The organism is Micromonospora lutea, assembly GCF_016863535.1.
In the GTDB taxonomy this organism is placed as follows: Bacteria; Actinomycetota; Actinomycetes; order Mycobacteriales; family Micromonosporaceae; genus Micromonospora; species Micromonospora lutea.
In genome coordinates, this window is sequence record NZ_BOPB01000032.1 from 1 (window position 1) to 113,464 (window position 113,464).

The 113,464-nt window shown below is 70.9% G+C and carries 99 protein-coding genes, 1 tRNA gene and 1 pseudogene (1 of these 101 cut by a window edge); 47 read left to right on the forward strand and 54 right to left on the reverse strand.

Features of this window, described 5'->3' with window-relative positions; all coding sequences use genetic code 11:
• Window positions 1-55: 55 nt before the first annotated feature.
• The 3 genes from cobA to cobC form a co-directional block, all read right to left on the reverse strand.
• Window positions 56-1,306, reverse strand: a complete 1,251-nt coding sequence (gene cobA / locus Vlu01_RS24580) for a uroporphyrinogen-III C-methyltransferase (protein ID WP_204003792.1) — start codon at window positions 1,304-1,306, stop codon at window positions 56-58.
• 67 nt (window positions 1,307-1,373) lie between these two features.
• Window positions 1,374-2,492 (reverse strand): nicotinate-nucleotide--dimethylbenzimidazole phosphoribosyltransferase, encoded by a 1,119-nt coding sequence (gene cobT / locus Vlu01_RS24585; RefSeq protein ID WP_204003994.1) that lies wholly within the window; start codon window positions 2,490-2,492, stop codon window positions 1,374-1,376.
• Window positions 2,492-3,577, reverse strand: coding sequence for an Rv2231c family histidinol phosphate aminotransferase CobC (gene cobC, locus Vlu01_RS24590; RefSeq protein WP_204003794.1), 1,086 nt, complete (start codon window positions 3,575-3,577; stop codon window positions 2,492-2,494). The genes cobT and cobC overlap by 1 nt, the downstream gene beginning before the upstream one ends.
• Window positions 3,578-3,698: 121 nt before the next feature.
• Here cobC and Vlu01_RS24595 point away from each other — a divergent pair, with 121 nt between their 5' ends.
• Window positions 3,699-5,831: a transglycosylase domain-containing protein gene (locus Vlu01_RS24595; RefSeq protein ID WP_204003797.1), complete on the forward strand. Its 2,133-nt coding sequence runs from the start codon at window positions 3,699-3,701 to the stop codon at window positions 5,829-5,831.
• Window positions 5,832-5,834: 3 nt separating this feature from the next.
• Here the strand turns inward: Vlu01_RS24595 and Vlu01_RS24600 are convergent, their stop codons facing one another.
• Window positions 5,835-7,316 (reverse strand): cobyrinic acid a,c-diamide synthase CobB, encoded by a 1,482-nt coding sequence (locus Vlu01_RS24600; protein WP_204003800.1) that lies wholly within the window; start codon window positions 7,314-7,316, stop codon window positions 5,835-5,837.
• Between the two features lie 284 nt (window positions 7,317-7,600).
• Here Vlu01_RS24600 and Vlu01_RS24605 point away from each other — a divergent pair, with 284 nt between their 5' ends.
• Window positions 7,601-8,419 carry an SURF1 family cytochrome oxidase biogenesis protein gene (locus tag Vlu01_RS24605; RefSeq protein WP_204003802.1) on the forward strand — a complete coding sequence of 273 codons (819 nt, stop codon included), beginning with the start codon at window positions 7,601-7,603 and terminating at the stop codon, window positions 8,417-8,419.
• A 5-nt stretch (window positions 8,420-8,424) separates the two neighbouring features.
• Here the strand turns inward: Vlu01_RS24605 and Vlu01_RS24610 are convergent, their stop codons facing one another.
• The 4 genes and pseudogenes from Vlu01_RS24610 to Vlu01_RS24625 form a co-directional block, all read right to left on the reverse strand.
• A complete protein-coding gene (locus Vlu01_RS24610; RefSeq protein WP_204003804.1) occupies window positions 8,425-10,008 on the reverse strand; it encodes an ATP-dependent DNA ligase in 1,584 nt (527 codons plus the stop codon).
• A 106-nt stretch (window positions 10,009-10,114) separates the two neighbouring features.
• Window positions 10,115-10,321, reverse strand: coding sequence for a hypothetical protein (locus Vlu01_RS24615; RefSeq protein ID WP_204003807.1), 207 nt, complete (start codon window positions 10,319-10,321; stop codon window positions 10,115-10,117).
• A 70-nt stretch (window positions 10,322-10,391) separates the two neighbouring features.
• Window positions 10,392-11,738: a dipeptidase gene (locus Vlu01_RS24620; protein ID WP_204003997.1), complete on the reverse strand. Its 1,347-nt coding sequence runs from the start codon at window positions 11,736-11,738 to the stop codon at window positions 10,392-10,394.
• Window positions 11,728-12,593, reverse strand: a pseudogene (locus Vlu01_RS24625) (uridine kinase family protein); the annotation flags it as partial. The pseudogene Vlu01_RS24625 and the gene Vlu01_RS24620, both read right to left, overlap by 11 nt.
• On the opposite strand from Vlu01_RS24625, the gene Vlu01_RS24630 reads away from it, so the two are divergent.
• Window positions 12,528-12,929 carry a rhodanese-like domain-containing protein gene (locus tag Vlu01_RS24630; protein WP_239096110.1) on the forward strand — a complete coding sequence of 134 codons (402 nt, stop codon included), beginning with the start codon at window positions 12,528-12,530 and terminating at the stop codon, window positions 12,927-12,929. The pseudogene Vlu01_RS24625 and the gene Vlu01_RS24630 sit on opposite strands and share 66 nt — an antisense overlap.
• A 62-nt stretch (window positions 12,930-12,991) precedes the next feature.
• Here the strand turns inward: Vlu01_RS24630 and Vlu01_RS24635 are convergent, their stop codons facing one another.
• The 3 genes from Vlu01_RS24635 to ssb all read right to left on the reverse strand — a co-directional run bounded on the left by Vlu01_RS24635 (window position 12,992) and on the right by ssb (window position 17,233).
• Window positions 12,992-14,533 carry a cobyric acid synthase gene (locus tag Vlu01_RS24635; protein WP_204003813.1) on the reverse strand — a complete coding sequence of 514 codons (1,542 nt, stop codon included), beginning with the start codon at window positions 14,531-14,533 and terminating at the stop codon, window positions 12,992-12,994.
• On the reverse strand, window positions 14,530-15,630 hold the full coding sequence (locus tag Vlu01_RS24640) for a cobalamin biosynthesis protein (protein ID WP_239096104.1): 1,101 nt from the start codon (window positions 15,628-15,630) through the stop codon (window positions 14,530-14,532). Before Vlu01_RS24640 ends, Vlu01_RS24635 begins: the two co-directional genes overlap by 4 nt.
• 757 nt (window positions 15,631-16,387) lie before the next feature.
• Window positions 16,388-17,233, reverse strand: coding sequence for a single-stranded DNA-binding protein (gene ssb, locus Vlu01_RS24645; RefSeq protein ID WP_204003815.1), 846 nt, complete (start codon window positions 17,231-17,233; stop codon window positions 16,388-16,390).
• Between the two features lie 333 nt (window positions 17,234-17,566).
• On the opposite strand from ssb, the gene Vlu01_RS24650 reads away from it, so the two are divergent.
• The 3 genes from Vlu01_RS24650 (at window position 17,567) to Vlu01_RS24660 (ending at window position 19,292) form a co-directional block, all read left to right on the forward strand.
• A complete protein-coding gene (locus Vlu01_RS24650; RefSeq protein WP_204003817.1) occupies window positions 17,567-17,989 on the forward strand; it encodes an HPF/RaiA family ribosome-associated protein in 423 nt (140 codons plus the stop codon).
• An 82-nt stretch (window positions 17,990-18,071) separates the two neighbouring features.
• The gene (locus Vlu01_RS24655; RefSeq protein WP_204003819.1) at window positions 18,072-19,112 is read left to right on the forward strand and encodes an alpha/beta hydrolase; all 1,041 of its coding nucleotides are present in this window, start codon (window positions 18,072-18,074) and stop codon (window positions 19,110-19,112) included.
• 107 nt (window positions 19,113-19,219) lie between these two features.
• Window positions 19,220-19,292 (forward strand) — tRNA-Arg (locus tag Vlu01_RS24660).
• An 88-nt stretch (window positions 19,293-19,380) separates the two neighbouring features.
• Here the strand turns inward: Vlu01_RS24660 and Vlu01_RS24665 are convergent.
• Both Vlu01_RS24665 and Vlu01_RS24670 read right to left on the reverse strand, forming a co-directional pair.
• Entirely contained in the window at window positions 19,381-20,121 is a 741-nt protein-coding gene (locus Vlu01_RS24665) for a DUF1963 domain-containing protein (protein WP_204003822.1), read from the reverse strand.
• Window positions 20,108-20,872, reverse strand: a complete 765-nt coding sequence (locus tag Vlu01_RS24670; protein ID WP_204004000.1) for an HAD family hydrolase — start codon at window positions 20,870-20,872, stop codon at window positions 20,108-20,110. Before Vlu01_RS24670 ends, Vlu01_RS24665 begins: the two co-directional genes overlap by 14 nt.
• Window positions 20,873-21,077: 205 nt before the next feature.
• Between Vlu01_RS24670 and Vlu01_RS24675 the strand changes: the two genes are divergently transcribed.
• From Vlu01_RS24675 to Vlu01_RS24695, 5 genes are all read left to right on the forward strand, one after another.
• Entirely contained in the window at window positions 21,078-21,623 is a 546-nt protein-coding gene (locus tag Vlu01_RS24675; protein WP_204003823.1) for a GNAT family N-acetyltransferase, read from the forward strand.
• Between the two features lie 138 nt (window positions 21,624-21,761).
• Window positions 21,762-22,934, forward strand: a complete 1,173-nt coding sequence (locus tag Vlu01_RS24680) for a sensor histidine kinase (protein WP_204003824.1) — start codon at window positions 21,762-21,764, stop codon at window positions 22,932-22,934.
• Window positions 22,924-24,120, forward strand: a complete 1,197-nt coding sequence (locus Vlu01_RS24685; protein WP_204003825.1) for a hypothetical protein — start codon at window positions 22,924-22,926, stop codon at window positions 24,118-24,120. The genes Vlu01_RS24680 and Vlu01_RS24685 overlap by 11 nt, the downstream gene beginning before the upstream one ends.
• On the forward strand, window positions 24,093-24,806 hold the full coding sequence (locus Vlu01_RS24690; protein ID WP_204003826.1) for a response regulator: 714 nt from the start codon (window positions 24,093-24,095) through the stop codon (window positions 24,804-24,806). The genes Vlu01_RS24685 and Vlu01_RS24690 overlap by 28 nt, the downstream gene beginning before the upstream one ends.
• A 74-nt stretch (window positions 24,807-24,880) precedes the next feature.
• The gene (locus Vlu01_RS24695) at window positions 24,881-25,582 is read left to right on the forward strand and encodes a hypothetical protein (protein ID WP_204003827.1); all 702 of its coding nucleotides are present in this window, start codon (window positions 24,881-24,883) and stop codon (window positions 25,580-25,582) included.
• Window positions 25,583-25,644: 62 nt separating this feature from the next.
• Here the strand turns inward: Vlu01_RS24695 and Vlu01_RS24700 are convergent, their stop codons facing one another.
• From Vlu01_RS24700 to Vlu01_RS24730, 7 genes are all read right to left on the reverse strand, one after another.
• Complete coding sequence (locus Vlu01_RS24700) at window positions 25,645-26,394, reverse strand: lysophospholipid acyltransferase family protein (RefSeq protein WP_204003828.1); 750 nt, start codon at window positions 26,392-26,394, stop codon at window positions 25,645-25,647.
• A gap of 112 nt (window positions 26,395-26,506) precedes the next feature.
• The gene (locus tag Vlu01_RS24705) at window positions 26,507-28,567 is read right to left on the reverse strand and encodes an amylo-alpha-1,6-glucosidase (protein ID WP_204003830.1); all 2,061 of its coding nucleotides are present in this window, start codon (window positions 28,565-28,567) and stop codon (window positions 26,507-26,509) included.
• The gene (locus tag Vlu01_RS24710; protein WP_204003832.1) at window positions 28,567-28,935 is read right to left on the reverse strand and encodes an SCP2 sterol-binding domain-containing protein; all 369 of its coding nucleotides are present in this window, start codon (window positions 28,933-28,935) and stop codon (window positions 28,567-28,569) included. Before Vlu01_RS24710 ends, Vlu01_RS24705 begins: the two co-directional genes overlap by 1 nt.
• A gap of 163 nt (window positions 28,936-29,098) precedes the next feature.
• Window positions 29,099-29,515, reverse strand: a complete 417-nt coding sequence (locus tag Vlu01_RS24715; protein ID WP_204003835.1) for a CBS domain-containing protein — start codon at window positions 29,513-29,515, stop codon at window positions 29,099-29,101.
• 102 nt (window positions 29,516-29,617) lie between these two features.
• Window positions 29,618-30,640: an aspartate-semialdehyde dehydrogenase gene (locus Vlu01_RS24720; RefSeq protein WP_204003839.1), complete on the reverse strand. Its 1,023-nt coding sequence runs from the start codon at window positions 30,638-30,640 to the stop codon at window positions 29,618-29,620.
• Window positions 30,641-30,881: 241 nt separating this feature from the next.
• On the reverse strand, window positions 30,882-32,234 hold the full coding sequence (locus Vlu01_RS24725) for a M16 family metallopeptidase (protein ID WP_204003842.1): 1,353 nt from the start codon (window positions 32,232-32,234) through the stop codon (window positions 30,882-30,884).
• Window positions 32,231-33,526 (reverse strand): M16 family metallopeptidase, encoded by a 1,296-nt coding sequence (locus Vlu01_RS24730; RefSeq protein ID WP_204003845.1) that lies wholly within the window; start codon window positions 33,524-33,526, stop codon window positions 32,231-32,233. Before Vlu01_RS24730 ends, Vlu01_RS24725 begins: the two co-directional genes overlap by 4 nt.
• A 157-nt stretch (window positions 33,527-33,683) precedes the next feature.
• On the opposite strand from Vlu01_RS24730, the gene Vlu01_RS24735 reads away from it, so the two are divergent.
• Window positions 33,684-34,418 carry a phosphodiesterase gene (locus Vlu01_RS24735; RefSeq protein WP_204003848.1) on the forward strand — a complete coding sequence of 245 codons (735 nt, stop codon included), beginning with the start codon at window positions 33,684-33,686 and terminating at the stop codon, window positions 34,416-34,418.
• Here Vlu01_RS24735 and Vlu01_RS24740 read toward each other — a convergent pair.
• The gene (locus Vlu01_RS24740) at window positions 34,385-34,600 is read right to left on the reverse strand and encodes a hypothetical protein (RefSeq protein ID WP_204003851.1); all 216 of its coding nucleotides are present in this window, start codon (window positions 34,598-34,600) and stop codon (window positions 34,385-34,387) included. The genes Vlu01_RS24735 and Vlu01_RS24740 overlap by 34 nt on opposite strands.
• Before the next feature lie 288 nt (window positions 34,601-34,888).
• Between Vlu01_RS24740 and Vlu01_RS24745 the strand changes: the two genes are divergently transcribed.
• The 3 genes from Vlu01_RS24745 to Vlu01_RS24755 all read left to right on the forward strand — a co-directional run bounded on the left by Vlu01_RS24745 (window position 34,889) and on the right by Vlu01_RS24755 (window position 36,772).
• A complete protein-coding gene (locus Vlu01_RS24745; RefSeq protein ID WP_204003853.1) occupies window positions 34,889-35,989 on the forward strand; it encodes a 3-deoxy-7-phosphoheptulonate synthase in 1,101 nt (366 codons plus the stop codon).
• A 269-nt stretch (window positions 35,990-36,258) separates the two neighbouring features.
• Window positions 36,259-36,537: a hypothetical protein gene (locus tag Vlu01_RS24750; RefSeq protein ID WP_373307512.1), complete on the forward strand. Its 279-nt coding sequence runs from the start codon at window positions 36,259-36,261 to the stop codon at window positions 36,535-36,537.
• Between the two features lie 37 nt (window positions 36,538-36,574).
• Complete coding sequence (locus tag Vlu01_RS24755) at window positions 36,575-36,772, forward strand: hypothetical protein (RefSeq protein WP_204003856.1); 198 nt, start codon at window positions 36,575-36,577, stop codon at window positions 36,770-36,772.
• Between the two features lie 72 nt (window positions 36,773-36,844).
• On the opposite strand, the gene Vlu01_RS24760 is transcribed toward Vlu01_RS24755, so the two are convergent.
• Genes Vlu01_RS24760 through Vlu01_RS24770 form a run of 3 tightly spaced genes read right to left on the reverse strand, consistent with a single transcriptional unit; the run spans window position 36,845 to window position 38,085 of the window.
• On the reverse strand, window positions 36,845-37,378 hold the full coding sequence (locus Vlu01_RS24760; protein ID WP_204003858.1) for a DUF1360 domain-containing protein: 534 nt from the start codon (window positions 37,376-37,378) through the stop codon (window positions 36,845-36,847).
• A gap of 60 nt (window positions 37,379-37,438) precedes the next feature.
• Complete coding sequence (locus Vlu01_RS24765) at window positions 37,439-37,762, reverse strand: SRPBCC family protein (RefSeq protein ID WP_204003860.1); 324 nt, start codon at window positions 37,760-37,762, stop codon at window positions 37,439-37,441.
• Window positions 37,762-38,085 (reverse strand): DUF6158 family protein, encoded by a 324-nt coding sequence (locus Vlu01_RS24770; RefSeq protein ID WP_204003862.1) that lies wholly within the window; start codon window positions 38,083-38,085, stop codon window positions 37,762-37,764. Before Vlu01_RS24770 ends, Vlu01_RS24765 begins: the two co-directional genes overlap by 1 nt.
• A 120-nt stretch (window positions 38,086-38,205) precedes the next feature.
• Here Vlu01_RS24770 and Vlu01_RS24775 point away from each other — a divergent pair, with 120 nt between their 5' ends.
• Both Vlu01_RS24775 and Vlu01_RS24780 read left to right on the forward strand, forming a co-directional pair.
• Window positions 38,206-38,676, forward strand: a complete 471-nt coding sequence (locus Vlu01_RS24775; protein ID WP_204003865.1) for a hypothetical protein — start codon at window positions 38,206-38,208, stop codon at window positions 38,674-38,676.
• Window positions 38,677-38,702: 26 nt separating this feature from the next.
• On the forward strand, window positions 38,703-39,038 hold the full coding sequence (locus Vlu01_RS24780) for a DUF3817 domain-containing protein (protein WP_204003868.1): 336 nt from the start codon (window positions 38,703-38,705) through the stop codon (window positions 39,036-39,038).
• 27 nt (window positions 39,039-39,065) lie between these two features.
• On the opposite strand, the gene Vlu01_RS24785 is transcribed toward Vlu01_RS24780, so the two are convergent.
• Window positions 39,066-39,593, reverse strand: a complete 528-nt coding sequence (locus Vlu01_RS24785; RefSeq protein ID WP_239096105.1) for a DUF6232 family protein — start codon at window positions 39,591-39,593, stop codon at window positions 39,066-39,068.
• 456 nt (window positions 39,594-40,049) lie between these two features.
• On the opposite strand from Vlu01_RS24785, the gene Vlu01_RS24790 reads away from it, so the two are divergent.
• A complete protein-coding gene (locus Vlu01_RS24790) occupies window positions 40,050-41,021 on the forward strand; it encodes a C40 family peptidase (protein WP_373307509.1) in 972 nt (323 codons plus the stop codon).
• A gap of 99 nt (window positions 41,022-41,120) precedes the next feature.
• Here the strand turns inward: Vlu01_RS24790 and Vlu01_RS24795 are convergent, their stop codons facing one another.
• Together Vlu01_RS24795 and Vlu01_RS24800 are read right to left on the reverse strand one after the other, a co-directional pair.
• Window positions 41,121-42,110 (reverse strand): sigma-70 family RNA polymerase sigma factor, encoded by a 990-nt coding sequence (locus Vlu01_RS24795; protein ID WP_204004013.1) that lies wholly within the window; start codon window positions 42,108-42,110, stop codon window positions 41,121-41,123.
• A gap of 484 nt (window positions 42,111-42,594) precedes the next feature.
• Window positions 42,595-43,509, reverse strand: coding sequence for a MurR/RpiR family transcriptional regulator (locus Vlu01_RS24800; protein WP_204003872.1), 915 nt, complete (start codon window positions 43,507-43,509; stop codon window positions 42,595-42,597).
• Window positions 43,510-43,737: 228 nt separating this feature from the next.
• Between Vlu01_RS24800 and Vlu01_RS24805 the strand changes: the two genes are divergently transcribed.
• Window positions 43,738-44,433, forward strand: coding sequence for an SDR family NAD(P)-dependent oxidoreductase (locus tag Vlu01_RS24805; RefSeq protein WP_204003875.1), 696 nt, complete (start codon window positions 43,738-43,740; stop codon window positions 44,431-44,433).
• On the opposite strand, the gene Vlu01_RS24810 is transcribed toward Vlu01_RS24805, so the two are convergent.
• Window positions 44,418-45,149 carry a dTMP kinase gene (locus Vlu01_RS24810; RefSeq protein ID WP_204003878.1) on the reverse strand — a complete coding sequence of 244 codons (732 nt, stop codon included), beginning with the start codon at window positions 45,147-45,149 and terminating at the stop codon, window positions 44,418-44,420. The genes Vlu01_RS24805 and Vlu01_RS24810 overlap by 16 nt on opposite strands.
• 37 nt (window positions 45,150-45,186) lie before the next feature.
• Here Vlu01_RS24810 and Vlu01_RS24815 point away from each other — a divergent pair, with 37 nt between their 5' ends.
• The 10 genes from Vlu01_RS24815 (at window position 45,187) to Vlu01_RS24860 (ending at window position 54,330) form a co-directional block, all read left to right on the forward strand.
• Complete coding sequence (locus Vlu01_RS24815; RefSeq protein WP_275409483.1) at window positions 45,187-45,894, forward strand: nucleotidyltransferase; 708 nt, start codon at window positions 45,187-45,189, stop codon at window positions 45,892-45,894.
• Window positions 45,891-46,166: a BON domain-containing protein gene (locus Vlu01_RS24820; RefSeq protein WP_373307510.1), complete on the forward strand. Its 276-nt coding sequence runs from the start codon at window positions 45,891-45,893 to the stop codon at window positions 46,164-46,166. The genes Vlu01_RS24815 and Vlu01_RS24820 overlap by 4 nt, the downstream gene beginning before the upstream one ends.
• Window positions 46,167-46,175: 9 nt before the next feature.
• Window positions 46,176-46,952 carry a metallophosphoesterase family protein gene (locus Vlu01_RS24825; RefSeq protein ID WP_204003882.1) on the forward strand — a complete coding sequence of 259 codons (777 nt, stop codon included), beginning with the start codon at window positions 46,176-46,178 and terminating at the stop codon, window positions 46,950-46,952.
• Window positions 46,943-47,086, forward strand: coding sequence for a GPGG-motif small membrane protein (locus Vlu01_RS24830; RefSeq protein ID WP_007464364.1), 144 nt, complete (start codon window positions 46,943-46,945; stop codon window positions 47,084-47,086). The genes Vlu01_RS24825 and Vlu01_RS24830 overlap by 10 nt, the downstream gene beginning before the upstream one ends.
• A 178-nt stretch (window positions 47,087-47,264) precedes the next feature.
• Window positions 47,265-47,759: a TspO/MBR family protein gene (locus Vlu01_RS24835; RefSeq protein WP_204003884.1), complete on the forward strand. Its 495-nt coding sequence runs from the start codon at window positions 47,265-47,267 to the stop codon at window positions 47,757-47,759.
• A 326-nt stretch (window positions 47,760-48,085) separates the two neighbouring features.
• A complete protein-coding gene (locus Vlu01_RS24840) occupies window positions 48,086-49,438 on the forward strand; it encodes an ABC transporter substrate-binding protein (protein ID WP_204003886.1) in 1,353 nt (450 codons plus the stop codon).
• A 70-nt stretch (window positions 49,439-49,508) separates the two neighbouring features.
• Window positions 49,509-50,561, forward strand: coding sequence for a carbohydrate ABC transporter permease (locus Vlu01_RS24845; RefSeq protein ID WP_204003887.1), 1,053 nt, complete (start codon window positions 49,509-49,511; stop codon window positions 50,559-50,561).
• A gap of 1 nt (window position 50,562) precedes the next feature.
• Window positions 50,563-51,528 carry a carbohydrate ABC transporter permease gene (locus Vlu01_RS24850; protein ID WP_204003889.1) on the forward strand — a complete coding sequence of 322 codons (966 nt, stop codon included), beginning with the start codon at window positions 50,563-50,565 and terminating at the stop codon, window positions 51,526-51,528.
• A 62-nt stretch (window positions 51,529-51,590) separates the two neighbouring features.
• Window positions 51,591-52,622 carry a LacI family DNA-binding transcriptional regulator gene (locus Vlu01_RS24855; protein WP_204003890.1) on the forward strand — a complete coding sequence of 344 codons (1,032 nt, stop codon included), beginning with the start codon at window positions 51,591-51,593 and terminating at the stop codon, window positions 52,620-52,622.
• A gap of 61 nt (window positions 52,623-52,683) precedes the next feature.
• Window positions 52,684-54,330: a glycoside hydrolase family 13 protein gene (locus tag Vlu01_RS24860; RefSeq protein ID WP_204004018.1), complete on the forward strand. Its 1,647-nt coding sequence runs from the start codon at window positions 52,684-52,686 to the stop codon at window positions 54,328-54,330.
• A gap of 128 nt (window positions 54,331-54,458) precedes the next feature.
• On the opposite strand, the gene Vlu01_RS24865 is transcribed toward Vlu01_RS24860, so the two are convergent.
• The 3 genes from Vlu01_RS24865 to xylA form a co-directional block, all read right to left on the reverse strand.
• Window positions 54,459-55,886: an MFS transporter gene (locus tag Vlu01_RS24865; protein WP_204003891.1), complete on the reverse strand. Its 1,428-nt coding sequence runs from the start codon at window positions 55,884-55,886 to the stop codon at window positions 54,459-54,461.
• A gap of 142 nt (window positions 55,887-56,028) precedes the next feature.
• A complete protein-coding gene (gene xylB / locus Vlu01_RS24870) occupies window positions 56,029-57,483 on the reverse strand; it encodes a xylulokinase (RefSeq protein WP_204003892.1) in 1,455 nt (484 codons plus the stop codon).
• A 10-nt stretch (window positions 57,484-57,493) separates the two neighbouring features.
• A complete protein-coding gene (xylA, locus tag Vlu01_RS24875) occupies window positions 57,494-58,681 on the reverse strand; it encodes a xylose isomerase (protein WP_204003893.1) in 1,188 nt (395 codons plus the stop codon).
• A gap of 49 nt (window positions 58,682-58,730) precedes the next feature.
• Between xylA and Vlu01_RS24880 the strand changes: the two genes are divergently transcribed.
• Both Vlu01_RS24880 and Vlu01_RS24885 read left to right on the forward strand, forming a co-directional pair.
• Window positions 58,731-59,990 (forward strand): ROK family protein, encoded by a 1,260-nt coding sequence (locus tag Vlu01_RS24880; RefSeq protein ID WP_204003894.1) that lies wholly within the window; start codon window positions 58,731-58,733, stop codon window positions 59,988-59,990.
• A gap of 126 nt (window positions 59,991-60,116) precedes the next feature.
• Window positions 60,117-61,796, forward strand: a complete 1,680-nt coding sequence (locus tag Vlu01_RS24885) for a PP2C family protein-serine/threonine phosphatase (RefSeq protein WP_239096106.1) — start codon at window positions 60,117-60,119, stop codon at window positions 61,794-61,796.
• A gap of 83 nt (window positions 61,797-61,879) precedes the next feature.
• Here the strand turns inward: Vlu01_RS24885 and Vlu01_RS24890 are convergent, their stop codons facing one another.
• Complete coding sequence (locus Vlu01_RS24890) at window positions 61,880-62,434, reverse strand: MarR family winged helix-turn-helix transcriptional regulator (RefSeq protein ID WP_239096107.1); 555 nt, start codon at window positions 62,432-62,434, stop codon at window positions 61,880-61,882.
• Between the two features lie 92 nt (window positions 62,435-62,526).
• On the opposite strand from Vlu01_RS24890, the gene Vlu01_RS24895 reads away from it, so the two are divergent.
• Window positions 62,527-63,651: a PP2C family protein-serine/threonine phosphatase gene (locus Vlu01_RS24895; RefSeq protein WP_204003896.1), complete on the forward strand. Its 1,125-nt coding sequence runs from the start codon at window positions 62,527-62,529 to the stop codon at window positions 63,649-63,651.
• 15 nt (window positions 63,652-63,666) lie between these two features.
• Here the strand turns inward: Vlu01_RS24895 and Vlu01_RS24900 are convergent, their stop codons facing one another.
• From Vlu01_RS24900 to Vlu01_RS24930, 7 genes are all read right to left on the reverse strand, one after another.
• Window positions 63,667-65,142, reverse strand: a complete 1,476-nt coding sequence (locus Vlu01_RS24900; protein WP_204003899.1) for a sugar transferase — start codon at window positions 65,140-65,142, stop codon at window positions 63,667-63,669.
• A gap of 206 nt (window positions 65,143-65,348) precedes the next feature.
• The gene (locus tag Vlu01_RS24905; protein ID WP_204003902.1) at window positions 65,349-67,112 is read right to left on the reverse strand and encodes a substrate-binding domain-containing protein; all 1,764 of its coding nucleotides are present in this window, start codon (window positions 67,110-67,112) and stop codon (window positions 65,349-65,351) included.
• A gap of 146 nt (window positions 67,113-67,258) precedes the next feature.
• A complete protein-coding gene (locus Vlu01_RS24910) occupies window positions 67,259-68,293 on the reverse strand; it encodes a lactonase family protein (protein WP_204003905.1) in 1,035 nt (344 codons plus the stop codon).
• 125 nt (window positions 68,294-68,418) lie between these two features.
• Window positions 68,419-69,021: a GTP-binding protein gene (locus Vlu01_RS24915; protein WP_204003907.1), complete on the reverse strand. Its 603-nt coding sequence runs from the start codon at window positions 69,019-69,021 to the stop codon at window positions 68,419-68,421.
• Window positions 69,002-69,391 (reverse strand): DUF742 domain-containing protein, encoded by a 390-nt coding sequence (locus Vlu01_RS24920; protein WP_204003909.1) that lies wholly within the window; start codon window positions 69,389-69,391, stop codon window positions 69,002-69,004. The genes Vlu01_RS24915 and Vlu01_RS24920 overlap by 20 nt, the downstream gene beginning before the upstream one ends.
• Window positions 69,381-69,800, reverse strand: a complete 420-nt coding sequence (locus Vlu01_RS24925) for a roadblock/LC7 domain-containing protein (protein ID WP_204003911.1) — start codon at window positions 69,798-69,800, stop codon at window positions 69,381-69,383. The genes Vlu01_RS24920 and Vlu01_RS24925 overlap by 11 nt, the downstream gene beginning before the upstream one ends.
• Window positions 69,800-72,682 (reverse strand): sensor histidine kinase, encoded by a 2,883-nt coding sequence (locus tag Vlu01_RS24930; RefSeq protein ID WP_204003913.1) that lies wholly within the window; start codon window positions 72,680-72,682, stop codon window positions 69,800-69,802. The genes Vlu01_RS24925 and Vlu01_RS24930 overlap by 1 nt, the downstream gene beginning before the upstream one ends.
• 299 nt (window positions 72,683-72,981) lie before the next feature.
• On the opposite strand from Vlu01_RS24930, the gene Vlu01_RS24935 reads away from it, so the two are divergent.
• The 3 genes from Vlu01_RS24935 to Vlu01_RS24945 all read left to right on the forward strand — a co-directional run bounded on the left by Vlu01_RS24935 (window position 72,982) and on the right by Vlu01_RS24945 (window position 75,011).
• Window positions 72,982-73,578 (forward strand): hypothetical protein, encoded by a 597-nt coding sequence (locus Vlu01_RS24935; RefSeq protein ID WP_204003915.1) that lies wholly within the window; start codon window positions 72,982-72,984, stop codon window positions 73,576-73,578.
• Window positions 73,579-73,588: 10 nt separating this feature from the next.
• A complete protein-coding gene (locus Vlu01_RS24940; protein ID WP_204003917.1) occupies window positions 73,589-74,491 on the forward strand; it encodes a hypothetical protein in 903 nt (300 codons plus the stop codon).
• 139 nt (window positions 74,492-74,630) lie between these two features.
• On the forward strand, window positions 74,631-75,011 hold the full coding sequence (locus Vlu01_RS24945) for a hypothetical protein (RefSeq protein WP_204003919.1): 381 nt from the start codon (window positions 74,631-74,633) through the stop codon (window positions 75,009-75,011).
• Between the two features lie 198 nt (window positions 75,012-75,209).
• Here the strand turns inward: Vlu01_RS24945 and Vlu01_RS24950 are convergent, their stop codons facing one another.
• Window positions 75,210-77,018 carry a glycoside hydrolase family 6 protein gene (locus tag Vlu01_RS24950; RefSeq protein ID WP_204003928.1) on the reverse strand — a complete coding sequence of 603 codons (1,809 nt, stop codon included), beginning with the start codon at window positions 77,016-77,018 and terminating at the stop codon, window positions 75,210-75,212.
• Window positions 77,019-77,574: 556 nt separating this feature from the next.
• On the opposite strand from Vlu01_RS24950, the gene Vlu01_RS24955 reads away from it, so the two are divergent.
• Window positions 77,575-78,525 (forward strand): hypothetical protein, encoded by a 951-nt coding sequence (locus tag Vlu01_RS24955; protein WP_204003930.1) that lies wholly within the window; start codon window positions 77,575-77,577, stop codon window positions 78,523-78,525.
• Window positions 78,509-79,210 (forward strand): class F sortase, encoded by a 702-nt coding sequence (locus Vlu01_RS24960; RefSeq protein WP_204003933.1) that lies wholly within the window; start codon window positions 78,509-78,511, stop codon window positions 79,208-79,210. Before Vlu01_RS24955 ends, Vlu01_RS24960 begins: the two co-directional genes overlap by 17 nt.
• Before the next feature lie 198 nt (window positions 79,211-79,408).
• Here the strand turns inward: Vlu01_RS24960 and Vlu01_RS24965 are convergent, their stop codons facing one another.
• A complete protein-coding gene (locus Vlu01_RS24965) occupies window positions 79,409-84,460 on the reverse strand; it encodes an NAD-glutamate dehydrogenase (RefSeq protein ID WP_204003936.1) in 5,052 nt (1,683 codons plus the stop codon).
• A gap of 286 nt (window positions 84,461-84,746) precedes the next feature.
• Here Vlu01_RS24965 and Vlu01_RS24970 point away from each other — a divergent pair, with 286 nt between their 5' ends.
• Window positions 84,747-86,702, forward strand: coding sequence for a penicillin-binding transpeptidase domain-containing protein (locus tag Vlu01_RS24970; RefSeq protein ID WP_204003939.1), 1,956 nt, complete (start codon window positions 84,747-84,749; stop codon window positions 86,700-86,702).
• Window positions 86,703-86,819: 117 nt separating this feature from the next.
• Here the strand turns inward: Vlu01_RS24970 and Vlu01_RS24975 are convergent, their stop codons facing one another.
• From Vlu01_RS24975 to Vlu01_RS25000, 6 genes are all read right to left on the reverse strand, one after another.
• Window positions 86,820-88,007 (reverse strand): arginase family protein, encoded by a 1,188-nt coding sequence (locus tag Vlu01_RS24975; protein WP_308440984.1) that lies wholly within the window; start codon window positions 88,005-88,007, stop codon window positions 86,820-86,822.
• Window positions 88,008-88,191: 184 nt separating this feature from the next.
• Window positions 88,192-89,109, reverse strand: coding sequence for a tetratricopeptide repeat protein (locus Vlu01_RS24980; protein WP_204003942.1), 918 nt, complete (start codon window positions 89,107-89,109; stop codon window positions 88,192-88,194).
• 98 nt (window positions 89,110-89,207) lie between these two features.
• A complete protein-coding gene (gene icmA, locus Vlu01_RS24985) occupies window positions 89,208-90,896 on the reverse strand; it encodes a coenzyme B12-dependent isobutyryl-CoA mutase large subunit (RefSeq protein ID WP_204003945.1) in 1,689 nt (562 codons plus the stop codon).
• A 105-nt stretch (window positions 90,897-91,001) separates the two neighbouring features.
• Window positions 91,002-91,394, reverse strand: coding sequence for an Asp23/Gls24 family envelope stress response protein (locus tag Vlu01_RS24990; RefSeq protein WP_239096108.1), 393 nt, complete (start codon window positions 91,392-91,394; stop codon window positions 91,002-91,004).
• Between the two features lie 97 nt (window positions 91,395-91,491).
• Entirely contained in the window at window positions 91,492-92,427 is a 936-nt protein-coding gene (gene meaB, locus Vlu01_RS24995) for a methylmalonyl Co-A mutase-associated GTPase MeaB (protein ID WP_239096109.1), read from the reverse strand.
• A gap of 62 nt (window positions 92,428-92,489) precedes the next feature.
• On the reverse strand, window positions 92,490-93,689 hold the full coding sequence (locus Vlu01_RS25000; protein WP_204003951.1) for an acetyl-CoA C-acetyltransferase: 1,200 nt from the start codon (window positions 93,687-93,689) through the stop codon (window positions 92,490-92,492).
• Between the two features lie 61 nt (window positions 93,690-93,750).
• On the opposite strand from Vlu01_RS25000, the gene mce reads away from it, so the two are divergent.
• From mce to Vlu01_RS25020, 4 genes are all read left to right on the forward strand, one after another.
• Window positions 93,751-94,224: a methylmalonyl-CoA epimerase gene (gene mce / locus Vlu01_RS25005; RefSeq protein WP_204003953.1), complete on the forward strand. Its 474-nt coding sequence runs from the start codon at window positions 93,751-93,753 to the stop codon at window positions 94,222-94,224.
• 174 nt (window positions 94,225-94,398) lie between these two features.
• A complete protein-coding gene (ccrA, locus tag Vlu01_RS25010; protein ID WP_204003955.1) occupies window positions 94,399-95,754 on the forward strand; it encodes a crotonyl-CoA carboxylase/reductase in 1,356 nt (451 codons plus the stop codon).
• 268 nt (window positions 95,755-96,022) lie between these two features.
• Window positions 96,023-97,291, forward strand: coding sequence for a DivIVA domain-containing protein (locus Vlu01_RS25015; protein WP_204003957.1), 1,269 nt, complete (start codon window positions 96,023-96,025; stop codon window positions 97,289-97,291).
• 162 nt (window positions 97,292-97,453) lie between these two features.
• Window positions 97,454-99,970, forward strand: coding sequence for a coiled-coil domain-containing protein (locus tag Vlu01_RS25020; RefSeq protein ID WP_204003960.1), 2,517 nt, complete (start codon window positions 97,454-97,456; stop codon window positions 99,968-99,970).
• Between the two features lie 1,336 nt (window positions 99,971-101,306).
• Here the strand turns inward: Vlu01_RS25020 and Vlu01_RS25030 are convergent.
• From Vlu01_RS25030 to Vlu01_RS25050, 5 genes are all read right to left on the reverse strand, one after another.
• Window positions 101,307-102,116 (reverse strand): alpha/beta hydrolase, encoded by an 810-nt coding sequence (locus Vlu01_RS25030; RefSeq protein WP_204003962.1) that lies wholly within the window; start codon window positions 102,114-102,116, stop codon window positions 101,307-101,309.
• On the reverse strand, window positions 102,113-102,403 hold the full coding sequence (locus tag Vlu01_RS25035) for an Rv1322 family protein (RefSeq protein ID WP_204004024.1): 291 nt from the start codon (window positions 102,401-102,403) through the stop codon (window positions 102,113-102,115). The genes Vlu01_RS25030 and Vlu01_RS25035 overlap by 4 nt, the downstream gene beginning before the upstream one ends.
• A 74-nt stretch (window positions 102,404-102,477) precedes the next feature.
• Window positions 102,478-104,262, reverse strand: coding sequence for a 3-hydroxyacyl-CoA dehydrogenase family protein (locus Vlu01_RS25040; protein WP_204003964.1), 1,785 nt, complete (start codon window positions 104,260-104,262; stop codon window positions 102,478-102,480).
• A gap of 150 nt (window positions 104,263-104,412) precedes the next feature.
• Window positions 104,413-105,477, reverse strand: coding sequence for an alpha/beta fold hydrolase (locus Vlu01_RS25045; protein WP_373307511.1), 1,065 nt, complete (start codon window positions 105,475-105,477; stop codon window positions 104,413-104,415).
• A gap of 177 nt (window positions 105,478-105,654) precedes the next feature.
• A complete protein-coding gene (locus tag Vlu01_RS25050; protein WP_204003968.1) occupies window positions 105,655-106,119 on the reverse strand; it encodes an FHA domain-containing protein in 465 nt (154 codons plus the stop codon).
• 252 nt (window positions 106,120-106,371) lie between these two features.
• On the opposite strand from Vlu01_RS25050, the gene Vlu01_RS25055 reads away from it, so the two are divergent.
• Window positions 106,372-107,868: an aldehyde dehydrogenase family protein gene (locus Vlu01_RS25055; protein ID WP_204003970.1), complete on the forward strand. Its 1,497-nt coding sequence runs from the start codon at window positions 106,372-106,374 to the stop codon at window positions 107,866-107,868.
• A gap of 12 nt (window positions 107,869-107,880) precedes the next feature.
• Here the strand turns inward: Vlu01_RS25055 and nucS are convergent, their stop codons facing one another.
• Window positions 107,881-108,540 carry an endonuclease NucS gene (gene nucS / locus Vlu01_RS25060; protein ID WP_204003972.1) on the reverse strand — a complete coding sequence of 220 codons (660 nt, stop codon included), beginning with the start codon at window positions 108,538-108,540 and terminating at the stop codon, window positions 107,881-107,883.
• A gap of 71 nt (window positions 108,541-108,611) precedes the next feature.
• Here nucS and Vlu01_RS25065 point away from each other — a divergent pair, with 71 nt between their 5' ends.
• Entirely contained in the window at window positions 108,612-109,232 is a 621-nt protein-coding gene (locus Vlu01_RS25065) for a DUF4126 domain-containing protein (protein WP_204004026.1), read from the forward strand.
• A gap of 85 nt (window positions 109,233-109,317) precedes the next feature.
• Entirely contained in the window at window positions 109,318-109,617 is a 300-nt protein-coding gene (locus Vlu01_RS25070) for a DUF1540 domain-containing protein (protein ID WP_204003975.1), read from the forward strand.
• A 76-nt stretch (window positions 109,618-109,693) separates the two neighbouring features.
• Here the strand turns inward: Vlu01_RS25070 and Vlu01_RS25075 are convergent, their stop codons facing one another.
• Window positions 109,694-111,703: an ethylmalonyl-CoA mutase gene (locus tag Vlu01_RS25075; protein WP_204003978.1), complete on the reverse strand. Its 2,010-nt coding sequence runs from the start codon at window positions 111,701-111,703 to the stop codon at window positions 109,694-109,696.
• A 151-nt stretch (window positions 111,704-111,854) separates the two neighbouring features.
• Here Vlu01_RS25075 and Vlu01_RS25080 point away from each other — a divergent pair, with 151 nt between their 5' ends.
• A complete protein-coding gene (locus tag Vlu01_RS25080) occupies window positions 111,855-112,703 on the forward strand; it encodes an ABC transporter ATP-binding protein (RefSeq protein WP_204003980.1) in 849 nt (282 codons plus the stop codon).
• Window positions 112,700-113,464, forward strand: the 5' portion of a protein-coding gene (locus tag Vlu01_RS25085) for an ABC transporter permease (protein ID WP_204003982.1). It continues 84 nt past the right edge of the window; the window shows 765 of its 849 coding nt (coding positions 1-765); it begins with the start codon at window positions 112,700-112,702; the stop codon falls past the right edge of the window. Before Vlu01_RS25080 ends, Vlu01_RS25085 begins: the two co-directional genes overlap by 4 nt.

Here is a 113,464-nt window from a genome sequence, read left to right on the forward strand (position 1 = left end):
ACTCACGAACCACGCACCGTCGCCCCGGCCCGAGAGCCGCAACCACGCAAGCCGATCAGGACAGCTCAGCCGACTCCAGTGCCTCGACGACGTCACCGACCACGACCACGGCCGGCGGACGCAGCCCTGCGGCGGTCACCGCGTCAGCCACCTCACCGAGGGTCGAGCGGACGATCCGCTGACCGCCGGTGGTGGCCTCCTGCACCACCGCAGCCGGCGTCCCGGCCTCCCGCCCGTGCGCCACCAGCGTGTTGGTGATCGACGGTAGGTTCTTCAGGCCCATCAGGATCACCAGCGTGCCGCGTAGACGGGCCAGGGCTTCCCAGCGGACGAGGGAGTGCGGCGACTCCGGTGCGACGTGTCCGGACACCACGGTGAACTCGTGCGCCACCGATCGGTGGGTGACCGGGATGCCTGCTGCGGCCGGCGCGGCGATCGAGCTGGTCACCCCGGGCACCACCGTGACCGGTACTCCGGCCGCCGTGCAGGCGAGCAGTTCCTCTCCACCCCGACCGAAGACGTACGGGTCACCGCCCTTGAGCCGGACCACGGACGCGCCCGCCAACGCCCGGTCCACCAGGATCCGATTGATCTCCTCCTGGGTCCGGGACGGGCCATAGGGGATCTTGGAGGCGTCCACCAGTTCCACGCCGGTGCGTAGCTCGTCGAGGAGCAGTCCGGGCACCAGCCGGTCGGCGACCACCACGTCGGCCTCGCTGAGCAGCCGCCATCCTTTGAGGGTGACCAGTTCCGGGTCGCCGGGTCCGGCGCCGACCAGGAAGACCTGGCCGGTGCCGCTACGCGGGGTGCGCAGGGACGCCTGGATGACCGGATCCGTCAACAGCGGTCCCGTCCTGCCCTGCAGGAGGGTCCGGACGGCGTCGCGGACGCTCACCGCGCGGCGGGGGTCACCGCCGCCATGCACCGCCACGGTGACCGGACCGTAGCGAGTGACCGCCGGGGTCCAGGCCGTCGCCGCGTTCCGGTCGTCGGCGCGTACGCAGAAGATCCGACGTGCCGCGGCGGCGGCGCTGACCTCCGCCGCCGCAGCCGGGTCGTCGATGGCGACCTGCACCAACCAGGCACCGTCGAGATCGTCGGCAGCGAACCGGCGCGGCACCCACCGCAACCGTCCGGCGTCGACGTGCGCGCGCAGCGCCGGGGTGAGTTCCGGTGCCACCAGCAGTACGTCCGCGTCAGCGTCGAGCAACGCCGGGACTCGCCGCGTGGCGACCGTTCCTCCACCGACCACGACCACGCGGAGGCCGGCCAGCCGGAGCCCGAGGGGGTACGCGTTGGCGCTCACGCCGCTGCCACGCTTCGCTCACCGGTGGCGCGGGGCGCCACGCTGCTGAACCCGGTGGTTCGCTCGCTCACTTCTCGGCCACCCCGGCGGAGTCGAAGGTCGCCACCTCGTGCAGTACCCGGACCGCGCCGGTGACCACGGGTAGGGCCAGCAGCGCGCCGGTGCCCTCGCCGAGCCGCAGGCCGAGGTCGATCAGGGGGGTGAGGCCGAGTTGGCGCAGCGCGACCGCCGCACCGGGCTCGGCGGAGCGGTGACCGGCGACGATGGCCGCGACGCAGTCCGGCGCGAAGGCTGCGGCGGCGAGCGCGGCGGAGCCGGCGATCACCCCGTCCAGCAGCACCGGTACGCGGCGCGCGGCAGCACCGAGCACGAACCCGGTCAACGCGGCGTGTTCCAGCCCCCCGACGGCGGCCAGTACTCCGAGCGGGTCCGCCGGATCGGGGCTGTGCCGGCGCAGTGCGGCCCGGACCACCTCGATCTTGTGCTGGTAGGTCGGATCGTCGACGCCGGTGCCCCGGCCGGTCGCCTCGGCGGCGTCCACGCCGGTGAAGGCGGCGATGAGGGCGGCGGCCGGGGTGGTGTTGGCGATTCCCATGTCGCCGGTGAGCAGAATTCCGGCCCCGGCGGCGATCAGTTCGCCAGCGATGTCGATACCGACCTCGACCGCTGCTCGCGCCTCTTCCCGGGTCAGCGCGGCCGTGACGGTCATGTCCCGGGTACCGCGACGGATGGGCGCGCTGATCAGCCGGGGTATGCCTGACCCGGTCGCGCGGCCGAGCGCACCGTCCGGGTCGCCGACGCCGACCGCGTTCACCGGGTCGGCAACGGGCAGTGGGCTGGCCACCCCGACGTCGATCACCGTCATCGAGGCCCCCGCCTGCCGGGCAAAGGCGTTGACCACCGCTCCACCGGCCAGGAAGTTGCCGACCATCTGCCCGGTGACCTCTTGTGGCCAGGGACTGACCCGCTGGGCGTGTACGCCGTGATCGCCGGCGAAGATCGCCACCGCCGCCGAGCCGGGCACCGGTGGCGGACAGCTGCCGGCCAGACCGGCGAGGCGGACGGACAACTCCTCCAGGTCGCCGAGAGAGCCGGCCGGCTTGGTCAGCCGTGCCTGCAACTGCCGCGCGGCGGTCATCGCCGCCTCGTCGGGCGGGCCGACTGCCGCGATGGTGTCTTCCAGCATCATGCCTCCATGATCTCGGCCAGCGCCTCGATGAACGCGTCGGTGGTCACCCGGTCCCGAACTGCGATCCGTAGCCAGTCGACGCCGAGTCCCGGAAACGTGTCGCCCCGGCGTACCGCCCAGCCACGCTCCCGCAGCAGGTCGCGGATCCGGTCGGCACCGGAGATCCGGACCAGCACGAAGGCGCTGGCCGGTCGGCCGGCCACGCGTACGCCCGGGAGGGTCTTGAGCCGGGCGACCAGGTGTTCGCGGTCGGCCTCGAGCTGCGCGGCGATGGTGCGTTCGGCCCGGGCAGCCTCGGGGCCGGCGCAGGCCGCGGCGGCGGCCAGGGCCGGGGTGGAGACCGCCCAGAGCGGCTGTACGGCGGCCAACCGGCGCAGCAGGGCGGCCTCGCCGAGCAGGTAACCGATCCGCAGCCCGGCCAGTCCCCAGGTCTTGGTGAGGCTGCGGACGACCAGCAGCCCGGGCAGATCCCGACGGGCGGCCAGTGACTCGGGCTCAGCGGCTGTCCCGGGCGTGGCGGTGGTGTCCGCGAACGCCTCGTCGACCACGAGCACCCGGCCAGGGCGGGCCAGGGCGGCGATGTCGGCGGCGGGATGCAGCACGGAGGTGGGGTTGGTCGGATTGCCGATCATGACCAGGTCAGCGTCGGCGGGTATCCGGTCCGGGTGGAGTCGGAAGCCGTCCGCCTCGTCGAGCAGCACCCGGCGCACGGTGTGCCCGGCAGCCCGCAGCGCGGCCTCCGGCTCGGTGAACTGCGGGTGCACCACCACTGGCCGTCGCAGCCCGCGCAGCGCCTGGGCCAGCAGCACGAACCCCTCGGCGGCCCCGGCGGTGAGCAGCACTTCCTCCGGCGGCCGGCGGTGCCGGGCGGCGACCGCGGCACGAGCCGGGCGGGGGTCCGGGTACGCGGCGAGGTCGGCCAGCGAGGCCCTGATCGGCTCGGCCAACCAGGGTGGCAGCGGTGCGCGCCGCACGTTGACGGCGAGGTCGACCAGGTCCGCAGTGACCTCGGCGTCACCGTGGTGGGCGAGATCCGGCTCGGCCGGCAACACGCCGGACGTCGTGGTCGACTGACCGTGCATGACCGCGATCCTGCCGGGAAGGCGGCGCTCGGGACAGCAACCCGGAGGGTGGGCCGCATCACCACCGGTCACTTCATGAGTATTTCTCATGGACGAATCGGAAATGTCATAACTTGGCGGTGTGAGCAATCGACCCCTTGCTGCCGCTGGTCGTCTCGTTCCTCTGCTCCGTGCCGGGCTGATCGCCGGTATCGTCGTCGCCGCCGCCGCGTACCCGGCCGTCGCGGTGACCGGAATCGGTGCCAAGGCCACCGCGCACGCCGTGGAGAGCAAGACCCGCCTGCTGACCACCGCCCTACCCGCCGAGACCTCCTACCTGTACGCGCCCGACGGCAAGACCGTGCTGACCATGTTCTTCGAGGAGTACCGGCAGTACACCAAGCTGGCGGACATCTCGCCCAACATGCAGCAGGCCATCGTGGCCGCCGAGGACAACCGCTTCTACCAGCACCACGGGGTGGACCCGAAGGGCGTTGCCCGCGCCTTCGTGGCGAACGCCCGCTCCAGCGGGGTCTCCCAGGGCGCTTCCACCCTCACCATGCAGTACGTCCGGATGGCGCTGCGGGACAGCGCCACCACACCGCGAGAGGTGCAGGAAGCCACCGCGCAGACCCCGATGCGCAAGGTCAAAGAGATGCGCATGTCGGTCGACCTGGAGAAGGAGTTGAGCAAGGAGGAGATCCTGGAGCGTTATCTCAACTCGGCGTACTTCGGGCACCGCGCGTACGGCATCTACGCCGCCAGCGAGATCTTCTTCTCGAAGACGCCCAAGGAGCTGACCGCGGTGGAGGCGGCCACCCTCGCCGGGCTGGTCAAGTCGCCCTCCCAGTACGACCCGGCCAGCTCCGACCAGAAGGACGCCACCGCCCGGCGCAACTACGTGCTCGACAACATGGCGCGCCTCGGCTACCTCTCGCCGGACTCGGCCCAGGCGGCGAAGAGCGAGCCGATCAGGCTGCGGCTGACCTACCCGCCCAACGACTGCGCCGCGGTGCCCGACAAATGGAACAGCTGGGGCTTTCTCTGCGACTACCTGAAGAACTGGTGGAGCGCCCAGCCGGCGTTCGGGGACAACCGGCTCCAACGGTTGGACAAGCTGCGCCGGGGCGGCTATCGGATCGTGCTCAGCATGGACCCGAAGATCCAGACGGCGGCGGAGAAGAACGTCGGCACCGAGGGCAACACCGGCAGCCCGTTCGCCAACGGCATCGTGGTCTCCGAGCCGGGCACCGGGCGGGTCAAGGCGATGGCCGTGAACCGCAGGTACTCGTTGAGCCTGGACGAGAACCCGCTCAGCTCCAATCCCGAAGCCGGCCCCGACGTGAAGGCCAACTACCCGAACACGGTGGCGCCGCTGATGGGCGGCGGCGACCTGCCCGGATACCAGGCGGGATCGACATTCAAGATGTTTCCCATGCTGGCCGCTCTCGACGCGGGCATGCCACTGAACACCGTCTTCAATGCGCCGCACAGCTACCGCTCCGAGGTCTACGACGGTTGGCAGCCCTCCAACGCCAGCGGCGCGATGAGCGGCACCCAGACCATGTGGTCCGGTTTCGGTAAGTCGGTGAACACCTACTTTGTCTGGCTGGAGGAACAGGTCGGGGCGGAACGGGCCGTCCGGCTCGCCGAGCAGTTGGGGCTGCGCTGGCGTACCGACGTGGACCGGGACCATGCCTCCCCGGCCAAGGCCAACAAGTGGGGCGCCTTCACCCTGGGCGTGTCCGACGCCACCCCGCTGGAGATGGCCAACGCCTACGCGGCGGTCGCCGCCGACGGGCGCTACTGCGAGGCGCTGCCCGTCAACGCCATCTACAACCGGGACGGCACCCCGGCCGTGTACACCACGCCGGGTGGCATCGAACGAGAGGTCGCCAAGCCGCGCTGCCGCCAGGTGGTCAACGCCGACGCGGCGCGTGCCGCCACCGACGCCGCCCGCTGCCCCACCGGCGACACCCCGGCCAAGGGCAGTTGCGGCGGCTGGTCCACGGCGGACAGCGTGCGCGGCACGGTGGGTCGCCCGGTCGCCGGCAAGACCGGTACCACGGACAGCACCCGATCGGCCTGGTTCGTCGGTTACACGCCGGAACTGGCGGCCGCCAGCTTCATCTCCGACCCCGACAATCCCTTCAACGCGGTGGGTGACGGCCAGTCGCAGATCCCGATCGCGGCGGTGGCGAACACCCTCCGGGACGCCCTGAAGGGCAGACCCGTTCGGGACTTCGTCCCACCGTCGGATCGGATCGTCGGTTGACGATCAGGCTGGCGGCCCACCGGCCGGCCCGGAAGCCACCGCACCCGCCGGATCGCCCAGGGCGACACCCGCCGGCCCGGCCGGGACACCGCCGCCGACCCCGACCGGGGCCGTGGCCGGCTCGGCCGCAGCGGCGGCCACCAGCCGCGTCGCGATCCGCGGGTGCGCGGCCCAGTGCGGAACAAGCTGGGAGGCGTGCACACCCCGCCAGATGAATCCCTCCGGGGCGCCGCCCGGCCAGCTCCACGCCGGCCGCTGCCCACCCCGGGGGGTGAGAACCGCCCGGTGCTCCTTGTGCCCGGTCACCACCTCGCCCCGAACCGCGACCACACTGTCGCCCTGGGCGATCGCCTCCCGGTAGCCGACCACCAACCCGTCCCGGAGGCTGCCGATCGCGTCGATCACCCCGCACATCGGCAACCCGTCCAACTCCCGGGCCAGCCAGAGCAGACCGGCACCCTCCGCGACGACCGGTCGGCCGGTGCGGGCCAACTCGGCGACCGCGATGCAGAGCCGCCGGTTGGCGGAAAGCTGCTCCGCGTACGATTCGGGGAGGGCTCCGCCGACCACCAGAGCGCGGGTGCCGGCCGGCAACACCTCATCGGTGAACGGGTCGAGCATGACCACCTCCGCGCCGGCAGCTCGCAGCAGCTCGCCCGTCTCGGCGTGGCTGAAGCTGCCGCCCGGCCCGCCCACCAGCGCCACCACCGGGCGAGCGGCACCAGCCGGCAGCGGCGCGGCCACCTCGCCGGCACCCAGTGGCGACCACGGCTGCATTTCCAGCGTCGGTGCCGAGCGGGCCAGCCCGAGTAGCCGCTCCAGGTCGACCGTCGCGGTCACCGCCTCACCCAACCGTCGGACCGCTCGGGTGGCCTCACCGGCACCTTCGAGCACCGGAACCACCCCGTGCCGCCGGGACGGCAGCACGGAGGGCAGATCCTGACGGCGCAGCGCGCCGTAGACCGGGATGCCGATGTCGTCGAGCGCCTCGCGCAGCAGCGCCTCGTGCCGGGCGGAGGCGACCCGGTTGAGGATCACACCGCCGATCCACAGCTGCTCGTCGTACGCCCGGAAGCCGTGCACCAGGGCGGCCACCGACTGGCCCATCGCGGCGACGTCGACCACCAGCACCACCGGGCTGCGCAGCACGGTGGCGATGGCCGCGGTCGACTCGGTCTCGCTGCGGCCGGTCAGACTGTCGTACAACCCCATGCTGCCCTGCACCACGGCAAGGTCCGTACCGGCCGCGCCGTGCAGCAGCAGCGGGGCGACGCGTTCGACACCCACCAACCGCGGATCCAGCGTGCGGCCCGGCCGACCGCTGGCGAGCCCGAGGTACGCCGCATCCACCTGGTCCGGCCCCACCTTGAAGCCCGCCACGTCGAGACCCCGGTCGGCGAACGCGGCGAGCAGGCCGATCGCCAACGCGTTCTTGCCGTGTCCGGAGGAGGGGGCACTGAGCACCAGACGCGGCACGACGGTCATCATCGACTCCTCGCGAGCGGTCGGCGTGCCGACCGTCGGCGCGCTCCGCCCGCGTGACGATAGCTGAACCGGAGGCCACAGAGGCACCCCTCGCCACCGGCGTCCCGTCCAGGTCAGCCGGGTCGGTGGCGGACCGCCCCGACACCGGTACGCTCCGCCACGGCGCGACGCCCACCGTCCGGTTCCGACAGGGCCACTGCCTGCGGCAGCCCGTGGCGGCCACGCCGAGGGGGTACGGCGACGGCTCGGCGCAGTGGCGGCGGTCACACGGGTAACCTCGTGGCGTGTACCGGTTCCTGCTGACGCCGCGCTGGCTGGGCCTTTTCGTGCTGGCCCTGGCTGCCGCCACGGTGATGGTGCTGCTCGGCAACTGGCAGCTGGACCGCTACCACGGTCGAACCGCGGTCAACGAGCGCATCGACGCCGGCCTGCGGATGGACCCGGTGCCGCTGCGGGAGGCGCTGCCCGCGCCGAGCGGTGGTCCCGGCACGGTCGGTGCGCCACCGACGCAGGAGCGGACCTTCACCCGGGTCACCGTCACCGGCCGGTACGACACGGACAACGTCATCCTGGTGCGGGGCCGCACGGTCGACAGCCGGGTCGGCTTCGAGGTGGTCACCCCGCTGGTGCTCGCCGATGGCACTGCCGTCCTGGTGGATCGGGGCTGGATCCCACCCGCACCGGGTGGGGCGCTGGCTCAGCCGGACGTGCCACCGGCACCGGCAGGTGACGTGACCGTCGAGGGCCGGGTGCACGCGAGCGAGAGCGGCGACGCCAAGGTGTCCCGACGCGACGGCCGGGTGGAAAGCCGCCGGGTCTCCGTTCCCCAGCTCGCGGGTGAGCTGCCGTATCCGGTGCACGGCGGGTACGTGCTGCTGGACGAACAGACGCCGGCAGCCGACCCGGTGTTCCGGGCGGTGTCGATCGGCCACGCCAACAACTGGCAGAACCTCGGTTACGTCGTACAGTGGTGGATCTTCGCTGCGATGACCCTGGTCGGCTACGGCTGGATCGCCCGCCGCGAGGCCCGCCGGCTCGCCGGGGTGGTCGACGAACGCCCCCGTGACCGGGCCGCCGACTCCGATACGCCAGCCGCCACCTGACGGGCTCACCCGGTTGGGCGGCCTGCGTGGATCGCCCGGACGGCGTCGATGGTGTCGGCCTCGGCTGCCGTCTTGTCGTCCCGGTAGCGAACCACCCGGGCGAATCGCAACGCGACCCCGCCGGGGTAGCGCGAACTGCTCTGCACACCGTCGAATGCGATCTCCACGACCTGCTCGGGTCGGACCCGGACCACCCAGTCCCCGCGATCCACCGCGAGGCCGAGGAAACGCTCGGTCTGCCAACGCAGGAGCTCGTCGGTCAGCCCCTTGAAGGTCTTGCCGAGCATCACGAACCCGCCGGCGTCCGGGTCGCGGGCGCCCAGGTGCAGATTCGACAACCATCCGGTGCGACGACCGCTGCCCCACTCCACGGCGAGCACCACCAGGTCGAGGGTGTGCCGGGGCTTGACCTTGACCCAGGCGGCACCGCGCCGCCCGGCGTCGTAAGGCGCGTCAGGTGCCTTGACCACCACACCCTCCTGGCCGGCGTCGAGCGCCTCGGCGAAGGCCTCGCCGGCCCGCTCCGGGTCGTCCACCTCCAGCCGCCCGACCAGCAGAGACGCATCAGCCGTGCCGCTCAGCGCCGCCCAACGTTCTCGGCCCGGCAGGTCGATCAGATCCACCCCGTCGAGGTGAAGCAAATCGAAGAAGTACGGCGTGAGCACGGTCGTGCCGGTCTGTTCGGCGGCGGCTCGTACCGCCGGCGCGACCGCTGCCCCCGCAGCGGGACCGACTCCGGCCCGCCGGGCTGCGGCACTGGACGTCTGCTGGAACGGCAACGGCCGACCGGTGGCGTCCAGCCCGATGGCCTCCCCGTCGAGGACGATCTCCCGCGCGGGCAGGCTCCGCACGGCGGCGACCACCTCGGGCACCCGGGCGGTGATCTCGTCGAGGCTGCGAGAGAACACGGCGATGTCGGAACCGCTGCGGTGCACCTGGATGCGGATGCCGTCGAGCTTCACGTCGACCACCGCGGGCAGTCCGGTGGCGGCCAACGCCTCGTCGACGGTGGACGCGCTCTGCGCCAGCATCGGCGCGAGGGGCCGGCCCACCCGTAACCCGAACTCGGCCAGCGCCGCGGCGCCACCGTCGAGGGCAGCCACCGCCACCGCCCGCAGGTCGCCAGCAAGCAGCAGCGCTCGGCGTACGGCGGCGACGGGAACGCCGGCAGCCCGGGCGATCGCGTCGGCGAGCAGCCCGGCCTGGGCACCGTGCCGCAGCTCACCGAGGAACAGCCCGGTCAGCAGGCGCTGCTCGTCGGCGGTGGCAGCCGCGTAGAGCCGGTGCACCAGGGTGCGCCGGCGCGCCTGGGAACCCGTGCCGTGCACGGCGGCGATCTCGTCGATCGCGGCGTCGACCGCCGACACGGTCAGCGTCGACTCAGCCGCTGGCGGAGGCAGGTCGCGCAGACTGGCCCAGCCGACACCGGTCTGCCGCTGGCGCAGCTCACCGGCGAGCCAACCGGAGCCCGCCGCCACCTCGGGCGGGTCGAGCCGGCGCAGGGCGGCGGCGAGCAGTTCCACCTTGGCCCGACGGCCACTGGTGGCGCCGACGGCCGCGGAGGTGGCAGCCAGGTCCAGGAACCGCACACCCTCATCCTGCCAGGAGTGCAAGGAAGGGCCCCCTATTAACGCCTGATGTACAGGAGGGGGCCCTTCTAACAATGGGCGGCGCGTCCGGCTCCGACGACTACCGTCAGGCCGGCACCGGTTCCTCAATCCGTAGCCCCCGCGCGCGAACCCCGTCGGCGATGCGGGACAGCGACGCATCCAGGGCGACCAGGGCGGCGGACAGCTCGCCGAGCTGTTCCTTGAGCGTGTCGTCGGGCCACGCGGAGACATCGACGTCCCCCAGAGCGATGACGGCGGCCTCCAGGCGGGCCAGAACCTCGTTCGTACACATGTTCGAGAGGCTACAACAGCCCCGCGTCCGACACACCGGAAACGGCCACCGCAGGTGCGAAGTTACGGGTTCATCCGCGACCCACCTCGGCCACCCTGGCCAGCAACAACGCCTCAGCGAGGCAGACCCGGGCGAACTCGCCGAGGTGCAGGCTCTCGTTCGGCCCGTGGGCCCGGGCGTGCGGGTCCTCCACCCCGGTCACCAGGATCGCCGCCTGCGGGAACATCTCCTGGAAGGTGGCGATGAACGGGATGGAGCCGCCGACCCCGATCTCCACCGCGTCGGTGCCGTCCCAGGCGGCACGGAAGGCCGACCGGGCCGCGTCGAACATCGGTCCGCTGGCGTCGATGACGCAGGGAGCCCCGTCATGCTCGATGGTCACCGCGACCTTCGCGCCCCACGGCGCGTACTTCTCCAGGTGGTCACGGAGCGCCGCGTACGCCCGCTTCGGTTCGTCGCCCGGCGCCAGCCGTACGCTCAGTTTGGCCTTGGCCGTCGGGACCAGTGCGTTCGGCGCCTCGCCGGTGGCCGGAGCGTCGATGCCGAGCACGGCGAGCGCCGGCTTGGTCCAGAGCCGGTCGGTGATCCGGCCGGTGCCGAACAACTGCACGCCCTCGATCAGCCCGGCCTCGGCCCGGAACCGGTCCTCGGGGTAGTCGACACGGGCCGCCTCGCGACCGACCAGCCCCGACACCGCCACGTTCCCGGCGTCGTCATGCAGCGTGGCCAGCAGCCGGACCAGGGTGGTGAGCGCGTCCGGTACGGCACCGCCGAACATGCCGCTGTGCACGGCGTGGTCCAGGGTGCGGACCTCGACGAAGCAGTTGACGATGCCACGCAACGACGTGGTGAGCGCCGGTACGCCGACATCCCAGTTGGTCGAGTCGGCGATCACGATGACGTCGGCGGAGAGCTTGTCCCGGTGTTCGGTGAGCAGCTGCTCCAGCGAGTCGGATCCGTACTCCTCCTCCCCCTCGACGAAGACGATCACGCCGACCGGCAGCCGGTCACCGAAGGCGCGCAACGCCGCGATGTGCGCCATGATGCCGGCCTTGTCGTCGGCGGCGCCCCGCCCGTACAGCCGGCCGTCCCGCTCCACCGGCTCGAACGGGTCGGATTCCCACAACGCCGGATCGCCGATCGGCTGCACATCGTGGTGGGCGTAGAGCATGACGGTCGGGGCATCGGGTGGTGCCGCCTTCCAGCCGATGACCGCGGGCTGACCACCGGCCCGAGCCACCTCCACGTCGAGGCCACAGCCGCGCAGCAACTCGGCGACCGCCTCAGCGGAACGCTCCAGGTGCGCGTGGTCGAAGCCTTCGAAGGCGATGCCGGGAATGCGGACGAGACGCTCCAGGTCGGCGCGTACGCCGGGCAGCTCCCGCGCCACGGCCTCCCGCAGCTCGGACTCGTTCATGATCGGTGTGGTCATGACCGGCATCGTATGCCGGCCTTACCGGACGGCGTGACCAGCATCGCGTCCCCGCCCCGACACGACCCGGCAGTAGTAGTCCGCCGGGTGGTGCGGCAGGTCGGGGGCACCGTCGACGACCAGGTCGGCGCGAGCCTCGGTGCCGTCGGCGGCGAAGTGGGCGCGCTCGGTGACGTGCCAGCGACGCAGCTCCGGCAGGATCCCCGGACCGTCGCGGGTGACCGCCCGGGTCAGTCGCAACGGCTGCGGTGCGGTGACGAAGACCGCCAGGGTCAGGTCCGCCACGGCGGCGGCCCGGGCCGCGCTGACCCCCTCCACGATCAGCACCGGCGCCACCGGCACCGGCACCGGGGCGGGCAGGAAGCTCCGCCGCGTCCAGTCGTAGCGGCGGTAGGCACCGGCCCGGCCGGCCCGTACCGGCGTCAGCACCTGCTCCTCCAGCCGGTGCCAGAAGGTGAGCTGGTCGTCCCACCCGTCGAGCAGGTCGTCGGTGTGCACCACCGGCGGGCGGGCGGCATCGGACGTCTCACCGGCGAGGGCGTCGGCCAGGCGAGTGGCGAAGACGGTCTTGCCGGCGCCGCTGGGCCCGTCGACGGCCACCAACCGGGTACGCCCCAGCCGGGCCGGCCCCGCCAGCACCCGTCGAGCCAGGCCGGCGTACGCCTCGAAGACCACCACCACGGGCACCGACGTTACCGATCGGGTTGTCCCGGGCCACTTCGGACTGCACAACCGCCCACCGGAGGGCATGCTCGTGGCGTGTCCCATTCCGTGATGAGTCCCGGCGTCGAGGCGTTGCTGGAACAGGCCCGCGCGGGCATGACCCGGTTGACCCCGCAGGAGACGGTTCAGGCCGCGACCCGGGGTGCGCTCGTGATCGACACACGCACCGACGCACAGCGTCGGGAACAGGGCGACCTACCCGGCGTCATCGTGATCGACCGGACGGTGCTGGAATGGCGACTCGACCCGGCCAGTGACTGGCGCATCCCGGAAGCCACCGGGTACGACCTGGAGATCATCGTGTTGTGTCGTCAGGGTTACAGCTCCAGCCTCGCCGCCGCGAGCCTGCGCGCCCTGGGCCTGCACCGGGCGACGGACATGATCGGCGGGGTGGAGGCGTGGCGCTCGGCCGGCCTGCCCTTCTCCGACCAGCCCGCCGACATCCGCTACTGAGCCGGGGCGGCCGGCGGGAGGGCCCGCACAGCCCCCAGGATGCTGCCGTCCAAGGCGACGGATCAGCCCGGCGGGGCACCGGGTGGGATGAACGGTAGGTCGGTCGGCGGCCCGTCCTCGATGAGCCGCCAGAGGGCGTCGGTGTCGAGGTGCTCCTCGACCAGGTCACCGAGCAGGTCGAGGCTGCGCTCGCGGGCTGCCGCGAAGGACGTGTCCGGCGCGACCTGGAACCCGGTACGCCCGGCGAGGCGGGCCGCCCGGGTGAGGAACCAGCGACGGAACTCGTCGGACTCGAACGTGCCGTGCCAGTGGGTGCCGTGCACGACGCCGTGCATCGCGCCCTCGTCAGTACCGTCGGTGTACCGCAGCAACGGGGTCAGCTGCGGGTCGGCGGTCGAGACGTACCCGTGGTGGATCTCGTAGCCATGGACCGGCACGTCGCCGTCGACGGTGCCCTCCGCGGGCCGGACGGTCTTGCTTCGGTCGAAGGTGACCTCGGTGGGGAGCAGGCCGAGGCCGGGCACGCTGCCCTGTCGGCTCTCCACCGGGTCGTGGATGGCGCGGGCTAGCATCTGGTAGCCGCCGCAGATGCCCAACACCGGACGGCCTGCCGCCGCGTGCGCGGTGACCGCGTCGGCCAGGCCCGTCTCGCGCAGCCAGGCGAGATCGGCCACGGTCGACTTCGAGCCGGGAAGCACCACCACATCGGCAGCGGCGAGTTCGGCCGGTTCGACGGTCAGCCGTACCCGCACCCCCGGCTCGGTCGCCAGCGCCTCCACGTCGGTGGCGTTGCTGATCCGGGGCAGTCGCAGCACGGCCACGTCGAGCCATTCGGTGCCACGCGGAGCAGCCGGACGACCGAGCACCCGGCCGTAGGCGAGCGAGTCCTCCGCGTCCAGCCACAGGTCCACCGCCCAGGGCAGCACCCCGTAGGTGGGGCGTCCGGTGAGGTGTCGCAGCATCGCCAGCCCGGGGGCGAGCAGCCCCATGTCACCTCGGAACTTGTTGACCACGAAACCGGCGATCAGGGCCTGGTCGGCCGGGTCGAGCAGGGCGAGGGTGCCGAACATGGCAGCGAACACGCCACCCCGGTCGATGTCACCGACCACGATCGTGGGCAGCCCCACCTGCCGGGCCAGGCCCATGTTCACGTAGTCGCCGTCACGCAGGTTGATCTCCGCCGGGCTGCCTGCGCCCTCGCAGATCACCACGTCGTACTCCGACCGCAACTCGGCCAGGGCCGCGTAGGCGGTCTCGGCGAGCCGGGGACGCAACGTCCGGAAGGTGCCGGCAGTGATCGTGTCGACGGCTTCGCCGAGCAGCACCACCTGGCTGGACAGGTCGCTGCCGGGCTTGAGCAGCACCGGGTTGAACCGCAGATCCGGGGTGAGACCGCAGGCCGCGGCCTGCATCGCCTGCGCCCGGCCGATCTCGCCGCCCCGGCCGTCCGGCCCGAGCACCACGGCGGAGTTGTTCGACATGTTCTGCGCCTTGAAGGGCGCCACCTTCACCCCTCGGCGGTGCAACCAGCGGCAGATGCCGGCGGTGAGCACGCTCTTGCCGGCATCCGAGGTGGTCCCGGCCACCAGGAGCCCACCGGTCACCGACGACCCTGCTGCGAACGCGAAGTCGGCAGTGCCCACGAAGGCCGAGTCCCGGTCGGCGGGTGCGCCGAGGCCGGAGGTGACAGCAGTGGTCGCAGCGGTCGGGAGGCTCGCAGCGGTCGGAGCGTGTGGCGGGCAGCCGCGCCGATCAACCGGCCCACGGTCAACGGGTACGCCGCCGCGAGACCGAGCGCCGCCAGCCCGACCGCACCGGAGATCCGTGCCGCCCGGGTCAGGTGCCGTGCCTCGGGACGTGGGCCGTCACCGAGGAACGGGCGCGCCTCCGTGCGGCCGAAGTAGACGTTGCGTCCACCCAGCCGGACGCCCAGCGCTCCGGCCATCGCCGCCTCGCACTGCCCTGCGTTGGGGCTGGGATGGTCGTCGCGGTCCCGCCGCCACACCCGCCAGGCCCGTGCCCGGTCACCCTTGCCGACCGGTGCCAGCGCCACGGTCAGCAGACCGGTCAGCCGGGCGGGCACCAGGTTGAACAGGTCGTCCAGGCGTGCGGCAGGAGTACCGAAGCGGGCGTAGCGGGCGTTACGGTGGCCAACCATCGCGTCGAGGGTGTTCGCCGCGCGGTAACCGAGCAGGCCGGGCAGCCCGGCAACCGCGCCCCAGACCAGTGGAGCGACCACCGCGTCGGAGGTGTTCTCCGCCACCGATTCCACAGTCGCACGCGCCAGTTCGGGCTCGTCGAGCGTCGACGGGTCCCGCCCGCAGAGATTTCCGAGCCGCTGTCGTGCGGCCGGCAGGTCACCGCCGCGCAGTGACCGGCCCATCGTCTTCGCCTCCTGGCGCAGGCTACGCCCGCCCAACACCGCCCAGGTGCCGGCGGCGACCAGCACCGTGCGGGCCACCGGCCGGTGCCGGGTGCCGACCGCGGCAGCGGCCCCGACCAGCACCGGAGCACCGACGGCGAGCGCGGTAAAGGCAGCCCCGGCGAGCCGGTCGGGCCGGTAGAGACGGCGTTCCAGGGCGGTGACGGCCCGCCCGAAGCCGGCAACCGGATGCCCGCGACGCGGGTCACCAAGCACCGCGTCCAGCGCATACCCGGCGACCAGTCCCGCCGCGTTGGCCGCTGCTCCCGCCCACCGCACCCGCACCACCCCCCGGCCCGCCAGCTTAGTGCCGCCCCGCACCCGGCCCCGCGCCGCTCACTGCCACCTACTGCAAGCAGGGATCTTGGTCCGAAAACGCCCCCAGGAGGGCCCTAACGCACCAAGATCTGCTCGGTAGACCGAATCACCTCGTCCCGATATCCCGAAAGTCATCCCATCTCACCGGATCTTGGACTTGGAAGGCCCCTGGGGCCCAGAGGGGCAATTCCGGACCACGTGTTGGGGCATGGAGGCGGCGGGGTGGGGTTTTGGATGCGTGCCGACCGGGCGCCGCCTTCGCCAGTCAGGGGCGAGATCGCGGGAGCAGTGTCTCGCGTACCGGGCTGACGGTCGGCGACGTAATCCGCGTGCCTGAGGGTGGGCATCTGCCGGGCGTGGGCGAGCTGAAGCTGTACGTCGCCGAGATCGTCAGCCGAACGGTCGGCGCCGGACATGTGTGGGTTGAGGTGCACGGGCACGAAGTGAAGGAGGATCGAACCCTTCGGATCCGACGCCGGTACGCCCGGATCCGGGCGGACCTCGCCGAGGTACTTCCGGCGCGTGGTCGATGACCGGCCTGCGCGACGACGGGACGTCCCGGGTCTCGCCCGGCGTGTATCTGCTGACCCCGGAAGGCGGAGGACGGGGCGCGGCTGACCGGGGCGACCACGGTCGAGCGGAGCGAGGCCCGCCAGTCAGCCAGCGAAGCGGCCCCGGAGGCCGACGTCGCCGGAAGGCTGGCGGGCCACGCCCATGGTCAGGCCGGCTGTGGCTGCCGTCCCCGCCGCCCGCGACCGGTGCCGACGACGCCCGCCCCCGATTTCTCCGGACGTCCCACTTCACCGGTCACGCTGGTCTCGACCTCCACCGACAGCGGCTCGTCGGCGGGTGAAGTCCGGATAGCCGACTCATTCTGCTGCTCCTCGGCATCGACGGCGGCCAGTTCGTCCGAGAACGTCTGCCGGGACTCGGCATCGACCGGAGCCAGCTCGTCGGCACTGGCCTGCCCACCGCTGATCAGGTCGTCGTACGGACCGCCCTGAAACATGCCGTCGCGGGCGGGATCGTGCCGCGGCGCGCCGACCCGCGACGGCACGGCGGCGGGCAGCTCGAAATCGTCGTCGACCGGCAGGTCGTCGAACCGGGCGGGTGCCTCGTCGTCCGACACAGGCACGGTGGTCTCGCCGTGCACCCGCTGCTCGGCATCGGCGTCGGCGACGACGCTCGTGCCCAGGCTGGGCCGGTTGCGCAGGAACCGCGACCGGCCCCGGGACAGGTCGTGGCCGACCGCGACGGCCTCCAACTCGTACATCGTGCGGTGGTTGCCAGCTTCGTCGGTCCAGTCCCGGGTGTAGAGCCGCCCGCAGACCACCACCGGGTCGCCCAGCGTGACCGAGGCGGCCACCCCCTCGGCGAGCTTGCGCCAGCAGTTCACGCGTACCCGCAGGCTGTTGCCGTCGACCCAGCGCCCGCTGTCCCGGTCGAGACGGCGGGCGGTCGAGGCGACCTTGAAGTTGGCCACCAGCGTGTTGCTCTGGGTGGTGCGACGCCATTCCGGCGCGGTCAGCACATTGCCGACGATTGTCACGTAGGTATCGAACATCGTCCCTCCTGGGTCCGAGGAGTGGCTTCGCGAGTCGACTCGCCGTCGAGCCTGCGGCCTGGCGCCGCCGCCGGACAGTCCGGTGGCCGGATCTGTGGACAACTGGACCGCCTGTGGACGAACGCCTGATCAAGGTCCCGGTGTGGTAGGCCGAGGGACCCTGGCCCGCGAGCGGATGCCGGTAGATGATCCAGATAGCGGTAATGGTCACGTTCCGGACGGAACAGACCTGGGTAGGGATCTCTCAACCGCAGCCGCGAGCACGACGTCGAACGAAAGGTCAGCGATCATGAAGATGACCACCACCCGTTTCGCCCGTGTCCCTGGCGAGGCGTGGCGATGAGCGCGAACCCGGCCACCGCGGCGAAGTGCCTCCGGTTCAACGCCGGTTTCACGCAGGCCGACCGGGACTGGATCGTCGCGCAGTTCGCCACGCTCGACGCCCGCCTGGCCACCTTCGACGCCGACGCCACCGACCTCGAACTCTCGGTCAAGGACCGCGAGGCGAAGGGCCAGCGGGTCACCCTGGAGTGCCGGATCGCCGGCTGGCCGAAGATCGTCACCACGTCGAGCGAGGAGGATCTGCGCGCCGCGCTCAACGACGTCCGCGACGACCTGCGTCGCAAGCTCAACGACGCGAAGACCCGGCAGGAGCCGCGCAACAACAAGCACCTGCGGGTCAACACCCCGCCCGGCCAGGCTGAAACGCCAACCGATGACCTGACCGGTGTCGGGACGACGACCGACGAGAGGTGACCGAAGTCGGTACGCCCCCGTCCGCCGGGTGCGGGTGGGCGGGGGCTACCGCCCGGTAGCCAGTCGGCGTACCGTCGGCGAGGTGGAACCGGACGTACTTGGCCCGCCCTACGAGCGGCACATCATCGACCTGGGCAGGGACGACGAGGGGCCGGTGGTGGCGACCCTGGTCCGCCGTCGAGCCGAACGCCCCACCGGGCGTGCCGTGCTGTACGTGCACGGCTTCGTCGACTACTTCTTCCAGACCCACGTGGCTGACTTCTTCGCCGAGCGTGGCTGGGACTTCTACGCTCTCGACCTGCGCAAGTACGGCCGTAGCCTGCTGCCGCACCAGACTCCGAACTTCTGCCACGACCTCGGCGACTACTTTCCCGAGCTGGACACCGCCGCCCGGATGATCCGCGACGAGGACGGACACGACACCCTGCTGGCGATGGGTCACTCCACCGGCGGCCTGATCATCTCGCTGTGGGCCGACGCCCGCCGCGACGCCGGGCTGGTCGACGGGCTGGTCCTCAACAGCCCCTTCTTCGACCTCAACGCCTCCTGGTTCGTCCGGCGACCCCTCGCGGCCGCCGTCGCGCGGCTGGGCCGCAAGGCCCCGCACCGCATCCTCCCGTTCGGGCTCGGCACCGTGTACGGCGAGAGCCTCCACGCCGACCATCGCGGCGAATGGACGTACGACCTGGCCTGGAAGCCACTCGCCGGTTTCCCCGTCCGGGCCGGCTGGATCAACGCCATCCGCACCGGCCAGCGACGGCTGCGCGCCGGACTGGACATCCCGGTGCCGGTGCTGGTCGCCTGCTCTACCCGGTCGTTCCGGGGCACGAAGTGGCAGGACGCGGCGACCCTGGCCGACGCGGTGCTCGACGTCGAGCACATGGTCCGCTGGGCACCCCGCCTCGGCCCACACGTCACCCTGTCCCGCTTCGACGGCGGCCTGCACGACCTCACGCTCTCCGGACCTGCCGTACGCCAGAAGGTCTTCGCCGAGGTGGGCCGGTGGGCCGAAGCCTTCCTCGGCGCCGGACCGACGCCAGCCCGGCCGGCCCCGCCGCAGCCACGGTCCGCCGCGCGCGAACGACCTGCGGCCGTGGAGGTTTCCTCCCCCACCGACGCCTGACCCATCAGCCGTTGTCCGGCCCGCGCCGCGGCGACGACAGCGACCTGGCCACCCGTTCCGCCGGGCAGGGTCCCGGCGGCGGTACCCTTCTCGCGCGAAACCACGTTGCGCCCGTAGCTCAGCGGATAGAGCAGGGGACTTCTAATCCCAAGGCCGCAGGTTCGAATCCTGCCGGGCGCGCCCATGTCCACCAGGAGAAACGACATCAACGTCTGATCTTCGACCCAGCCCGGACCCACCAGGGCGCGAGGTGCCGGAGCGTACGTGCTCAGCCGTTGAAGTCGGACACCGTCCTTGCCCGATCGAACCGGCGCTGCGCCAGATCGTCGTTCGTCAGTACCCAGCCCACCATCGTGCCGTCGCGTCCGAAGCCCTCGCCTCCGAGGGCCGCGTCCACGTACAGGTAGCCCAGGAGGGTCTCCGTCTCGGGCGACTCCAGACCGTGTTCGCCTCCGCCGGTGGCGCGATCGGCGTAGCCGCCGATGGTGCCGACGCAGTCGTTGTGACCCGTCAGATGCCACTTGATGGAGCCGAAGACCTTCTCGTCGTAGCGGCTCTCACCGATGTCGAGCGCACTGTCCTCGCGTCTGAACGGGAAGTCCCAGCCACGCACGCCGTACAGCGGGAATCTCTCGCACTCCTGGCGGTACGTGTTCGCCTCCAGTTCGCGTTCGGTGACCGGGGTGCCCGGCGGCACGTGGATGACTTCCGCTTCGGGCGCGATGTCCGGCTCGGAGAAGAAGAGCAGGTGCCCGTCGGAGGGCAGGTCGATGTCGTGTGATCCGGCCGGGATCGCGGAGAGGTCCAGCGAGGCGAGGTACGTCATGCCGTCCGGCCATTCCACCCCCTCAGGCAGAGCCGGCCTGCCGCCGAAGTAACCGACCACCGGTCCCTCGCAGACGGTGTGCAGTTCCAGCACGGGGCGGGCGAGTTGCAGCCACCATTCGATGGCGTGCTCTGGCACATCGCGCTTGCGGGCGGCCTCGCGAAACTCATCACGTTGATCCACATCGGGCATTCTGCACGAGGAGTCCATGTAGGCCGTGGCCGTCCTCGATGCGAGCGTCCGGTCGCAGGTCCGGGTGGGCGGGCTCGCGGTCGGTTCGCGGCGAGCGCATCAGAATCGCCGCACCGGCCCCCGCCCGGCGAGCGCAGGCCACGTCCCGCTGCACGCTGTCGCCGACGAACCAGCAGTCGCCGATCGGTACGCCGACCGCGTCGGCGGCCATCCAGGCCAGTCGGGGGTTGGGTTTGCGGCGCCCGACCTCGTCGCTGTAGAACTCGGCCACGAGAAGTCCGGAGAGCCCGGCGGCGGCGAGGAAGTCCCGATGCGCCGCCCCGCAGAGGGCGTTGCTGACCACCGCCATCGGCAGGCCCGCGTCCGTCGCAGCCCGTAACGCCTCCGGAATCCCGGGGCGGACCTGCCATTCCGATCGCCAGGCCCAGGCGTACGCCAGCGGGGTGGCCGCTTCGTCGACCGCCGTGCGGGCCTGCGCCGGCCAGGTGGGGGTCACGAAGTCCGCCCACACCCGGGCGTGGGGCAGCTCGATCGGATCGTCGGAACGACCGACGTCGTCGCGCCACCGGGCGTAGGCGGTGCTGCCCTCGGTCAGGTCGGCGGCGATCTGCTCGGCCGACACCGCGCCGCCCGCCAGGTCGAACAGCCGACGCACCAGGTCGGGCGGGGCCGTCGGCTGGCGCGGAGCGTCGGCCAGGACACCACCGAAGTCCAACAGGAGCGCGCGCGGCGATCGCAGCATGTCCCCATCCTCGCGTACGAGGGTGCGCCGGCCGGGCCGGGGAGGTTCATCCCGCGCCGCCGCGCTGGCCCTGGTGTCGAACGGCACGGCGGCATCGATACCGCCGGCCCAGGCCGCGCCGCTGCGCTTGGCCCTGATGCTGGACGCCACGGCGACACCGGATATCCCTGGCCCGGCACACGCCGCCGATCGTAGGGTCACCGTCATGCACCTGCGCGACGAACTGGCAGCCGATCGGGATGCCGTCCACGAGCTGCACCGGCTTGCCTTCGGTGACCATGGAGAGACGGTGGTGGCGCTGGTGCGGGCGCTGCGGGACGACGATCCGGAGGCCCTCAGCCTGGTCGCCGAGGAGGAGGACGAGGTCGTCGGGCACGTGCTGTTCACCCGCAGCCTGCTCGATGCTCCGCGTCGGCTGGTGGCGGTGCAGGTGCTCAGCCCGCTCGCGGTCAGGCCGGACCGGCAGCGGCGCGGCGTCGGTGGCGCCCTGATCCGACACGGCCTGCGACGGCTGGACGAGCGCGGCGTGCCGACGGTCTTCCTGGAGGGCGACCCCGGGTACTACGCCCGCTTCGGCTTTGCCGCCGCCGGTGATCTGGGCTTTCGTCGACCATCGCTACGCATCCCGGCACCCGCCTTTCAGGCTGCCAGGCTTTCCGGGTACGAGCCGTGGATGACCGGAACCTTGGTCTACTCGGCCACCTTCTGGCAGCAGGACTGTGTCGGGCTACGCGAGGAGCACAGCGGCTGAGCGTGACGGCTCGGCAACTCGGGGTCGCGCTTTACCTCACCCACGGTCACTGTCACCACTGCCGTGTGTTATTCTCCGGCGTCGATCTCCACAGCACGGACCCGGATCGGGTCGTTTGTCGCGAAGGACGCTTTCCCGATGCCGGCCGTGCCGATCACGCCACCCACCACGGCGGACCATCCGGCCGCCGGTGCTTTCGCGTTCGTCTTCACCCGGCTGCCGGCGCTGCTGCGGCTTTCCAGTGGCCTGTTCTGCGGTGTGGTGGCGCTCGCCGTGCGTACCCCGCCGGTACGCACGGAACTGCTCGTGCCGGCCGTGGCGGTACTGACCGGATGGTCGGTCTGGTATGCGCTGCGCGCCTGGCAACACGGCATCGGCGCGCCACTCGTCGCCGTCGACGTGACGCTGACCTGCACCGCGTGCCTGGCTATCCCAGTCCTGGTCGCACCCGAGGTACTGCCCGGTGAGGCCAGTTGGATCGCTGTGCTGGCCAGCACCACCGTGATCAACACCCAGGCGACCGCCCCGGTCCGCTGGTCGGTTCCGGCCGGGTTGCTGGTCGTCGCCGCGTACGCGACGGGTGCGCAGATGGCGGGGAACTCGACCGAGGCGAGGGTCCACGCGACCACCCTGCTGGCCCAGACCGCCTGCGCGGCGATCATGACCGCGGTGATGCGCCGACGCATCGCCCAGGCAGACACCGCTTTCCTGACCGCTCAGCGGGCCATCCGTCACGCCTTGGTCGCCCGGATCGCCCGCGAGGCGGAACGTCGTCAGAACCGCGACCTGCACGACACCGTCCTGGCGACGCTCACGATGGTCGGCCAGGAAGGGGTGGGTGTGAGTTCCACGGCGCTGCGCGAGCGGTGCGCGGCCGACCTGCGTACCCTCGCCGCCCTGGCCGAGGCGCGCGCGGTGCCGGACGATGCGACGGCCCGGCTGGACGAGCGACTTCGGGCAGTGCTCACTCGACTGCCCAACCTGCCGGTCGTCGCCGACCTGCCACCGTGCACGGTCGCGGCCCCCGTCGCGGAGGCCGTCGCGGAGAGCGCGCACGCCGCGTTGGCGAATGTGGTCAACCACGCGCCCGGAGCGCGGACGACGATGCGACTGCGGCGGCACGCCGGCACCGTCACCGTCGAGGTGGCCGACGACGGTCCCGGCTTCGACCCGGCCACCGTGCCGGCCCACCGCTACGGTCTGCGCGAGTCGGTACGCGGCCGGATGGCGACGATCGGCGGGCGAGCCGACATCGAATCCGCGCCCGGCCAGGGCACCCGGATCCGGTTGGAGTGGTCGGATGTCGGCTGAAGCCCTCCGGCCGCAGCACGCCCGGCCAGTTCCGGTGCCGGGTGAGCGGGTCACGCAGACCGTTGACGAGGTCGGTGCGGTACGGGCGGCGGCGGCCGTGGCCCGCACCTCCGACCGAGGTGCCCGGATCGTCGCGGTCACCATCGCGCTGGTCTGGCACCTGACCATCGCGCTGCCGGCGGTGCTGGCCGCCGGGTCTGCGTTGGTCGTGCCTGAGGTGGTGCTCGGTGGTTGGTTGCTGGTGGCGGTGCTCGGCGTTGTCGCCGGGATCCGGCTGCTACGCGACGTACCGCTGCCGGCGGCGCCGTTGGTCGGGGCGCTGCTGGTCGTCGATGTGGCGGTCTTCGCCACGGTAGGCCGGTCCCACCTGTTCAGCCCCGCGAACTGGGTGTGGGGCACCCTCGCCTGGTTCTTCCTGGTGGTGCTCTGGGGACGGCCGGTACACCGGCTGCTCGCGCTGTTGGCCGCCCATGCGGCCATCGCGTTGACCGCCGTCGTGCTGCACGGTGCGACGGGTGCTGCCGATCTGGCCCGGGCCACCATGGCCTTCTACGGCACCTCGTCGCTGCCGGTGGCGGTCTTCGCCGGTGCGGCGGCGCTCGCCGCACTGTCCCGGGAGCGGGCCGCCACCGCGGCGGCCACGAACGCGATGGTGGCCGAGCGGGAAGCCGCCGAGCAGGCCCGGCACGAACGGGGCGAGCGGCTGGACCTGGTCAGCCGTGCCGCCAGCGAGGTGCTGACCGAGTTGGCCCAGGGACGGGCCGACCCGGCCGACCCGGAGGTGCAGCGTCGTTGTGTACGGGCTGCCGCCCGGCTGCGTCGCCTGATCGCCGAGTCCGACGACGTGCCGCACCCGCTCCTGCACGAACTGCGGGCCGCAGCCGATCTGGCCGAACGCAACGGCCTCCCGATCGACCTGGTCACTATTGGTTCACCGCCACCGTTGCCGGTGCGGGTCCGCCGGAGCCTGGCGGACCCGCTCACCGCCAGCCTCGCGGAAGCCCAGGACTGGGCCCGGTTGACAGTCGTCTCGAGCCCCGACGAGGTGGTGGTCAGTCTGGTCACACCCGACCGGGCGGGCCCGGACAGCACCGGGCCCCCGGCGGAGGACGGCGACGGGCAGGTGGAGTACCTCTACGAACGGGACGGGGAGGTCAGATGGACGCAGACGCGCTGGCACCGGTGACGCCACGGCGGCCCGTCGGGGTGGCGATCGTCGACGATCACCCGGTGGTCATCGACGGGGTACGGGCCTGGCTCGCCACCGAACCGCAGTTGACCGTACTGGCCACCGGCGACGATCCGGACGAGGTGCTGCGGGCGGCACCGGATGCCGACGTGATCCTGCTCGACCTGCGGCTGCATGGCCGAGTGGTACTGGACAAGCTGGCCGAGCTGAGTGCCGCCGGTCGACGCGTGGTGGTCTACTCGGAACACTCCGAGCCAACCACGATGCTGGCCGCGCTGGACGCCGGCGCGGTGGCGTTCCTCGCCAAGCACGAGGGACGGGAGCACTGCGTGGCGACCGTGCTGGACGCGGCCAGTGACCGGCCGTACGTCCCGCCGGCACTGGCGGGCGCGATGGTCGGCGATCCGCGACCGGACCGGCCGGCGCTGTCCGACAAGGAACGTGAGGCCCTGCTGCTGTGGTTCCAGTCGATGTCGAAGGCGTCGGTGGCTCGGCGGATGCGGATCAGCGAGCACACGGTCAAGCAGTACGTCGACCGGGCGAGGATCAAGTACACGCGGGCGGGCCGGCCGGCCGCCACGAAGGCGGCGCTGCTCGCCCGCGCAATCGAGGACGGACTCGTCCGACCGGAGGAGATTGGTATCTACCGGTCGCGGGCGTCAACCGATCAGCCGACCCCCTAACAGGCGTCATGACAGCAAGTGGTGTCTTGCGCGAGGCTCGTGCGTAGATGCCGTCTGCACCGGAGGTCCCGACGATGCACGATGACGCCTCACCGTTCTTCATCGCACCGCACCGGTTCGACGCGGTGCACGACGGTACGGGCCCGGTGCTGGACCGGCGGCATGAGCTGGTGCCGGAGGCCGGCGAGCGGGTGCTCGACCGCCACCGCGCGGACGTGGCCGGATTCCTGCTTGGTCCCAGCGAGGTCTACCGCGCCTGGACGCTACCCGCCCCGGTCTCCGTCACCATCACCGACCACCGTCTGGCCTACGTGGGCGGAGGTGGACAGCTCGCCCTGGTGGGACCCGGGAGTCGCGCGGCGGCTCCGCTGCCGGGGCTGGTCAGCGGGCAGATCCGCTGGCAGTGGCCGTCCCGGCTGGAGCTGTGGCCCGCCGCCGACGGCAACCCGGCGATGTTGCTGGTGATCTGTGACGCGCTGCGTACGATCCAGCAACCCGCGCTGGCCCTGGTCGGACCGGACGGCCGGATCGGCGAACTGGCCCGGCAGCTTCGCCACGCGATCGCCACGTTCCGGCTGGTCCGCCCGGAGCTGGTGGACCTGTCTCCGCCGGAGCGGGACGCGCTGGCCCGCCTGACCCGGACCGCGTCGCTGAGCGGTACCGGCCGGGTACTGCTGCCCGGCGCGCTGCCCGTGGAGTTCCATTCCCGGGACGACTACTACCGGCCGAGGCAGGCTGACGCACCGCCGTACGACGCGGCATCCGGGCAGCGATAGGCGGCCGGGCGTCACCGTCGGAACGTGCGACAGCCGGCCGAGGCCCCGCCCATGTCGGGTGGTCAGGAGGTCGCGGAGCGCCGGTCGTCGGCGTCGAGCACGAGGGCCTCTTCGGGAGTGGGCGCAGTGCCGCCGAGATGCGCCGGCAGCCACCACCGGTCCTCCGGCGTGGTGGGCTGGTCCGGGTACTCCCGCTGGGCCCGGTCGACCAGCGCGGTGAGCCTGGTGCGCAGGTCCTCGGTCATGGTGGTGGAGTCCGGGTACGCGGTGGGATCCATCGGCTCGCCGACCAGGATGGTGATCGGGGTGTGCCGGCGGGTGAGTGTGCGCGGACGCCCCTTCGTCCAGAGCCGCTGAGTCCCCCAGAGCGCGACCGGCAGCACCGGTACCTGCGCTTCGCGGGCCATCCGCGTCGCTCCGCTCTTGAGATCCTTGACGGTGAGGGAGCGGCTGATCGTCGCCTCGGGAAACACGCCGACCACCTCGCCGGAGCGCAGCGCGGCGACCGCGGCGGCGTACGAGTCGGCGCCGGCCTGCCGGTCCACCGGGATGTGTCGCATGCCGCGCATCAAGGGCCCCGACACCCGGTGTCGGAACACCGAGGCCTTCGCCATGAACCGGACGAGTCGCCGGGACTCCAGGGCACCCAGCCCGCAGAAGATGAAGTCCAGGTAGCTGACGTGGTTGCTGGCCAGCACCGCCCCGCCGGTACGGGGCACATGGTGGTCACCCTCGACGGTGAGCTTCAGGTCGAGGACCCGGAACATCGTCTTGGCGGCGGCGATCACGGGCGGGTACACGAGTTCCGGCATTCCGGAACTTTATCCCGAGTAGGTTACGCACCGGTAGGACGGCGGTGCGTACCCGCCTTCGGGACGCGGCCAGGTCGCCCGTCGCCCGTTTCGGGCAACCCGGCCGCGTCGCTCATCCGCCGACAGAGTTCAGATCGAGCCGGCCACGAGCGAAGGCGTCGACCCGGCCCCATCGGCCCGGGATGTCCAGCACCTCGATCCGCCCCATGCCGATGGGCAGTCGCGGCGCGACCGCCAGGTGTCCCTCGTGGGGTTCCAGGCCGAGCATGGTACGCAGCAGCAGCAGCGGCGCCCCCGTCGACCACGCCTGCGGACTGCACGCCGTCGGATACTCCACCGGGAACTTCGTCTGCTCGCGCGGGTAACCGCCGAACGCCTCCGGCAGCCGCCCGTCGAAGTACCAGGCGGCGTCGAGGATGCCGCTGGCGATCACGGCTGCCTCCTCCGAGAAGCCGTACCGGCGCAGTCCCCAGGCACAGAACGAACTGTCGAAGGGCCAGACGGTGCCGTTGTGGTAGCCGATCGGGTTGTAGCGCACCTCGCCCTCGGCCAGGGTTCGCACTCCCCACCCGGTGAACAGCCGGGGCCCGACCAGGTGATCGGCGATCTGCTCGGCCCGGTCGTCGTCGACGATTCCGCTCCAGAGCAGGTGGCCGATGTTGGAGCTGAGCACGTCGCACTGTCGTCCGTCACGATCCAGCGCGAGCGCGTAGTAACCACCGTCCTCGACCCACCAGTCGCGGTTGAACCGTTCCTTGAGGGCCGCGGCCTCCCGCTCCAGTTGATCGGCGTACGCCGGGTCGTCCCAGAACTCCCGGGCCAGCCGCGCGCCGCGCATCTTTGCGTCGTACGCGTACCCCTGCACCTCGCAGGTGGCCCGCGGAAACGGCGGTAGCGTGCCGTCGCGGTAGGAGATGGAGTCCCAGGAGTCCTTCCAGCACTGGTTCTCCAGGCCGCTCTCGGTGTTTCGCCGCTCGTACCAGATGTAGCCGTTGCCAACCAGGTCGGCGTAGTCGTCGATCCACCTGAAGGCCCGACGGCACTCCTGCTCCAGCTCCTTGACCAGCGCGACGTCACCGCTCCACTGCTCGTACTCGTCGAGCAGCACCACGAACAGCGGCGTCGCGTCGACCGATCCGTAGTACGGCGAGTGCGGCTGCTCCTCGAACGCGGCACTCTCGCCGTACCGCATCTCGTGCAGGATCCGGCCGGGATCCTCTTCCCGGAAGTCATCGAACCGGGTGCCCTGGAGCGCGCCCAGGATCCGCAGCGTCGTCGCGCTCAGTTCAGGTGTGAACGGCAGCGTCTGCAGACAGGTCAGGATGCTGTCCCTGCCGAACATGGTCATGAACCAGGGCAGCCCGGCGGCGGGAATGTTCTGGCCTCCCAGCGAGAGCGGCGCGAAGCGCAACGCAGCCAGGTCGACGATGCACTTGCGGTACGTCGCGGCCAACTCCTCGTGCTCGCTGTTCACCTTCGGCGCCTTGGCGATCCACTCCTCCAGGTCCTGTTGCAGGTTGAGCCGCTCGGCGCCGTGCACCCGCAACCCGAGGCGGAGGTCCCGACCGCTCGGGCTGAGGGCCATGGTCTGCACGTCGATGGCCGTGTCCCACTGCTCGTTCGGTTCCAGGTGGATGGAGTACGCGAAGCCGTTGCGGTCGAACCGCGCCGGCTCGGAGGACGAGATGATTGTTTCCCGCCTGAAGTTGCCGCGCCGGTAGCCCAGGCGCAGCCGGTCCGGCTCGACCTCGGAGTAGATCTCGCCCTTCTTGTTGAGGATCTCGTCCTTGACCTCGAACAGGTCGGCGAAGTCACAGCCGGCGTCCATCCGGATGTCGAGGTCCACCGCCTTCTCGTCGTGGTTGAGGATGGTGATGTGTTCCCGGAAGCTTTTGCCGACCGCTCGCTCGCGGATGATCGACAGTTTCGCGTCGACGTAGTGGGTGGCCAGCCCGGGCACCAGGAAGAAACGTGACTCGTAGTACTGGAGGTCGTCGTAGGAGAGGGAGTTCAGTCGCTCGCCGTTGACCGTGAGCACCCACTTGGAGAGGAATCGGGTGTCGATGGAGAACAGTCCGGTCGGTTCGGTCGGTGTCGCCTCGATGTCCCCGGTGGCCTCACAGACGACGAAGTTGTTGCCGTCGAGGATCCGTACGGTGTGACTCGGTGGCATCACTGCATCCCCTTCCGGTAGCGCTGCGGTCCCCTGGCGTCCGGCGGTCCGGCGAAGATCCGTTCCATCTGCACCACCAGACGGGCGTCACCGGTGACCGTCATGTCTCCCCGCAGCAGCGCCGTCAACCCGTTCTCGTGGCCGGTGACCAGGTCGTCGAAGAGCGCGGGACTGGTGCCGATCACCGTGTCCGCCTCCATGTCCTCCCGACTGACCTGGATGTTCCCCCGGTCGATCCGCACCAGCCAGTGCATGGTCTGCGGCCCCTCGTGCAGGTCGAAGCGCAGGGCTCCGGAGACCTTGGCCAGCAGCGGCTGGTAACCCTGCTGGTCGAGGTCGTCGAAGAACCGCGTGGTCGCATCCGTCATCGGGCCCCTCCTCCCGGTCGTTCGTGCCGCAGAAGGGGTCCCCGCCGCCCGATTGCTCAACCTCACCCGCTTGGGGTGAGCCGTCGGTGTGGGACAGCACCGTGCCGGACAGCACGAAGCCGGCTCCCGATGACTCGGAAACCGGCTTCGGTCGGTGCAACGATCAGTTGTTGGGGTCGTCCGCGCTGATGTCGGCCAGTACCGACTGCGGCTCCCGCTCGACCGCCAGATCACCCATGGACACCAGGCCGATCAGCCGACCGTCCTCCACCACGGGCAGCCGCCGCACCGCGTACGTCCGCATCAGGTCGGCGGCGGCGACGGCGTCGTCGTGTTGACTCACCGTCACCACGTCCTTGGTGGTTATCTGGCTGAGCCGGGTGGTGTCCGGATTCAAGCTCTCCGCCACGCCACGGACGGTGATGTCCCGGTCCGTAACGATACCGACGACGTTGTCGCCGTCCGTCACCACCACGTCACCGATCGCGGAGTCCCGCATCTCCTGGGCCGCCGCGACGAGCGTGGCGTTGCTGTCCATGGTCACCAACCGGGTCGTCATGAACTCTCCGACCGTTGTCATGGCGCCTCCCTCTGGGTATCGGGCAGCCAACGGTCTACCCGACCGTCGCCCCCAGTAACGTGGCCCGGTCAGCCGTGGCACGACGCCATGCGGGACGGCGGTTCAGCCCTCGGCGGCGACCAACTCGGCGAGTTGCACGGCGTTGAGCGCCGCGCCCTTGCGCAGGTTGTCGTTGGAGCAGAACAGCGCCAGGCCGTGCTCGGCGGTCTCGTCGGCGCGGATCCGACCGACGAAGGTCGGATCCTGGCCGGCGGCCTGCAACGGGGTCGGCACGTCGCAGAGCGCCACCCCGGGCGCGTCAGCAAGCAGTTCGTATGCCCGCTGCGCGCTGATCGGTCGGGCGAACCGGGCGTTGATCTGGAGCGAATGACCGGTGTAGACCGGCACCCGCACACAGGTGCCGGAGACTCTCAGGTCGGGGATCTCCAGGATCTTGCGGCTCTCGTTGCGGAGCTTCTGCTCCTCGTCGGTCTCCGCCGACCCGTCGTCGACGATCGAGCCGGCCAGCGGGAGCACGTTGAAGGCGATCGGCTGAGCGAACGAGCGGCAACCGGGAAAATCGACTGCGGCACCGTTGAAGGTGAGTCCGGTGGCGGTCTCGGACACCTTGCGGACCTGCTCGTCCAGCTCGGCGACACCGGCCAGGCCGGCACCGGAGACCGCCTGGTAGGTGGAGACGACCAGAGCGACCAGTTCCGCCTCGGCGTGCAGCGGGCGCAGCACCGGCATCGCGGCCATCGTGGTGCAGTTCGGGTTGGCGATGATGCCCTTGGGACGCACGGCGGCGGCATGCGGGTTGACCTCGGCGACGACCAACGGCACCTGCGGGTCCATCCGGAACGCCGAGGAGTTGTCGATGACGACAGCACCCGAGGCGGCCACTCGTGGCGCCAACTCCTTCGCGGAGCCCTTGCCGGCCGAGAAGAGCACGATGTCCAGCCCCGCGTAGTCCGCGGTGGTCGCGTCCTCGACGGTGATCTCCTCGCCGCGCCACGGGAGCGTACGCCCCGCCGAGCGCGCCGAGGCGAACAGCCGCACCTGCTCCGCCGGGAAGCTCCGCTCCGCCAGCACCTGCCGCATCACGCCACCGACCTGGCCGGTGGCTCCCACAATGCCGATCCTCATGCCCGCGAGGCTACCCAGCCCGGTGCCCCGGCTGGGAACGCTTTCCCACTGCCGGGGATCCCAGCGGCAGGCGAGCCGGGCCGGGTCGGGACAGTCGCCCCTCGCCGGCCGGTTCCGCCGGAAGAACGTCGTCGCCGCAGCGTGGCCGACGGCAGCATTTCAGCCGGCCGAGCTTCACCGCGACCGACGTCACACTTCCGGCCGACCGGCTGGTGGAGCCCCAGGCGTCGAACGAATCCGGTCAGTCCTCCGTCGGATGATCGATCAGCTCACCGAGACCGGTGGCCACCAACTCGTCCCTGATCACTGCGGCGTCGCCCTCCACCACCAGGGTCAGCGACTCCGGCCGCAGATGTGTGGCGGCGGCCGCCGACACCTCGGCCACCTGGGCGGCGAGCAGTTCCTCCCGCAACCGAGCGTGGTAGTCGTCCGGCAGGTCGTGCACCACCAGGGTGCTCAGCGCGCCGGCGATCGCCCGTGGGCTCTGCAACTCGACCGAGAGCTGACCCGCCCGCCAGGACCGCGCCACCGCCAACTCGTCCTCGGTCACCCCACCGGACTGGGTACGCGCGATCTCCCCGACCGCCTCGACCAGTGCCGGAGCGGTGACGGCGGTCTGCACTCCGGAGCTGACCGCGAACCGGCCGAACCGGCGAGACGAGGCAAAATCCCCTCGGATGCCGTACGTGTAGCCGCGAACCTCCCGGATGAGGTGGTTCAGTCGGGAGGTGAACGCCCCGCCGAGCACCGTGCCGGCGAGCGCAATCGGCACATGGTCCGGGTGTGCCCGGTGTGGTCCGGGATGACCGAGCCGCAACGTGGACTGCACCGACCCTTGCCGGTCGACAAGGATGATCCGCCGCCCGGTACGCACCGGCACCTCGATCGGGGCACCCCGGTCCACCGGCCCGCCCCCGGTGCCGGCGAACGCCGTCGCGGCGAGGGCGTCCAGGTCGAGCCGGTCCAGGTCGCCGGCGACGACGAGGATGCCCGGGCGGATGAACCACTCCGAGTGGAAGACGGTGACGTCCTCCACATCCAGACCGGCCACCGAGTCGGGATCGCCGTACATCGGACGGCCCCACCGGTTACCGGCGCCGAACAGGTCGGCGCGCAACGCCGCGTCGGCCCGTGGCCCCGGGTTGGCCCAGTCCATCCGCAGCGCGGTCACCTCGTCGTCGCGGACCCGTCGCACGTCGTCCGGGTCGAGCCGAGGGGTACGCACCGCCTCGGCGAGCAGTTCCACCGCCGCGCCCAACCGGCCCACCGGCACCTGCACGCTGGCCTGGAAGGTGTCCCAGTCCAGCCCGGTCACCAGCTCGGTGCCGAGCGCCTCGATGGCCAACGCGTACGCGGTGGCGTCGCGCTGCGTGGTGCCCTCCTCCAACGCCTTGGCCAGCACACCGCCGAGTCCTTCCCGGCCCACCGGTTCACGGCCGGCACCCGCGTCGAGCAGCAGCATCGCCACGGCGAGGTTCTGCCCCGGCAGGTGTGCGGCGACAACCTGACCGCCGGCGACGGACCGGCGGATCACCTGGGGAAACCGGTACGGGCGAGCGGCACCCGAGGCGGGACGGTCAGCGATCAGGGTCACGAGTGGGCCTCCTGCGGAAGGTAGGTAAGAGTCGCCCGGTCGTCGGCGGCGAGCGTGTCGGCCGCCACCTCGGCGATCTGCTCGGCGGTCACCGCGAGCCAGGCAGGTAGCCGCTCGGCCACGGTGCCCGGGTCGCCGAACTGGGTGGCGTACCGGCTCAGCGCGTCAGCTCGGCCATCGACTGTGGACATCTGTCGCCACCACGCGGTGGTCAGCAACGCCTTCGCCCGCTCCAGTTCAGCGGTGGTGACCGGCACGGTGGCCAGTTCGTCGACCACCTCGGCCAGCCCGGCGGCCAACCGCTCACCGCTCACGCCGGGACGGGCGGTGGCGGTGACGATCAGCGGCGCCGGGGCGTGCGCCAGATCCACCCCGTACGCCCCGACCAGATCGGGCTGGGCGATCCGCTCACCGTCGGCGAGCCGCTGGTGCAGCCGGCTGCCCCGTCCGCTGCCGAGCACGGTGGCCAGCACGGTCACCACGTCGTAGCCGGGGCTGCCGAACGGGTGGGTGCGGTGCGCGATGTACACGCGGGGTGCCGGCACCTCGGTGACCACCGTCTCCTCGGCGGGTACGCCGGTGGCCGGCACCACGCGACCGTCCGGTGCCGGCGGGATCTCCGGACGGGGCGGAATGCCACCGAAGTACTTCTCGGCCAGGGTGACGACCTCGTCCACGGTGGTGTCACCGACCACGGTGAGCACCGCGTTGTTCGGCGCGTAGTAAGTCTGGTGGAACGCCTGGAAGGTGGCCAGATCAGCGGCGTTCAGATCTTCCATCGACCCGATGGTGGCGTGATGGTACGGGTGGCCCGGCGGATAGAGCAGCGGCAGCAGCCGCAGCCAGGCGTCGCCGTAGGGCACGTTCTCGTAGCGCTGCCGCCGCTCGTTCTTGACCACGTCCCGCTGGTTGTCCAGCGTCTCCTGGGTCAGGGCCGGCACCAGCCCACCCATCCGGTCGGCTTCCAACCAGAGCGCCAGCTCAAGGTGCTCCGCCGGGACCGTCTCGAAGTAGTTGGTGCGGTCCGGGTTCGTGGTCGCGTTCAGCGAGCCACCGGCCCCCTGGACCAGCTTCATGTGCTCGGTCTTCGCGACGTGCGTCGAGCCCTCGAACATCAGGTGCTCGAAGAGATGAGCGAAGCCGGTCTGTCCGGCCGGCTCGTGCCGGGAACCCACGTCGTACCAGAGGTTCACCGCGACCGCCGGGGCGGTGCGGTCCTCGCTGACCACCACACGTAGGCCGTTGTCCAGTCGAGTCGTCGAGATCGGCCAGGGGTAACCGCTGTCGGGCATGGCACCGACGCTATCCGATCTTTCGCCCCGGCAGGCTCCGGCACGTCCCACCGGCGAGCCGCATCGACTCGGCACATCGAGCGAGGCCACCGCCGCGACGACCGCAAGCCGCCGGAAAGGTCGGCATCGACGGTACGGCCCTGGGTATGCGGAAGGCATGCCGACGAATCCCTGGCCACGGCCCGCCGTCATCGCCGAACGAGTGGCACGTGCCCTGGCCCGACTACGCCGTGCCCGGATGCTGCACCCGGCCGGCCGATCCTTCGCCGGCGAGGTGTTCGTCTGGGGTGAGTCCGGCCAGCCGACCGGTGTTCGGCTGCTCGATCGGCCGGGGCGCTATCCGGCCGTCGTCCGTCTCTCGAAGGGCACACCCACCCCGGGCGGCTGGCCCGACGTGCTGGGCCTGGCGGTGCGGATCCACCACCCGACCGGACGCCCCTTCGACCTGCTGGTCAGCTCCAGTTGCGCCGCGCCGGGGCTGCGCCACCTGCCGCTGCCCCGGCGCGGGTTCACCGGCACGTACAGCTCGATCATGTCCTACCGGACCGGTCGACGGCGGCTGTGGTTGGCCGCGCTGGCCGACCCGGAGTCGCCCGACCTGGGCCACAGCCTGGCCGGCCTGGCCACCGCGGTGGCGGCGAACCGGCCCGGGCTGCTCCTCGCCGTCGCCTCCGCCGCCGGGCCGTGGCGGCCGTTCGGGCAGGTCACCCTCGGCGATCAGCTCAGTGCGCGGGACGACGCCGCGCTGGCCTTCGACCCAATCGGCAACGTCCCGGAGGAGCTGTGGTTGGCCGGACCGCTGGCCTGGCTGCGGCGACACACCTACCGAGGATCCCGCCGCGGGCGTGGTGCCAGTGCTCAGTCGGGCGGTTCGATGGGGTTGACGGTCTGATCCGAGGTACGCCGCTCCAGCACGGTGTCGGGGGCGGCGTTCTGGTCGGCTTCCCGGGCGTCGGACTCGGCGAGGATCGCGTCGGCCTGGGCCTGCGCGTCGTCGCTGCCGGCAGCCGCCTCCTCCGGCAGCAGGTGGGCGCGGGACTCCACCCGCTCCTGATCGCTTCGCTCGTCACTCATGCCGCTCCTCATACCCCGCCGGCCTCTCCCGCACTCAGGACGGTACGACGAGACGAGACACGTGCTGGTCGACGGGAGGGGTGAGCATCCGGGCACGGTCGGGTACGCTTACCGCCGTGACGCACTCGTATCGATGGTTTAGGCAGCCGGCTCGCAAGCCGGTGACTTCACCATGATCTGACGTCACCGTTTGTCGAGCCGGCCGGGCAGGAGCTTTCGTTCCTGCCCTTTCGCGTACGAGCAGCCGGCTCGACCCGGGCACCGGCCCCGGGTGCGGTCGGCGAAAGGATGCCCACCGTGACGATCCCGGAGAACCACCGGGTCATCGATCAGCGGATCGATCGTGTCGTGCCGCTGACCACCCCGGCCCTGCTGCTTCATGAGCTGCCGCTGGACGACGCCCTCACGGCGGCCGTGTTGACCGGCCGCCGCGCGGTGGGTCAGGTGCTCGACCGGGCCGACGACCGGCTGCTGGTGGTGGTCGGGCCGTGTTCGGTCCACGACCCCGCCGCCGCCCTCGACTACGCGCACCGGCTGCGGGCGGCTGCCGAGCAGGTCTCCGAGGACCTGCTCGTCGTGATGCGGGTCTACTTCGAGAAGCCGCGCTCCACCGTGGGTTGGAAGGGCCTGATCAACGATCCGGGGCTGGACGGTTCCGGGGATGTCAACACTGGCCTACGTCGGGCTCGGGCGCTGCTGCTCGACGTGCTGCGGCTCGGTCTGCCGGTGGGTTGCGAATTCCTCGACCCGATCACTCCGCAGTACATCGCGGACACCGTCGCGTGGGGGGCGATCGGGGCACGCACCGTGGAGAGTCAGGTGCACCGCCAACTCGCCTCCGGGCTGTCGATGCCGATCGGCATGAAGAACCGTCCGGACGGCAGCATCGCCACCGCCGTCGACGCGATCCGGGCCGCCGAAGTGCCGCACGTCTTTCCTGGCATCGACGTCTCCGGTACCCCGGCGATCATGCACACCCGAGGCAACGCGGACGGGCATCTGGTGCTGCGGGGCGGCGGTGGCCGGCCCAACTACGACGCGGAGTCGGTGGCCGGCGCGCTGGACCTGCTCCGGGCCGCCGGGCTGCCGGAACGGCTGGTGGTGGACGCCAGCCACGCCAACAGCGGCAAGGATCACCGTAACCAGCCCGTCGTGGCCGCCGACGTGGCCGCGCAGATCGCCGCCGGCCAGCGGGGCATCGTGGGGATCATGCTGGAGAGCTTCCTGGTACCGGGGCGACAGGACCTCGACCCCACCCGCGAGCTCACCTACGGCCAGTCGGTCACCGACGCCTGCATCGGCTGGGACACCACCGACGAGGTACTCGCCAACCTGGCCGCCGCCGTCCGCACCCGCCGCGCCACCACCTCCCTCCCCACCCCCGCCTGACACCCCTCCCCCCTCCCACCCTTTCTGACCGCGTCGATCATGAGGTTGTTGCGCCGTACAGCGCCTTCCGACGACAACAACCTCATGATCGCGCGACGGCGGGGTTGGGGTGGGTGGGAGGGAGGGTGGGTGGGGGGTGGGGTGGGTTTTGCGGGGTGGGGGGCGGGTAGGTCACGAGGGTGACCGATGACGTACCCGTGACCGAGGCGCCCACGGCACCCACGACGCAGGCACGACTGCCCGACGCGATCCTGGCCGACGTGCCGGTGGTGGACACCGCCGCGCTCGATCCACCCACCACCGAGCTGCCCACGACGGCCGCCGCCGTGGGTGACGAGGTGGAGACCGAGGAGGTGGACACCCGCCCGCTCGACGAACTGCTCGACGATCTCTACCACGGTCAGGAGCGGATCAGTCAGGCGGACATATACCGCCGCGCGGTCGCCGCGGAACTGCCGGCGCAGCTGCTGTCCCGACTCAACGCGCTGCCGCAGGGCGAGTACGCGGTCGACGAGGTGACGGACCTGCTGGGTGGCTCGACGGGCTGATCAGCCGGCCGGTGCCGGCGACGAGGAGAGGAACACCATGACGCAGCGCGAGGAAGATCAGCACCCCCGTACGCCCGCGCTCGGCCAGCCGCCAGAGGGCAAGGACACCCTGCCCGAGCCCGACTTCGCCAACGAGCACGACCGCACCGCCGTCGACCGGGACATCATCACCGGCGCGGACGAGGACGAGCGGGAGCCGGAGTCACCCCGTGGCTGGTCCGGCATGCAGCGCTGAGCCGCCGTCGAACCGCAGGGCACCACGAGGAGGCCGACGCGTGACCTGCGCCGGCCTCCTGGTGGCTGTCCGTCAGTCCTCGTCGGCACCGCCTTCGGCCGCCTGTTGGGCCACCGCGTACCCCATCTGCAGAAAGTCGGAGGCCGCCACCGCGGTCAACGCCGTGGCGACGAGCCGGGTCAGTCGTGGCGCGAGTACCAGTCCACCGGTCAGACCGGTGGCCACCCACACGGCCAGGCAGAACGGGCAGCTGAGCAGCTCGCCGATGGCGTGGCGGGTGGAGCTGCCCGAGTCGCGCACCTGCTCCATCACCTCGCCGCTGCCGATCGGTCGGTCGTACCGCGTGAAGGGGGCACGCAACGGGCTGGTCACCGCGTCCTTGGACAACAGCCGGCTGAGTTTGTGGGTGGCGACGGCGAGCAGCACCACATCCGACGTGGCGGGTCGCTCGGGCACGCTTCGCCCGGTCACCTTCACCAGGCCGGCAATCGCACCCGCCACGCCGGCATAGGTACCCATCGCCACCAGGTAGCCGCCGAGCGGGCGATGCTCGTGTGGCGCGTACGCCTGGCGCAGTCGCGCCACTTTTTGTTTCAGGTTGCTCACCCGGCCTCCTCGTCAGGTCACGGTTGGACTCGCCGTACGTCGACGGCAGGTTCGGCCGGGTCAGCCGGCCTGCAGGTTGTCGGCCACCGCGCCGGCGAGGCTGTGCAGCGTCTCGTCGGCGAGCCCGTCGACGTCCTCGCCGCCTCCGCTCAGTTCGAGGTGGAGCCGGGAGCCACCGGCGTCGCCCTGCTCCACCTGAAGGTCTGCCGACCAGTCGACGTCGCGGGCAGCCCAGCGCACCCGCAGCTGCCCGGCGTCGGCCTCCCGGGCCGGGTCACTCGACAGCAACGGCTCCGGCAGCCAGGAGGAGATCCGGTCCGGATCGCTGGCCGTGTTGAACACAACCTCCGGGGGGGCGGACACCCCCCGCTCCGCGTACGCCATCACGCGTCCCGCAGCCGGCTCGGATCGACCTCACGCCCGGGGTGTCGGGCGAGGTACTCGGTCTCCAACTCGGCGGTGCGTCGCAGATGATTGGCAAGCGCCGAGTCGGTCGCGTGGCGGAGCGTGTCCAGCCGGGTACGGTGCAGACTCTGCATCTCCCGAATGAGATCGTCCTCGCCCAGTTCGGCGGGATCGATGCCGAGCAGGTCGGCGTCCGGCGCCGGGGCCGCCACCCGATCGTCGCCCCATTCGGGAATACGCTGCTCAGGGCTCACCTCCGTACCGCCGGCGGGAAATCCGTCAGGTCGTCCCGATGCCGTCATCTCGCCCCCTCATCCGTCGTGGGCTGGCGTCTGTACGGTTGCCCGCCGCGGGTGTGGCCAAACCAGGAGGTGCTACGACACCGTGTCGGAGACCGCAGCCGGTCCCGGTACCCTCGGGGCATGAAGCGGCTCTGGACCCCGGCGTGGATCGCTCGCCACGTGGCCATGGTCGTGCTGGTGACCACCTTTCTCGGGCTCGGCTGGTGGCAGGTCAGCCGGGCCGCAGCGGGTAACGCCATCAGTTGGGGATATGCCGTGGAGTGGCCGATCTTCGCGGGCTTCGTGGTCTTCGTGTGGTGGCGCGAGGTACGTCATGCGCTACGGACGGACTCCACGCCGAGCGCGGACGCAGGCGCGCCGACATCCGCCGGCCACCCCGCCACGCCCGTCGGCCCCGACGGTCGCGCCGCCTCCGGCGCGACCGGCTCCGTCCGTACCGAGCAGCCACGGTCCGGCATCCGGCGCCCGGTGCGGGTGGCCCGAGTCCCGGCCGGTCCCGGTGAGGAGGACGCCGACCTGGCTGCCTACAACCGCTACCTGTCATGGTTGAACGCCAATCCGGGCGCGAAGCCCGGCGACTATCCCGGCTGAGCCGGGCCCGGAAGGACTGACGAGAAGTGCGCGCTGCCCTCACCCGCTACCGAGTGATCGCCTGGGTCGTCGGCGTGGTGCTCATCCTGCTGGTCGTCATCGGCATGCCGCTCAAGTACGGCTTCGACAACCCGGTCGTGGTGGAGACCGTGGGCCAGGCACACGGCTTCCTCTACATGGTGTATCTGGTCGCCGCGTTCGACCTGTCCCGGCGGGCTGACTGGCCACTCAAGCGGATGATCCTGGTGATGTTGGCCGGCACTGTACCCTTCGTCTCCTTCTGGGCGGAGCGACGGGTGAGCGCACTGGTCACCACCGAGCAGCGCGAACGGGAGCAGGCACCCGAGCCGATCGCCGGGTAGCGCTCACGACGATCGCGATGGTGATCATCACCGTCGTGGTCGCCACGGTTCGGCGCTGGCCAGCGGGTCCTCCCAGCCGCCGTAGCTGTTCATCTCCCGGGCCCGGCGCAGCGCGCGGCTCACCTGCCCGAACTGGTGCTCGTTGTCGCTGCTGAAGAGCAGTTCGTCGGTCCCCGACCGACGGCCCCACAGCTCGTACGCCGGCGGACGCCAGCGGTCACCCGCCGCCGCGAGCAGGACCGGCACCAGGAACACGGCGCCGAGCAGGAGGTACGCCCCGGCGGTGAGCCGTTCCAGCCCACCGGTGAACCCCAGCAGCAGTCCCACCCCACCGATCACCACCGTCGAAACCAGCACGGCCCGGGTCGCCACCCGGTCGTGTGGCCCGCGCGTGCTGTGCAGATGGGTCAGCTCGGCGACGCGCCAACTGCTGCTGCCGACGGTGAACCGGTCGACGGTGACGATGATCCCGGGCTGGGCGTAGAGCAACCTCTGTCCGCCGCCGGCACCCGGAAATGTCCGTGGCGGTCGCATCGTCGCGCCATCAGGATTCACGACCCCTCCTCCCACGGCTGGTGGCACCGGGTCGGTTGCCGCGGCCTTGGGCGTCGACGCCATGTGACGGGATTCCCGGCCGCGCGATTCATTGTGGGCCGTAGATGCCACACCGGTTCGGATGTTTCCAATGGTCAGGGGCTTACCAGCGGCAGGGGGCGCCGGAAAGAGCGCGTCAAGTCCGGCTTGTCGGTCAAAACGCTCTGGCAAGCCGCGTCATGTGCCGAGAGCGACCAGTCCGACATATCGCTGATAACCCATAAAGCGGCGCTCTTCGCTGCGGGCTGCGCCACAGCACCCCCACTGGTCCCGGCTTTCTCTGCGGATGACTCCCGTCCCGTACTAGGTTGGGCAGGTCGGCTCGGCCGGCCGCCGTCCATCCGGACGGCACCGGGCCGTCGCCGTCGCGGAGCCTCAGCCGCCCGCGCCGGCCCCGGGAGAGGAGCATTCGAGCTCTTGTCGTCCCTGACGCATACGCTGCGCGCCCTGACGGTCGCCGCCTGCACAATGGCGCTACTCGTGCCGGCGACGGTGGTCCGGGCCGAACCTTCCCCCGCCGAGCTGACCCGACGGATCGAGAAAGCCTCCGTCGAGTTGGAACGGGTGGTGGAGGCACACAACGAACTGCGGGAGAAAATCAAGCAGAACCGCGCCGCGGTGCAGCGGTTGCAGGAGCGGCTCGGCCCGCTGGAGCAGCAGGCCGAGCAGAGCCGGGCCGACGTCGGCGAGTTGGCGGTGACCGCGTACAAGACCGGCAACCTGGGCACCGTCGACGCGCTGCTGCACGGCGGTGACTCGACGTCGGTGCTGGACCGACTCGGCACCCTGGACCACCTGACCCGGCAGCAGCAGGCCACCATCGCCAGCTACACCGCCGACCAGCGGCGGCTGCTCGACGAGAAGACCCGGTTGGACGTCACGCTCAGCCAGCAGGCGGCGCAGTCGCGCGAACTGTCCTCAGCGAAACGGCGGATCGAGCGTGATCTCGCCAAGCTCTACGAACTGCGTCGGCAGGCCTACGGACGGGCGACCGAACGGCCGGCGAACCGGGCGAACAGCGCCCAGGACGCACCCGCCGTCTCCGGCAAGGCGGGCGCGGCCGTCCGGTACGCCTACGGCGCGCTGGGCAAACCGTACGCCTGGGGTCAGGACGGGCCGGGTAGTTACGACTGCTCCGGGCTGACCTCGGCTGCTTGGCGAGCCGCCGGGCGGTCCCTGCCACACAACACCCGGATGCAGTGGGGCGTGGTGGCGCACATCAGTCGCAGCGAGCTACGCCCCGGTGACCTCGTCTTCTACCGCAGCCTCGGCCACGTGGCCATCTACGTCGGCGACGGGCAGGTCATCCACGCACCGACCTTCGGCCGCAACGTGGAGAAGCGATCCGTGGACCTCATGTCACCGTACGGATACGGTCGGGTGCGCTGAGCCGCCGGACACGTACCGCCTCGCGGGCGAAAGCAGCGAACGGCGAACGGCCGGCGTCCCTTACCGGACACCGGCCGTTCGCCGTTGTTGTCGCCCTGCTCAGGCCGCTTGCAGACCCTCCGCCCGGGCCAACTCGCGAAGCCGGCCCAACGCCTGGATCTCCAGCTGCCGGATCCGCTCCCGGGACAGGGAGAACCGCGAGGCCACCTCGGTCAGCGAGTGCTCCCGGCCGTCCTCCAGCCCGTACCGGGCTCGCATGATGCCGGCCGAGCGGTCATCCAGGTGGTTGAGCAACCCTTCGATCCGCTGCCGCTCCAACCCGGTGAGCACGATCTCCTCCGGAGATGGTGCGTCGCTGTCGGCGACCAGGTCACCGAGGTTGGTGTCGCCGTCGTCACCGACGGGCGTGTCCAACGACACGGTGTCCTGCGACCAACGGCGCAGTTCGTTGACCCGCTCGACGGTGACCCCCAGCGCCGCGGCGATCTGCTCCGGTTCCGGGTCGCTGCCCAGTTCACGGGTCAGCTGACGGGCCACGTTGCGCATCCGGTTGACGTCCTCGACCAGGTGCACCGGCAGCCGCACGGTGCGCTCCTGCTGGGCGATCGCCCGGCTGATCGCCTGGCGGATCCACCACGTCGCATAGGTCGAGAACTTGTAACCACGCTCGTAGTCGAACTTCTCGACCGCCCGGACCAGACCGGTGTTGCCCTCCTGGATGAGGTCCAGCATGGGCATGCCGGAGCGGACGTAACGTCGGGCGATCGACACGACCAGTCGCAGGTTCGCCCTGATGAACAGGTCCTTGGCCCGCTCACCGTCGGCGACCAGGCGCTCCAGTTCCTCCCGGGTGACCCCGTCGGGGACGCGGTCCTCGCCGATCAGGTGATCGGCGTACAGGCCGGCCTCGATGGCCTTGGAGAGATCGACCTCCTTGGCGGCGTCCAGCAGCGGCGTCCGGGAGATCTCGTGCAGGTAGACTCCGACCAGGTCGCGCTCCTCGGCAACCTCGTCAGTTCGCATTCCGATGTTCTTGTCCACGGTGCCCACGGTCCCCTCGCTCGCGCCGGTTGCCCGGTTCCTTGCCATCCCCACGCCCATCAGCCCTCCCCCGTAACCTCCGCTGTGCCCATCGGTGCTGACATCTACACAACAGATGAGACGTGTCGGGGATTCCATGTCGTGGGTCGAAAGTGTCACGAATGCCTGATAATCCGCTGAGAGCAGCGTCCATGTTTGCTGTCAGCACCCTGTCTGGCTACCGTCGGCAGGCGCCCCGTGACGTCGACAAATCGACGGATCGCCGTGCGTCTCGGTCCATGGCAGCACTGCCCGGCCGACAGGTGCAGCGACCCGGGTCACCGCCGTGCTGCGATCCTGGTCACTGCCGAATACGGGTGCGTGGACCGCTCGGTTCATCCACGCCGGTGGTAATACCCCACACCTTGATGAACAATCCGGGGCCCGGTCCTATGCCCGACGCCGCAACGAGGTACGACCGTGTGTCACGTTCACGACGTCGACGAACCGGGCGGCCGGTGTTTCGGGTTCGTGACAGCCCGGCCGTCGGCGGTCATGCCCGCCGTCGACCAGAGCCCAGCCGGTGGGAGCGGACCGCCTCGGCGGTCACCTCCAGCGACTTGCGGGCCCGGCTCCGGTTACGCGCGGCCACCCCGACGAAGAGGCAGTCGACCACGGTGAGCTGCGCCAGCCGGCTGGCCGTCGCACCGGACCGGTAGGTGGTCTCTCGCGCGGCCGTGGTGAGCACATGGTCGGCGACCTCGGTGACCGGGGAACGCGGAAAGTTGGTCAGCACCACTGTGGTGGCGCCCCGGGAGCGGGCCTGCCCTAGCACCTCGACCACGTCGGAGGTGGTGCCGGTGTGTGACATGCCGATGGCGACGTCACCGCGACCGAGCAGGGCCGCCGAGGTCAACGCGGTGTGCAGGTCGGGAAAGTAGAAGGCGGTGCGGCCGATCCGGTGCAGCTTGTGTTGGAGATCCGCGGCGACGAGGCCGCTCGCGCCGGCACCGTAGATGTCGACCCGACCGGCCCCGACGATGGCGTCCACCACCCGCTCGCAGACCGTCGGGTCAAGCTGTTCGGCGGTCTCCTCCACCGCGCGCGCGTCGTTGAAGGCGATGGTCGCGATGATCTGGGCCAGGTCGGCACCGGGCGGGATGTCTCCGCCGACCACCCGCGCATCCGGTGGCTCGACGCGGCGGGCGGCCTCGGCGGCCAGGCGGATCCGGAGCTGCGGGTAACCGTCCATGCCGACCGAACGACAGAATCGGATCACGGTGGCTTCGGAGGTTTCGGCGGCGATAGCGAGATCCGTGATGGTTCGGCGGGCCGCGTCGCCGGGGTTGGCGACCACCAGCCGGGCGACCCGCCGCTCGGCCGGCGACAACGCCGGAAGCAGGCCGCTGATGTGGACGATCAGCCCACCGGGTTCGGAATTCGCGGAAACCTTCGGACTTTTCGCCACTGTTGAAAGTTACTTTCATGAAATCGGGAGCGTCAATCAGGACGTACGCCAATGCCGGCCGGTCCAGCCTGCCACCGGCCGTCCCCGGGCCGCCTCCCCCACCGGGCCGGGTCCACCGGGTCAGGTGGGCCTCGACACCCGCCGACCGGACACCGCACCAGGCGCGACCGGCAACAGGACCGGTGGGGCTGCGGCGCGCCCTACTGCCGGTCGCACTAACCTCAGTCCATGGCGAATCGAAGTGTGTTGGTGACCGGGGCCACGGGCGGACTCGGCGTGGCGGTCAGCGCCACGTTCGTGGCGGCGGGGTGGCGCGTGGTCGCCCCTCAGCGCCAGCAACCGCACCCGGTCGGCATGCCCGAGGTCAACGCACCGCTCCGAATCGCAGCGGATCTGACCGACCCCCAGGACGCGGCCCGGGTGGCCGAGGTGGCGGCCGGCGATCCGGAGGCACCACTACGTGCGGTGGTCAACCTCGTCGGCGGATACGCCAGCGGCGGGCTGGTGCACGAGACGCCGGTCGAGGACTTCGAACGGATGCTCACCATCAATCTCCGCCCGACCCACCTGGTCACCCGTGCCGCGCTGCCCCATCTGGTCGCCGCCGGGGGTGGCGCGGTGGTCTGTGTCGCGGCCCGCGCGGCGGTCGCGCCGTTCCCGGGTGTCGCCGGCTACGTGACCGCGAAGGCCGCCGTGCTCGGCTTCGCCTCCGCGGTGGCTGTGGAGTACAAGACATCCGGGGTTCGGTGCAACACCGTCCTGCCGAGCGTCATCGACACCCCGACCAACCGCGACGCGATGCCGGACGCCGATCACTCCCGCTGGGTGGACCCGGCCGAGATCGCCTCGGTGATCCGCTTCCTCGCGTCGGACGAGTCGGCGCCCACGAGCGGCGCGACCGTACCGGTCTACGGACGGGCCTGAAGCGGCACCAGTTCCGTCACCGGCGCGACCCCCTCTGCCGGCGTACGCCCGGTCGGCTCGTGCTCGGGCGCCAGCCAGGCGTTCAGATGCCCCCGTATCTCCCGGGCGATCTCCTCTGCCGGGAGGCCCGCGTTGACCGGCACGAACGTCGGGTACTCCGGCAGACTGCGGTAGGCCACGTCGGCGGCGGCCAGAAAGCCGAGACTCTCGTGGTCGGTGCCCCGGCGTTCGATCCGTCGGTACGCCTCGATCGGCTCGACGGTCAGCAGGAAGGTCACCTGCGGTCGAGGAAAGAGCCGGTAGGCGGCCCGGACCAGCCGCTCCCAGCGGTGCCCGCCGTGGGCGCGGAGGCTGGCGTACTGGCAGGCCGCGTAGCGGTCCATCACGGCCACCCGCCCGGTGAACAGGCCACCGAGGAGTGTCATCGCGATGGCCAGCCAGCGGAGCCCGGACTCCACCAGGAGCATGCCGTCGCGCCCGAGCAGGCCCTGGGCATCCGGCCGGCCGAGTCGATGGGCCGCCCGGCCGAGCCAGCGCCGCCCACCAGCGTTGCGGTGATAGGTGGCCGGACAACCGGCCGCGGTGAGCGCCTCGGCGAGCCGATGCGCCTGGGTGGTCTTGCCTGAGCCGTCGATGCCGATCAGGGCTACGGCGCGGAGCCGACCCCCGCCACGGCGGACTCCCGTCGAATCGGGCGCTTCCGTCGGTCTGGCCACTCTGGAAAGGCTATCCGACAGCCGCACGTACGGACGGATGATAAGTCCCGTTACGCCCCGTTCATTCCGTTACGCGCGCGGGGCAGGTGTGGCGGACCGGAATGCCGGGTACCGATCGGAGATCCCCCGGTGGTACCCGACGAGGCGACAGGAGAGCGAGATGGCCGAGCGCGACGACGAGACCCTCCTGCACACCCTCAAGAAGGTCGCCGCCGTGCTCAAGCAGTCGGACATCCCGTTCGTTCTCGGCGGCAGTTTCGCCGTCTACGCGCACGGTGGCCACTCCAGCGAGCACGACGTCGACTTCCTGATCCGCGAGTCCGACGTCGAAACCGCGCTGGAGGCGCTGGTGCAGAGCGGCTTCACCGCCGAGCGGCCACCGGAGGACTGGCTGGTCAAGGTCTACGACGGCGGCCGGATGGTGGACCTGATCCACCGCCCGGTCGAGACGCCGGTGACCGAGGAGACCTTCGCCGACACGGTCGTACGCCCGGTCGACGCCATCCACATGCCGGTGCTGTCGGCCACCCAGTTGATGGTGCACAAGCTGCTGAGCTTCTCCCAGCACTACTGCGATTTCGCCCGAGGGTTGCCGCTGGCCCGATCGCTGCGTGAGCAGATCGACTGGGAGCGGGTACGCAAGGAGACGCAGCACTCGCCGTACGCCGAGGCGTTCCTGGTGCTGCTGGACAGGCTGGACGTCGTGCCGTACACCGGCACCGCCGACGGAAAGGGGAGACCGTGACCGTGCACCGCGACTCCGGCGCCGGACCGCCCGACGAGTATCTCGAGGCGGAGATCCACCGGCTGCTCACGGAAGACCCGGCCGTCGCCGAACAGGGCATCAGCGTGACCCGTACCGAACGCGCTCTCGTGCTGCACGGCGAGGTCGAGAGCGCACACCGGCGGGAGGAGATCCTGCGTCGGGTGGCCGAACGCTTCCCGGACGTGCCGGTCACCAGTGACATCGGGGTGATCCGCACGCAGGCGCCCACGGAGATCGAGCAACTGCCCTGAGGAGGTTCGATGGTTATCCGGATCGCCGCTGTGGGAGACGTGCATCTGGACGAGGACGTGCTCGGTCGGTTCCGGCCGGCGCTGGAGGAATTGCCCGGCAGCGTCGACGCGCTGCTGCTCGCCGGTGACCTGACCCGACACGGCACCGAGGCCGAGGCGCGCTGCGTGGCCCGGGAGTTCGGCGGCCTCGGTGTCCCGGTGATCGCCGTGCTGGGCAACCACGATCACCACTGCGACCAGGTGCCACAGGTGATCGGGACGCTGGAGGAGGCGGGCATCACCGTGCTGGAGGGCGCCGGAGTGGTGCTGGACTGCCCGGGCGGCCGACTCGGCGTCGCCGGGGTGAAAGGTTTCGGCGGCGGCTTCGCCGGCCGGAGCGCCAGCGACTTCGGCGAGCCGGAGATGAAGGCGTTCGTGCGCACCACGACCGAGAGCGCCGACCGGCTGGGCGAGGCGCTCCGCTCGCTGGACTGTGACGTGCTGGTGGCGCTCACCCACTACTCCCCGGTGCCGGACACCCTGGCCGGGGAACCGTTGGAGATCTACCCGTTCCTCGGCTGCTACCAGTTGGGGCAGGCGGTGGACTCCGCGCCGACCGCACTCGCCCTGCACGGGCACGCCCATCACGGCTCCGAGCGGGGCACCACCCCGGGCGGGGTACGCGTCCGCAACGTGGCCCACCCGGTGATCAAGCAGGCGTACAGCGTCTTCCACCTCGGCGATCACCTTGATCAGGGTGAGGTTTCCGAAGTCACAGCCGGGGGTATTCAGCAACCATGGAGCTGATTCTCTGGATTCTCGCAGTCGTACTGGTGGTTGCCGGCATCCTCGCGCTGTTCCGGCGGCAGATCCTCTGGGGCATCGTCCTCATCGTTGTCGGGCTGTTGGTCGGCCCGGGTGGGGTCAGCATCTTCAATTGACGTCGCGGCGCAGTGCGCCGCTCACCGAACCCGCCGGGGTCGTCGTGACCGGTACTCCGTCCTCCCGACAGGAGTCACCGCGCGCGGCGACCCCGGCGTGTTGTCGGTGGGCCCAGCACCGCCCAACTCGACAGCGTGCGAAGGTTTGCCGCCCGCGGTGAGTGGAGAACCACCGACCATGCGAACGACTGGGAAACAGACCCGACGCGACGGCGCCCGCCAGTGGTGGGCCCTGGCCGGTTTCGCGCTGGCCGTACTGGCCGTCGCCGTCTTCGGCAACCTGGCCGGGGCGGGGGCGAGTGACCAGTACGCGACCATCGACCGGCCCGCCTGGTCGCCGCCGTCCTGGCTCTTCGGCCCGGTCTGGACCGTCCTCTACGTGATGATCGCGGTCGCCGCGTGGCTGGTCTGGCGCCGGGTGGGCTTCGGTGCGGCCCTCGGCGCGTGGGCGGTCCAGCTCGTGCTCAACGCCGCCTGGACGCCGCTCTTCTTCGCCGGTGACCGGTACGGGCTGGCCTTCATCGAGATCATCCTGCTCTGGCTGGCGATCGGCGCGACCGTGCTGCTGTTCGCCCGGGCGAGTCGACTGGCGGCGGCGTTGCTGTTGCCCTACTGGGCCTGGGTCACCTTCGCCGCAGCCCTCAACTACTCGATCTGGCAGCTGAACAGCTGACCGACCCCGGCCGAACGCCGGAACACCAGCGGTGCCCGCCCCGCCTGCCGGGGGCTTTTCCGCTGCCCGCCAGCCAGCCTCGGGTGATCGCGAAATCTTCCTACCCGCACGTCGGTCGACGGGAGTTTCTCCTGATAGACGGGGCTCGTTGTCGCCGATGGGCGCGTGATCATGGTTGCTTGCAGATTTCCGGATTGTTACTCGGTCGTGTCCGTCCAAGGGTGGATCCGGCGAGATGCAAGCGCTTACATGTGAAGACGCCCATCGGACCGGCGCCAGGTCAACCGGATGCGACCCGGCCAGCGCCGGCTAGGAAGGAGGACGGCATGGCGATCTCTGCCAGGCCACGCCAGGCCCTCGCAGTCGCTGGCGCGATCGCACTGGCGCTCGGCGCCACCGCGTGCGGCACCGGAAGCAGCAGCAACAACAGCGGCAACAGCAACGCCGATTCCGCGGAGTGCGCCCCCTACGAGAAGTACCAGGGCCACGACGGGAAGACGGTGAACATCTACTCGTCGATCCGGGAGATCGAGGCCGACCGCCTCACGGAGTCCTGGAAGCAGTTCGAGGACTGCACCGGCATCAAGATCAATCACGAGGGAAGCGGCGAGTTCGAGGCCCAGCTCCCCGTACGGGTCGACGGCGGCAACGCCCCTGACCTTGCCTTCATCCCGCAGCCCGGCCTGCTCCAGCGGTTCGCCGAGCGCGACCAGCTGAAGGCGGCCAGCGCCGAGACCAAGGCCATGGCCGAGGAGAACTACCCGGCCGACTGGCTCAAGTACAGCACCGTCAACGGCACCTTCTACGGCGCGCCGCTCGGTTCGAACGTGAAGTCGTTCGTCTGGTACTCGCCGAAGATGTTCCAGGAAAAGGGTTGGGCCGTCCCGACCACCTGGGAAGAGATGATCAAGCTCAGCGACACGATCGCCGACAGCGGGCTCAAGCCGTGGTGCGCCGGCATCGAGTCCGGTGACGCCACCGGCTGGCCGGCCACGGACTGGATCGAGGACGTGCTGCTGCGGACGCAGACCCCCGAGGTCTACGACCAGTGGACCACGCACGAGATCCCGTTCAACGACCCGCGCATCGCCGAGGCCGTGGACCGCGCCGGCACCATCCTGAAGAACGACAAGTACGTCAACGGCGGCTTCGGCGGCGTGCGCAGCATCGCCACCACCTCCTTCCAGGAGGCCGGCGTGCCGATCACGCAGGGCAAGTGCGCCCTGCACCGGCAGGCGTCGTTCTACGCCAACCAGTGGCCGTCGGGCACCCGGGTGGCCGAGGACGGCGACGTCTTCGCCTTCTACTTCCCGGCCATCGACCCGGCCAAGGGCAAGCCGGTGCTGGGTGGCGGCGAGTTCGTGACCGCCTTCAGCGACCGGCCTGAGGTGCAGGCGGTGCAGACGTACCTGGCCTCGGGTGAGCACGCCAACAGCCGCGCCAAGATCGGCGACTGGGTCTCCGCGAACAAGAAGCTCGACCTGGCCAACGTCGCCAACCCGATCGACAAGCTGTCGGTGGAGATCCTCCAGGACGAGAGCTCGGTCTTCCGGTTCGACGGTTCCGACCTGATGCCCGCCGCCGTCGGCGCCGGGACCTTCTGGAAGGGCATGGTCGACTGGATCAACGGTAAGGACACCGCCACCGTCCTCCAGGGCATCGAGAGCAGCTGGAAGTGAGTCCACCGGTGGGCCGGTCCGCGACAGTGGGCCGGCCCACCGGCGCTGCCGAGAACCCCGGGGAGGGTTGATGAACTTCGACTTCGCCGCCCAGACGCCAAAGCTCATGATGTTGCTGTGGGGGCTGATCGCCTTCGCGGTGGTGGTCGGCGGCCTGCTCGTGTTGCTCGACGCGGTGCCGGCGTTCTTCGCCCGGCGTCGCGAGGCGCAACTCGTCGCCGCGTCCGTCGGCGGGGTCGCGCCGCCCGGGCGGACGAAGCCGCGGGAGGGCCTGTTCGCCCTGTTCTTCCTGCTGCCGACGGTGTTGTTGCTGATGATCGGTCTGGTCGTCCCGGCGATCCGGACCACGATGCTGTCCTTCATGGACGGCGGCAGCCAGAACTGGGTGGGTCTGGACAACTACCGCTGGATGTTCGCCGAGGACGCGATCGTCCGGGTGCTGCTCAACACGCTGGTCTGGGTCACCCTGGTACCGCTGGTGGCCACCTCCATGGGGCTGCTCTACGCGGTACTTGTCGACAAGGCCCGGCTGGAGGCGGTCGCCAAGTCGCTGATCTTCATGCCGATGGCCATCTCGTTCGTCGGCGCCAGCATCATCTGGCGGTTCGTGTACGCCTACCGGGGCGAGGAGCAGGAACAGATCGGCCTGCTCAACCAGATCGTGGTCAGCCTCGGCGGCGAACCCCGGCAGTGGCTGCTCGACTCGCCGCTGAACACGCTCCTGCTCATCGTGATCATGGTGTGGATCCAGGCCGGTTTCGCCATGGTGGTGCTCTCCGCGGCGATCAAGTCGATCCCGGCGGACATCATCGAGGCCGCCCGCCTCGACGGGGTCAATCCGTGGCAGATGTTCTGGCAGATCACCCTGCCCAGCATCCGACCCGCGCTGATCGTGGTGGTCGTCACCATCTCGATCGCCACGCTGAAGGTCTTCGACATCGTGCGCACCACGACCAACGGCAACTACGACACCAGCGTGATCGCCAACGAGATGTACAACCAGGCATTCCGGTACGGCCAGAACGGGCAGGGCTCGGCGTTGGCGGTCGTCCTCTTCATCCTGGTGGTACCGATCGTGATCTTCCAGATCCGCAACCTGCGCCAGCAGCGACGGGAGGGCTGAGATGACCACCACCACTCCCCCGGTCGCCGCCGGCACCCAGGCCACCGACGGCCGGTCGACCCGGGCCTCCCGGGTACGCAAGCGGCTGAACAGCCGTACCGCGACCCTGGTCGCGATCGTCATCGCGGTCGTCTGGACCATCCCGACCTTCGGTCTCTTCATCTCCTCCTTCCGCCCGGAGAACCAACTCAAGACCACCGGCTGGTGGACCTTCTTCCGGGACCCGGAGTTCACCCTCCAGAACTACCAGGACGTGCTCTTCGGGCAGTCCTCCTCGTCCGGGCAACTCGCCAGCTACTTCATCAACTCGCTGGTGATCACCCTGCCGTCGGTGCTGTTCCCGCTCGCGTTCGCGGCCCTGGCCGCGTACGCCCTGGCGTGGATCAACTTCCGCGGCCGGGACTGGATCTACATCGGCATCTTCGCGCTCCAGATCGTGCCGCTGCAGATGGCCCTGGTGCCGTTGCTGAGTTTCTTCTCGCGCGGAGTCAGCCTGGGTGGTGTCACCCTGCTGCCCGCCTGGAACCTCGACGGCGCGCAGAACTTCGCCCAGGTGTGGTTCGCGCACACCTGCTTCGCCCTGCCGTTCGCCGTGTTCCTGCTACACAACTTCATCTCGCAACTGCCCAGGGATCTGATGGAGGCGGCCCGGGTCGACGGGGCCACCCACCCGAAGATCTTCCGCACCATCGTCCTGCCGCTGGTCGCACCGGCCCTGGCCGCGTTCGGCATCTTCCAGTTCCTCTGGGTCTGGAACGACCTGCTGGTCGCGCTCATCTTCGCCGGTGGCAGTGACGTCACCGCGCCACTCACCGTCCGCCTGGCCGAGCTGGCCGGCACTCGGGGCAACGAGTGGCAACGGCTGACCGCCGGCGCGTTCGTCTCGATCGTCGTACCGCTGATGGTGTTCCTGTCACTGCAGCGCTACTTCGTTCGAGGGCTGCTCGCCGGCAGCGTCAAGGGCTGATCCACCCGTGGTGCCGTCGCCGGACGCGGCGGCACCACGCGGGACGTGAGCGGGGTGTCACCGTGACGAAGATCGACGACGTCGCCCGACTGGCCGGCGTCTCCACGGCCACCGTCTCCCGGGCGCTGCGCGGGCTGCCGACGGTGTCGGCGGCGACCCGCCGCCGGGTGCTCGCCGCCGCCGAGCAGTTGCAGTACGCGGTGTCGCCCAGCGCCTCACGGCTGGCCGGCGGTCGGACCGGCACCGTGGCGGTGGTGGTCCCCCGGATCACCCGGTGGTTCTTCGGCGTGGTCGTCGAGGCGGCCGAGGACTTCTTCCACCGGGCCGGTTACGACCTGCTGCTGCACAACCTGGGTGGGCGCGAACAGAACCGGCAGCGGGTCCTGCACGCCGCCCACCTGCACAAGCGGGTGGACGCGATCATGCTGGTCGCCACCCCGCTGCGGGCCAGTGACGTGGCCGCGCTGGCGGCGTTGGACCTGCCCGGCGTCACCGTCAGCTCCGGGACCACCGTGCCCGGCTGGCCCTGCGTACGCATCGACGACGTGGCGGCCGCGCGAATCGCCACCCGGCACCTGCTGGATCTCGGGCACCGCCGGATCGCGCACATCTCCGGTGATCCCGACGACGAACTCGCCTACAGTGCCCACCTGGACCGACGCCGGGGGCATCAGGAGGAGTTGCGCGCGGCCGGTTTGCACCCGGACCCGAGCCTCGACGTGGAGTCCAGTTTCGACATTGCCGGCGGCACCCGGGCCACCGAGGAACTGCTCCGCCGGGGCGACCCGCCGACGGCCATCTTCGCCGCCTGCGACGAGATGGCCATGGGTGCGCTGACCGCGCTGCGCGACGCCGGCCTACGGGTTCCTCAGGATGTCAGCGTGATCGGCATCGACGACCACGCCCTCTCCGGCGTGCTGGGCCTGAGTACCGTCGCCCAGCCGGCCGTGGAGCAGGGCCGGCTCGGCGCGCAGTTGCTGCTCGACCCGCTCTGCGGGCGGTCCACCGACGCACTGGTCAAACCGGACGGGTCGGTGATCCTGGACACTCGGCTGGTCGTGCGTGATTCGACCGCGCCCGTGCGGGCACACTGAACGCCAGCCAGCACGCCGTCGCGGCCCGCCGGCCGGCACGGCTCGACAATGGGAGTACGCCCTGAACCACGACGCGACGCAGCAGACCCCACCGACCGGCTGGTGGACGGAGGCGGTGATCTACCAGATCTACCCCCGCTCGTTCGCCGACTCGGGTGGCGACGGCATCGGTGACCTGCCCGGGATCACCGCCCGCCTCGACCACCTGGCGGAGCTGGGTGCCGACGCGGTCTGGCTCTCGCCGTTCTATCCGTCGCCACAGGCCGACGCCGGCTACGACGTGGCCGACTACCGGGACGTCGAGCCGCTCTTCGGCACGCTCGCCGACGCTGACGACCTGATCGCGAAGGCCCACGCCAACGGGCTGCGGGTGATCGTCGACCTGGTGCCCAACCACACCTCGTCGGCCCACGCCTGGTTCCAGGCCGCCCTGGCCGCCGGTCCGGGCAGTGCCGAGCGGGAGCGGTACATCTTCCGCGAGGGCCGCGGACCGGACGGGGCCGAACCGCCCAACGACTGGCAGAGCGTCTTCGGGGGTCCGGCCTGGACGCGGCTTCCCGACGGCCAGTGGTACCTGCACCTGTTCGACACCGCTCAGCCCGATCTGAACTGGGACAACCCCGAGGTACGCGCCGAGTTCCTGGACGTGCTGCGGTTCTGGCTGGATCGCGGCGTGGACGGTTTCCGGGTCGACGTGGCACACGGTCTGATCAAGCAGGCCGATCTGGCCGACTGGCAGGAGCCGCAGGAAATTCTCTCCGGGCAGGAGGCGGACAAGCCTCGCCCACCGATGTGGGACCAGGACGGCGTGCACGAGATCTACCGCGAGTGGCGGCGGTTGCTGGACGGCTATCCCGGTGAGCGGATTCTGGTCGCCGAGGCGTGGGTGGAGCCGGCGGAACGGCTGGCCCGCTACGTCCGCCCCGACGAGATGCACCAGGCGTTCAACTTCGAGTACCTGCTCGCCTCCTGGACGGCCCCTGCCCAGTACGCGGTGATCACGCGCTCACTGGAGGCCACCGACGCGGTCGGCGCACCCACCACCTGGGTGCTCTCGAACCACGACGTGGTGCGGCACGCCACCCGGCTCGGGCTGCCGGTCGGCACGCCCCGACCCAACGGCATCGGCATCGGCGACGAGCAACCGGACGCCGCCACCGGGCTACGGCGGGCCCGCGCGGCCACCCTGCTCATGCTGGCCCTGCCCGGCTCGGCCTACCTCTACCAGGGTGAGGAACTCGGGCTGCCGGAGCACACCACCCTGCCCGACGAGGCCCGGCAGGATCCGACCTGGGAACGCAGCGGGCACACCAAGCGGGGCCGCGACGGGTGTCGGGTGCCGATCCCGTGGGAGGCGGATGCACCCTCGTACGGCTTCGGGCCGACCGACGCCAGCTGGCTGCCGCAACCGCCGATCTGGGCCGAGTACGCGCTCGACCGCCAGCGCGGGGTGCCCGGCTCGACGTACGAGCTGTACCGGGAGGCGTTGCGGCTGCGCCGCGCGTACGGACTCGGTCGGGGCACCCTGGAATGGCTCTCCTCCGGCGACGAGGTGCTGACCTTCCGCAACGGCGACCTGGTCGTGCTGACCAACTTCGGCCCCACCGCCGTCCCCCCGCCCGCCGGCGAACTGCTGCACACCAGCACCCCCCTACCCGAGGACGGTTCGGTCCCCACCGACACCACCATCTGGCTACGGACGGTGTAAGGAAGGGCACCTCATTAACGTCTGGTGTAGAGCAGGGGTCCCTTGTTAACACGCGGCCGGCACGATCGACGCTTTTGTTAATAAGGGGCCCTTCCTCTACCGGAGGCGTTAAGAAGGGGCCCTTCCTTTCACTCAAGCTGGTTGGCGCGGGTGTGCAGGAGTTGGCGTACGTCGGCGATGTCCTTCGGCGAGGTGCGTGCGGCGAGCCAGTACATGATGCCGGTGGGGATGAAGAAGAGCTGGAAGGCGGCCAGCCCGACGGCGTAGTTCAGCGGCGGCGGGAAGGCCACCCGCAGCCCGTGGAAGGCCGCCCCGACCAGACCGTTGCCGGCCGCTCGCCCCACCCCGTTGACCAGGTTGCCGAGGCTGTAGACGGTGCCCCGGTGCTCCGGTGGGTTCACGTCGGCGATCAGGGCGAACCAGTTCGGCGAGTTCGCCGAAGTCAGTGCCAGGGCCAGCAGTGCGGCCAGCAGGCTCAGCCCGACCGTCGGTTCGGTGACCACGCTGGCCAGCACCGCCCGTACGACCGCGCCGGTGCCGGCGCCGTCGGGCACGTCGATGCGCATCGGCACGAAGAACAGCACCAGATAGAACGGAAGCGCGGCGAAGATGCCGATGGAGGCGACCATGGCCCGGCCCGAGGGGGTACGCCGTTGCAGCGCGTCACCGACCAGCCCGCCGACGATGGAGAACACCCCGCCGAGTTGGAACAGGGCGGCGAAGACGCTGCCCACCACGATGGCGGTCGCCGTGGTGTATCCCTGGTCCTCGGCCCGCTCTCGGAAGAGGACCGGCAGCCAGACCAGCGAACCGAAGGCGGCCTGCGCGGTGAGGCCCTGGAGAATCAGCCAACGGTTGGTCCGTCGGCTCAGGATGACGGGCAGGTCCGTGCGGCTGATCCGGTAGTCGTAGTCGTCGCCGGCGGCGAGCGCGGCGGTCAGGGCCGGCTCGCTCTGGCCGCGTCGGATGTCGTACGTGAACAGGTAGGCCGCCGTGGCGGCCAACCCGACCACGGTGAGCACCAGGAACGGCCGGCGCCAGTCGGCCGCGCCGAGCAGCCCACCGACGAGGCCGCCGGCCACGGTGCCGACACCCTGGGAGAGCCCCCAGAAGCTCATCACCAGGCCCCGACGGCGAGGGGTGATGAGGTCGGTGACGACCGAATAACCGACCGACCCGACCGCGCCGAGGCCCACTGCGGCGAGCAGTTGCGCGGCGAGGAAGGTGGGGTAGTTCCCGGCGAGTGCGCTGCCCCCGGTGCCGGCCGCCCAGAGCAGCGTGCCGATCATGAGTAACGGCTTGCGGTTGCCACGGTCGCCGAAGTAGGCCCAGCCCACCGCCGCCACCGCACTGACCAGGAAGCTGATCGCGGTGACCAGACCGATCAGCCGTTGCGGCACCTCGAAGGAGTCGGCGATCGCGCCGTACAACGGCGGCACCAGGCCGATCGCCACGTTGTCCAGCGAGGCGAGCAGCACGAAGACCACGACGCTGTAGAGCCGGCGCGGCGCGCTCCTGCCCCACACCCGCGCGGGTCCGCCTGTGGTCGAGCTCATGCGGGCAGCCAACCAGGGCGGGATAACGAGCTGATCACCGGGTCACCCCACGGTCTGGCAGCCACCTCGCGGGACGTGTTCGGTCCCGGATCGAGTGGCATCCGCGTCACAGCGGGCCACTCGATCCGGGACCGAGCCGTGATCAGCCCTGGGTCAACCGGTCCAGGTGGCGTTCCCGGGCCTGCGCGTAGCGCTCCCGGATGCCGGGCACCGGCTCGGCGGCGTACTCCTCGGTGCCGGACGGTGTCCAGGACGGCGGTTCCCCCGTTCCCAGAGCCAACCACGCGGCCTGCCGGGCGGCACCGTCGGCGACGTACTCGCCGGGCGGTGGGACGACCACCGGGCAGCCGAAGACCTGCGGCGCGATGCGACGCACCGCCGCCGACCGGGCACCGCCGCCGACCAGGATCACCCGGCGTACGGTCGCGCCCTGGGCGGCCAGCGCGTCGAGGCCGTCGGCGAGGGCGCAGAGCATCCCCTCCACGGCCGCCCGGGCCAGGTGCCCCGGGGTCGAGGTGCGCAGGGTCAGCCCGTGCACCGCCCCGGTGGCGTCCGGCCGGTTCGGAGTGCGTTCGCCCTCCAGGTACGGCACCATGACCAGCCCGTCCGCGCCGGGCGGCGTGGCCAGCGCCAGGTCGGCCAGCTCGTCCAGACCCACCCCCAGCATCGCGGCGGCGGCGTCCAGCACCCGGGCCGCGTTCAGCGTGCAGACCAGCGGCAGGAACCGGCCGGTCACGTCGGCGAAGCCGGCGACGATACCGCTCGGGTCGGCCGCAGGGGCGTCCGCGACGCTGAAAACCGTGCCGGAGGTACCGATCGACACCACCACGTCGCCGGGACGCGCGCCGACGCCGAAGCCGGCGGCGGCGTTGTCACCCGCGCCCGGCCCGAGCAGCGCCGCACCGGAGCCCGAACCAGCCGGGCCCGACAGCACCGCCGGAGCGAGGTACCCGGCGGCCTCGGTAGGGCCGAGTACGGTCGGCACCCGCACCACCCGACCGAGCGCCTGCTCCAACAGGTCCAGCCGGTACTCGCCGGTGGCCGGGGACCAGTAACCGGTGCCGCTGGCGTCGCTGCGGTCGGTACGCAGCGCGTCCAGCCCGGGGGCACCGGCCAGCCGCCAGGTCAGCCAGTCGTGCGGCAGGCAGACGGCCGCCACCCGAGCGGCGTTCGCCGGCTCGTTCCGGGCCAGCCAGCGCAGCTTGGTAACGGTGAAGCTGGCCACCGGCACAAGGCCCACCGCGTCGGCCCAGAAACGACGCCCGGCCTGCCCCTCGCCTGCCTCCTGGATCAGCTCGGCGGCCGCGCCGGCGGACCGGGTGTCGTTCCACAGCAGCGCTGGCCGGATCACCTCTCCGGCCTCGTCGAGGCAGACCATGCCGTGCTGCTGGCCGCCCACGGAGACTGCGGCGACGTCGGTCAGCCCACCGGCGGCGTCGATCGCCGTCTGGAGGGCCGACCACCAGGCCGAGGGGTCGACCTCGGTGCCGTCCGGGTGCGGTGCCCGGCCCTGCCGGACCAGAGCACCGGTCTCCGCGTCCCGGACGACCACCTTGCACGACTGGGTGGAGGAGTCCACCCCGGCGACGAGCGGCATGCCGGCCGCCTCAGCGGGCGCCGAGCACGTGCTCGACGGCGAGCTGGTTCAACCGGACGAAGCCGAAGCCGCGGGCGGCGGTCGCCTCCACGTCGAACTCCTCGAAGGCGCTGGTGTCGGCGAGCAGCTCGGCGTAGCCCTCGCCGTCGCCGAGCGTCGGCACGGCCAGCTCGGCGACCTTGCTGGCGGCCAGCGCCTCGACCACCTCCGGGTCGGCCCGGAACGCCGCGGCCCGCTCCTTGAGCAGCAGGTAGGTGCGCATGTTCGCCGCCGCGGAGGCCCACACGCCGTCGATGTCCTCGGTGCGGGAGGGCTTGTAGTCGAAGTGCCGCGGCCCGTCGTAGGCGGGCGCGCCGGCCGGGCCACCGTGCTCCAGCAGGTCGACCAGGGCGAAGGCGTTGAGCAGGTCACCGTGGCCGAAGACCAGGTCCTGGTCGTACTTGACGCCACGCTGGCCGTTGAGGTCGATGTGGAACAGCTTGCCCTGCCAGAGTGCCTGGGCGATGCCGTGGGCGAAGTTGAGCCCGGCCATCTGCTCGTGGCCGACCTCCGGGTTCAGCCCGACGCGCTCCGGGTGGGCGAGGGTGGAGATGAACGCCAGAGCGTGCCCGACGGTGGGCAGCAGGATGTCGCCGCGCGGCTCGTTCGGCTTGGGCTCCAGGGCGAAGCGCAGGTCGTAGCCGCGGTCGATGACGTACTGGCAGAGCACGTCGACCGCCTCGCGGTAGCGCTCCAGCGCGGCCTGGACGTCCTTGGCGACGTCGTACTCGCCGCCTTCGCGGCCGCCCCACATGACGAACGTCTTCGCGCCCAGTTCGGCGGCGAGGTCGACGTTGCGCAACACCTTGCGCAGCGCGAACCGCCGGACGTCGCGGTCGTTGCTGGTGAAGCCGCCGTCCTTGAAGACGGGCTGCTGGAAGAGGTCGGTGGTGACCATCGGCACGACCAGGCCGGTCTCGTCGAGCGCCTTGCGGAACCGGGCGATCTGGGCGTCACGGGTGGCGGCGTCCGCACCGAACGGCACCAGGTCGTCGTCGTGGAAGGTCACGCCGTACGCGCCCAGCTCGGCGAGCCGGTGCACCGACTCGACCGGGTCGATGGCGTCACGAGTGGCGTGACCGAACGGGTCTCGACCCTGCCAGCCGACCGTCCAGAGCCCGAAGGAGAACTTGTCGGCAGGGGTGGGACGGGGTGCCATGGCAAACCTCCGGTGGTGTCGTCCGCTATTTGTTCAGTGGTTGAATTAAATGACTGGGATGTGGCAGTGTCAAGGGGTGAAGCCACCCGCAGCCCCGGCCGGCGCGGTGCGGCAGGGCAGCCTGCGTGAGCTGAACCTCGCCCTCGTGCTCGGCCGCATCGCCGACGCCCGACGCCCGCCCTCGCGGGCCGCGCTGGCCGCTGACACCGGCCTCACCCGGGCCACCGTCTCGGCCGTGGTGGAGGACCTCGTCGCCGGTCGGCTCGTCACCGAGGCGGACCCGACACCCCGGGCCGGTGCCGGTCGCCCAGCGCGTGGGCTGATGCTGGCCGGCAACGGCCCGGCCGGGCTGGGGCTGGAGATCAACGTCGACTACCTGGCCGCGTGCGTCGTCGACCTCGCCGGTCAGGTTCGGCACCACACCGTGCACCGGTCCGACCTGCGACCCGTCTCCCCGGCCGACGCGCTCGGCCGGCTCGCCGAACTGGCCGCCCGGGCCCGTGCCGACGCCGACGCGCAGGACCTGACCCTGGCCGGCGCGGCCCTGGGGGTGCCCGGCCTGGTCGACGGCTCCGGGCAGGTCCGTCTCGCGCCGAACCTGGGCTGGCGGGACGTGCCGGTGCCGGACCTGCTGGCCCAGCACCCGCCGCTGACCGAGACCGTCGACGGGGTGCCGCCCCTGGTGGTGGACAACGAAGCCAACCTCGCCGCGCTGGGCGAGTTGCACGCTGGCGCCGCGCCGGGCAGTTTCCTGCACATCTCCGGAGAGGTCGGCATCGGCGCCGGCATCGTCCTGAACGGCGCGCTGTTCCGGGGCACCCGTGGTTGGAGCGGCGAGATCGGGCACATTCCGGTCCGTCCGGACGGGCCGCCCTGCCGCTGCGGCGGTCGGGGCTGTCTGGAGCTGTACGCGGGGCAGGAGGCGATCCTGTCCGCCGCCGGCCTGGCCGGAGCCGACCTGCCGGCTGACCGGGCGTCGACCCGGTTGACCCAGCTCGCGGCGGCCGAGCACCCCGCCGTCCTGCACGCCCTGGCCGAGGCGGGCACGGCGATCGGAGTCACCGTGGCGAGCGTGGTCAACCTGCTGGACCTCGACACGGTGGTGCTCGGCGGTGGTTACGCCTCGCTCACCGGCTGGCTCCGACCACCCGTACTCGCCGAGATCGAACGCCGGGTGCTCACCGCAGCCTGGTCCCCGGTCACCGTCCGGCCGGCCACCCTCGGTGCCACCGCCGCGGCGGTGGGAGCTGCCGGTTCGGTGGTACGCCGGATCATCGCCCAGCCCGGCGGCTGGTTGGCCCGACTCTGACTCTGGTGACAGGTGTGCCTCAGGCGCACCTCGGTACGCTTGCCTGCAGGCAAGCAACCGTGACCCCGAGGAGTGCACCGCCCGCATGCGTACTGGTCGACAGCGCCCCGCGCCCGGCGGCCGCCGGTGACCAGCACCCGGCAGGACGCTGTCGCGGGTGCGGCCGGCGAGTGGGCTGCCGACGGAGGCTCGGGTCGTCCCGCCACCGGGTCACTCCCCACGCCCGCCGTGGACGCCGACCTCGCCCGTGAGCTGCTCGACGGGCTCGACGAGGCGGTGCTGACCACCGACGACGCCGGGCTGGTCGTGCTGGCCAACGCGCGGGCCGGGGTGTTGCTGCCGGACGTCGCCGTCGGCACCGACCTGGCCGGCTGTGCGCTGCCGGCACTGGCGAGCGCGGTCGCCACCGGCGCGGATGACTTCGAGGATGAACACCGCGGCCGGCGACTGCGCGGCGTCCGCCGCGCGCTGGGCGGCAACCGCGCCGCCTGGTACCTGCGGGACATCACCGACGAACACGTTCGTGTCGAGGAACTACGGGCCGAGCGCCGACGAACCCGGTTCCTGGCCCGTTGCGGCCGTCAACTCGGCCTGGCGCTGGAGCGTGACCAGGCGCTGCGCGCCGTCGCCACCCTCCCGGTGCCGTACCTGGCCGATCTGGCCCTGGTGGTGCACCTGCCACCGATTCCGACCGAGTACCGGCCCCACTGGGTGCGGTACGCCGCTGACGGCACCGCGCCGACCAGCGGCGTGGTCGACTGGGACGTGGTCGCCGCCGTACCCGGTCTCGTCGAGGCCCTCGACGGCGAGCGCGGGGATCCGCGTCCCTGGCCGGCCACCCGGCGGGAGGGACTCGACCCGGTGCTCCCGGCGGGCCTCGTCGACCCACCCGCGACCCTGCTGGTCAGCCCGTTGCCAATGGCAGGTCGGACGGCCGGCGCCCTGGTGCTGCTACGTCGATCCGAGCGGGACGGGTTCCACCCTCGCGAGGTCGAGCTGGTGCGGGAGTTCGCCGCTCGAGCCGGCGCCGCACTGGCCACCGCCCAGCTGCACGACGAACAGAGCCACCTCGCCCAGGTACTACAGAACAGCCTGCTGCCCCCGAAACTGCCCACGGTGCCCGGATTGAGTCTGGCCGGTGGTTACCGCGCGGCCGGCGACAGCCTGCGCATCGGTGGCGACTTCTACGATGTCCTGCCCACCGGTGGCGGTGCCCTGTTCGCCGTCGGGGACGTCTGCGGCAAGGGCGTCGGTGCGGCCGTGCTCACCGGACGGGTACGCCAGTCCTTGCAGACCCTGCGACTGGTCGAGCAGGAGCCGCGAGAACTGCTCCGGCTGCTCGACCGGGCGCTGCTCGACATTCCGGACGCGTCCCGGCGCGGCCGGTTCACCACCCTGCTGCTGGGTGCCCTGCGGCCCGAGCCCGAGGGTGGGGTGCGGGTGCGGATCGCCGGTGGTGGGCATCCGGCACCGCTCATGATCCGCGCCGACGGCACGGTGCTCGCGGTTCGGGTCGGTGGCATGCCGGTCGGTGCGCTGGCCGGTGCCCGCTTCGCCACCGCTGACCTTCGGCTGAGCCCCGGTGAGCTGCTGTTCACGCGTACCGACGGAATTGCCGACGCTCGGGGCGGCCCGCACGGGACGGAGGTCTTCGGCGAGCGGCGGCTACGCCGCATTCTCGCCGACGGCGCCGGGCTGCCCCCGGCGACGCTTGTCGACCGGGTGCTCCGAGAGGTCGACAGGTGGTGTGCCGGGCTTCGCCACGACGACATCGCGATGCTGGCGATCGGCGCGACCGGAGACTGACCCGACGCGACCACGACCGGCGGCGGCGGCGGCGGCGATTGACCATCCCACCCGCTGCGGCCGGGTCGGCGCGCCCGCTTCGGTCAGGCCGTCCGGAACACGGACGCGTCCCCCGCGGCCCAGCCACGCGACGCCGCGTCGACGATGCCCCGACCATCCGCCAGCTGCTCCATGCGTGGTCCCTCGGTCTGCGGGACCAGCGGCGACACCGGCCGCACGACCCGCGCGCGGGCGGCCTCGTCGAAGGCACACAGCCCACGCAACAGCGCCTCCCGCGACTCGGGGGCCATGTCGGCCAGGATCGCCGCCAGGTGCTGACGACGGTCGGCGCGCAGCTCGGCCAGCAACCGGCGGGCCTCGCCGGTCAGGTGCAGAGAGATCTCCCGCCGATCGGCACGACCTGGCTCCCGCTCCAGCATCCCGGCGGCCACCAGCCGGTCGCAGAGCCGGCTGGCCGACGAGAGCAGCATGTCCAGTCCGGCGGCGAGGCGCCGCAGGTTGATCCCGTCGTGCCGCTCCACGAGCATGACGGCACGCAGCTGCACGGTGGAAATCCGGTTGGCCGTCCGTTCCCGCGCACCGTCCCAGACCGTCAGCAGGGCACCTGCCGCGGTGTCCAGCTCGGCAGCCATACTCATCTCGGGTCCCGGTGGACCATGCAGTTCCGCCATGGTACGCCTGAGCGTACTCCGATTCCGCCGGTGGTTGGGCTTGTGATCAAGGAGAGGCCATGACCGAACCGGTCGACCAGGGGCGCGCGGCCATCACCGCAGCCCCCGTGGACCTCCTCGTGGCACGCGTCGGTGAGTTGTTCGAGCGGGAGTACGGCATCACCGACACGGAACTCCTCCAGGTCGACTACCGGCTCGCGGCGCTGCTGCCGCTCGGCGGCGGGGAGGCGGTGACGACGCCCGGGCACCCGGCGTGGCGCTGCTTCGACCACCAGAGTCCGATCCACGCCGACAGCGTCGGGTTCCTGCCGGTCAGCATGCGCGGCGAACGGCGCGGTGTGCTCCGGGTGGCACCGGTCACCGACGCACGGCTGGACGAACTTGTGGAGGTCGCCACCGCGCTGGCCCACGAGCTGGCCGCCGTGGACGCCGGCACGGACGTGTACCGCGTGGCCCGGCGCAGCCGCCGGCTCACCCTCGCCGCCGAGGTGCAGTGGGAGCTGCTGCCGGGGCGCAGCCGGCTCCGACCCTCCTTCAGCCTCGCCGGTCAACTGGAGCCGGCGTACGCGGTGCGCGGTGACAGCTTCGACTGGTCCGACGACGGTGAGCGGGTCTGGCTGGCCACCATCAACGGAATGGGTGAGGGGGTCGCCGCGTCGATGCTCACCACCCTCGCCACCTGCGCGCTACGCAACGCCCGCCGGGCCGGCATTCCCCTGGCCGACCAGGCCGCTCTGGCCGACCAGGCGATCTACGACCTGCACCAGGGCACGCAGTACGTCGCGACCCTGCTGCTCGCACTGGATCTGCGCAGCGGGCTGCTCACCGCCGTCGACGCGGGTTCCCCTCGCCTGGTGCTGCTGCGCGACGGCGAGGTCAGCATCCAGCCGCTGGAGGAACAGTTCCCGCTGGGCATGTTCGAGGGGACCAACTATCGGGAGCAGTTCGTTCAGCTCCAGCCGGGTGACCGGCTGTTCATGATCAGCGACGGGGTGGTGGAGGCGACCGGCGGCGCCGAACGGTACGGTCTGACGGCGCTCGACCGGATGCTGCGTCGCACCGCGCCCATGACGGCGCTGGACGCGGTCCGCTCCGTACTTGGTGACCTGCGCGCGTTCGTCGCCGGTGATCTCACCGACGACGCCGTCCTGGTCTGCCTGGACTGGTTCGGTCCACAGCCGTGAGGCACGTCCGCCAGGTCAGTACGCGCCGCGGCTGTTGACCACCGCGCCTACGGTTTTCCACAGGATCGTCAGATCGGCGGCCAGCGACCAGTTCTCCACGTAGTAGAGATCGAGCCGGATCCCGTCCTCCCAGCTCAGGTCGGACCGTCCGCTGACCTGCCAGAGCCCGGTCATCCCCGGCTTGACCAGCAACCGGCGGGCGACGTCCCCGTCGTAGCGGGCGACCTCGGAGGGCAGCGGCGGTCGGGGGCCGACCAGGCTCATCTGCCCCAGCAGGACGTTGACCAGTTGCGGCAGCTCGTCCAGCGACCACTTGCGCAACAGCCGGCCGACCCGGGTCACCCGGGGGTCGTCCCGCATCTTGAACATCAGGCCGTCGGTCTCGTTGCGGGCGGCCAACTCCGCCAGCAGCTCGTCCGCGTTGATCACCATCGTGCGGAACTTGAAGACCCCGAACTCCTCGCCGCCCTGGCCGACCCGGATCTGCCGGAACAACACCGGACCCCGACTGTCCAGCTTCACGGCCAACGCGATGACCACCAGCAGGGGTAGCAGCAGGGCCAACGCGATCAGCGACATCGACCGGTCGACGAACCCTTTGACCAGCTTGCGGACACCGCGGAACTCGGGCGCCTCCACGTGGATCAACGGCAGGCCGGCCACGGGCCGGGTGTGGATGCGTGGGCCCGCGACGTCGGTGAGCGCCGGAGCCAGCACCAGGTCGATGCCGGTGCCCTCCAGTTGCCAACCGAGTCGACGCAGCCGGGTGGCGGTCAGTTCCCCGCAGGCGGTGACGGCGACCGTGTCCGCGCCGATCGCGGCGGCGGCCTCCGGGATGGCCCGGAACGAGCCGACCACGGGCACGTCGCCGAGCCGCTGCGCCACCGGTGCGAGCAGGGCGTCCGGGATGCAGGCGCCGACCACCTGGTAGCCGGCGTACGGCTCGCGGCGCAGGGTGTGCACCAGTTCCAGGACGTGGGCGGTGTCACCGACCACCAGAACCCGTCGCGACCAGCCCGACCCTTGCGACCGGGCCCGGTGCAGTCGCTTGCGGGCGGCGAACCGGGCCACCTCCAGACCGATCGTGCCCACCGCGAAGGTGATGGCCAGGAAGCCCCGGGAGACCCCGACGTCGGCGACGTAGCCGGCGATGGCGGTGGCACCCGCCAACCGCAGACTTGCCATGCTGACCCGTCGGTACTCGTCCGCGCCGTAGCCCACCACCCGGTCGTCATAGCAGCGCAGGGCCTTCAGCGAGACCAGCCAGGCCAGGACGAGCGCCGGGGCGACCAGGACGTACGGCACCGGGCCGCGGGGCGCGGCCTCACCGAACCGGACGGCGTAGCCGACCAGCACCGCCACCGTCAGCACGGCAGTGTCCAGCACGACCAGGGTCCGGATGTACGTCCGTTGGTCGGTGCGTACCGGTGGCGGGGGATTGCGCGGTTGCGATGACGATCTGACCGGGGTCAACAGCGTCGCCGAGGTCACCAGCCCTCCCACTTCGCTCGCCGACGGCACGGGCCCGGCCGGGTGACGGCCGGGTCTGCCGATGCACGACGACATCCTGCCCTGACAACCATGGCTACCAATTGCTTCCGACGTATTGCCGTCAGTTTCCAAGACGTAGGACGACGCGAGAAGGGCCTGTGGTGCCGGCGAAACCGGTACCACAGGCCCTTTTCGGGTGTCTCAAATCAGGCCGGCGCCTTCCGCAGCGCGATCGCCCGAAGGAAGATGTCACCGATCTTGGTGGGGTCGGTGGCGATGAAGGCACCGCCGCCGGCGCTGCTTGCGATGGTGTCCAGCTCGGACTTGCTGACCTCGGTGCCGATACCAATGATGATCACCTGGATCGGCTGGTCCGGATCCTTGATCCGCTTCAGCTCGGCGAGCAGGGCCTTCTGGGAGATGCCGTCGGCGTCCTCGTTCTTGCCGTCGGTGAAGAGCACGATCGAGTTGACCTTGCCCGGCTCCCAGTTCGCCTGGACGTCCTTGTACGCGGCCAGCAGGGTGTCGTACAACCCGGTGTCACCGCTGGACGAGACGACCCGGTCCAGGCCCCGCTCCAACTCGCTGCGCTGCCTGGACAGCGGCGCGATCGGCACGAGTTCCTGGTAGTCCCGCGAGCCCACCAGATTGGTCGAGAAGACCCACAGACCGATCGACCAGGAGTCGTCGAACAGGTTCAGTCCTCGCCGGGCGGCTTCCGTGGTGACCTGCTGCCGGGTGGCCCCGTTGGCGGTCGGCACCGCCTTCTTCATCGAACCGGAGACGTCGATGACGCAGAGCATCCGGCCGGACAGCGTAGCGATGGACCAGCTGGAAACCGCCCGCTCGACCGCGTCCGGTGCCAGCCCACCGGCGGCGACGCCGCCCTGTGCCGGAGGCGCGACCGAGGAGTCGCCACCGGCCGGGCTCGGCGCGCCCTGCGGTGCGTCGAATCCGGCGCCCCAGTTGCCGTCCGGCGCCCGCAGCGACTGCGCGGCCAGCTTGTCCTTGAACGACGCCGTGGTCAGTGCCTCGAACAGCACCCCTGCGGCGGACGCCTTGGCCGGCTCGATCCCGGGCAGCACGGCGTACGGGTAGTCCAGCGGCAGCGGCGCCGGCTTCAGGTAGAGCGCCGCCAACGGCACCGGAGGCTTCCGGGCGTTGTACTGGATGACGTCCTCCTCGGACAACGCCGCCGCACCGAGAGCGCTGGCCAGAGTGGTGGCGTCGCCAGCCGTCGGGAACTTGGCGAGCAGATCCTGGCGTAGCGCCGAGGCGCCCGAGGCCAACGCACGCAGCGCGCCGACGCGCTCCTGCTCGGCGGTCTCACCGCCGGTCGACGCCGCGGCCGTCATCAACGACAGCAGGCCGGACAGACCGGCGGCGTCCCGGGTCGGCTCGACGATGCCCGTCTTCAGCGGCCGGTCACTGTTGAGCCGGGTGAGCAACTGGGTCCAGCCGAGTTCCTGCTGCGGCCAGCCCAACCGGGTGGCGATCGGCTCCGGCATGGCCACCACCACCGGGCTGCTGGCGATGGAGGAGCCGTTGCCGGGCTCGAACGCCGCCGCGCCGCCGGTCTTGAGTCGAAGCAGCCAGGTCGAGGAGTCCGGGATCCAGACATCCGGGCTCACCGCGGTGCCACTGGCCTGGCCCACCCCGGCCAGGATCGCGCCGTGCTTGGCCGCCACCACCGCAGCCACCTCGACCGGGTCGGAGGCGGCGACCGTCACATCGATACAGGTTCCATCGACGGCGGCACCCTTCTTCTCCCACTCAGTGGCCGCCTCGTCGACCGCCGGGGCGAGCTCGCTCGCCACGGCGACGGACAGCTCGATCTTGCCCGAGCAGTCCTGGCCGGCGAGTTGGCGATAGCCCACCCACCCACCAGCGGTGACGACGAGGACGCCGACCGCTGCTGCGGCGGCGGCGCCGTGAATACTTGAACGCATGCGATGGCGGCCTGCTGACACGCTGACCATCTTGCGTATCCGACCGTTGGACTGCCATGGCCGTTCGGACGAAAGTTACAGAGGAGAAACAGTTTACCGGCATTTAGTAACTTTGAGTGACCGGTCAGCGTCGCAAGGTGGATGTATCTATGTCCAAGCGCCCATGATCAGGGCAGCAGGCAGGTGGGGCTCGCCACCAGCAACGGCTCTCCGACCGCCACCGGCACGCCCGTCGTCGGCTCGATCCGGAAGGTCCGCACCATGTCCGCCCGTTCGTCGGCAACGTAGAGGTGCTGCCCGATAAGCGCGAAGTGACGCGGCCACTCGCCGCCGGTCTCCACCTCCGCCACGAATTCGGGCAGGTCCGCGCTGATGGCGAAGACGGTCACCGTGCCGACGCCCCGGTTGGCGACGTAGAGGAAGCGACCGTCCGGTCCGATTCCGATCTCGGAGGGTTGGACGTGCCCGCCCCGGTCGCTGGCGTCGACCCGCCCCCGCTGGTGCAGCACCCCGTCGGTCAGCTCGTAGGCCAGCACCGAACCGTCCAGCTCACCCGAGACGTAGCAACGCCGCCCGTCGGGGTGCCGGGTCAGGTGCCGAGGTCCCACCCCGGCGGCGGTCCGCACCCTGGGCGCCCGTGGCACCAGCCGCCCCGTGGCGACGTCGAGGTCGTACCGGTAGATCGAGTCGGTGCCCAGGTCGACCGCCAGCAACGGCGACGCACCGGCACCCGGCGAGACCATGTGAGCGTGCGCCCGCTCCTGGCGTTCGGGGTCGGCCCCATGCCCCTGGTGCTCCACCACATCGGTGCGCTCGCCGGGCACCCCCTCGGCGTCGAGCGGGAACACCGTGACACTGCCGCTGCCGTAGTTGGCCACGAACAGGTGATCCCCGTCCGGCGCGACCGCCAGATGGCACGGCTCGGCACCACCGGTGGACCACGAGCCGACCGACGCCAGGTCACCGTCGGCCCCGACCTGCCACGCGCTGATCCGCCCGTCGGGCAACTCGTTGACCGCGTACAGCATTGGACGCGTCGGGTGGCGGGCGAGGAACGACGGCGACTCGGTGACCGCGACGGTGCCCAAGGAGGTCAGCTCGCCCGTATCCGGCTGCCGCCGGGCGGCGACGATGCCGGTGCCGCGGCCACCGCTGGGCGCGGTGTATCCGCCGATGTGAACGATCTCGCCTCGATCTGCCACAGGTTCCCGTCCTCTGCTCGTTTGTCCGCCGACTCCCACCAGAAGCCTTCCCCCGACATCGTCGGATTAGACCTCCGAACCGCGACCCGCCAGCGGTCCACCCGCTCCCGCCCGGGCCGATCGGCTCAGGGCGTCGGCACCGGCTCGCCCCGCTGTCGGGCGACGTGCTCGACCAGGGAGATCAGCACGGTCTTGCCGGACTGCCGGTCCCGGGCGTCGCAGAGCACCATCGGCACATCCGGGTCCAGGTCCAGGGCCCGACGCACCGCCTCCAGGCTGAACCGCCGGGAGTCGTCGAAGCAGTTCACCCCCACCACGAACGGAATACCCCGCTGCTCGAAGTAATCGATGGAGGGGAAGCAGTCGGCCAGCCGCCGGGTGTCGGCGAGCACCACCGCGCCGAGCGCTCCGAAGGCCAGTTCGTCCCAGAGGAACCAGAACCGGTCCTGTCCGGGAGTGCCGAAGAGGTACAGCTGGAGGTCGTCGTTGATGGTGATCCGCCCGAAGTCCATCGCGACCGTGGTGGTCGATTTGGTCTCCACCCCGGAGATGTCGTCGGTGCCGATGCCGGCACCGGTCAGGATCTCCTCGGTCTGCAACGGTCGGACCTCGCTCAACGCGCTCACCAGCGTCGTCTTGCCGGCACCGAAACCGCCGGCGACGAGGATCTTCAACGCGATGGGCACCCGACGGCCCCGCCGCTCGCCGTCATAACGCACGGAGTCCACTGACCACCGCCTTGAGGATGTCGTTGTCGGGGAGGTAGGTGGCACGCGGTGGCTGGTGCACGGCGACCAGTCCCCGGGACAGCAGGTCACCGAGCAGCACCCGGACCACGCCTACCGCCAGGTCCAGGCCCGCGGCGAGCTCCACGACCGGGGTGCCACGGCCGGCGAGCTCCACCAGCAGCCGGTGCTCGGGATGCAGCTCCGGGTAGGCCGCGAGGTCCGGGTCCGGCTTCGCCAACACGTAGGCGACCAAGTCGAAGCCGTCCGCGCTCGGACGGACGCGTCCCCCGGTGAGGGTGTACGGCCGCACCACCGGACCGGCGTCGTCGTCGAGCCACTCATGTCGATGCTCGGGTAAGTCAGTCCGCATCGGTGGCACCCACCGACGCCCGAGCCGGCACGCCCAGGTTCTCGCCCACCCGGGTCACCAACATCGCCATCTCGTACGCCACCAGGCCGATGTCCGCGTCGACCTCGCTGGCGACCGCCAGGCACGCACCCTGCCCCGCTGCGGTGACGAGAAGGTACGCGGACTCCATCTCCACCACCGTCTGCCGGACCGGTCCGCCGGCCAACTGCCGGCTGGCACCCCGGGCCAGGCTGGACAGGCCGGAGGCCAGCGCGCAGAGGTGCTCGGCGTCGGCGGTCTCCAGGTTGGCGGAGGAACCCAGCAGAAGTCCGTCCGCCGACAACACCACCGCGTGCCGCGCGGTCGGCACCCGCTCCAGCAGATCGTCCAGCAACCAGTCGAGATCTGCGTTCTGCCTCGTCGATTGCATCAGGCGTCCCTCTCAGTCGCGGTCGGGGATTCCGACGCCGGTCCGGTGCCCGACGGGGTGTCGGGCAACTCGGTGGTTCGGTCCTGGCCCAGCGGTCCCGACTCCGCCCGCTCCGGCAGGTCCACCGACGATCCGACCTCGTCGGTCGGACGCACGGCTGACCGGCCGTCCGGGCGGTTCGGCACCGCCGGGGCCGGGTCTGTCGGGTGCTCGGGCATCGGCCCGTCCTGGCCGGGGTTCGTGACGCGACCCGCGGCTCGCCGGCCCCGCGCGGTACCTGCCTGCAACGCCGACATCACCCGGCGTGCCTCCTCGGGACTGCGCGGCGTCGGATCGCGGTGCGGCCGGAACTGGGCCCGCGACGCCACCACCGGTTGTCGCACGGTCGGCTGGTCGATCGCGGCCGTCCGCGCGGACATCGTCGGTAGCTGGACGGTGGGCTCCTCCAGCACCCGGTCACCACGGGACGCCCCCGGGTGCGCGGAGGCCGGGCCGGCCCGTTCCCCCGCACCCGCTGACCCTGGTGTGGACAGGTTGGTCCCGGGTGCCCGCGCTCCCGCAGCGGGCACTGGTGCCGCACCGGGGCCGACCGCTGGCTCCGCCCCGGTCGCGGCGACGGACGGATCCCCGGGCGCGGTCTCGGTGCCGGACGGGGTGCCGTTGACGGCCTCGGTGCCCGACGTTGTCGCCAGGTCGGCCATGGACGGCGCGGTGGCTCGCCGACGAATCCGGCGCGGCAGGCCGTCGGCCTCGACCGGACCGACCGTCGAGCTGCCCGGCGCCGCGACCGCCGCCTCAGACGTCTGACCGTCCCGAGCCGGGCCGTCGGACGACGCCGACGCGCCACGTTGGCCGCTTCGGCTTCGGGCCCGGGGAACCGTGGTCAGCCGCGTCGCCCGGGCCAGCCTGCGCTGCTCCGGCGTGGCACCTCGGTCGTCGCCCGCCAGCGCCTCCGGGCCTGGCAACGGCGACGGTTCCTCGGTGATCAGATCGGTGGGGATGAGCACCACAGCGGTGAGGCCGGTCCCCTCCGATCGGCGCAACCGCACCCGAACGTCGTGCCGGGCGGCCAGTCGCGCCACCACGAAGAGACCGAGCCGGGCGGTCTCGCTCGGATCGAACTCCGGTGACCGGGCCAGCTTGAGGTTCGCCTCCTCAATGGCGGCCTCGCTCATGCCGAGCCCTTCGTCGGAGACGGAGAGGGCGTAACCGTGAGCCACGTGCTCACCGGAGATCTCCACCCGGGAATCAGGCGGCGAGTAGGCCGTGGCGTTCTCGATCAGCTCGGCGAGCAGGTGGATGATGTCGCCCACCACCCGGCCGACCGTGCCGGCGGGCTGCACGTTGGTGACGTCGACCCGGTCGTACGACTCGACTTCGGAGATCGCTCCGCGGATCAGGTCCACCATGGCCACCGGGCTACGCCAGCCCCGCCCCGGTGTGGCACCGGCGAGGATGACCAGGTCTTCCGCGTGCCGACGCAGCCGGGTGGCGAGGTGGTCGACGCGGAACAGCTCGGCCAGGTGATCCGGGTCCTCCGCGTCACGTTCCAGCCGGTCGAGCAGGGCGATCTGCCGGTGCACGAGCCCCTGGCTGCGCCGCGCGATGTTCAGGAAGACGTCGTTGAGGCCGCGTCGCAGGCTCACCTCGACCATGGCCGAGTGGAGCGCGACCTTGTGCACCTCGGTGAACGCCTGCGCGACCTGGCCGATCTCGTCGGCGCCCCGGTCCGCCACCGATGTCTCCCGCGCCAGGTCGACCTGCTCACCCTTGCGCAGCCGGTCCACCACCTCCGGCAGCCGTCGTTCGGCGTCGGACAGCGTGCCGCGTACCAGGGTCAACCGCCGTGCCAGGGAGCGGCCGACCCGGACCGCCACCACCAACGAGAGCACCACGGCGATCAGGCCGAGCAGCCCGGCGGCGGCCAGCCGCACCAGGATGCTCACCGCCATCGGCACCGACCGGTCGGCCAGTCCGTCCGCCTGGGTCAACTCGAAGTCCCGTAACGCCTGCTGCACCGCGTCGTAGCTTCGCTGCCACTGCTGCGGATCGACCCGCAGCCGGGCCGACGGATCGGCGGCCACCAGGTCGTCCTGCATCACCCGTAGCCGGCGGAACCCCTCCTGCTCGGTCAATCGCTGGTAGGCGGCCCGGTCCGCCTCGGGCAGGTCGGCCACCGCGGCCTCGGCCAGGAACCGTTGGTTGCCGATGCTCTGGACGACCAGGGTGTGCTCGCCCTCGGCGAACCGCCCGGCCGTCAGCACACCGGCCAGCAGCGCGTCGGTCTGGCCCAGCAGTTCCCGCGAGCGGCCGAGGCTGGTCAGCGCCAGCGCCTCGCGGTTGAGGTCGTGGTCCGGAAGGTTGGCCAGGGCGGTGAAGGTGTGGAAGGCAGAGGAAATCATTCCGCTGTAGAGGCCGACGGCACCGACGCGGTCGAGGTCGCGACGATCGATGAAGGCGCGACCGGCCGGCAACGCGTCCAGTTCGCCGAGGAGCCGATCGAGCCGGTGTTCGAGAAGCTCGCCGGCGGCGTCCCGCAGTTGCTCCCCACCGACCCGCCGGCGCAGCTCCGTGATGGCCGCGTCGGTGCGGACCCGTTGTTCCACCAGAGCCGGCAGCACGCAGTCGGCCCGCGGCTGTCCACACACGGTACGGGGCGAGGCGAGATGCACCACCGAGAGTCGACGCTCCCGTTGCAGCTCGGCCACCACCGTCTCACCGGGCCGACCGAGGTCGTAGAGAAGGGTACGGGCGGAGAGCAGGTCGAGCGCCGGTCCGAAGGTCAGTGTGGTGGCGAAGATCCACAGTGCCAGCAGGGCGGTCACCGGCACGACGACCAACGCGGTCAGCTTCGAGCGGATCGGCCAGTCGCGGGTGTTCAATATCGGACCTCGCCCGGAAGGGTGGCTGGAAGGGCTCCGGCGCAGCCGGGCAGCGCCGTCACCGGGCCGCACCCCGGTTGTCCCGCCGGGACGCCGGCTCGGGCGCCTTGGGCAGGATACGTAATCCGCGCCGGTCGCACTACCGTCCGTCGAGACTACCGGTACGTTGCCGAACGTTCCGAGGACGACCAGCTTGTCGGGTTTGGCCCTGAGCCCTGGCAGGTTGGGCCAGGAAAGTACTCCGGAACGGGATTGGCGATCAGTGCGTGGCGGGAATACCTGCAGGCGAAGGAGGAGCTATGTCGCCCACGCAGATAGTCGTCACCGTCCTCGTCATCCTGGTGGTCGTCGCCATCGCCGCCGCCGTCGTGGTGGCCGGCCGCCGCCGGGCGCTCCGGCAACGCTTCGGACCCGAGTACGACCATGTCGTCGCCGAGCAGGAGAGCCGCAGCGCCGCCGAGCGCGAGCTTCGGGACCGGGAACGCCGGCACGCCGAACTCGAACTGGTCCCGCTCGCTCCTGAGTCCCGTGCCCGGTACGCCGAGGCATGGGAGGAGCTTCAGGTCCGTTTCGTCGACTCCCCCGCCGAGACCGTCGGCCAGGCCGACGAACTGGTCAGCCGGCTCATCGCCGAACGTGGCTACCCCACGGGTGAGTTCGACGACCAGATCGCCCATCTCTCCGTCGAGCACGCGCGCACGCTGGGCCACTACCGCGACGCGCACGAGATCCACCTGCGCAACTCCCGGGGCGAGGCCAGCACCGAGGATCTCCGCCAGGCCGTCGTCCACTACCGCGCCCTCTTCGGTGACCTGCTCGGCGAGGAGCCGCCGGTCGCTACCGGGGCGCCCGAACAGCGCCACCCCGACGCCGCCCATGACGCCACCAACCGCTGAGGAGATCGCTATGCGGCAGGAAGAACAGCAGCTCAACAACGACCACCCGGAGTCCGTACGCTCCACCCCGGTGGCGGTGCAGGCCACCGACGACGACCGGGATCTGGTCGAGGACGTCGACACCGTCGACGAGCCGACGGACCGTGATCGGTCGGAGGCAGACCGGGGCCGCCCCTGGGACGGCCGTCCGGGCTCCGACAGTGAACGGGTCGAGTTCAACGAGCCGGGTCCGGTGCCGACCGCCTTCGGCGCGACCACGGTCGGTGGTGCGGTCGCCGCGTCCGCGCTGGCCAGCCCGCGCCCCGAGGACGAGCGTGACCCGCGCGAGGAGGACACCGCTCGGCCTGGCGACGGCGCGATCGACGGCGAGCGGGAGGGACTGCGGGCGGACCCGACGGCCGAGTTCGACCGCACCGGCGACGAGTTCACCGAGGACGTCGACGACAACGATGTCGAGGCTTCGGCCACCGTCAACGAGACCGCGGACGACCGCCTGGTCGACGACCGCGTCGACACGGCGACGGCCGACGACACGGCGGCGGCGGGCGGGGCCGGCTTCGGCAGCGCCGCCCCCACGATGGTCGACCCCGACACGCAGACCCCGGCTGCGGGCGCGGGCGCGTCCGGGTCGGCGGTGCCGGCCGGGGCGGCGACCCTGTTCGACGACGCGACGGCGCAGGGTTTCCGGGACCGCTGGCGCGATGTCCAGCTGCGCTTCGTGGACGACCCACGGGCAGCGGCCGGCGAGGCACAGTCGCTGGTGGAGGAGGCCATGCAGGCGCTGTCCGCCGCACTGGCCGAGCACCGGAACAAGCTCGGCAGCTGGCAGGAGGACGACTCGTCCGACACCGAGCAGCTACGGGTTGCCGTGCGCGAGTACCGGGACTTCCTCGACCGCGTGCTCGGACGCTGACCAGCCCGGTGTCGCCAGTCGAAGGCGGGTGCCCCCGAGTCGGGGCACCCGCCTTCGGCGTACCCCGTCAGGCATGGCCACCGGCGAGGCGGGTACGCGCAACAGGCCGGGAAGCGCCGCGGACAGGAGGGCAGCAACGATGACGGATCGTGATCGGAGACGACCGCTGGAGGAGCGCCCCGAGGCTGCTGCGGCGGTCGAGGACGACAGCACCGTTCCTCAGCTGATCACCGGAGGTGGAACTGACCGGGACAATCCGGCGTTCGCCGAACCGGGTGACGAAACCGGGAACGCGCCCACCGGGGAGATCATCGCCGACCCGTACGCCGCGGGGACCGGCGCGACGGGGACCGGCACCGGCGCCGCACCGGACAACATCCGTACCGGCGCGGAGCAGCCCTGGGAGCCGGAGGACCTGGTAATGGCCCGGGGGCAGGACCTCACCGCCGAGAACATCGAGCGGGCCCGGCGCGAACTGGACGACATCGGTCGGGCCGCGATCGAGAAGACCGTTCCCTGATCCGCCCGCGCTACGGTGCGCCCCCGCCGACGCGGTGGCCGCCGGTTTCGGCGTACCGCACGTCGTGCGGGTGACGGCAACCGTGGCGCAGGCGGCACGAGGGGCCCCTGGTCCGACCGGTGCGGTCGGACCAGGGGCCCGGGTGACCTGCCGCCGCAGCGCCTCACCTACTGCCGGCGGCGGGTATGCCTGTGTCCGTCAGGACAGCGGCGGGTAGGCGTTGCGCATCAGCTCGGCGAACTGCGCCGAGAACCAGGCGCCCGAGATCGGGGCGTCCGGCAGGGCACCGCTCATGCTGTTGCCGTTGCGGTCGTTACCGGTGTAGGTCGGGTCGCACATCCGGTCGAAGCCCTTGCCATCGGTGTTCGGGATCTCGCGGCTGGAGCCGTCCGACTCGCCCGGCGGCTTGACCCAGACGTACGCGTCGATGCCGGAGGCCGGCGCGGCCTTCGGCCGCTCGCCCATGCCAGCACCGGCCTGGTTGCACCAGTTGCCCTTGTGGATACGACGGTCGACCCGGCCACCGTCCACGTAGGCGTTCACGCTGGTCGTCGGGCCCGCACTGGTGGGTCGGTTGGCGCCGCCCCAGCCGTTACGGGAGGTGTCGATCAGCATGCCGATGCCGCTGGGGAAGCCCTGCCGGACCAGCTCCTGACGGAACGCCTGAGCGAAGCTCTGCTCGTCGTTGTACTGGTTCCAGTCGATCCAGTCGGACTGCCGCACCGTCTGCCCGTTCACCGAGTCGGTGACCTTCGCGTACGGCTCGATCAGGGCCGAGTAGTTCGCGGTGTTGGTGATGAAGCCGTGCACGTGGTTCACGGTGCTGCCGGAGGCCGTCGCGGCCTCCTTCAGGATCTGGGCGGTCGGGGTGAAGTTGCTGTCCCAACCGAGCCAGCCGTGGTGCCCGGCGTCGACGTAGTTGTACACGTTCGAGAACGCGCCCAGCTTGGCCAGGGCGTAGCCGACACCCTGCACGTACGCACCGTTGGCCTTGACCGTGTCACACATCACGGTGCCGCCCGGGTTACCGGAGGTGTTGGTCACCAGGTTCGGCAGCGAGTCGACCTCGATGACGTTGATGATCCGCAGGTTGCGGTACTTCGCGTCACCCTGGAGCGCCGCGATCGGGTCGATGTACTCGGACTTGTAACGCGGCAGTTCGTCCGCCTTCAGCTCACCGTTGGAGGCGAGCGCCGCGCAGTCGCGGCCCGGCAGGTTGTAGATGACGAACTGGATGTAGTCCGCGTTCTGGCGCAGCGCCTCGTCCAGGTGGTCCCGGATGCCCATCGGACCGTTGGACTGGCTGTTGTCGGTGCCCTCGATCGCCGCGATCCGGTCGATCCAGACGGCGGTCGAGATGCTCGAAACCCGGTTACCACCGCTGACCGACTCGGCCTTGGCCTTCCACTCCGGGTTCACGTAGCCCCGAGCGTTCAGGTACGGGTTGTCCACCTTGGTCCCGGGCGGCGGCGGCGAGGTCGGCGGGGGCGACGACGGCGGCGGCGAACTCGGCGGCGGCGACGACGGCGGCGGCGAACTCGGCGGCGGCGAGGACGGCGGCGGGCTCGTCGGCGTCGTGCCACCGTTACAGGTCACCCCGTTGACGGTGAACGAGGTGGGCTTGGGGTTGCTGCCGCTCCACGAGCCGTTGAAGCCGATGCTCGTGCTGGCGCCGGAGCCCAGGCTCCCGTTCCACGCCTCGTTCTGCGCGGTCACGTTGCGGCCCGACTGGCTCCACCGGGCCGACCAGCCCTGCACAAGGCGCTGGTTGGCATCGGGGAACGTGAAGCCGAGCGTCCAGTTGCTGAGCGCGTCGCCGACGTTCCTGATGGTGATGTTGGCAGTGAAGCCGCCCTGCCAGTCGTTGGTCGTGTACGCCACGTCGCACTGCGTCGCCGCATGCGCCGCGGTCACCGGCAGCGTCACCAAGCCGCCCGCGACCAGCGCGCTCGCGCCGGCCAGCGCGACGGCCCGGCGTCCGCCGGACAGCCTTCTCCACACATTCATGCCACTGATCTCCTTGGGCGAGACCGGATCCGCGTACGGCCCGGCACGTGGCCCGAGGGGCGTCCTCCGCGGACGACCGCCGGTGCCAACGGGATTCTTCGGGAGCGCCCGACCCGGACGGGCGTTGGTGGTGGTGCGACGACCGGTCTCACCGGTCGGCGGTCAGGTGATCGTCCGGCGAACCGGATGCCCTCGACACCTGCCTACGCGGTGTGGCTCAGCTCACCGCGTGCAGAGATTCTTGCATGGGAGCGCTTCCATGGCAATGGTTCGATATTTTCGAAAGCCTACCGGGACAAATTGCTCCATCACCACAGCAATCGGAGCCACCCATCCGGCGGCAACCCCGCCACCCACCCCGATCGGGTGCGCCGCCGCCCAGACCAGGCACGCCGGACGGGCGGACATTCCCGCGCGAGCAGACCGACAGAACCCGGCAAACCCAACCAATGACAGAACACGAATTTTTCCCTGCATAGGTCATGAAACGGTCTAACGTCGGTTCTGGCTCGGTTGTTGCCGGCCGCAGGACAACAGGGATGGAGTGACACAGGTGATGGCTAAGAACATGCTGGGGAAGGTCGTGGCGGGTGCTGCCCTCGGCAGCGCCTCCCTGCTGGTGTTCGCGCCCGGCGTCGCGTACGCCGACGGCCAACCAGGCACGGACGAGGGCAAGGTCTACGCGAAGCCGCACGCCGTCAAGGCCGGCGAAGAGGTCAAGCTCGTGCAGATCTGCCACGAGTCGCAGGAGCAGGCTTTCGTCTGGTCCAAGGTGACCGGGAAGGTCAAGCTCAAGGCGGCTCAGGACCGCGACTCGCGTGGCGACCACAAGAGCCGGGGCGAGGAGCACGGCGCCCCCGAACGCGGCACGGACAGCGAGGGCTGGTCCGGCCACGAACGTTCGCAGCCAGCCGAAGGCGAGTCCGGTAACGGCTGGGGCGGCGGTGACGCTGACGCCCGCGACGGCTGGAAGGGCGAGGAGCACGGCCAGGACGCCGAGGGTGGCCGTGACTCGAAGGACCACGACAAGAAGGACTGGAAGCGCGAGGAGGAAGGCGAGGAGTCCTCGGGCGGCTGGTCAGGCCGGCACGAGAACGGCTCGGACTCCGCCGAGAGTGACCGGTCCGGTCACGGCGACTGGGCTGGCGAGTCGGGCGAGCGCGACTGGTCCGGCAAGGGCGAGGAAGAGTCCGGCGAGCGCGGCGAGCGCGACTGGTCCGGCGAGCGCGGCGAGCGCGACGGCTGGGAGCACAAGAAGGACTTCGTCTACTACGGCGAAGCCCGGGTCGCCCAGGACGCCAAGCCCGGCACGTACGAGTTGGAGGGCTCCTGCGGCACGGGCGAGTTGGTCGTCCTGCCGCACGGTGGGGTCGACGGCGGTGACGGTGGTGTGGCCACCGGCGCCGACCGTGGTCTGGCCGCCGCCGGGGCGAGCCTGGTCGGCGCGGCCGCCCTCGGTGGCCTCGTGCTGATGCGCCGTCGTCGGGTCGATGAGTTCGCGGCCTGACGCGACGACGAAACGGGCCGACGGCCGTCACGGTGGACCGTGGCGCGCCGTCGGCGCCGTCGTCGTCGTCCTGCTCGCCATGCTTGGCTCCGGGCTCATCGGTGCCGCACTGAAGAGCACCGACACTCCGCGCCCGCCACAGCCGGTGGCGGGAACGGTCGGTCCGACCGCGAACGGCCCGTTGGCCGAGGCAGACCTCGACGGAGCGGAGCGGACACCGACCGGACTCCCCCGTGCCACTCCCACCAGCATCGTCATCCCCCGCATCGGGGTCCGCGCCAGCATCATGGCGCTCGGCACCAACCCCGACGGCACCGTCCAGGTGCCCCCGCTCGACCAGGCGCTGCTCGCCGGTTGGTACGAGCCCGGACCGAGCCCGGGCGAGCCGGGAAACGCCGTCATCGTCGGACACGTCGACTCGGCCGCGATCGGGCCCGCCGTCTTCTTCTCCCTGGGGGCCCTGCAACCCGGCGACACCGTCACCGTCGAGCGGGCAGACGGCCGAGCGGCGACCTTCCGGGTGGACTCGGTGGCCTCGTACCCGAAGAACGCCTTCCCCACCGAGCAGGTGTACGGCCCCAGCAACCGGCCGGGACTGCGGGTGATCACCTGCGGCGGCCAGTTTGACGAAGCGACCGGCGACTACCCCGACAACGTCATAGTCTTCGCCTCCCTAACCCCCTAAACCCCACCCCACCCCGCCCCGTCCCCACCCGTCCCCACCCCCCGTCCGCGCCGATCATGCAGTTGTGGCACCGAACAAAAGCCGCGTAACCACGCATTCGGACCGCCACAACTGCATGATCGCGGAGGCGGGCGGGGTGTGGGACGGAGGCGGGCCGGTGTGGGGCGGGTGGGGGCGGGTGGGGGGCGGGTGGGGCTGTTAGGTGGCGCCGGAGGTGCGGACCAGGGTGCGGATCTGGCGGAGGAGCACCGAGAGGGCTGCCAGGTCCGCTCGGGACTCGTCGAACTCCCCCATCGCCCGTTCGGCGCGGTGGATCGAGGTGGCGTTCGACTGCTCCCACTGCTGCACCCGCTCCTGCGGCGCAAGATCGGCCGGCGTCGAGTCGAGCACCTCCGCGGTGAGGGCGGCGAGCGCGGCGTACAGGTCGTACCGCAGCGCCATCCGGGCGAGGGTCTGCCAACGGTCCTCGCGCGGCAACAGGGAGATCTTCGACAGCAGCGAATCCACCCGGAACCGGTCCGAGAGCACAAAGTAGACCGACGCCACCTCGCCCACGTCCCGCCCGGCACCCGCGGCGGTCTCCACCACGTCCAGCAGACCGAAGCTGTACATCAGCCGAGTGCTGAGCTCGGCCAACTCCCGCGGCACACCACGCTCGGTCAGAGAGTCGATGTGCGCCGCGATCGACTCACGTTCGCTGCCGTAGAAGAGCGTCTCCATCTTGGGCAGCAGCCGGGTGATCCCGTCCCGCAGCCGAGTGATCTCCACCGGCACGTCGATCGGCGAACGGCGGTTGGTCACCAGCCAGCGCACCGCCCGGTCGAGCAGTCGGCGAGTGTCGAGATAGAGGCTGGTCTGCAACTCCGGATCGATCCGGTTGTCCAGCGCCTCGACCTCGTCCCACAGCTGACGCAGCCCGAAGACCTCCCGGACCACGGTGTACGCCCGGATCACGTCCGCCGCCGTCGCGCCGGTCTCCTCGACCACCCGGAAAACGAACGAGATCCCGCCCCGGTTGATCGTCTCGTTGACCAGCTCCGTGGTCACGATGTCGCGGCGCAACCGGTGTCGGTCCATCCGGTCGGCGAACCGCTCCCGCATCGGCGACGGGAAGTAGTTGACCAACACCTCGTCGGTCCACTCCTCGTCCGGCAGCCCGTCGGCGAGGATCTCCTTCTCCAGGGCGATCTTCACGTACGCCAACACCACGGCGAACTCCGGCGCGGTCAGCCCGGACTCGGTACGGGCCGCCAGTTCCTCGTCCGGCGGCAGCGCCTCCAGCGACCGGTTCAGCACGCCCGCGCGCTCCAGCTCCGTGATCATTCGGCGGTGCACCGGAAGCAGCGAGGTCGCCTGGGCCTGCGAGTTGTTGATCGCCCGGGCCTGGTCGTAGTTGTCCCGCAGGACCAGTCCCGCGACCTCGTCGGTCATCTTGGCGAGCAGTTCGTCCCGCTCGGGCAGGGCCAGTTCGCCGTCGGCGACCGCGGTGTTCAGCAGGATCTTGATGTTCACCTCGTGGTCGGAGCAGTTCACCCCGGCCGCGTTGTCGATGAAGTCGGTGTAGATCCGGCCGCCCGCCTGGGCGTACTCGATCCGGCCGTGCTGGGTGAAGCCCAGGTTGCCGCCTTCACCGACCACCCGGCAGCGCAGGTTGCGGCCATCCACCCGGATCGCGTCGTTCGACTTGTCGCCCACCTGGGCGTTGGTCTCGCTGGACGCCTTGACGTAGGTACCGATGCCGCCGTTCCAGAACAGGTCGACCGGCGCGGTGAGGATGGCCTTCATCAGCTCCTGCGGGCTCAGCTGCTCGACGTCGTCGTCGAGGCCGAGCACGGCACGGACCTGCGGTGAGACCAGCACCGACTTCGCCGTACGCGGGTAGACCCCACCACCGGTGGAGATCAACTCAGCGTTGTAGTCCTCCCAGGTGGACCGGGGCAGCCCGAACAGCCGCTTCCGTTCGGTGTACGAGGTGGCCGCGTCCGGATCCGGGTCCAGGAAGATGTGCCGGTGGTCGAAGGCGGCCACCAGCCGGATGTGCTCCGAGAGCAGCATGCCGTTGCCGAACACGTCACCAGACATGTCACCGACCCCGACCACGGTGAAGTCCTGGCTCTGGGTGTCGTGCCCCAGCTCGCGGAAGTGCCGCTTGACCGACTCCCACGCGCCCCGGGCGGTGATACCCATCTTCTTGTGGTCGTAGCCGGCCGAACCGCCGGAGGCGAAGGCGTCACCCAGCCAGAAGCCGTGCGCCGTGGAGATCTCGTTGGCGGTGTCGGAGAAGGTCGCGGTGCCCTTGTCCGCCGCCACCACCATGTACGGGTCGTCTCCGTCGTGCCGGACCACGTCCTCCGCCGGCACGATCTCACCGGCGACGATGTTGTCGGTGACGTCCAGCAGCGCCGAGACGAACTCCTTGTAGCAGGTCACGGCCTCCTCGCGGTCACCCGGCTTCTGCTTGAGCACGAAGCCGCCCTTCGCGCCCACCGGCACGATCACGGCGTTCTTCACCATCTGCGCCTTGACCAGGCCGAGCACCTCGGTACGGAAGTCTTCTCGCCGGTCGGACCAGCGAAGACCACCTCGGGCCACCGGGCCGTACCGCAGGTGCACGCCCTCGAAGCGCGGCGAGTACACGAAGACCTCGAACTTCGGCCGGGGTGCCGGCAGGTCCGGGATCGCCTGCGGGTCCAGCTTGAACGCCACGTACGACTTGGGCCGCCCGCCGACCGGCTTCTGGTAGAAACTGGTCCGCAGGGTGGCCTGGATCAGCGAGAGGTACGACCGCAGAATCCGGTCCTGGTCGAGGCTGGCCACATCCTCGAGCCCGGCGTCGATCTCGGAAACCAACTCCGCACTGCGCTGTTCCCGCTGCTCGGCCGTGAGCGCGCCCGGCTCGAATCGCGCCTCGAAGAGCTGCACCAGCAACGTGGCCAGCTGCGGGTACGCGATGAACGTGGACTCCATGTAGTCCTGTGAGAACACCGTGCCGGTCTGGCGCAGGTACTTCGCGTACGCCCGCAGCACCACCACCTGACGCCAGGTCAGCCCGGCGCGCAGCACCAGTTCGTTGAAGCGGTCCACCTCGGCCTCGCCCCGCCACGCCGCCGCGAAGGCGTTCTCCACGTGCGGGCGTACCTCGGACAGCTCCTGGTGCCCCTCCGGTAGGCGTAGCCCGAAGTCGTACAGCCAGATCCGGCCGTCGACCCGTTCCACCTCGTACGGATGCTCGTCGACGACCTTCACGCCGAGCGAGTGCAGCACCGGCAGCACCGCCGAGAGCATCATCGGCTCGCCGTACCGGTACACCTTGAACCGCACGTCCATCAACTCGTCGACGTCGGCCCCCCGGCCACCGGCACGCGGCGCCAACTGCTTGCGGAACAGGTGCATCTCCAGCTGGCCGGACTCCTCCAGCAGCTCCAGCTTGGCCAGGTCCTTCATCGCCTCGTACGGCGTGTGCCCGTCCTTGTAGCCCTCCGGGAACGCGTCGGCGTACCGACCGAACAGGTGCTTGGCCTGCTCGTCGCCGAGTTTGCGCTCCAGCACCAGCCGGTAGTCGTCGTCCCACAACCGGGTGGCGTCGGCCAACTCCTCGGCCAACAGGTCGGCGTCGATGTCACCGGGCGGGTTCGTCGGGTCGGTACGCACGATGAAGTGCACCCGGGCCAGCATCGATTCGGTCACCCGGGTGGTGTAGTCCACCCCGACGCCGTTCAGCTCGCGCAGCAGAATGTCCTGCATGCGCAGTCGGTTCTGGGTGGTGAAGCGGTCCCGGGGCAGGTAGATCAGGCAGGAGATGAACCGCCCGTACGCATCCCGCCGCAGGAAGACCCGCAACTGCCGGCGGCCGGCCATCCGCAGCACCCCGATGACCGCGTGGTACAGGTCGTCGGTCTTGATCTGGAACAGCTCGTCGCGCGGGTACGTCTCCAGGATCTGCATCAGATCCTTGCCGGAGTGGCTGCGCAGGCTCAGCCCGGAGCGGTCCAGCACCTCGGCGACCTTGCGTCGGACCACCGGCAACTCCTGGACGCTGGTCCGGTACGCGGCGGTGGAGAACAGGCCCAGGAAGCGCCGCTCGCCCACCACCTCACCGTTCTCGTCGAAGATCTTGAAGCCGATGTAGTCGAGGTACGCCGAACGGTGCACGGTGGCCCGCGAGTTCGCCTTGGTGATGATCAGCAGGCGTTTCTCGGTGACCTTCTCGTGCGCCTCCGGCGTCATCGAGGAGAGCGCCCGCGCCTCCGGCGAGTCCTGGCGCAGGATGCCCAGCCCGGTGCCGAGCACCGCTTCCAGCGCCGGCCCACCGTCGGCGGAATTCGGCACCAGCCGGTACTCCCGGTACCCGAGGAAGGTGAAGTGGTCGTGCGCGAGCCAGCGCAGCAACTCGACCGAGTCGGTGATGTCCTTCTCCGGCACCGGTGGCCGATTGTCGCTGGTCCGCGCGGCGGCCAACTCGTCGGCGAAGGCGAGGGCACGCTGGCGCATCTTCGGCCAGTCCTCGACCGCCTCCCGCACGTCGGTCAGCACCCGTTGCAGCTCCCGGCGCAGCTTGTCCCGCTCCTCCGGGTCACGAACCGGGTCGATCTCGATGTGCATCCAGCTCTCGACCAGGTCACCGGAGATCGCGTCATCCGGCTCCACGTCGGCGGCGACCTCGACCAGCCGTCCCAACGGTTCCCGCCGCACCACCACCAACGGGTGCACCAGCAGGTGCACGTCCAGGTGGTGGGTGTTGAGCAGGGCGGTCACCGAATCGACCAGGAACGGCATGTCGTCGGTGACGATCTCGATGACGCTGTGGTGCTGCTCCGCGTCGGGTGAGTGGATCCGCAGCTTCAACTCACCGGGCACCCGCTGCAGGGCCAGTTCCCGGTGTTCCCGGGCGGCGTCGAGCATCTCCTCGGCGGTGAACCCGATCAGTTCCTCGTCCGGCGCGAACCGCCAGAATCGGCTCACCAGGGTCGCCGCGTCATGGTCGTCACCAGCCAGCGAAACAGCCTGGGCGACCAACCGCTCGGCGTTGGGCACCGGTTCGTCGAGTTCGGCGTCCTCCGCCTCGGCCAGCGCCTCCGGCGGCAGCCCGAGATCGTAGAGATTGTCGATACTCGAACCGGTCATCCCGGTCGCGCCTGTGTCTAGCCGGCCGTAACCGTCTCCGTCGGTCGCCGTGTCGAAACTGTCGTCCCGGCCGGTCTCCGCCAGCCGAAGGTCAGGTCCCGGGTTGATCGCCGGACGCCGGTCCATCGGTGCCACTCCCCTCGACCCACAACGCTGTGGGTCACTCTGCCGCCAAGCCTAGGCCGACCGACCCGGTCCGCCGTCGGCGGACCACCGGCCGGCCATCCGGATCTTCGACGTCGTCCTTTCACCCAGTTGCGGTACGAGGTTCGGCCGGGTTGGGAGTACCCCGCCTGTTGTTGTTCATCACACCGTCACCAGACCGTCTTTCACCCGACCGGACCCGGGCGGGACAGTGGCCGGCGTGTCTTCGTACTAGCGTGCGGAGCAGCCGACCAGGAGGAAGCACCAGATGTACGTTTCGCGCCGACACCGTCGCAGCCGGTCGCCACTGACCATCGCCGCCACCTGCCTGGTCGTAGCCGCCAGCCTGGTCGCCTGCTCCGGCGAGGACGGTCCGCAGCGCACCGTCGACGCGTTCCTCGACGGCTGGCGCAAGGGCGACCTGAACGCGGTCGGTTTCGTCGACCCGACCGGCGCGAAGCTTCCCGCCGGCAACGTCGTCCAGGAGATCCGGCAGCTTTCCGGCGAACTTGTCGACGCTCCACTCACGCTGACCCGCCAGGGTGATCCCGAGGTGGTGCGGAACACCGCCACCGCCACCGTCCGCGCGGAGTGGACGCTGCCGGGCGGGACGAGTTGGGCGTACGACCGGCCGGTGCGCCTCACCCAGGGCCGCGACGACCAGTGGCAGGTGATCTGGGAGCCGCAGATCGTCCAGGAACAGCTCACCCGGGGCGACCGGTTGGGGCTGCGGCGGGACCGGGCGTCCCGGGCCACCGTGCTCGACGGGGCCGGCGAGCCGATCGTGGCCCCGCGTGACGTGGTCCGGGTGGGCCTGCAGCCCAACAAGGTGACAGACGTGCAGGCCATGATCCGCGAGTTGGATGCCGCCTTCCGCGCCATCCGTCCGGCCATCACCCCGCCGGTTGACCTGTCGGACCTGCCCAAACGGCTCAAGGAAGCCGATCCGGACGCGTTCGTCGAGGTGGTCACCCTACGCGACGAGGCGTACCGGCAGATCAAGTCACGCATCCACCCCCTGCCGGGGACGAAGTTCCCGACCGACACGCTGGACCTCGCCCCCACCCGTGAGTTCGCCAGGGCGGTACTCGGCAGCGTCGACCCCGCGTACGCCGAGGACCTCGCCAAGCATCCCGACCGCTACTCCCGTGGCGACCTCGTCGGTCACGGTGGATTGCAGGGCCGGTGGGACGAGCGGCTCCGTGGCGTCCCGGGACTGGCCGTCGTCATCAACCGGCCGGGGCCCGACGGCACTGTGGAGCCGACCGGCACCGAGGTGTTCCGCCGCGAGCCCCAACCAGGCCAGCCGGTTCGTACGACCCTCGACGTGGCCACCCAGAACGCCGCCGACCGTGCGTTGCGCGGCCAGCGCCGCCGGGCCGCCCTGGTCGCCGTACGGATCTCCGACGGCGCCGTGCTCGCCGCCGCCAACGGTCCCGGTGCGGCCGGGGAGAACCTGGCCTTCACCGCGCAGGTGCCACCCGGCTCCACCTTCAAGATGGTCAGCGCGTTCGGGTTGATCGAGCGGGGCGCGGTGACGCCCGACAGCACCGTCGCCTGCCCGAAGACGTTCACCGTGGACGGACGCTCCTTCAAGAACTCCAACGACTTCGACCTCGGCGAGGTACCGTTCCGCACCGACTTCGCCAAGTCGTGCAACACCGCCTTCGCCGCGCTCGCCCCGCAGTTGGGCGCCGACGGGCTCGCTGCCGCCGGACGCACCCTGGGCCTGGAGGGCGAGTGGGGGGACCTGGGCATCGACGCGTTCACCGGGAAGGTGTCGGCGGGCGGCGGCGCCACCGAACAGGCCGCCGCGGCGATCGGGCAGGGTACGACCCTGGTCAGCCCGCTGGCCATGGCCGCAGCGACCGCAGCGGTGGCCAAGGGTCAGTTCGTCCCGCCGAAGCTGCTGCTCGACCCGGCACCGGAGCAGGCGGCCCAGCCGGGCCCGCAGCTGAGCGCTGAGGCGGTCACGGCCGTCCGGGAAATGATGCGCGAGGTGGTCACCAGCGGCACCGGAACCGCGTTGCGCGACGTGCCGGGTGAGCCGGTGCACGGCAAGACCGGCACCGCCGAGTACGACGACAGCCCGAAGAACACCCACGCCTGGTTCGTCGGTTGGCAGGGCGATGTGGCGTTCGCGGTCTTCGTCGAGAAGGGCGGCTCGGGCAGCGGTACCGCGGTACCGATCGCGGAACGCTTCCTGCGTTCCCTGGCTGACTGACCGGCCTGGGGCAGATCGTGCCTCGCCGGCCGGGAATCGCGCGGCCCCGGACGTGACGCTTGATGCCGGAGCGCCGTCGAAAGGGCGATTTCGCGCCACGCTCGACAGCGTGTCCGGTCAGGCCGGGAGACCGCCCGGTGTCGGTGCGGGACTGATGTCGGTCACCGCTTCGCCGTGACTCACATCCGCGTCCTCGATGCCGGGTGGATCGCTGTCCCGCGCGGGACTCAGGTCGTCCGGGCGTTCTTCGTCAGAGGGGTCCCCGGCCTCGAACGCCGGTGCGAACAGATCAGGGTCACCGCCGGTGGGAGCCGGATGGTCGGCGGCGGCGCGGGGCGCGGGGGCGGCACGCCCGGTCTCCTCGGCACGTAGCCGGGGTCGCACCGAGGCCGGGGCGGTCACCGGACGCAGGCCGGAGACGACGGTGTTGACGATCTCCGCGGCGTACGCGCCGTCCGGGTCGTAGTCGGGGTCGAACACGGTCAGCTCGACGCCGAGGCAGTGCGGGGTGTCGACCAGACCGGCGAGCAGGATCTCCAACTCGGCGAAGGCGATGCCGCCCGGGTCGGGCGCGTCGACCGCCGGCATCACGGCAGGATCGAGCACGTCCAGATCGACGTGTACCCAGTAGCCGGCGCAGTCGGCGAGTTGCTCGTGCGCCCACTGGGCGGTACGCGCCGCACCCTCGGCGCGCAGCGCCGGCACCGGTCGGGTGATGATCCCGGCGGCCTGGAGGTCGAGACGGTACTCGTCCTGGGCCCGGATGCCGAGCACCACCACGTCGACGTCGCGGAAGTAGGGCCGCCGTCCCTCGATGGCCGCGAGGTCGGCCTGGCCCCGACCGGTGACCAGGGCGAGATCCTCACCGGCCGCCGCACCCACGTACGAGGCGTTGCCGGGGTGCCGGAAATCGGAATGGCCGTCGACGAAGACCAGCCCGATCCGGCCGCCGACGGCCTCCCCCAGCCGATGCATGGCCAGCGCCGAGCCGAGCAGGATCGAACAGTCACCGCCGAGGACCACCGGGAACTCTCCCCGGTCGATGATCGCGCCGATCCGGTCGGCCAGTGCCACGGAATAGTCGGCGATCTCCCGGGCGTGGCAGACACCGTCGCCGGGTCGCCAGTCACCGGCGTCGTAGCGGGGCGGAGTCAGACAGCCCGCGTCCCGGGCGCGCAACCGGGGCAGCAGACCCTGATCCCGTAGCGCACCGGGCGCCTTGCCGCAGCCCGGGACCGAGGTGGGCGTGGGTGGGCGCAGACCCAGATTGCTCGGCGCGTCGAGGACGGCGATCCGGCGCATCATGGGCCACCGTCGTTCGCGACTGCGGGGCTCGCAAGCTCACTCCTCGCGCTCACCGTGACCCTGCCGTTCGCGACTGCGGGGCTCGCAAGCTCACTCCTCGCGCTCACCTAGGCTCCCGTCCTTTTTCTTCGGGTGGTAGAAGGCGGGCCGGCGACACGCCGGCCCGCGCTGGCGTGGCAGGTGCTCAGAACAGGGCGCTGGCCAGTGCCCGGCGGGCCGAGGCGACCGCGGGATCTTCGGGTCCGGCGATGGTGAACAGGCCGACCAGGTGCTGCCGGACCTTTTCCCGGTCGTCTCCGCCGGTGCGGCGGACCAGCCCGACCAGCCGCTGGTACGCCTGATCGGCCAGGCCGCTGAGCACCTCGATGTCGGCGGCGAGCAGTTGGGCGTCGACGTCGTCGGGGTTGGCTGCCGCCGCGGTCAGCGCGGCCTGCGGGTCGGCACCGGCCACCCGGCGGGCGAGCCCCACCTGGGCCAACCCGGCCTCGGCCACGGCGTCCCCCGGGGTCTCGGCGAGAATCTTCCGGTACGCCTGCTCGGCGACGTCCAGGTCACCACTCATCAGCGCGTCGTCCGCCTCGTCGAGCCGAGGATCCTCCGGCTCGGCCACGCTCACTCCACCGGCCTTGAGCACGGCCTGGATCCACTGCCGCAGCTGCGCCTCGGGCACCACACCGGAGAAGGCATCGACGGGCTGCCCGCCGACCACCGCGTACACCATCGGGATGCCCTGGACCCGGAACATCTGCGCGAGCCTCGGGTTGGCGTCCACGTCGACCTTGGCGAGCACCCAGGCGCCGCCGCCCTCCACCGCCAGCCGTTCCAGCACCGGGGAGAGCTGCTTGCAGGGCTGACACCACTCGGCCCAGAAGTCGACCACGACGGGTGTGGTCAGCGAGCGCTCCAGGACCTCCGACTGGAAGGTCGCCTCGGTCACGTCGACGACGGTGACTCCGCCGACGGCACCGCCGGGTGCCCCGGCGGGTGGGCCCGCCTGGGCCGGTGCCGGTGCGGGTGCGGGACTGGGGGCAGGGGTGCGCAGCGCGCTGAGGTCGACCGCGCCGCGGGTAAAGATCGACGAGGTGATCCGTGGGTCGCTCATGGTTATCTAGTCTCGCACGCAGTTCGCCGAACTCGGATCAGCCTCGGCCCGCGCAGTTGCGACTGTCACCCCTGCCCAGGAGCCTGTTGGGGCGAAGGTCAGAACCGTGCGGGCTCGCGGTAAACGCCCCATTCTGCGCGCAGCGCGTCACAGATCTCGCCGAGAGTCGCCTCCGCCCGGACGGCGTCGAGCATCGCCGGGATCATGTTCTCTCCGCTACGGCTCGCCGCCACCATCGCCTCGACCGCGGCGCGTACCCGGGCGTCGTCCCGGCCACGCTTGCGTTCGGCGAGCATCCGGCGCTGCTCCAACTCCACCTCGTGCGAGATGCGCAGGATCTCCAGGTCCTTGGCGACCGTGCCGGTGTGGCAGTTGACCCCGACGATCTTCTTCTCGCCCTTCTCCAACGCCTGCTGGTAGGCGAACGCGGCTTCGGCGATCTGTCCGGTGAACCAGCCGTCCTCGATGCCGCGCAGGATGCCGGAGGTCATCGGCCCGATGGCGTGCGGTCCCTCGCCGCCCAGCGTCCGGATCCGGGCGAAGATCTCCTCGGCCTCGGCCTCGATCCGGTCGGTGAGCGCCTCGACGTACCACGAGCCGCCCAACGGGTCGGCCACGTTGGTCACCCCGATCTCCTCCATCAGCACCTGCTGGGTACGCAGGGCGATCTCGGCGGATTCGTCGGTGGGCAGCGCGAGCGTCTCGTCCAGCGCGTTGGTGTGCAGCGAGTTGGTGCCGCCGAGCACCGCCGCGAGGGCCTCCACGGCGGTGCGTACCACGTTGTTGACCGGCTGCTGCGCGGTCAGCGACACGCCGGCGGTCTGCGTGTGGAACCGCAGCCAGAGGGCCTTCTCACTGGTCGCGCCGTAGACGTCGCGCAGCCAGCGGGCCCAGATCCGACGGGCGGCCCGGAACTTGGCGATCTCCTCGAAGAAGTCGACGTGCGAGTCGAAGAAGAAGCTCAACCCGGGAGCGAAGACGTTGACGTCGAGTCCGCGGGACAGTCCCAGTTCGACGTAGCCGAAGCCGTCGGCCAACGTGTACGCCAGTTCCTGCGCGGCCGTGGAGCCGGCTTCCCGGATGTGGTACCCGGAGACGGACAGCGGCTTGTAGCGCGGGATCTCAGTCGCGCAGTACTCCATCAGGTCGCCGATCAGGCGCAGGTGCGGCTCCGGGTCGAACAGCCACTCCTTCTGGGCGATGTACTCCTTGAAGATGTCGGTCTGCAACGTCCCGTCGAGGCTCGACAGGTCGGCGCCCTGCCGCTCGGCGGCGACCAGGTACATGCAGAACACCGGCACCGCCGGGCCGGAGATGGTCATGCTCGTGGTGACCCCGGCGAGGTCGATGCCGTCGAAGAGCACCTCCATGTCGGCGGCGCTGTCCACCGCCACCCCGCAGTGGCCGACCTCGCCGAGTGACTGCGGGTCGTCGGAGTCGCGTCCCATCAGCGTCGGCATGTCGAAGGCGACCGAGAGCCCGCCGCCACCCGCGCCCAGGATCATCTTGTAGCGCTCGTTGGTCTGCCGGGCGTTGCCGAACCCGGCGAACTGGCGGATGGTCCAGGTCCGCCCCCGGTAGCCGGTCGGGTAGAGGCCCCGCGTGTAGGGAAACTCCCCGGGCCAGCCGATCCGCTCGAAGCCCGGGTACGCGGCACCCTCCGGCGGACCGTAGACCGGCTCGACGGGCATCCCGGAGAGCGTGGTGAAGTCGGCGTCCCGCTTGCGCGCGGAGTCGTAGCGGGCCTGCCAGCGGGCCCGCCCGGCCGCGATGTCGTCGGCGTTCATCCCCGGGCTCCTCCTCGAGTCCTCGACTGCACGTCGAGTGTAGAGCCCTTACCTGAACGATCGATAAGGACGTTCGTACCGACGGGTAACCCGAGCTGGGTGAACTCAGCCGGCGGGACCGTCGATGGCCACGTCGTCCACCCGGATGTTGATCTCGTCGACCCGCAGTCCGTACGCCTCGACCGCCCGGGTCACCTCGACCCGCACCGCCGTGGTCACCTCCGGTACCGGATGTCCGGCGTCGGTCACGATGACCAGGTTGATCACGGCACCGCCGTTGGTCACGTGGGCCGAGCACCCCCGCCGCGCGTCGCCGACCTGGTCGAGCCCCACCCGGTCCAGTACCGCGTTGAAGAAGCGGGCGATGTCGCCACCCAACTCGACCACGCCGGGCACGGACTTCGCCGCGGCCACCGCGATCTTCTCCACCACCTCGTCGGAGACATCCGTACGCCCACCCGCGACCGCGTCCGGCGTCATCGCCAACTCCTGCGTCATCTCGTGGTCCATCTATCCCCCAGCGGCCGTCGCAGCACCCGCGCAACCGCGCGGCGGTGCGAGCCTAACGGTCTTCACCGGTCCGCAGTGGACGTGGTCATCCGGAGAGCTGAGCGAGCAGTGCCTCGGCTGCGGCGTACGGATCGGTCGCACCGCTCGCCACCTCGGTGGCGAGCGCCGACAACTGCGTACCGTCGCGCAGCGAGCCGATCCGGGCGCGGAGCACGCCGAGCGCGATCGCCTCGACCTCGGCGGCGGCTCGCGCCTCACGCCGACGCCGCAGCTCGTCGTGCTCGACCAGCCAGGCGCGGTGCTTGTCGATGGCGGCGGCGATGTCGTCGATGCCCTCGCCGCGGGCGGCGATCGCCCGCACCACCTGCGGACGCCACTGACCTGGTCCGCGCTCGCCGAGGGCGATCATGCCCTGGATGTCCCGGACGGTGGCGTCGGCGCCGTCCCGGTCGGCCTTGTTGACCACGAAGACGTCGGCGATCTCCAGAATGCCGGCCTTCACCGCCTGGATCGCGTCGCCCATGCCCGGTGCGAGCAGCACCAGCGTGGTGTCGGCCAGCGAGGCCACCTCGACCTCCGCCTGCCCGACCCCGACGGTCTCCACCAGCACGACGTCGCAGCCGGCGCCCTCCAACACCCGGACCGCCTGCGGGGTGGCCGCCGACAGACCGCCGAGATGCCCTCGGCTGGACATCGAGCGGATGTAGACGCCCGGATCGGTGGCATGGTCCTGCATCCGCACCCGGTCACCGAGGATCGCACCACCGGTGAACGGACTGGACGGGTCGATGGCCAACACGCCGACCCGGTGACCACGGGCCCGCAGGGCACGGACCAACTCGTTGGTGGTGGTGGACTTGCCCACGCCCGGGGAGCCGGTCAGGCCGATCACCTGTGCCCGCCCGGTGTGCGGTGCGAGCGCCGCGGCGATGGCCGGCAGCGTCTCGTCGCCCGACTCGACCAGGGTGATCAGCCGGGCGACCGCGCGGGGGTCACCGTCGCGGGCCCGTTCGACAAGCATTGGTACGTCCCGGCTGCGGCGCACCGAGCGGGCGGCCGACGCCGGGACGGGGTTCGACTCGCTCACAGATCGGTTTCGGTGGGGTCGGGAACGTGGATGATCAGTGCGTCGCCCTGGCCCCCGCCGCCGCAGAGCGCCGCCGCTCCGGTGCCACCGCCACGCCGCTTGAGCTCCAGCGCGAGGGTGAGCACCAGCCGGGCGCCGGACATGCCGATCGGGTGACCGAGCGCGATCGCGCCACCGTTGACGTTGACCTTGTCAGGGCTGATCCCAAGGTCACGGGTCGACTGGATGCCGACCTGGGCGAACGCCTCGTTGATCTCGATCAGGTCGAGATCGGAGACGCTCAGACCTCCCTTGCGCAGGGCGTGCTGGATGGCGTTGGACGGCTGCGAGTGTAGGGAATTGTCCGGGCCGGCCACGTTGCCGTGCGCCCCCACCTCTGCCAGCCAGACCAGGCCCAGCTCCTTGGCCTTCGCCTTGCTCATCACCACCACCGCGGCGGCCCCGTCGGAGATCGGCGAGGAGCTGCCGGCGGTGATGGTGCCGTCGGGGGTGAACGCCGGGCGGAGCTTGGCCAGGGACTCCGCGGTGGTGTCCGGCCGGATGCCCTCGTCCTCGCTGATCACCAGCGGGTCACCCTTGCGCTGCGGGATGACCACCGGAGTGATCTCCTCGGCGAAGTGGCCGTTCTTCTGTGCGGCGGCGGCACGCTGGTGGCTGGCGGCCGAGAACTCGTCCTGCTCCTGCCGGCTGATGCTCCGGGCGCTGCCGTGCCGTTCGGTGGACTCTCCCATCGAGCAGCAGTCCCAGGCGTCGGTCAGCCCGTCGAGCGCCATGTGGTCCTTGATCACCACATCGCCGTACTTGTAGCCCGCGCGCTGGCCGAGCAGCAGGTGCGGAGCGTTGGTCATCGACTCCATACCGCCGGCCACCACGATGTCGAACTCACCGGCTCGAATCAGCTGGTCGGCCAGGGCGATCGCATCGAGCCCGGAGAGGCAGACCTTGTTGATGGTCAGGGCCGGTACGGACATCGGAATGCCCGCCTCGACGGCCGCCTGCCGGGCCGGGATCTGCCCGGTGCCGGCCTGGAGCACCTGGCCCATGATCACGTACTGCACCTGGTCGGGTGCGACTCCCGCCCGTTCGAGCGCGGCGGAGATCGCGATGCCGCCGAGCTTCGTCGCCGGTAGGTCCTTGAGGTTGCCCAGCAGGCGCCCCATCGGGGTCCGCGCGCCGCTGACGATCACCGAAGCCATACCTGCCTCCGAGGGGGTGCCGACCTGTACGCCTTAACGACTGTTCGGCCAGACTAACGTCATGCCTGAGAACTCCCCCGTCGAGCCCGCTGCCGACTATGTCACAGACGTCGGACTGCTCCGCATCGACCATGTCGGGATCGCGGTGGCCGACCTCGACGCCGCCGTCGACTTCTACCAGCGCACCTTCGGGATGCGCTGCGTACACGAGGAAACCAACCCCGAGCAGGGTGTCCGTGAGGCGATGCTGACGGTCGGGCCGGACGCCGAGGGCGGCTGTGTGCAGCTGCTCGCGCCGTTGTCCCCGGAGTCGACGATCGCGAAGTTCCTGGACCGCAACGGTCCGGGCGTCCAGCAGGTGGCGTACACGGTGGCCGACATCGACGCGGCCTGCGCGGCGCTGCGTGAGCGTGGCGTACGACTGCTCTATGAGACCCCGAAACGGGGCACCGCCGACTCCCGGATCAACTTCGTCCACCCCAAGGATGCCGGCGGCGTTCTGATCGAGTTGGTTCAACCCGCCGAGTCACCCTGACCGATGCACTTTTTCACAGGAGCCTTTCGACCCAAGCTACCGTTCAGTAACCTCCGGTCTCACTAGCTCGAAGACGCGGGATGTGTCGCCGGCCGACATGGTGATGGCCGTCGACCGGCGTTGACGATGGCAGCCCCAGGCCCGCCGCCAGCGCGGCGAGAACCGGAGGTCACCGTGCAGGACATCCTCGAGGCCATCATGGCGGCGGACGGGTCGGTCGACCCGGCACGCGAGCTGGCTGGCATCGCCGGCCTGCCGGTACCGGAGAGCTATCGGGGCGTGGTGGTCCGGGCCGAGGAGACGCGCATGTTCGACGGCGTGCCCACTCGGGACAAGGACCCCCGCAAGGCGCTGCACCTACAGGAGGTGCCGACCCCCGAGCTGGGCCCGGGCGAGGCACTTGTCGCGGTGATGGCCAGCGCCATCAACTACAACACCGTCTGGACCAGCATCTTCGAGCCGCTGTCCACCTTCAGGTTCCTCCAGCGCTACGGCCGCACCTCCGAGCTGGCCCGCCGGCACGACCTGCCGTACCACGTGGTCGGTTCGGACGCGGCGGGCGTGGTGCTGCGGGTCGGTGCCGGAGTGAGCCGCTGGCGTCCGGGCGACGAGGTGGTGGCCCACTGCCTGTCGGTCGAACTGGAGGATGCGGCCGGTCACGACGACACGATGCTCGACCCGCAGCAACGGATCTGGGGGTTCGAGACGAACTTCGGCGGCCTGGCTGAGCTGGCCGTGGTCAAAGCCAACCAGCTGATGCCCAAGCCGGCGCACCTGAGCTGGGAGGAGGCGGCCAGCCCGGGTCTGGTCAACTCCACCGCGTACCGCCAGCTCGTGTCGCACCACGGCGCGAACATGAAGCAGGGCGACGTGGTGCTGATCTGGGGCGCCTCGGGCGGCCTGGGCAGCTACGCCACCCAGCTGGCCCGCAACGGTGGTGCCATCCCGGTCTGCGTCGTCTCCTCACCGGAGAAGGCGGAACTGTGCCGGCGGATGGGCGCCGAGCTGGTCATCGACCGCGTCGCCGAGGGCTTCCGGTTCTGGTCGGACGAGCAGACCCAGGAGCCGGACGAGTGGCGCCGCTTCGGCGAGCGGATCCGGGAACTCACCGGCGGCGAGGACCCGGACATCGTCTTCGAGCATCCGGGCCGGGAGACCTTCGGCGCCAGCGTCTACGTCGCCAAGCGCGGCGGAACCGTCGTCACCTGCGCCTCCACCAGCGGCTTCCTGCACCAGTACGACAACCGCTACCTCTGGATGCACCTCAAGCGCATCGTGGGCAGCCACTTCGCCAACTACCGCGAGGCCTGGGAGGCCAACCGGCTGGTGGCGCTGGGCCGGATCCACCCCACGGTATCCAGGACGTACGCCCTGGAGCAGACCGGCCAGGCCGCGTACGAGGTGCATCGCAACGCCCATCAGGGCAAGGTCGGCGTCCGCTGTCTGGCCCCTGAGGACGGACTCGGGGTACGCGACCCCGAGCTGCGCGCTCGCCACGCCGAGGCCATCAACCGGTTCCGCGGGCACTGACCTGACGGCCGAGCCGCCGATGGCCATTCGGTGATCGCCGATTGACTTTCCCACGACCGGTCCGAGTCCATTCGTGCGATCGGTCTGACGCCGGAAACAAAGGGCCGTGGGACCATGCCCCACGGCTCTTTTCCGGAACACGCTCCGTCCGTCCGGCTCGCCCCCGGAGCTGGCAAGATCGCGCGGTGGGCCACCCGGCGGAGTTGACCATGTAATGCGGACGGCACGCTCTTGCCAGGCACCCCGGGGGGTCTGCCAGTATGTCCCAATGCCCCAGCAGAAGTCCTCCCCTCTCGCGTTCTTCGAAAACGCGAACTCGCAGCCAGATTTCACGGTTGGCCTGCGCGGATACAACCCCGGCCAGGTCGACGACTTCATCGGCCGGCTGAACGCCGCGCTGAGCCAGGCCAACAAGGACCGCGCCGACGCCGAGCAGGCGCTCAACGACGCGCAGCGCCGGCTCCGGCAGTCCGAGCAGCGACTCACGGCGCTTGAGCAGAAGCTCACCGACGCCAGCAAGCAGCTGGAGGAGAACAGCCGGCCCACGCTGTCCGGCCTCGGCACCCGGGTCGAGCAGATCCTCCGACTCGCCGAGGAGCAGGCCAACGACCACCGCAACGAGGCCAAGCGCGAGTCGGAGGGGATCCTCTCCGCCGCCCGCCTCGAAGCACGGGAGATCACCGACAAGGCGCGCGCCGAGGCGGCGGCCATGAAGGCGACCGCCGAGCGGGAGGCGGGCAACGTCCGCACCGCCGCCGAGCGCGAGGCCGCCGAGGTACGCGTCCAGGCCCGACGCGAGGCCGACACCTTGCGCGCCGACGCGGACCGGGAGACCAAGCAGCTGCGTACGGTGACCGCCCACGAGGTCGCCGAGCTGAAGTCCACCGTGGAACGCGAGGTGGCCACCCTGCGTGCCACCGCCGAACGCGAGATCACCCAGCAGCGGGCCAAGGCCGCCCGTGAGGCCGAGGAGAAGCGCGCGGAGGCGACGAAGCTGCTCACCGACGCCCGCGACAAGCGCGACAAGGACCTCCAGGCGCTGGAGCTGCAGCTCGCGGAGCGGCGGGAGAAGGCCGAGCGCGAGGAGTCGGAGCGGCACGCCGCCCAGGTGGCGCAGACCCAGAAGCTGGTCAGCGAAGCCGAGCAGCGGGCTCGGGCCGCGCAGGACCGGGCCAAGGAGATCGAGCAGCGCGCCGAGGCCCGCCGGGTCGAGTCGGAGCGCACCGCCACCGAGACGGTGGAGAAGGCCAAGGCGCTCTCCGAGCGGACGCTGAGCGAGGCCCGCGCCGAGTCGCAGCGCCTGCTCAACGAGGCCCGCACCGAGGCCGAGCTGACCACCCAGGCGGCGCGCCGCGAGGTCGAGGACCTCACCCGGCAGAAGGACGCCGTCACCTCGCAGCTCGGGCAGATGCTCTCCGGGCTGGCTGGCATCGTTCCGGGCGTACCCAACAAGGCCGCCGCTGCCGAGGCCGACAAGCCGGCCGCCAAGGAGACGGACGGGACCGACGACAAGGTGGCTGCGGAAACCACCAGCTGACCAGGTTCCCCGGGGCATGATCTACGGCGCGGGGTGACATCGGGTGACCGGTGACACCCCGCGCCGCCCTGCGTCAGCGGAGCCCTCCCGGGTCGTGAAGTAGCTCCCAACAGGGGCGTCCGTATCGCCCCAGGAGGGCCCGATGCGTGTGAGGATGGGAGCATGTCGCACGGCGAGGATCTGTTCGCGCTCAGCGGAGACGTGACCACCCAACCCAACTTCGAGTTGGCCCTGCGGGGGTACGACAAACGACAGGTCGACCGGTACGCCGCTCGTGCGGAACACGAAATCGAGACACTCGCGGCCGAGCGGGAACAGGCCTACACCCAAATCCACAAGCTGGCTGGCCAGGTCGAGGTGCTGCAACGCGACCTCGCCCAGGTGCGCAAGCAGGTCGGGGTCGTCGACCGGGCGGCCTTCCGGCACCTCGGTCCACGGGTGGAGCAGATCCTCACGCTCGCCGAGGAACAGGCCGAGGACATCCTCTCCGCCGCCAACGAGGAGATCGAAGCCCGTCGGGCCGCCGCCGAGCACATCATCGAGGAGGCCCGCGCCGCAGCCGCCACCGCGCTCAAGGACTTCGAGATCGCCCTGGCCGCTCGGCGGGCGGAGGAGGAGCGGCAGGCCGAGGCACGGCGGTCGGAGTCGGAAGCCGCCGCGAAGTCCGCGAAGGAGGAGGCCGCCCGGCTGCGCAAGTCCGCCCAGGAAGCGCTGGCCCGGGCGCAGCAGGAGGCCACCCAGCTACGGGACGCGGCGAAGGAGATCCACAGTCGGGCCCAGCAGGAGGCGACCAAGCTGCGGGAGGCGGCCCGTGAGGCGCTCGCCACCGCCCAGCAGGAGGCCACCCAGCTTCGCGACGCCGCCAAAGAGGTGCACGCGAAGGCTCAGCAGGAGGCGCGACGGCTGGTCGACCAGGCCACCGAGGCCGGCCGGGCCACCCATGCCAAGGCCCAGCAGGAGGCCAAGCAGATCATCGACGACGCCGCCGAAGCCGGCCGGGCCGCCCGTAACAAGGCCCGCCAGGAAGCCGAGCGGCTGAGCACCCAGGCGACCGAAGCGGCAAAGCGCACCCGCGCCGAAACCGAGGCGTACGCCCAGCGGATGCGCAGCGAGACCGAGGCGTACGTGCAGCACGCCCGGGCGCAGGCACAGCAGGAGTTGGGTGCCTGGCGGGCCGGGGTGGAGAAGGAGGTCAACAGCCGCCGCGAGGCGGCCGACCGGGAGCTGACCGAGCGCAAGGCGGCCGTCGAACGCGAGTTCACCTCCCGCCGCGATCAGCTCGAGAAGCAGTACAAGACCCGAAGCACGGAACTGGACGAGCGGGTACGCACCCGTACCGCCGAGTTGGAGTCCGACTTCGAGACCCGCCGGGCGCAGTTGGAGTCGGAATACACCGCGCGCAAGAACGAAATCGAGCAGGGTGCCGCCCAGATCCGTCAGGCTGCCGAGCAGGAGGCCGCCACCGTGCGTGGGCGGGCCGAGGAACAGGCCGGTGAGCTGCTGCGCCAAGCGGAAGCCGAGTCGACCGCGAAGCGGCGCGAGGCGGAGGAGTACGTCGCCACCGTCCGGCGCGAGGCCGACGAGTACGCGGCCAGCACCCACCACGATGCCGACCAGTACGCCGACACCACCCGACGCGAGGCGGACGAACACGTCACCGCCGTACGGCGGGAGGCGGACGAGTACGTCGCCTCGTCCCGCCGCCAGTTCGAGGAGTACGCGGCCACCACCCAGCAGCACCTCGCCACCACCCAGCAGCACCTCGCCGCCACGCAGCAGGAAGCTGCGGCCGGTCGGCAGCAACTCGCTCAGGTGATGCTGGAAATCGCCAAGGCCCAGCAGCAGCTCGCCGACCTGCGGCAGGAGACGTGGAAGTCCCGGCAGGAGTCCGACGAGTTGGAGCGAAAGCTGCTCGGCCTGCGGCTACAGGCCCCGTCGACGCCCGACGGTTCGGCCGCACCCGCACCGGCCGTCGCCAGTGCCTCCCCCAACGGGGTACGCCTCACCGTCGCTTCCGCGAACGGCGCCCAACCCGTCGACGACAAGCTGGCCACTACCCCGAGCGGCAGCGGCACCTCCAGCGATGGCGCGACCGGCGACAAACTGACCGTCCCCCCGACCGGCGACGCCGGCACCAGTCGCAACGACGGCACCCCGGACGAGAACATGCGCGACGGCACCCCGGGCGTACGCGACGGCGCCTCGGGCGGCGACGGTGCCTTGGGCGGTGCCTCGGGCGTGCGCGACGGCGCCTCGGGCGTGCGCGACGGCATCTCGGGCGGCGAGGGTGCCTTGGGCGGTGCCTCGGGCCATGGCATGCGCGACGGTGCCCCGGGCGACGATGGTGCCTCGGGCGATGGCGGCCACGCCGGCGCTGGCGCGGCCGTTGACCGCCCGAGCAGGGACGACGCCGGGCCGGCGACGAAGCCGGTGGCGGAACCGGTCACCACGGTCGAGAATCCCTCGCCGACCAGGCCTGCAGCCGAGCCGACCAGCGTCGACGGAGGTACCGCGAGCGAGGGACTGGACGGCGAACCAACGGTGGCGGCGGTTCCCGGCGAGGGGGGCCGAGGTGCCACCCCGACGAAGATCACCAGCACCGGCGAAAACGGCAAGCGCCCGACCAAACCAACGACGGACGAGCGCAGCGCCAAGCCCAGCAAAGTCACCTCCGACTGACCCACCCCACCCCACCCCCCACCCCCTCTCTCCCACCCCTCCCTTCCCTCCCCTGCCCGCCCTCCCCCGCCCGGCTCCCGGCGATCATGCAGTTATGGCACGTGACGAAAAGTGCAGCAGGGGGCAAATCAACAACCACAAGTGCATGATCGGCGAGCAGGGGCGTCGTGCGGGTTGGGGTGGTTCAGGTCGCGCTTGGCCTCGTACCTCGCGGCGAGGTAGATCGACAGAGCGACCAGTTTGTGTTGGTGCTCCGGGCGCCGCAGCAGGCGCGCACGGCCGGGGCCGGCCCCGTCGGTACGGCAGCACCTGGTGCGGCCGGTGACTTGGTTGGTCGGGCGGTAGAGGGAGTTGGATTGTGATCAGCTTGGTCGCCGTGGTCCGGCCGCACGCTCACTGGACACAACAGGATCCGGCGAGGAAGGAGGTGGGTAGATCTGTTGTCGCCAGAGCAGCAACAAATCTACCCACCGGCTGGCTTGGGTAGGGCCACCCGAACGGATCCGGCATGGTTGACAGTTTGATGAAGTCACGCCTTTGATTGGCGCGACCTGGCTCGCCTCCCACCCACAGCGGCAACACCGACTGCATGGAGGTGGCCGACAACCCGCCCGACGTGGTGGCCGTCCGACAGCAAGGACCGGCAGGCCCTGATGCTCGCGTTCACCCGTCGACCTGGCGGTCCGTCGTCGCCACACTCAAGCGGGCCGGGCGCTCGCGTCGCCCCGTCGACCTGGCGGTCCGTTGTCGCCACACTCAAGCGGCCGGGTGCCCGCCACGCCTGCTCGCGCTGATCCGCCCGCGCCTTCGGCTCGACAGCGTGCCCGCACCACAACACGGGGACAGCGCAGCGACACGGCAGTCGCGGGTGCTGGCCCGCCCGGCTGGCGCGTCGCGACGACGCTGATCGCGGGCAGGTCGCCCCTCCGGGCCCGCCATCGACAACCGGTGCCGATCCGCCAGCACCGCCGAACACCCGACGGGGCCACCGGACGATGCAGCAGAAGCCCGCCGCGTCCCAGCCGAGACCTACGAGCCGAAACCACCGAGCCCAAACCTGCCGAGCCGAACCCCACCCAGCCGAAACCACTGAGCCCAAACCTGCCGAGCCCGAACCAGACCCAGCCGAACCCCACCCAGCCGAAACCACTGAGCCCAAACCTGCCGAGCCGAACCAGACCCAGCCGAGCCCCACCAGCCAGAGACCTACCGAGGTGAGGTCCACCGAGGTGAGGCCTACTGGGCCGGCACAAAGCGGAGCCACTCGTTGAGGTGCTTCTTCCCTGCCAGGGGCCTGTTGACCGTCGAGCCGGGGCGAACCAACGACCGGAGGACCTCAGTCGGCCCGGCGCTGTGGTGGACCCGACACCGGGGTGTCGGCGAACGCGGCAACCGTCCGATCGGCGTACGCGCTGGCGTCGCCGGTCTCCATCGGGCCGTCCCAGGTGGTCGGCAGCGGCACCGGCACGGCCGGATTGACCCGCCGGACCACCTCGTCCAGCACGGTTTCGGCGTCTCCGACCCAGAGGTGTTTGGCCCCGGGTACGCCGACGACCTCGGCCTGCGGCACCGCCGCGAACTGCTCCCGAGCCTGTTCCGGCCGCAGGTAGTCGTCGAACTCCGGCACCAGCGCGGTCAGCGGCTTGCCCGACTCGGCCCAGGTGGACAGGTCGTCCGGGCCGGCGAAGCGCAGCGGTGGGGAGAGCAGGATCGCGCCGGTCACCGCCGGGTCGCAGCCGTAGCGCAGCACCAGGTCGGTGCCGAACGACCAGCCCAGCAGCCAGATGTTGGGCAGCTCGTGGAACTCGGCGTACTCGATGGCGGCGGCGACGTCGAAGCGCTCGCCGACAGCGGAGTCGAAGCTGCCCCCGCTGGTGCCGCGCACGCTGCTGGTGCCCCGGGTGTTGAACCTGAGCACGGCCAGGTCGGCCAGGGCGGGCAGTCGCCAGGCCGCCTTACGGAAGACGTGGCTGTCCATCATCCCGCCGTGGGTGGGCAGCGGATGCAGGCAGACCAGGGTCGCGGCCGGCTCCCGGTCGACCGGACGGGCCAGCTCGCCGACCAGCCGCAGGTCATCGGCGGTGTGCAGCTCGATGTCCTCCCGGTGCCCCGGCAGGATGGAGGAGGCACGGATCGGTGAACTCATGCTTCCAGTCTCCCGTTCCGCCGTCCGCGCTGGATCACCGGGGCTCGTCGGTCGCGGGCACGCCAGCAGCCGGTGTGCCAGTGCCGCCGGTCGGTCAGGTCGCCCTGGCCGTCCGCCGGCCAGGCCACCACGTGCGCCACGCCGGGGCGAATCTCCTGGTCGCACCCGGGACAGCGGTACGTCTTGGTGGATGCCCCGCCGCTGATGCCGCGTACCTGCCACTCGCCGTCCCGCCACTGCTGGACCGCGGCGACGCCGTGCCGGGCGCGCTCGGGGTCGAGGCGCACCGCGTCGTCGCGACGGGGGCGGTTACGACGGGGACTCACGTCGTCAAGCGTACGGGCGGCGGGCCGCAGGCCGCTCAGCGGCGGGTGTGGTCGCGGAAGCCGCGGCCAATCTTGCCGCCCAGGTAACCGGCGGTGACCAGGTGCTCCAGCAACGGCGCCGGAGCGAGACCGGGCTCGCGCAGCTCCAGGTACAGCTCCCGTTGGATGGCCAGCGCCACGTCCAGGCCCACCGTGTCGAGCAGCTCGAACGGGCCCAGCGGGTAACCGCAGCCCAGCTTCATCGCGTGGTCGATGTCGTCGACGGTGGAGTAGCTGGCCTCCAGCATCCGCACCGCATCGTTGAGATACGGGAACAGCAGCGCATTGACGATGAAACCGGCACGGTCACCGCAGACCACACCGGTCTTGCCCAACGTTGTACTGACGGCCTGAGCGGTGGCGACGGTCTCGGCGGAGGTGCGGATCGTCCGGACGATCTCCACCAGCGGCACCGCCGGGGCAGGGTTGAAGAAGTGCAGGCCCACCACGTCGGCCGGGCGCTGGGTGGCCATCGCCATCTCGATCACCGGCAGCGAGGAGGTGGTGGTCGCCAGCACCACACCCGGCTTGCAGATCTCGTCCAGGCTGGCGAAGAGAGCCTTCTTGACGCTGAGCTCCTCGACCACCGCCTCGACCACCAGATCGACGTCGGCCAGCTGCTCCAGCGTCGCCGACCAGGAGATCCGGCCGAGCGCGGCGTCCCGGTCCGTCTCGCTGAGCCTGCCCCGATCGACCCCCTTGTTGAGCGAGGTCTGCACCGCCTCGAAGACCTCGCCCGGCTGTTCCGCCCCCTGGGTCACCGAGACGACCTCGTAGCCGGCCGTGGCGAAGACCTCGATGATCCCGGTGGCCATCGTCCCGGAACCCACGATGCCCACCTTCGTCGCAGCCGCGTCGGTCGGTGCCGGTTGCGTCGTGGTCGGCGTCTGCTCGTCCGGTACGACCTTCGCCGAGCCGGGCCGCTCGTAGGTGTAGAAACCACGGCCGGACTTCCGTCCGAGCAGCCCGGCGGTCACCATCTGCTTGAGCAACGGCACCGGGGCGTGTCGACGGTCCCGGCCACCACGCCGGTACATGGTGTCCAGGATCTCGTACGAGGTGTCCAGGCCGATCAGGTCCATCAGCGCGAGCGGACCCATCGGCAGTCCGCAGCCGAGCTTCATCGCAGCGTCGATGTCCTCGCGGGTGGCATACCGGGACTCGAACAGGTCGACGGCGTGGTTCAGGTAGCCGAAGAGCAACGCGTTGGCGATGAACCCGGCCCGGTCGCTGATGGTGACGTCGATTTTGCCGAGTCGCTCACAGAGCGCCTCCACGTCGGCCACCACGTCAGCGGAGGTGACCACCGTGCGTACCACCTCGACCAGCTTCATCACCGGTGCCGGATTGAAGAAGTGGATGCCGACGACCTGGTTGGGGCGGGCGGTCGCCACGGAGATCTCGGTGACGCTCAGCGACGAGGTGTTGGTGGCGAGGATGGCTTCGGGCTTGCAGACACGATCGAGCTCGGCGAAGATCCGCTGCTTGAGGTCGAGGTACTCGGGTACCGCCTCGATCACCAGGTCCACCGAGTGCAGCGCGTCCAGTCCGACGGCGAAGCTGACCCGGGCCAGCAGGGCGTCCCGGTCGGCCTCGGCGAGCTTGCCCCGGGCCACGGCCCGGTCCGTCGAGCCGGTCAGGATCGCCCGCCCACGGTCGAGTGCCGCGTCGGAGATCTCCACAGCCACCACGTCGATGCCGTTACGGGCGAAGACCTCCACGATGCCGGCACCCATGGTGCCCAGACCCACCACACCCACGCTGGTGAACTCGCGCGCCACGACCCGCCCTCCCCTGTCCGCAACGACACGGCCGGACGTGAACGGCCGCTAAGGTTATGGGCGCGAGTCTGCCACGTGGCGGATCGCTATCGAGACGCGGTGGCACATGTCACCGATGCCCGATTCCCGACGAGTCGCGGGCTGTCGGCGTCAGACCGGATCGACTCCGGCGAGGGCGCACAGCTCCGCGACGAACTCCGTCGGGCGTTCCAGGTGCGGGCTGTGCCCGCAGCCGGGCAGCGCCACCTCCCGGTAGGTGCCGCCAGCATCGGCGTACCGGTCGAGCACCGCTCGGGTCTGCCCGATCATCGGCTGCGGCGGACATTCCTGCGCCCCTGGCCAGCCGGGCACCACACCCAGCGCCCCGAGTTGTGCCAGGTCGAACAGCGAGGTGTCCGAGACGATCACATCGGCGTCACCGCGGATCCAGGTGACCGGCGGTTTGGGCGTCACGGCCACCAGCTCCTCGGCGACCCGGAAGCGCGCAAGCGCGTTGAGCACCCCACGACCGCCCGGCGCGCTACCCGGCCAGTTCGGCGAGGCCACCGCGTCGCCCGGGTAGTTGTCCATGCCGGTCGCGGTGGAGAGCACACTGTCGAGCAGCAGTTCCTCGTCGTCGCCGAGAGAGCAGGGATCTGCCACGTACGCGGCCCGCAGCACACTGCGCGGGCTGGTCCGCGCCTCGGCGCTGCGGTCGCCGGCGACCAGCCGCGCGACGAAGTCGCCGCTCGCCGTGCCGGCACCGGAGCCGGCCAGGTCGGGCGTGGTCGGGGTGCCGACCAGGTCGCGGGTGGCTCCGAAGCCGTACGGGGACACGGGTGCCGCGAGCAGCAGCCCGGCGACACGGTCGGGGTGGTCCACCAGCAGGCGCATCGCCACTCCTCCACCGAGCGAGTGGCCGACCACCACGGGCCGGGCCCCCTCGGCGAAGAGTCCCGGCTCGTCGAGCAACGCGGCCACGTCGTCGGCGAAGTCGGTCAGGCCACGGCTGGCGTCGACCGGGGCGGTCTGCGTGGCACCGTAGCCACGCAGATCTGGCGCGACCACCCGCATGGTTTCCGGCAGGCGGCGCACCAACGGCTCCCAGAAGGCGGCCGAGGAACAGTTGCCGTGCACGAGGAGCACCGGCACACCGTCCGCGGGTCCGGCTACCCGGACGGACTGGGTGATCCCGTTCGCGGTGACCATCTGCCGCTGAGTCTCCATCCGCGGCATCCTGTCACGGTAGACACCGTCGGTCGATGTGGCCGGCAACCACACGTCCGGACAATTCTGGGTGGCCGACGGCCAGACGACCCGACCGGACAAGACGGCCGGCAGTCAGGCGACCCGACCGGACGAGACGGCCGGCAGTCAGGCGACCGGACCGGATGGGGTGGCCGCCTCCAGTCGTCAGCGGCGGACGCCGACCGCGGCTGCGGAGTCCGGTGCGCCGGCCGGCCCGGGGACCACGGGAGTGGCGACCGTGGCGGGCAGCGGTCGGGACGGACGCCGCTCCTGACGGGGAAGCTCGAAACTCAGGCCCACCGGGTCTGTCCGGGCCACGCTCGGGTCGAAGAACCTCAACTCGGTGCCGCCGATCCGGATCACGTCGCCGTCGCTGAGGCGGATCACTTCGGTGACCCGGAGGCCGTTGACCCAGGTGCCGTTCGTGGATCCGAGATCCACCAGGGAGGATCCCTCACCGGTCCGCCAGATCTCGACGTGTCGACGGCTCAGGTGCGGGTCGTGCACGACGATGTCGACCGCTGGATCGCGACCGATCACCTGCGGCCGACGCGGCAGCCGGAAGCGCTGTCCCCGCATCGGCCCGGCAGCCACCGTCAACAGCGGCATCAGTTGCGGATGTTCCTCCATGGACAGTCAGCTCCTCCACCCGTGCGACGATCCCGGGTCAGCGTGTCACCACCAGGTGTTCACCTCCACCGTCCAGCCGGACGCCTATCGGTAACCGTCCGGGTGCTTTGTGTTCACATCTTCCATGGCGATCAGTGCCGGAGTTACCGAGCCGAACAAGAGGTTCGTCCGGTTCAACCACCCAGAAGGTCGGAGGATTCGCCCGTTTCCCCTCCCCTACCGATGAGTAATTCTCAGGTCTAAACTTCCGCCATGACGGCTGTGCGACCCCCCGGCACCCCGACGATCCAGGGCGACCACCTGGTTTCCAGCAGCCCGGCCTCGGGCGACGAAGCGGGCCGCGTTCCGGTCGCCACCGCGGTGGACGTCGAACGCGCCGTTGAGCGGGCCCGCGCCGCCGGTCAGTGGTGGGCGGGGCTTGGCTTCGCCGAGCGACGCGAGCGGCTGCTGCGCTGGCGACGGCTGCTCGCGCAGCGGATGGAGCAGTTGGCTGGCCTGATGAACGCCGAGGGCGGCAAACCGGTCGCCGACGCGCTCGTGGAGATCGTGACCGCGGTGGAGCATGTCGACTGGGCGGCCCGAAACGCCCGGCGGGTGCTGGGCCCCCGTCGGGTCCGCTCCCGCCTCGTCCTGGCCGAGTTCTCGGCCCACCTGGAATACCAGCCGCACGGCGTGATCGGCGTAATCGGACCGTGGAACTATCCCGTCTTCACCCCCATCGGTTCCATCGCCTACGCACTGGCGGCGGGCAACGCGGTGGTCTTCAAGCCGAGTGAGTACACCCCCGTCGTCGGTCAGTGGCTCGTCGACAGCTTCGCCGAGGTGGTGCCCGAGCACCCGGTGCTCACCGTGGTGCACGGTCTCGGCGATGTCGGCGCGGCCCTGTGCCGGTCCGGGGTCGACAAGCTCGCCTTCACCGGTTCGACGGCCACCGCGAAGAAGGTGATGGCGGCCTGTGCCGAGTCGCTGACCCCGGTGCTGCTGGAGGCCGGCGGCAAGGACGCCATGATCGTGGACGCCGACGCCGACCTGGACGCCGCCGCCGAGGCCTGCGTCTGGGGAGCGATGACCAACGCCGGGCAGACCTGCATCGGCATCGAACGCGTCTACGCGGTGGAGCCGGTCTTCGACGCGTTCGTCGACAAGGTCGTCGAGCGCGCCGGACGTCTCACCGTCGGCCCGGGGGACGCCGACATCGGCCCGATCACCATGCCGAGTCAACTCGACGTCATCCGGCGACACATCGAGGACGCGGTGGCTCGTGGTGGTCGTGCCGTCCTCGGGGGGCCGGACGCGGTACAACCGCCGTACGCACATCCGACCGTGCTGGTCGAGGTGCCGGAGGACGCCGCCGCCGTACGCGAGGAGACCTTCGGGCCCACCCTGACGGTCAACCGCGTCCGTACCGTCGACGAGGCAGTCACCCGGGCCAACGCCCTGCCGTACGGGCTGGGTGGTTCGGTCTTCGGTCAGCGGCGTGCGGTGGCGATCGCCCGGCGGCTGCGCTCCGGCATGGCCTCGGTCAACTCGACCCTCACCTTCGCCGGCATGTCCACCCTGCCGTTCGGCGGCGTCGGCGAGTCCGGCTTCGGTCGGATCCACGGCGAGGACGGGCTGCGCGAGTTCGCCCGGGCCAAGTCCGTCACCCGCCGCCGGGGCCGTTCCCTGCTGCCCTCGACCACGTTCGAGCGCACCCCGGCCGACGTCGCCCGGCTGGTCAAGGCGATCAAGCTGCTCTACGGCCGGTGATCCGGGCGTGATTCAGAAGAGGGTCAGCTCGTCGCGCTCGATGCCGCGCAGCCGGTTGTAGTCGACCACCACGCAGCGGATCCCCCGGTCGGTGGCGAGCACCCGCGCCTGCGGCTTGATCTCCTGCGCGGCGAAGACCCCGGCGACCGGTGCGAGCAACGGATCCCGGTTGAGCAGTTCCAGGTAGCGGGTGAGCTGCTCCACTCCGTCGATCTCACCACGACGCTTCACCTCGACCGCGACCGTGCCCTGATCGGCGTCCCGGCAGAGCAGGTCGACCGGCCCGATGGCGGTCATGTACTCGCGGCGGATGAGGGTGAACCCGTCGCCCAGCGTCTCAGGGTTGGCCGCCAGCAGTTCCTGGAGGTGGGCCTCCACACCGTCCTTGCGCAGCCCGGGATCGACACCCAGCTCGTACGAGGTGTCCTGGAAGATCTCTTCCAGCGTGATGCGCAGCTCCTCGCCGGCCTTGTTGACCACCCGCCAGACGCCAGGGGCCTCCTCCAGCCGGCACGGCGGGCTCATCCAGTTCAACGGCTTGTAGGCTCGGTCGTCGGCGTGGATGGACACCGATCCGTCCGCCTTCACCATCAACAGCCGGGTAGCCGGCGGTAGGTGGGCCGAGAGCCGTCCGACATAGTCCACCGAGCATTTCGCAATCACCAACCGCACCCGAGCAGGGTAGCCGAGTCACCGGTCGTCGCCACCCAGCGGCGCTGGCGCGCCGGTGCGATGCTGTGATGGTGCTCGAAGTACTCACCGGTACCGGCCTCGCCGCCTCGGCGGGGCTGAACGCCTACGTTCCGTTGCTGGTGATGGGTCTGATGGCCCGGTTCACCAGTGTCATCGACCTGCCTGGCGGGTGGCAGTGGCTCGGCAACGAGTGGGTGCTGGGCATCCTCGCGGTGCTGCTGGTCGTCGAGGTGGTGGCGGACAAGGTTCCCGTGGTGGACCACATCAACGACGTGGTCCAGACGGTCGTCCGGCCGACGGCCGGCGGGTTGGCGTTCGGGGCCGGTTCCGCGTCCGAAACCGTGACCGTGAGTGACCCGGACAGCTTCTTCGCCGGTGGCGGCCAATGGTTGCCGGTGCTGGTCGGGGTGCTGATCGCGCTCGGCGTACATCTGCTGAAATCGGCGGCCCGACCGGTGATCAACGCGGCCACGGCCGGTTTTGGCGCGCCGGTGGCGAGCACCGCCGAGGACGCCACCAGCGTGGTCATGTCGTTCGTCGCGATCATCCTGCCGGTGTTGGTGCTCGCCTTCCTGGTCGGCATGGTGCTCTTCCTGCCGTGGTTGCTGCGCCGCCGGGCGGACCGACGTCGGGAGCGGAAGGCGGCACGCGAGGCCGGCTTCCGCGTCTGACCGCGCACCACCGACTCAGCCGAATCGCCACCCCAACCAGCCCTAAAGCCTAAAATTGGGGCAATCGACCGGAGGGGGTTGGGTCATGACCGCAGCAATGGAGATGCCGCGGGTCCAGGAGTGTGTGGTCGCCGCCTGTGCGTACAACCACACCGGCGACTGCCACGCCTTCGCTATCACGATCGGCAGCCTGGACCACGCCCACTGCCACACCTTCATCGAGATGCCCGCCGTCCGGGCCGGCCTCGACGGGCAGATCGCTCAGGTCGGGGCGTGCCAGCGCGCCGACTGCCGGCACAACGAGCAGTTGGAATGCCAGGCACCCTCGATCCGGGTCGGCCCCGACGCCGACATGGCCGACTGCATGACCTACAGCCACCGCTGACCTGTCAGGCTCGGTAAGCAGCTCGTGTTAGCAGGGGGCCCTTGCTATACACGAGGCGTTAACAGGGTGCCCTTCCTTACCTGCACAGGTCGTTCGCCTGGCGGATGACGGTGACCAGCTCATCGATGATGGTGGTCAGGGCGAAGTCTTTCGGCGTGAACACGCGCGCCACCCCGGCCGCGCGCAACCGCTCGGCGTCGCCGGTGGGGATGATGCCGCCGACCACCACGGGCAACTCCGGGCGGCCGGCGGCCCGCAGGCCGTCGAGCACCGCGGGCACCGCCGCCAGGTGCGAGCCGGAGAGCACGGAGAGCCCGACCAGGTCCACGTCCTCCTCCACCGCGGCGGCCACGATCTGCCCTGCCGTGAGCCGGATGCCCTGGTAGACCACCTCGAAGCCGGCGTCCCGGGCACGTACCGCGATCTGCTCGGCGCCGTTGGAGTGCCCGTCCAAGCCGGGCTTGCCGACCAGCAGTCGCAGTCGTCCACTGCCCAGATCCCGGGCGGTGGCGGCGACCCGGGCACGGACCGTGGCCAGACCCTCGTCGGCGCCACTGGCTGCGCCACCCGCCAGACCGGTCGGGGCCCGGTACTCGCCGAAGACCTGACGCAGGACCGCTGCCCACTCGCCGGTCGTCACCCCCGCGCGCACGCACGCCAGGGTCGCGTCCATCAGGTTCGTGTCGGTCGCGGCGTCCGCGCGCAGCCGGGTCAGTGCCGCGTCCACGGCCGCCGCGTCGCGGTCGGCCCGCCAGGCGCGTACGGCTGCTGAGGCGGCGGTCTCCACGGCGGGGTCGACCTGCACGACCGCCTCGGCACCGGCGGCGGTCAGCGGTGACGGTTCGGTCTCGGTGAACCGGTTGACGCCGACCACGACGTCGCTGCCGGCCTCGATGCGTCGCCGCCGATCCGCCAGGGAGGCCACCAGGGCGCTCTTGAGGTAGCCGGTCTCCACCGCGGCGACCACGCCACCCATCTCCAGCACCGTCGCCAACTCGGACCGGGCACCGGTGACGATCTCGTCGACCAGGGCGGTCATCACGTGCGAGCCGTCGAACAGGTCCGGGTACTCCAGCAGGTCCGACTCGTACGCGAGCACCTGCTGCATGCGCAGCGACCACTGCTGGTCCCACGGGCGGGGCAGGCCGAGCGCCTCGTTCCAGGCCGGTAGTTGCACCGCCCGCGCCCGCGCCTGCCGGGAGAGGGTGACCCCCAGCATCTCCAGCACGATGCGCTGCACGTTGTTCTCCGGTTGGGCCTCGGTCAGACCGAGGGAGTTGACCTGCACGCCGTAGCGGAAGCGGCGCTGCTTCGGGTCCTCGACGCCGTACCGGTCGCGGGTGATCTCGTCCCACAACGCGCCGAACGCCCGCATCTTGGCGATCTCCTCGACGAAGCGCACTCCGGCGTTGACGAAGAACGAGATCCGCTGCACCACGTCGCCCATCCGCTGCGCCGGCACCTGACCGCCGTCGCGTACCGCGTCGAGCACCGCCACCGCCGTGGCCAGCGCGAACGCGACCTCCTGCACCGGGGTGGCCCCGGCTTCCTGCAGGTGGTACGAGCAGATGTTGACCGGGTTCCAGCGCGGCATCTCGCGCAGCGCGTACGCGATCACGTCGGCGGTCAGCCGCAGCGAGGCGGCTGGCGGGAAGATGTGCGTCCCCCGGGAGAGGTACTCCTTGATGATGTCGTTCTGAGTGGTGCCGGCGCAGCGGGCGAGTTCGGCGCCCTGTTCGGTGGCGACCGTGCCGTAGAGGCCGAGCAGCCACATCGCCGGCGCGTTGATGGTCATCGAGGTGTTCATGTCGGCCAGCGGGATGCCGTCGAAGAGCGCTCGCATGTCGCCCAGGTGCGACACCGGGACGCCGACCCGACCGACCTCGCCGGTGGCGAGTTCGTGGTCGGGGTCGTATCCGGTCTGGGTGGGCAGGTCGAAAGCGACCGACAGGCCCGTCTGTCCCTTGACCAGGTTGCGGCGGAAGAGCGCGTTGGTCGCGGCGGCGGAGGAATGCCCCGCGTACGTGCGCATCACCCAGGGGCGGTCACGTTCCGGCAGCCGGCCCGGGAGTGACTTCTCATCCATTGCCGGAGTGTAAGTTACCGTCCAGTACGTCGGGTTGTGCAAAACCACACAGCGCGATGGGTCGGACGCCCTGGTACAACCCGCCCTCTGTGGTGGGTACCACCACCCCCGGTGCGGAGGCCGGGTGATGACGCGCCGCACACTTGACGGCATGAGTGACGACGTCGCGATCCGCGTCCGCGGCCTGCGCAAGACGTACGGTGACAGTCCCGCGGTCGCCGGCCTGGACCTGGACGTCCACCGGGGTGAGGTGTTCGCCCTGCTCGGACCGAACGGCGCGGGCAAGACGACCACCGTGGAGATCCTGGAGGGCTACCGCCAACGCGACGCCGGCGAGGTGCGCGTCCTGGACGTCGACCCGGCCCACCCGACGCGCGACTGGCGGGAACGGGTCGGGATCGTGTTCCAGGGCACCGGGGAGTTCGACGAACTCTGCGTCGCCGAGGTGGTGCACCACTTCGCCGGCTTCTACGCCGACGCCGACGACCCCGACAAGGTGATCGAGCGGGTCGGGTTGAGCGCCAAGGCACGCGCCCGTACGCACACCCTCTCCGGGGGCCAGAAGCGTCGCCTCGACGTGGCGCTCGGCATCGTCGGCCGCCCGGAACTGCTCTTCCTCGACGAGCCGACCACCGGCTTCGACCCGGAAGCCCGGCGGGAGTTCTGGGAGCTGATCCGCGATCTCGCCGCGGCCGGCACCACCATCGTGCTGACCACCCACTACCTGGACGAGGCCGAGGCACTCGCCGACCGGGTGGGTGTGATCGCGGGTGGCCGACTGGTCGAGGTGGCCGCACCGAACCGCCTCGGCAACCGGCAGGAGGCGCTGGCCACGGTCTCCTGGCGTACGCCGGACGGCACCCTGGACAGCGCGCAGAGCGCCACGCCGACGGCGCTGGTGGCGGAACTCGCCGCGCGTTTCGGCGGTGAGGTGCCCGGCCTGACCGTCACCCGGCCCACTCTTGAGGACATCTACCTGACGATGATCGGACACCGATGACCACCACGACGACACCGGCGGAGCCGGTCACCGCGGCAGCGCCTCCCCGCCGGAGCGGCCGGACCGGCCTCGCCCTGCGCCAGGGGCGGCTGGAGATTCGGCAGTTTCTGCGCAGCCGCGAGTCCGTCGTGTTCACGCTCGGCTTCCCCCTCATCATGGTGCTGATCTTCGCGTCGATCTTCGACGAGGAGATCGCGCCCGGGGTGAGCTACACGCAGTACTTCATCACGGGCATGATCGCCACCGGCCTGATGACCGTCAGCTTTCAGAACCTCGGCATCTGGATCCCGATCGAGCGGGACCGGGGGGTGCTGAAGCGCTACCGGGGCACGCCGATGCCGAAGTGGGTCTGGTTCGCCGGCAAAGTGATCATGGTGCTGGTGACCAGCGTGGTGATGACCGCGCTGCTGCTCGCGGTGTCGGTGACGCTGTTCGACCTGAACCTGCCGAGCACCACCACGGCCTGGCTGACCTTCGGTTGGGTCAGCGCGTTGGGCGTGACCGCCTGCACGCTCTGCGGCATCGCCATCTCGTCGCTGGCCCGGACCGCCCGCAGCGGCTCGGCGGTGGTCACCCCGGTCGCGCTGGTGCTCCAGTTCATCTCCGGGGTCTTCTTCGTCTTCACCAACCTGCCGTCCTGGATGCAGCAGGTGGCGGCGTTGTTCCCGCTCAAGTGGATGTGCCAGGGGCTGCGTGCGGTCTTCCTGCCGGAGAGCTTCGGCGCTGACGAACCCGGCGGGTCGTTCGAGCTGACCCGCGTC

What these genes read in the sequence shown, in the direction of transcription:
- cobT (WP_204003994.1), bottom strand. Translation starts at nt 2,492, where the DNA reads ATGCTGGAAGACACCATCGCGGCAGTCGGCCCGCCCGACGAGGCGGCG.
- cobC (WP_204003794.1), bottom strand. Translation starts at nt 3,577, where the DNA reads ATGCACGGTCAGTCGACCACGACGTCCGGCGTGTTGCCGGCCGAGCCG.
- Vlu01_RS24600 (WP_204003800.1), bottom strand. Translation starts at nt 7,316, where the DNA reads ATGACCGTCGTGCCGCGTCTGGTGCTCAGTGCCCCCTCCTCCGGACAC.
- Vlu01_RS24615 (WP_204003807.1), bottom strand. Translation starts at nt 10,321, where the DNA reads ATGTGTACGAACGAGGTTCTGGCCCGCCTGGAGGCCGCCGTCATCGCT.
- Vlu01_RS24620 (WP_204003997.1), bottom strand. Translation starts at nt 11,738, where the DNA reads ATGAACGAGTCCGAGCTGCGGGAGGCCGTGGCGCGGGAGCTGCCCGGC.
- Vlu01_RS24630 (WP_239096110.1), top strand. Translation starts at nt 12,528, where the DNA reads ATGAGTCCCGGCGTCGAGGCGTTGCTGGAACAGGCCCGCGCGGGCATG.
- ssb (WP_204003815.1), bottom strand. Translation starts at nt 17,233, where the DNA reads ATGTTCGATACCTACGTGACAATCGTCGGCAATGTGCTGACCGCGCCG.
- Vlu01_RS24670 (WP_204004000.1), bottom strand. Translation starts at nt 20,872, where the DNA reads ATGCTGCGATCGCCGCGCGCGCTCCTGTTGGACTTCGGTGGTGTCCTG.
- Vlu01_RS24675 (WP_204003823.1), top strand. Translation starts at nt 21,078, where the DNA reads ATGCACCTGCGCGACGAACTGGCAGCCGATCGGGATGCCGTCCACGAG.
- Vlu01_RS24680 (WP_204003824.1), top strand. Translation starts at nt 21,762, where the DNA reads ATGCCGGCCGTGCCGATCACGCCACCCACCACGGCGGACCATCCGGCC.
- Vlu01_RS24685 (WP_204003825.1), top strand. Translation starts at nt 22,924, where the DNA reads ATGTCGGCTGAAGCCCTCCGGCCGCAGCACGCCCGGCCAGTTCCGGTG.
- Vlu01_RS24690 (WP_204003826.1), top strand. Translation starts at nt 24,093, where the DNA reads ATGGACGCAGACGCGCTGGCACCGGTGACGCCACGGCGGCCCGTCGGG.
- Vlu01_RS24695 (WP_204003827.1), top strand. Translation starts at nt 24,881, where the DNA reads ATGCACGATGACGCCTCACCGTTCTTCATCGCACCGCACCGGTTCGAC.
- Vlu01_RS24700 (WP_204003828.1), bottom strand. Translation starts at nt 26,394, where the DNA reads ATGCCGGAACTCGTGTACCCGCCCGTGATCGCCGCCGCCAAGACGATG.
- Vlu01_RS24705 (WP_204003830.1), bottom strand. Translation starts at nt 28,567, where the DNA reads ATGCCACCGAGTCACACCGTACGGATCCTCGACGGCAACAACTTCGTC.
- Vlu01_RS24710 (WP_204003832.1), bottom strand. Translation starts at nt 28,935, where the DNA reads ATGACGGATGCGACCACGCGGTTCTTCGACGACCTCGACCAGCAGGGT.
- Vlu01_RS24715 (WP_204003835.1), bottom strand. Translation starts at nt 29,515, where the DNA reads ATGACAACGGTCGGAGAGTTCATGACGACCCGGTTGGTGACCATGGAC.
- Vlu01_RS24720 (WP_204003839.1), bottom strand. Translation starts at nt 30,640, where the DNA reads ATGAGGATCGGCATTGTGGGAGCCACCGGCCAGGTCGGTGGCGTGATG.
- Vlu01_RS24730 (WP_204003845.1), bottom strand. Translation starts at nt 33,526, where the DNA reads ATGCCCGACAGCGGTTACCCCTGGCCGATCTCGACGACTCGACTGGAC.
- Vlu01_RS24735 (WP_204003848.1), top strand. Translation starts at nt 33,684, where the DNA reads ATGCCGACGAATCCCTGGCCACGGCCCGCCGTCATCGCCGAACGAGTG.
- Vlu01_RS24740 (WP_204003851.1), bottom strand. Translation starts at nt 34,600, where the DNA reads ATGAGTGACGAGCGAAGCGATCAGGAGCGGGTGGAGTCCCGCGCCCAC.
- Vlu01_RS24745 (WP_204003853.1), top strand. Translation starts at nt 34,889, where the DNA reads ATGCCCACCGTGACGATCCCGGAGAACCACCGGGTCATCGATCAGCGG.
- Vlu01_RS24755 (WP_204003856.1), top strand. Translation starts at nt 36,575, where the DNA reads ATGACGCAGCGCGAGGAAGATCAGCACCCCCGTACGCCCGCGCTCGGC.
- Vlu01_RS24765 (WP_204003860.1), bottom strand. Translation starts at nt 37,762, where the DNA reads ATGGCGTACGCGGAGCGGGGGGTGTCCGCCCCCCCGGAGGTTGTGTTC.
- Vlu01_RS24770 (WP_204003862.1), bottom strand. Translation starts at nt 38,085, where the DNA reads ATGACGGCATCGGGACGACCTGACGGATTTCCCGCCGGCGGTACGGAG.
- Vlu01_RS24775 (WP_204003865.1), top strand. Translation starts at nt 38,206, where the DNA reads ATGAAGCGGCTCTGGACCCCGGCGTGGATCGCTCGCCACGTGGCCATG.
- Vlu01_RS24795 (WP_204004013.1), bottom strand. Translation starts at nt 42,110, where the DNA reads ATGGCAAGGAACCGGGCAACCGGCGCGAGCGAGGGGACCGTGGGCACC.
- Vlu01_RS24805 (WP_204003875.1), top strand. Translation starts at nt 43,738, where the DNA reads ATGGCGAATCGAAGTGTGTTGGTGACCGGGGCCACGGGCGGACTCGGC.
- Vlu01_RS24815 (WP_275409483.1), top strand. Translation starts at nt 45,187, where the DNA reads ATGATAAGTCCCGTTACGCCCCGTTCATTCCGTTACGCGCGCGGGGCA.
- Vlu01_RS24825 (WP_204003882.1), top strand. Translation starts at nt 46,176, where the DNA reads ATGGTTATCCGGATCGCCGCTGTGGGAGACGTGCATCTGGACGAGGAC.
- Vlu01_RS24830 (WP_007464364.1), top strand. Translation starts at nt 46,943, where the DNA reads ATGGAGCTGATTCTCTGGATTCTCGCAGTCGTACTGGTGGTTGCCGGC.
- Vlu01_RS24835 (WP_204003884.1), top strand. Translation starts at nt 47,265, where the DNA reads ATGCGAACGACTGGGAAACAGACCCGACGCGACGGCGCCCGCCAGTGG.
- Vlu01_RS24840 (WP_204003886.1), top strand. Translation starts at nt 48,086, where the DNA reads ATGGCGATCTCTGCCAGGCCACGCCAGGCCCTCGCAGTCGCTGGCGCG.
- Vlu01_RS24845 (WP_204003887.1), top strand. Translation starts at nt 49,509, where the DNA reads ATGAACTTCGACTTCGCCGCCCAGACGCCAAAGCTCATGATGTTGCTG.
- Vlu01_RS24850 (WP_204003889.1), top strand. Translation starts at nt 50,563, where the DNA reads ATGACCACCACCACTCCCCCGGTCGCCGCCGGCACCCAGGCCACCGAC.
- Vlu01_RS24865 (WP_204003891.1), bottom strand. Translation starts at nt 55,886, where the DNA reads ATGAGCTCGACCACAGGCGGACCCGCGCGGGTGTGGGGCAGGAGCGCG.
- xylB (WP_204003892.1), bottom strand. Translation starts at nt 57,483, where the DNA reads ATGCCGCTCGTCGCCGGGGTGGACTCCTCCACCCAGTCGTGCAAGGTG.
- xylA (WP_204003893.1), bottom strand. Translation starts at nt 58,681, where the DNA reads ATGGCACCCCGTCCCACCCCTGCCGACAAGTTCTCCTTCGGGCTCTGG.
- Vlu01_RS24880 (WP_204003894.1), top strand. Translation starts at nt 58,731, where the DNA reads ATGACTGGGATGTGGCAGTGTCAAGGGGTGAAGCCACCCGCAGCCCCG.
- Vlu01_RS24890 (WP_239096107.1), bottom strand. Translation starts at nt 62,434, where the DNA reads ATGAGTATGGCTGCCGAGCTGGACACCGCGGCAGGTGCCCTGCTGACG.
- Vlu01_RS24895 (WP_204003896.1), top strand. Translation starts at nt 62,527, where the DNA reads ATGACCGAACCGGTCGACCAGGGGCGCGCGGCCATCACCGCAGCCCCC.
- Vlu01_RS24920 (WP_204003909.1), bottom strand. Translation starts at nt 69,391, where the DNA reads ATGCGGACTGACTTACCCGAGCATCGACATGAGTGGCTCGACGACGAC.
- Vlu01_RS24925 (WP_204003911.1), bottom strand. Translation starts at nt 69,800, where the DNA reads ATGCAATCGACGAGGCAGAACGCAGATCTCGACTGGTTGCTGGACGAT.
- Vlu01_RS24935 (WP_204003915.1), top strand. Translation starts at nt 72,982, where the DNA reads ATGTCGCCCACGCAGATAGTCGTCACCGTCCTCGTCATCCTGGTGGTC.
- Vlu01_RS24940 (WP_204003917.1), top strand. Translation starts at nt 73,589, where the DNA reads ATGCGGCAGGAAGAACAGCAGCTCAACAACGACCACCCGGAGTCCGTA.
- Vlu01_RS24945 (WP_204003919.1), top strand. Translation starts at nt 74,631, where the DNA reads ATGACGGATCGTGATCGGAGACGACCGCTGGAGGAGCGCCCCGAGGCT.
- Vlu01_RS24950 (WP_204003928.1), bottom strand. Translation starts at nt 77,018, where the DNA reads ATGAATGTGTGGAGAAGGCTGTCCGGCGGACGCCGGGCCGTCGCGCTG.
- Vlu01_RS24955 (WP_204003930.1), top strand. Translation starts at nt 77,575, where the DNA reads ATGGCTAAGAACATGCTGGGGAAGGTCGTGGCGGGTGCTGCCCTCGGC.
- Vlu01_RS24960 (WP_204003933.1), top strand. Translation starts at nt 78,509, where the DNA reads ATGAGTTCGCGGCCTGACGCGACGACGAAACGGGCCGACGGCCGTCAC.
- Vlu01_RS24965 (WP_204003936.1), bottom strand. Translation starts at nt 84,460, where the DNA reads ATGGACCGGCGTCCGGCGATCAACCCGGGACCTGACCTTCGGCTGGCG.
- Vlu01_RS24970 (WP_204003939.1), top strand. Translation starts at nt 84,747, where the DNA reads ATGTACGTTTCGCGCCGACACCGTCGCAGCCGGTCGCCACTGACCATC.
- Vlu01_RS24975 (WP_308440984.1), bottom strand. Translation starts at nt 88,007, where the DNA reads ATGATGCGCCGGATCGCCGTCCTCGACGCGCCGAGCAATCTGGGTCTG.
- Vlu01_RS24980 (WP_204003942.1), bottom strand. Translation starts at nt 89,109, where the DNA reads ATGAGCGACCCACGGATCACCTCGTCGATCTTTACCCGCGGCGCGGTC.
- icmA (WP_204003945.1), bottom strand. Translation starts at nt 90,896, where the DNA reads ATGAACGCCGACGACATCGCGGCCGGGCGGGCCCGCTGGCAGGCCCGC.
- Vlu01_RS24990 (WP_239096108.1), bottom strand. Translation starts at nt 91,394, where the DNA reads ATGACGCAGGAGTTGGCGATGACGCCGGACGCGGTCGCGGGTGGGCGT.
- meaB (WP_239096109.1), bottom strand. Translation starts at nt 92,427, where the DNA reads ATGCTTGTCGAACGGGCCCGCGACGGTGACCCCCGCGCGGTCGCCCGG.
- Vlu01_RS25000 (WP_204003951.1), bottom strand. Translation starts at nt 93,689, where the DNA reads ATGGCTTCGGTGATCGTCAGCGGCGCGCGGACCCCGATGGGGCGCCTG.
- mce (WP_204003953.1), top strand. Translation starts at nt 93,751, where the DNA reads ATGCCTGAGAACTCCCCCGTCGAGCCCGCTGCCGACTATGTCACAGAC.
- Vlu01_RS25015 (WP_204003957.1), top strand. Translation starts at nt 96,023, where the DNA reads ATGCCCCAGCAGAAGTCCTCCCCTCTCGCGTTCTTCGAAAACGCGAAC.
- Vlu01_RS25020 (WP_204003960.1), top strand. Translation starts at nt 97,454, where the DNA reads ATGTCGCACGGCGAGGATCTGTTCGCGCTCAGCGGAGACGTGACCACC.
- Vlu01_RS25030 (WP_204003962.1), bottom strand. Translation starts at nt 102,116, where the DNA reads ATGAGTTCACCGATCCGTGCCTCCTCCATCCTGCCGGGGCACCGGGAG.
- Vlu01_RS25045 (WP_373307511.1), bottom strand. Translation starts at nt 105,477, where the DNA reads ATGCCGCGGATGGAGACTCAGCGGCAGATGGTCACCGCGAACGGGATC.
- Vlu01_RS25050 (WP_204003968.1), bottom strand. Translation starts at nt 106,119, where the DNA reads ATGGAGGAACATCCGCAACTGATGCCGCTGTTGACGGTGGCTGCCGGG.
- Vlu01_RS25055 (WP_204003970.1), top strand. Translation starts at nt 106,372, where the DNA reads ATGACGGCTGTGCGACCCCCCGGCACCCCGACGATCCAGGGCGACCAC.
- Vlu01_RS25070 (WP_204003975.1), top strand. Translation starts at nt 109,318, where the DNA reads ATGACCGCAGCAATGGAGATGCCGCGGGTCCAGGAGTGTGTGGTCGCC.
- Vlu01_RS25075 (WP_204003978.1), bottom strand. Translation starts at nt 111,703, where the DNA reads ATGGATGAGAAGTCACTCCCGGGCCGGCTGCCGGAACGTGACCGCCCC.
- Vlu01_RS25080 (WP_204003980.1), top strand. Translation starts at nt 111,855, where the DNA reads ATGAGTGACGACGTCGCGATCCGCGTCCGCGGCCTGCGCAAGACGTAC.